This window comes from Kluyvera georgiana (assembly GCF_050990895.1).
GTDB classification, from domain to species: domain Bacteria; phylum Pseudomonadota; class Gammaproteobacteria; order Enterobacterales; family Enterobacteriaceae; genus Kluyvera; species Kluyvera georgiana.
The window spans coordinates 1,671,553-1,786,895 of sequence record NZ_CP158865.1 but is presented as its reverse complement, the minus strand read 5'-3'; the positions used below and the strand labels follow the sequence as shown (position 1 = coordinate 1,786,895).

Here is a 115,343-nt window from a genome sequence, read left to right as displayed (position 1 = left end):
TTCACTCGCGCTTTTTCGCCCACCACCAGCGCATGGTCCGGAACGTCGTCCAGCACCACGCTCCCCGCGCCAATCGTCACGTGATTACCGATGGTAATACCGCCGATAATCACCACATTGGCCCCCAGCTCAACGCCATTGCCAATTCTTGGACATGCCAGACTGTCCGGGCCACGGTTGCCGATAGTGATGCCATGACGAATGGTGAAATCGTCACCCGCCACCACGTTCTTGTTGATGACCACCGCGTAGCCATGATGAATGGTGAAGCGTCGGCCAATGGTCGCTGCGGCCTGGATTTCGTAGCCGAAGAAGCATTCGGTGATAATGCGGTACAGCACCAGTACCGGCGCTGCCCACAGATTGTTCAGCACGTTTTTCTTGCGCCATACCGAGCAAAAATGAGCAATACGATAAGCAATGACCATGCAGCACGGACGCAGGCTCCAGCTGTTGGCGCGTAAATCTTCCAGTAGCATCATTTACTCCGCAGTCCATCCACCCAACGTTTGCCGTTACGCACCGACAGTAGCGTCAGGAAGGTCTTCCAGGTCATACGCTTATTGCGGATCTGATAGAGCGTGAACAGCTGATACTTCTTGCTCGCGCGGTCAAACTTCTCTTTGTGTTTGCGGTAGAAGCTGAAATAACCGGAGAATTTTTTCGGCGATGAGGTGATCTGCATTTCGCCATGATTAACGTGCAGAATTTGCGTAGCGGCCTCAATTTTCCACGGCTCGCCGTAGGCCACCACCATACGCAGGAAGATGTCGTAGTCCTGCGCCGCCTTCAGTTCGGTATCAAACAGACTTTCTTTAAAACGCCACGCCCAGCTAAATACCTGGTTGCCAATGATGTTGCGCTTATAGAACAGCTGACGGGAGAACGGCGATTTCGGGTATAACGGCAGGCTGGCCGGTTGCGAGTACACTTCCCCTTCACAGACGTAGTCATTGGCATACAGAAAGGCGTGATTCACCAGCTGCTGTTTGTGTTCAAGGAACAGCGAAAGCCGGTTGGGCGTCCACTCATCATCATCATCAATGCCGGTAATAAACTGTCCTTTGGCCTGCAGGATCGCTTGATTGCGCACCGCGCAGGCGCCGGAATTAAAGTCGTTGCGCGTGTACTGTACGCGGCTATCGTTTAGCCCGATGACGAACTGCTGAAGCTGCTCATAGCTGCTGGAACAGTCGTCGACAATAATCATTTCCCAGTGAGGATAATCCTGACGCAGCACCGACTTGATGGCGCGAATCGCCAGCTGTTGTCGGTTCCAGGTCGGCATATAAATGGAGATCAACGGGTTGTCTGTTGTCATGGTATATCCCCCGAATAAGCAGTTGAGCGGTTTTCCCCTCACCCTAACCCTCTCCCAAGGGGAGAGGGGACCGTTCGGTGTTCTCCCTCGCCCCTTGGGAGAGGGCCGGGGTGAGGGGGATGTTATTATTTCGAATCCGACTGATACTCGTACTCGTAGTATCCGTAATCCTGGTACCCTGTCGCACGACGGAAGATCGAGTTGAGAATCACCCCTTTCACCGCGATGCCATTCTGCTCAAAGCGGTTCAGGCTGGTTTCCACCTCTTTCAGGGTGTTGACCGCATAGCGCGTCACCATCAGCGTTGTGCCCGCGTGGCGGCCAACGATAGCCGCATCGGTGACCGCGAGAATGGGCGGCGTATCGATCAGCACGAGGTCATAGTTCGCCGAGCCCCACTTCAACAGCTCGCTAAAACGCTCGGCCATCAATAGCTCCGACGGATTTGGCGGCACCTGCCCCCGAGGGATCAGGTCAAAATTCGCGACCGAGGTGCGTTTCGCGCTGCTTTCAAACGTCGCTTTCCCCACCAGCACCTCGGACAGACCGTTATCATTGGTGGTACCGAGCAGCTCGTGGGAGTAGCCTTTACGCATATCGCAGTCGATCATCAGTACGCGCTTATTGGTCTGGCTAATCACCGCCGCCAGGTTGGCGCAGACGAAGGTTTTACCGATAGACGGGCTGACCCCGGTCATCATTAACACGTTGTTCGGTGCTTGCATCATGGCGAAGTGCAGGCTGGTGCGCAGGCTGCGGATGGCTTCGATCGCCAGGTCGGTCGGGTTACCCACCGCCAGCAGCTGGCTCTGCTTGTAGCGCTTCACGCCGTTGACGCTTTTCACGCTATCGCGCGACTTCTGCCATTCGGAGAGCGGAATGCTGGCGTAGACGTTGATGCCGTGCTCTTCCAACACCTGCGGGCTTTCGATACCGCGGTTAAACAGCGAGCGCAGCAGTACGCCGACGATCGACAGCATCAGGCCAAGAATAATGCTGCCCAGCACGATCAACGCTTTCTTCGGCTTCACCACGCCAGGCTGAGTAATCGCCGGGTCGACAATTCGCACATCGCCGACGGTGCTCGCCCGAGTGATTTTCAGTTCCTGCTGTTTATTAAGCAGTTGCATATAAACCTGCTGCCCGGACTCGACGTCGCGGGTCAGGCGTACAATCTCCTGCTGGGTTTTCGGCATCGCCGTCACGCGTTTGCTCAGCTTCGCCTTCTCTTCTTCCAGCGCCCGGCGTTTTTCCAGCAACGTGCGATAGGCCGGGTGGATTTTGGTATACAGCTTGGAGATTTCCGCTTCGCGGAACGTCAGTTCATTCAGCTGCGCATCGATGTTCACCATCGAATCGAGCACCGATTTCGCTTCCAGCGGCAGGTCTACGGAGTCTTGCTGCTGACGGTAGGTATTCAGTTTGTTTTCTGCCACGTCCAACTGACTGCGCACCTGCGGCAGCTGTACTTCGAGGAACTCGAGGCTTTTCGCGGCTTCTTCCGATTTGCGCGCCACGTTCTGCGCCACGTAGTTGTTGGCAATACTGTTGAGGATGTCGCGAATCTGATCTTTATCTTCACCCACCATCGTGAGGGTCAGCACGCCGGACTCTTTACCATCCTCGGTGACGCTCAGGCTGTTTTGCAGGTTATTGATCATCCCCAGCGTTGAATATTTGGTGACGGTAAAACTCGCGCCATCGTGGGCGGCGATCCCGGTGACCAGCAGCGAAACGCCGCCTTTATTCAGCGTCTCACCCACCTTCCCTTCCGCGCTAAAACCATCGTCGTTGCTCAATCGATAGCGCGTTGGGTTGATAACATCAAGCGTAAAGGTGCTCTCAGCCATCGACGCCGGTCGGTTAAAGGCGCTGACCTTCACCGTCTCATTCTGGCGGCCCATCAGCCGTTCCCAGCCAGCCCCCAGAATCGGGAACGTGTTTTTGCTTACGGCAATATCCAGCCCCAGATCCTCAACGGTTTTGCCAAGCACCATGCGCGAGGTGATCATCTGGATTTCCGCTTCGGACGCCGGCGGCTTGCTGGTAAGCGCATTACTGATATCCTGCACCAGCGCGCTGCCCTGATTTTGCTCAATGCGCACCAGCGCATCGGCGCTGTAAATCGGCGTGGCGAAAAGCGCATAGACAATCGCCAGGGCGGCAAACAGGCCGGTAATGCCGATGACCCACCATTTGGCTTCCACCACGGTGCCCACCAGACGACCAATGTCGATCTCATCATTGCCCGAGACCGATGGGCTTATCTGTTTTACTTTATCTGTCATGGTTATCCCTGCTGTGCTTTCAGTGCCTGCGCCCACTGGCTGGCAGACCTGTCGAGTAACTGGTACACCGCTTCAAACGTCTCCCGGCTTTTGCGATACGGATCGGGAATCTCGCGTTCGTTATCCCAATGACCAAAAAGCATGACTTTGCCGCGCATCTCCGGCGCCATTTCATGCAGGGTGGCGATGTGACGTTTTTCCATCGCCAGAATCAGATCGTACTCACGGCACATACGGCCAGAAATTTGCCGCGCGCAGTGCCCGTCGAGCGAAATGGCGTGCTCGGCGGCAACGCTCGCGGCGCGTTCATCCGCCGCTTTCCCGACTAATGCCCCCAGCCCCGCCGATTCGACGGTTAGTGACGGCAGATGACTGCGTAGCAGCCGCTCAGCCGTGGGGGAACGGCAGATGTTCCCCACGCAAACCACAAGAATTTTGTTAAACATGACGGTTACCAGGTATGAATATCTTTCGCCGAATCGGTCATGTAGCGAACGCCACTGATGGTCGGCAACAGTTGGTTGATCAGACGGTTCCAGCGAGCAACCGGTGCGGTGGTGACGTAAACCACGTCATACGGCTGGAGAATAAAGTTGGTTGCCATAACCAGCGAGGTCGCATCGGACATATCCAGCTGATAAATGTTGGCCATCTTGCCGTTATTGCCCGCTTTGGTTGGACGAATCACGAAGATACCGCTGGCATCGGAGGTCGTCAGGTCGATGCCTTCCGCCTGGCCGAGCGCTTCGGTCAGCGTCATACCGCTGAAGTCCATTTTGAGCGTGCTCTGTTTTTTCACTTCACCCATCACGAAGACCTTGAGATCGTCGTTGCGCGGCACGAAGAGGATATCGCCCGGGTAGAGCAAACGGTTCTGGCTCAGATCGCCGTTCTGCATCAACGCCTGCACAGAAATGCGCTGCTCTTTACCGTCGTGGGTCAGCACCACGTTGCGCCAGTCGGCCAGTTCGCTCAGGCCACCCGCCGCGTTGATCGCGTCCAGCACGGTCAGCGGCACGTTGGTGATGGCCTGCTGGCCGGATTTGTTCACCTGCCCGGAGACATACACTTTTTGCGAACGGAAGGCCGCAACGTTCACGTCAACCTGCGGGTCGGTGATGTAGGCGGCGAGACGCTGGGTAATGGTCTGGCGAATTTCCGCTAGCGTGCGTCCTTTCACCTGCACTTTGCCAATATAGGGATAGAAGATGGTGCCGTCCGGCTGGACCCAGTTACCGGTATCGCTGGAGCTACGGTACTGCCCCGCCGGGGTGGTCAATTCCGGGTGATCCCACACCGTGACGTTCAGCACGTCGCCTGAACCGACGCGATACTGGTAATTGCTTAACTCCTGATCCAGCGACATGTTCGGTTGCGCGACGTTGGGACGTGGGCGTAATTGTTCAATCAGTCGCGGGGTCAGCGGATAAACATTCACCATCCGGCCAATGTCATAATCAGCATCCTGCTGCTTAATCACATCTTTTCCGTAGGTAGACATATTGCTGCCTGGAAGTATGGTGCAACCACTCATCAAGCTTACCGACACCAATAATGGCATCAATTTTAGTTTGGATTTCATCATTGATTATTTATCACTTTGGCAGAAAATTATCCTGTGCGAATTATATTAATCCGTACAATTTGATTACCTGTAAACTCACCATGCATTTATTTGCCGATGAATATAACTGGCATATATCCTAAAAAAGTTGGGATTCATCCGCAGGCTATTGACAGAATAATTCAGGCTTTACGTCACGCCTTCAGGCATGCTACCGCCCTTGGCTTTCAGCTACCAATTCACCTAAAAATCATGTTGTTATAGGAAATCCAGCTATTCATCAAAAGAATAGGGAATATTCCTGGATATATAATTACAGGGATAACATCCCCTGCATGACTATTTTATGACGCACATAAATGGCTATTCCATTCAGTACCGGGAGAATTGTTGCAGTTAAGCGAATAGCAGGCAAGGTAACTGCCGCTTAAAAAATAATTTTAAGAATAATATTAAGATTAATTAATCCAGTGTTTTTAGGATTTTCTTTATATTGACAGATCGCAGTATTAGTTTCTCACCATCAAATATTTCATGGAAATATTATCCCCTATTTTCACAATATCCTTAGTTTTTGTCATGATAAATCACCGGCAGACGTTGCATTTTGCCGCGGCTTTATTCATGATCAATTTGTCTTGTAACATAAGGTTTTAACCAACGTATGGAATGGATTGCCGATCCCTCTATTTGGGCGGGACTCGTGACGCTGGTCGTCATTGAGCTGGTTCTCGGAATTGATAATCTGGTGTTTATCGCCATCCTGGCGGAAAAGCTGCCGCCAGCCCAGCGCGACCGCGCGCGCGTCACTGGGCTCATTCTGGCCATGCTGATGCGCCTTCTGCTGCTGGCCTCTATTTCGTGGCTGGTCACGCTCACTAAGCCTTTATTCAGCATCCGTGATTTCACCTTTAGCGCCCGCGACCTCATTATGCTGGTCGGCGGCTTCTTCCTGCTTTTTAAAGCCACGGTGGAGCTCAACGAGCGGCTGGAGGGGAAAGACAGCGATAATCCAACCCAGCGACGCGGCGCGCGCTTCTGGGGCGTGGTGGCGCAGATTGTGGTGCTGGATGCGGTCTTCTCGCTCGACTCGGTGATCACTGCCGTCGGCATGGTCGACCATCTGGCGGTAATGATGGCGGCAGTGATTATTGCCATCAGCCTGATGCTGCTGGCCAGTAAAGCACTGACGCGCTTTGTTAACAGTCACCCGACTATCGTTATTCTGTGTCTGAGCTTCCTGCTGATGATTGGCTTTAGCCTGGTCGCAGAAGGCTTTGGTCTTGTCATTCCTAAAGGCTATCTGTACGCGGCTATCGGCTTCTCGGTGATGATTGAGTTCTTAAACCAGCTGGCTATCTTCAACCGACGTCGCTTCCTCACGGCCAATCAGTCGCTGCGTAGCCGCACGACCGAAGCGGTCATGCGTCTGCTCAGCGGCAAAAAAGAAGATGCCGAACTCGACGTCGGCACCGCCTCGCTGCTGGTGGACCAGGACGATCAGCAAATCTTCGACCCGCAGGAGCGGCGGATGATTGAGCGTGTGCTCAACCTTAACCAGCGTACCGTCAGCAGCATCATGACCTCACGTCACGATATTGAGCACATCGACCTTAGCGCGCCGGAGAGCGAAGTTCGCGCGCTGCTGGAGAAAAACCAGCATACCCGTCTGGTGGTGACCGGTGGTGATGAAGAAGAAGACCTGCTCGGCGTGGTGCACGTTATCGACCTGTTGCAGCAGTCGCTGCGTGGTGAGCCGCTGGATCTGCGCGTGTTGGTCCGCCAGCCGCTGGTCTTCCCGGAAGCGCTGCCGCTGCTCTCGGCGCTGGAACAGTTCCGCAACGCACGTACCCACTTTGCCTTCGTGGTGGATGAGTTTGGCTCGGTCGAGGGGATTGTGACGTTAAGCGACGTAACCGAGACCATTGCCGGGAACCTGCCAAACGAGGCTGAAGAGATTGATGCGCGCCATGATATCCAGAAAAATGCCGACGGTAGCTGGACGGCAAACGGCCACATGCCGCTGGAAGACCTGGTGCAGTACATCCCGCTGCCGCTGGATGAAAAGCGTGAGTATCACACTATTGCCGGGCTACTGATGGAGCACCTGCAGCGTATTCCTACAGCCGGAGAAGAGGTGCAGATTGGCCCGTGGAAACTGAAAACCTTGCAGGTTGAGAGCCACAGGGTGCAGAAAGTGCAGATTATCCCGCCACCGCAGGAAGAATGGGATTACGAAGTGTAGCGCTTTCCCGGCGGCGCAATGCCGCCGGGCTTATCTCAAGGCTACTGTTTATTGAGCAGTTGCTTGACGTCTTTACCGGACTGCGTGTTCTTATTGCGCTCCGCCCAGTCATTTAACCGGCGCTTCGCTTCGTTCTGTAGCTGACGACGTAGGATCTGGTCTACCTGCAAACTGTAGTTCAGCGCTTCCCATTTGCCGTAAACGCGCAGCGGGATAGACGTGGATTTCAGCATATCCACCAGCTTGCCCTGCCCCTGCCAGCCGTCAGTGACCTGAATACCAAACTGCAGATCGCCTTCCTCTTTCATCAGATTGAGGGTGCCTTTACCGGTCATCTGCATCAGTGAGGATTTCCCGCTCATATTATTGAGCGTAAGAATGCCGCTATCGAGGTCAATATCGGTCGTCAGCTCATCCAGCCGCGTGGCGCTGTCATAGTTTTCCTGCGCACGGATGTCAGTGCTGCGCTCAACCGCCTGCTGCACCAACTGCTGGAAGTTCAACCCTTCGGTACGAGTCTCTTTCAGCTCAAGATTCGCCTGCCCCTGCCAGTCGCGGCGGAAGTGGTTAGCATCAATGACCGAACCGGAGAAATCACCGGCCAGCGACAGTTTGCCCACCATGTTGATCGGGTAGTTGAAGGCTTTCAACAGGTTGCCAATCTCGATGTTATCGAGCTTTGGCTGAAATTTGGCTAACGGCGTCCCGCTGCGCGCATCCAGCGTGCCCGGCAGCGACAGCTGTCCCCCCGCCAGCGAACCTTCCAGCTGAGAGATACGCAGCAGCCCGCGTTGGTTAGTGGCCTGCAGGGTAACATGGGTAAACGGCAACCCGCGCCAGACGACCTGGTTGGCGGTCATTGACAGCGATCCGTCGAAGCTCGTCAGACCGCTATAAGGCGGTAAATTGACGCCGTTGGCTATCACTGGACGTGGTTTACTCGGCGCCGACTGCGCCTGCTGCGCGCCGCCGTTGACGAGGATATCCGAACGCACCAGCAGGTTATCGAGGTTAAGCTTGTCAGACTGGAGGTCCAGCGACCACACCGGCTTATCGCCCAGCACCACGCTGCCTTTACCGGTCAGCGTGCTGTCATTGGCCACCAGGTTGAGCGCATTAAAGCTGAGCGTCTTCTCCCCTTCCTGCCAGCTGGCATTCACACTGCCGTTGCCGCTGACACCCTGGGCCGGGAGATCGGCCCCCTGAAGCTGCCAGCTGATTTGCGACAGCTGCGCGTCAAGACTCTGCGGATAATTACCCGCCTGCACGGCGGCGGAGAAACGAAGGGATAGGTCGCGCTGATCGCGGTTCATGCGGCCTGAAAAATCGACGGTCGCCTGATGCCCGGCATCCTGCTCCATCTGCAGATGAATATCGCGGACCGTCATCTGCTCGTCGTTTTCATGCTGGAATACCAGCACGCTGTCAATGAGCTGCAGCCCGGCAATGTCGAATGACCAGCCGCGATCGCCCGGCTCCTGAGGCAGCGAGGTTCCTTTTGGCGCCACGGGCGCACGCTGGTCGCGGATGGCTTCGGTCTCTGGCGTCAGCTGCACCACCGCGCCTTTAAGCATCACCTGCTTAACCTGCAGTTGGTGGGACAGCAGCGGCAACAGCGCCACGTCGAGACGCATATTGTCCGCCCGCACCAGCGGCGCGCTGGCGCCGGGGGCGGTTAAGGCCATGCGTCCGGACAAAATGCTCAACCGCGGCCAGACGTGCCAGCGCAGGGAGCCTTCCAGCTGCAGCTGATACCCGCTGTGCTCAGCCACCTGCTTGACCATATAGCTACGGAAATCGTTAGGATTGACCAGCAGTACCAACGATGACAGGCCGGCCACCAGTACCACCAGCAGAATCATCAGTGTCGTCAATATTCTTCTCATGGCACCCTCATCCGCTTTGCGATGGGTCAGTCTTTATCAATACGACTGGCAACCGCGCCCTGCTGATCGCGATATTTGGCATCTTCACGACGGTTGTATGGGCGCGCCGCCGGACCCGACAGCGGTTCAAAGCTCAGTGCGCCAATCAGCATCCCCGGACGTAGCGCCAGCGGCAGCTTACCGGAGTTGTAGAATTCCAGCACGATGCAACCCGACCAGCCCGGATCGATACGGTGCGCGGTGACGTGCACCATCAGCCCCAGACGCGCCAGCGAGGAACGACCGTCCAGCCAGCCGACCAGATCCGCAGGCAGCGTAACCGACTCCAGCGTCACCGCCAGCGCCAGTTCGCCCGGGTGCAGATAGAAGGCGTCGCCTTCTGCGAGCACAATCTCTTCACTCATCACGCGATCCAGCGCCGCGCTGACTTCCGCCTTCGGCCCGCTTAAATCAATATAGGCGGCGGTATGGCCGCTGAAGGTGCGAAACTTGTTGCCTAAACGCACGTCAACGGTGGCACCATTGATACGCTCAATCGGCGGACGCGGGTTAATCGACAGTCGGCCTTCATCCAGCCAGGCTTCTATATCACGGTCACACAGACGCATATCACTCTCCTTTTGTACGACGGCCCTCTTCCATCGCGGTTGAGGGCGTTTATTGCACGTTACACAATTCGTGTGAGTTATTCAAAAAACTGGCTAATTTTCGCTTTCAGAATATCGATAGCGATGCGGTTTTTGCCCCCACGCGGCACGATGATGTCGGCGTATTGCTTGGACGGCTCGATAAACTGCAGGAACATCGGACGCACCGTTTTCTGGTACTGCGCCATGACGGAGTCCATAGAACGACCGCGTTCATTAACGTCACGCTTGATGCGACGCATCAGGCAGATATCCAGCGGCGTATCAACAAAAATAGAGAAGTTCATCTCTTCGCGCAGACGCGCGTCGGTCAGCAGCAGGATCCCTTCAAGGATGATCACTTTTTTCGGTTCGATATGAATCGTTTCCTGCATGCGGGTATGTTCGACGTAGCTATAAACCGGCAGTTCAATAGGGTTGCCGCGCTTCAGCGTTTGCAGATGCTGGAACAGCAGACTGTGGTCCATCGCGTTCGGGTGGTCATAGTTGGTTTTAACCCGATCTTCCATCGACAGATGACTTTGGTCTTTGTAATAGCTATCTTCAGGAATAACGCCGATGTGCTCATCGCCCACCTGTTCGCGCAGCTCGCGATACAGCGTACTCGCAATAAGACTTTTACCTGAAGCCGATGCGCCGGCGATGCCTACAATGACGCACTGATGAGACTTATCAGTCATAAATTTTGTGACCCGATTAACCTGGATGATAGGAAGGACGGCACGAATAGACAATAGTATTCAAGAGGAAACGTTCTGAATAGTCACGTGTATCAGCGCCAAACGCGGCAATTATAGGGATTTCAGGGCAACGATACTAGTCGAATACATCGATCGGCGATGACAAAAGACCAAACGCCCACGCGTCAGTTTCTGCTGCCCCCATACATTAGTGAATATAATATTACAGGTGACACAAATTGATGATTATTGTCAATTAGCATCACGGATCTGATAAATTCCGCTAATGTTGTTGCATAATCACGGCTTGTTTCAGCATGGTCGGAGCAGCGTCGCCTCCGGAAAAACAGTGGTAATGAAGAACGATATCAGCTTTAGCTCTCTCCGCCCCGCATCACGACAACACTCGCTGCAAATACTGTTTGGTTTGTGGACAGCGACCTTTTTGTTCACCCTCTTTTCATTATCACTCATGCACGCCCATAACGTGCTGTCGCCGGTCTGGTTTCCGACGGCCATCATGACCGTCGCCTTCTACCGTGTTAACCGTTCGCTATGGCCCTGCATGAGCGTTGCTGGCGTACTGGGGATCGTTCTCGCCACCGCGCTTTACGCCCCCGAGCAAAATGGGCTGCTTCATCCGCTGACCAATCTTATGGAAGCGTTGGCGGGCGCGTTACTGCTGCGCCGTTGGCTGAACCTCGACAATCCGCTCAGAAACTTACGCCACTGGACCCAAATGGCGATCGCCACCGCGCTGATCCCGCCATTTTTGAGCGGTATTGTGGTGGCAAGTTTGACGCCCGGAAACCATGCCTTCCAGACCTTGCTGGTCTGGATGCTCTCGGATGCCTCCGGTGCTCTGGCGCTGGTTCCGCTGGGAATGCTCATCCGGGCAGACTCTTTTCAGCGTTATCGTAACCGCGCGCTGCTGGTCTCGACGATACTGACCGCGGTTATCACCCTCGCACTCAGCGCGATCGCCATGTTGTATTTGCCCTGGCCTTTTACCTTCATTATGGTGCTCATGATGTGGAGCGCGGTACGTCTACCGCGTATTGAAGCCTTCCTGATCTTTTTACTCATCATCATGATGGTTCTGACCCTCTCCGCGCAGCATCCGCTGGTACAGGAGAACATTGAAAATACCCTTAACAACTACCGGCTGAGCAATATGCTGGGGCTGCCGTTCTTGATGGTACAGCTGCCCACGGGGGTGATGAGCATCGCGATGTATGCCGTATACAGTGAGCGGCGTCGCATTGCGGAAAGTGAAACCCGCTTTCGTAACGCGATGGAATACTCGGCCGTCGGTATGGCGATAGTCGATGCCTATGGGCAGTGGTTACAGGTCAATAAAGCGCTGGCGAGGTTCCTTGGATATCCCCCGGAAGAACTACACCAAATGACGTTCCAACAGGTCACCTGGCCCGACGATTTAGCGCAAGACCTTGAACAGCTGGACCGTCTGACCCGCGGTGAAATTGAGAGCTACTCGCTTGAAAAACGCTATCGTACCCGCCACGGAGAGGCGGTCTGGGCGCTGCTGGCCGTCTCGCTGGTGCGCAACGATGACGGCACGCCGCTCTATTTCATCCAGCAGATTGAAGATATTAACGATCTGAAAAAAAGTCGCGAAGCCAACAAACGGCTGGTGGCGGAGATAACCCAAACCAACGAGGCGTTGTTCCAGGAAAAAGAACGCCTGCACATCACCCTCGACTCGATTCGTGAAGCGGTGATCAGCACCGACAGCCAACAAAATATCACCTTTATGAACCCGGTCGCCGAGAAAATCAGCGGCTGGAAGCAGGCTGAAGCGCAGGGGAAATCGTTGCGCGAGATCCTGTTTATTACGCAAGGAGAACAGGGCCCACGGCTGGAGAACTTGTACAGTGATGAAAATCTGGATAGCGATATCGAGCTAAACAAAGTCCTGCATAACCGCTACGGCGGCTGCTTTGATATCCATCACAGCATGACGCCGCTCAGCACCCAGGAAGGTGAGCATATCGGTTTCGTGCTGGTCATTCAGGACGTTACGGAGTCGCGCCGCCTGCTGCGCCAGCTCAGCTATAGCGCCAGCCACGACGCGCTCACCGAGTTGCCCAATCGTTCAAGCTTTGAAAGCCAGCTGAAAGGGCTGCTGAAATTGCTGCCGGGGGGATATCAGTCGCATGCGCTGGTGATGCTCGACCTCGATTTCTTCAAGGCCGTCAATGATAGCGCCGGGCACGCGGCCGGGGACGCTCTGCTGCACGAAATTGCCGGCCTCATGCGCTCGCTGCTACGCCCCAGCGATATTCTGGCGCGACTCGGCGGTGATGAATTTGGTTTTATTCTGCGTCACTGTTCCACCGAACAGGCGCTTAACGCCACCGAGCGCATTGTCGATGCCATCAAGCATTATGAATTTACCTGGGCAGGACGGCTGCACCGTGTCGGTGCCAGTGCAGGGTTAACGCTGATTCACGAGCATAACGCCCAGCTGGCGGAAGTGCTGGTCCAGGCCGATGCCGCCTGCTACACCTCAAAAAATAACGGTCGCGGTATCGTGACGGTTTATGCGCCCGTGCATCACGAAGGCGACCAGTCATCGGCGTGCCAGATATGCAATAACGCGTAAGATCGCCAGGGCTGCCAACGTTCGGCATAACGGCGAATCTGCGCGGGCGTCATTCCCGGGAAGCGCTGCTTAATCAGATAATCGTCCGGCAAAAAGATATCTTTCGCCTGCCAGGCGCGCAGCGCAAAGTAGTTTGCCGTCCAACGGCCAATGCCGGGATATTGCTGTAGCGCCTTTAGCGCCTGCTCCACGTCGTCCGGCTGCGTTTGCGGCAGTTCGCCGCTAAGCGCACGCTGGGCAAAATGTATTAACGCTTCGGCCCGTTTGAGCGGCATGCCCAGTGCTTTCAGCGCCGCCGGGTCTGCTGCCGCTAGCCGCTCTGGCGTAGGAAACAACGAGAAAGAGGCGTCCGGCGCGAGCGGCTCGCCATACAGCGCCACCACTTTCCCGGTCAGCTTCGCGGCCATCGTCACGCTCACCAACTGGCCGAGAATCGCTCGAACGCCCTGTTCAAAGGCGTCCAGCGCGCCGGGCAGTCGTAACCCCGGTTTTGCCGCCGCCAGCGTCCCGAGCGAGCGCGCGATTTGTTGCGGATCGCAGTGCAGATCCAGCAATTTCGCCACCCGTATCAGCGCTTCGTCAGCGACCGGCAGCAGCCCGGCAGACAGCGTGACCCGCAGCACCTGGCGGGCGGGATCCGGCGTCATGGCGATCAGCCCGCGGTGAGGCCCGAGCCTCCAACTGCGGGTATAGCTTTGATCATGAAAACATTCGATACCTGCGACCGCACGCGCCTGTAAAAAACCGAACATCCAGCGCCAGTCGTATGGCGGCAGCCAGGGCAGTTCAAACATCCTTCATCCTTATCGTCAGGCAGCAGTGATTGCGTTACAGCATAGCGGTTAATCCATGGGAAAACCTTGCTTTCATATTCCTGTTGCCGCCATCACCACATTCCGCTAAAGTCGCCCCCCTTTCTTCACTGGCATGGGGATGATTGACGTGTTTATTGGTTTTGACTACGGGACGGCGAACTGCTCTGTCGCCGTGATGCAGGATGGCGCGCCGCGCATGCTGATGATGGAAAACGGCAGTACATTGCTGCCGTCAATGCTGTCGGCTCCGACTCGTGAAGCGGTCAGCGAGTGGTTGTACCGCCACCATCAGGTACCGGCAACGGGTGATGAAACTCAGGCGCTGCTGCGCCGGGCGATGAACTACAACCGCGACGAAGATATCGAGGTGCTGGGCAATAGCGTGCAGTTCGGCCTCGCGTCGCTCAAGCAGTACATCGACGATCCGGAAGAGGTGTACTTTGTTAAGTCGCCTAAATCCTTCCTCGGCGCTAGCGGGTTGAAGCCGCAGCAGGTCGCCGTATTCGAAGATCTGGTTTGCTCGATGATGCTGCATATTCGCCAGCAGGCGCAATCGCAGCTTCAGGAAAGCATCGAACAGGCGGTGATTGGTCGCCCGATTAACTTCCAGGGGCTGGGTGGTGACGATGCCAACGCGCAGGCGGTAGGCATTTTGCAACGCGCGGCGCAACGTGCCGGTTTCCGCGACGTGATTTTCCAGTACGAACCGGTCGCCGCCGGTCTGGATTTCGAAGCCAGCCTCAGCGAAGAAAAACGCGTTCTGGTCGTTGATATCGGCGGCGGCACCACCGACTGCTCGGTGCTGCTAATGGGGCCACAGTGGCGTACCCGTCACGACCGTGAGCAAAGTCTGCTCGGCCACAGCGGCTGTCGCGTGGGCGGTAACGATCTGGATATCGCGCTGGCCTTTAAAAGCCTGATGCCGCTGCTGGGTATGGGCGGTGAAACCGAAAAAGGTATCGCCCTGCCGATTCTGCCCTGGTGGAACGCGGTGGCGATCAACGATGTTCCGGCGCAGACCGACTTCTACAGCTCAGCCAATGGCCGCCTGCTGCGTGACCTGGCGCGCGATGCCCGCGATGCGGAAAAAGTCGCCCTGCTCTACAAGGTTTGGCAGCAGCGTTTAAGCTACCGTCTGGTACGCAGCGCGGAAGAGAGCAAAATCGCCCTGTCCGAAAACGCACAAATCGACACCCGCCTGCCGTTTATCAGCGACACTCTGGCCACCGCTATCAGCCAGGACGGGCTGGAAGCGGCGCTGAACCAGCCGCTGACCCGTATTCTTGAGCAGGTGCAGCTGGCGCTGGAAAACAGCAGTGAAAAGCCGGACGTCATCTACTTAACCGGCGGCAGCGCGCGCTCGCCGCTGATTAAAAAAGCGCTGGCCGAACAGCTGCCGGGCATTCCTGTTGCCGGTGGCGACGATTTTGGCTCGGTCACCGCCGGTCTGGCCCGCTGGGCGCAGGTGGTTTTTGCCTGATATATCGTCGTTGACTTCGCTGTTTTTTCGACCTATCGTAAAGGAATGAGGGTAAGGGAGGATTGCTCCTCCCCCTGGTATCTTAGTAAGCCGGTAAGCTAATGACTAAGAGTATTACCAGTATGATGACTAGCCTCATCATAACCCTTTCCTTATATAAGGCCCCTTCGTCAGGAGGGGCTTTTCTGTTTTAGCGCTCTGCTAAACGCCGCTGACGGTAGCACACGCGGCGATTGCGCGGTTTTTCATCGCCACGGATTGCGAGGCGGCTCGTAAAGCTGACGCGATTCAGACGATTCCTTCCGTGTTTCATATTTCCTCCATTTTTCCCGAGCGTTCCGTTACTAAACTAGTATCATTTCGTGAAATGATTCAGGACGAGACACCTATAACGATGAAAGGCAGTCATAAGATTCGCTGGCGGGTAGCGCTGGCCGTGCTGGTGGTGGTCGCGGGGGCGACAGGCATCTGGCACTTTAGCAGCAATTCTGACACCTCGGGTTCCACCGCGGCCAAACCGGCGGGAGCGCCATCGGCTGGCGGTGGGCGGCACGGTGGGCGCTTTGGCGGCGCGCTGGCGCCGGTTCAGGCCGCTACCGCCACCAGCGAAGCGGTACCGCGCTATCTCAGCGGGCTGGGCACCATTACCGCCGCCAATACCGTTACCGTGCGCAGCCGCGTCGACGGCCAGCTGATGGCCATTCACTTCCAGGAAGGCCAGCAGGTCAAAGCCGGCGATCTACTGGCAGAAATTGACCCCAGCCAGTTTAAGGTCAACCTTGCTCAGGCACAGGGACAACTGGCAAAAGATAAAGCCACGCTCGCCAACGCCCGCCGCGATTTAGCCCGCTATCAGCAGTTGGTCAAAACCAATCTTGTCTCTCGCCAGGAGCTGGATACCCAGCAGTCGCTGGTCAGTGAAACCGAAGGCACGATTAAGGCCGACCAGGCCGCCGTCGCCAGCGCCCAGCTGCAGCTCGACTGGAGCCGCATCACTGCGCCTATCGACGGTCGCGTAGGCTTAAAACAGGTGGATATCGGCAACCAGATTTCCAGCGGTGACACCACCGGTATCGTGGTGCTGACCCAAACGCATCCGATCGACCTCGTCTTCACCCTGCCGGAAAACGATATCGCTACCGTGGTTGCCGCGCAAAAAGCGGGTAAAACGCTGACGGTAGAAGCCTGGGATCGCACCAACAAACAGAAGCTGAGCGACGGCACGCTGCTGAGCCTCGACAACCAGATTGACGCCACCACCGGTACCATCAAGCTGAAGGCGCGTTTCAATAACCAGGACGACGCGCTGTTCCCGAATCAGTTTGTCAACGCCCGTATGCTGGTTGATACCCAGCAAAATGCGGTAGTCATCCCCACTGCCGCGCTGCAAATGGGTAATGACGGTCACTTCGTATGGGTGCTGAACAGCGACAACAAAGTCAGCAAACACACGGTCATCCCGGGTATCCAGGATAGCCAGAAAGTGGTGATTGAAGCGGGGCTCTCCGCCGGCGACCGCGTGGTCACCGACGGCATCGACCGCTTAACCGAAGGGGCAAAAGTGGAAGTGGTGACGGCCCATGACGCCTCCGCCGCTGGCGCGGAAAAACCGGCTGCCGCTGCAGACCCTAAAGGAGCACGCGGCTGATGCAAGTGTTACCGCCGAGCAACACGGGCGGCCCATCCCGTCTGTTCATTATGCGCCCTGTCGCCACCACGCTGTTGATGGTGGCTATTCTGCTGGCCGGGATCATCGGCTACCGTTTCCTGCCCGTCTCCGCGCTGCCGGAAGTAGACTATCCGACCATTCAGGTAGTCACACTCTATCCGGGCGCCAGCCCGGACGTGGTGACCTCCGCGATTACCGCGCCGCTCGAACGTCAGTTCGGCCAGATGTCCGGCCTGAAGCAAATGTCGTCGCAAAGCTCCGGCGGCGCGTCGGTCGTCACCCTTCAGTTCCAGCTCACGCTGCCGCTGGATGTCGCCGAGCAGGAGGTGCAGGCCGCCATTAACGCCGCCACTAACCTGCTGCCCAGCGATCTGCCAAACCCGCCGGTCTACAGCAAGGTCAACCCGGCGGATCCGCCGATCATGACCCTCGCCGTCACCTCTTCCGCCACCCCAATGACGGAAGTAGAAGATATGGTTGAAACCCGCGTGGCGCAGAAAATTTCCCAGGTCTCCGGCGTCGGTCTGGTGACGCTCGCGGGCGGCCAGCGCCCGGCAGTGCGCGTGAAGCTCAACGCCCAGGCTATCGCCGCGATTGGGCTGACCAGCGAAGATATTCGCACCGCCATTACCAGCGCCAACGTCAACTCGGCAAAGGGTAGCCTCGACGGCCCTGCGCGCGCGGTGACGCTCTCGGCCAACGACCAGATGCAGTCGGCGCAGGAGTATCGGGCGCTGATTATCGCCTATAAAAACGGCGCGGCCATTCGTTTGGGCGACGTCGCGACCATCGAGCAAGGCGCTGAAAACACCTGGCTTGGCGCATGGGCGAACAAAAAGCAGGCCATCGTGATGAACGTCCAGCGCCAGCCTGGCGCAAACATCATCTCAACCGCAGACAGCATCCGCCAGATGCTGCCGCAGTTGACCGAAAGCCTGCCGAAATCCGTTAAGGTCGAGGTTCTGTCTGACCGTACCACCAACATTCGCGCCTCGGTTTCCGACACCCAGTTCGAGCTGATGCTGGCGATTGCGCTGGTGGTGATGATCATCTATCTGTTCCTGCGCAACGTCCCGGCAACCATTATCCCCGGCGTCGCCGTGCCGCTGTCGCTGGTCGGCACCTTCGCGGTGATGGTGTTCCTCGATTTTTCCATCAACAACCTGACGCTGATGGCGCTGACCATCGCCACCGGCTTCGTGGTCGATGACGCCATCGTGGTGATCGAGAACATTTCGCGTTACATCGAAAAAGGCGAAAAACCGATGGCCGCCGCGCTGAAAGGCGCAGGTGAGATTGGTTTTACCATTATCTCGCTAACCTTCTCGCTGATTGCAGTGCTGATCCCGCTGCTGTTTATGGGCGATATCGTGGGCCGCCTGTTCCGCGAGTTCGCCGTCACCCTGGCGGTGGCAATACTGATCTCGGCGGTAGTGTCATTAACCCTGACGCCAATGATGTGCGCGCGCATGCTCAGCCACGAGTCGCTGCGCAAACAAAACCGTTTTTCCCGCGCCAGCGAGCGCTTCTTCGACCGGGTGATTGCCGGCTACGGCCATCTGCTGGCCCGCGTGCTGAATCATCCGTGGCTGACGCTCGGCGTCGCGCTGGGCACGCTGGCGCTGTCGGTGATCCTGTGGATCGCCATTCCGAAAGGCTTTTTCCCGATTCAGGACAACGGCATTATTCAGGGAACATTGCAGGCGCCACAGTCGGTGTCGTTCGCTAGCATGGCGCAACGCCAGCAGACGGTTGCCGACGCTATCCTGAAAGATCCGGCGGTAGAAAGCCTCACGTCGTTTGTCGGCGTCGACGGCACCAACCCGGCGCTCAACAGCGCACGTTTGCAGATTAACCTGAAACCGCTCGACGAGCGCGACGATCGGGTACAGACGGTCATTAGCCGGCTGCAACACGCGGTTGACCGCATTCCAGGCATCGAATTGTATCTCCAGCCGACGCAGGATCTGACCATCGACACCACCGTCAGCCGTACGCAGTACCAGTTTACGCTGCAGGCCAACTCGCTGGATGCGCTAAGCGAATGGGTGCCGCAGCTGATGACCCAGCTTCAGGCGCTGCCGCAGCTTTCCGATGTCAGCAGCGATTGGCAGGACAAAGGGCTGGTGGCCTACGTTAACGTCGATCGCGATAGCGCCAGCCGTCTTGGTATTTCGATGGCCGATGTCGATAACGCGCTGTACAACGCCTTTGGTCAACGCCTGATTTCAACCATCTATACCCAGGCCAACCAGTACCGCGTGGTGCTGGAACACGACACCCGCGCCACGCCTGGCCTGGCGGCTCTGGATAACGTGCGCCTGACCAGCAGCGATGGCGGCATCGTACCGCTGACGGCGATCGCCAAAATTGAACAGCGCTTTGCGCCGCTGTCAATCAACCACCTCGATCAGTTCCCGGTCACCACCATTTCGTTCAACGTGCCGGATAACTACTCGCTGGGCGATGCGGTACAGGCCATTCTGGACAGTGAGAAAACCCTGAACTTCCCGGCGGATATCCGCACCGAGTTCCAGGGCAGCACCCTCGCCTTCCAGTCGGCGCTGAACAGCACCATCTGGCTGGTGGTTGCCGCGGTGGTGGCGATGTATATCGTGCTGGGCGTGCTTTATGAAAGCTTTATTCACCCGATTACCATTCTCTCGACCCTGCCAACCGCGGGCGTCGGCGCGCTGCTGGCATTAATGCTGGCGGGCAATGAACTGGACGTAATCGCCATTATCGGCATCATCCTGTTGATCGGTATCGTCAAGAAAAACGCCATCATGATGATCGACTTTGCGCTGGCCGCCGAGCGTGAGCAGGGAATGGCGCCGCGCGAGGCGATTTATCAGGCCTGTCTGCTGCGTTTCCGCCCGATTCTGATGACCACGCTCGCCGCGCTGCTTGGCGCGCTGCCGCTGATGCTGAGCACCGGCGTAGGCGCCGAGCTGCGTCGCCCGCTGGGGATCGGCATGGTAGGCGGCCTGCTGGTCAGCCAGGTACTCACCCTGTTTACCACACCGGTGATTTACCTGCTGTTTGACCGCCTGTCGCTGTACCTGAAAAGCCGCTTCCCGCGCCGTGAAGAGGAAGCGTAAGTGAAATTTTTTGCCCTCTTCATCTACCGCCCGGTGGCGACGATCCTGATATCCATCGCCATCACCCTGTGCGGCGTGCTTGGTTTTCGCCTGCTGCCGGTGGCCCCGCTGCCGCAGGTCGATTTCCCGGTGATTATGGTCAGCGCCTCGCTGCCCGGCGCGTCGCCGGAAACCATGGCCTCGTCGGTGGCGACCCCGCTGGAGCGCTCGTTAGGGCGCATTGCGGGTGTCAATGAGATGACCTCCAGCAGCTCGCTGGGCAGTACGCGTATCATTCTCGAATTTAACTTCGATCGTGATATCAACGGCGCGGCGCGCGACGTGCAGGCAGCGATTAACGCCGCGCAAAACCTGCTGCCAAGCGGGATGCCCAGTCGTCCAACCTATCGCAAAGCCAACCCGTCCGATGCGCCGATCATGATCCTGACGCTGACCTCGGACACCTATTCGCAGGGCGAGCTGTACGATTTCGCTTCCACCCAGCTGGCGCAGAGCATCGCGCAGATTGACGGCGTGGGTGACGTAGACGTCGGCGGCAGCTCGCTGCCCGCGGTGCGCGTTGACCTGAACCCGCAGGCGCTGTTTAACCAGGGCGTCTCGCTGGATGCGGTGCGCACGGCCATCAGCAACGCCAACGTGCGTAAACCACAGGGGGCGATCGACGATAGCGCCCATCGCTGGCAGGTACAAACCAACGATGAGCTGAAAAAAGCCGCCGAATACCAGCCGCTGATCGTGCACTACAACAACGGCGCGGCGGTGCGTCTCAGCGACGTGGCGACGGTCAGCGACTCGGTGCAGGACGTGCGCAACGCCGGGATGACCAACGCTAAACCGGCCATCCTGCTGATGATCCGCAAACTGCCGGAAGCCAATATTATCGACACGGTCGATCGCATTCGCGCCGAGCTACCGGAGCTGCAACAGACCATTCCAGCGGCTATCGACCTGCAAATTGCCCAGGACCGTTCACCGACGATCCGCGCCTCGCTGGAGGAAGTGGAGCAAACGCTGGTGATCTCAGTGGCGCTGGTGATTCTGGTGGTGTTCCTGTTCCTGCGTTCCGGCCGCGCCACGCTGATTCCGGCGGTGGCGGTGCCGGTCTCGCTGATCGGCACCTTCGCCGCGATGTACCTGTGCGGTTTCAGCCTCAACAACCTGTCGTTGATGGCGCTGACCATCGCCACCGGTTTCGTGGTCGATGATGCCATCGTGGTGCTGGAGAATATTTCCCGCCACCTGGAAGCGGGCATGAAACCGCTACAGGCCGCGCTACAGGGGAGCCGCGAAGTGGGCTTTACCGTCCTGTCGATGAGCGTTTCGCTGGTGGCGGTGTTCTTGCCGCTGCTGCTGATGGGCGGCCTGCCCGGCAGGTTGCTGCGGGAATTTGCGGTCACGCTATCGGTAGCGATCGGTATTTCGCTGGCCGTCTCGCTGACCCTCACGCCGATGATGTGCGGCTGGATGCTGAAATCCAGCCGTCCGCATTCGCCAACCCGTAATAAAGGTTTGGGGCGTCTGCTGGTCGCGATGCAGCAGGGTTACGGCAAATCGCTGCGCTGGGTGCTGAACCACGCGAAACTGGTGGGCGTGGTGTTCCTGGCAACCATCGCGCTGAACGTCTGGCTGTATATCTCCATCCCGAAAACCTTTTTCCCGGAGCAGGACACCGGGGTGCTGATGGGCGGTATTCAGGCCGACCAGAGCATCTCCTTCCAGGCGATGCGCGGTAAACTACAGGATTTCATGAAGATTATTCGTGAAGATCCGGCGGTGGACAACGTCACCGGCTTTACCGGCGGTTCCCGGGTGAACAGCGGAATGATGTTTATCACCCTGAAATCACGCGACGTACGCCAGGAGTCGGCGCAGCAGATTATCGACCGCCTGCGGAAAAAGCTGGCCAAAGAGCCGGGGGCTAACCTGTTTTTAATGGCGGTGCAGGATATCCGCGTCGGTGGCCGCCAGTCGAATGCCAGCTATCAGTACACGCTGCTGTCCGACGATCTCAGCGCCCTGCGTGAATGGGAACCAAAGATCCGCAAAGCGCTGGCCGCGCTGCCGGAACTGGCGGACGTCAACTCGGATCAGCAGGACAACGGCGCGGAAATGGCGCTGGTCTACGATCGTGAAACCATGTCGCGGCTGGGCATTAGCGTCGAGGCAGCCAACAGTCTGCTGAACAACGCCTTTGGCCAGCGGCAGATCTCCACCATCTATCAGCCGCTGAACCAGTACAAAGTGGTGATGGAGGTTGACCCCGTCTACACCCAGGATGTGAGCGCGCTGGATAAAATGTTCGTCATTAACAGCGAAGGGAAAGCCATTCCGCTCTCTTATTTCGCCAAATGGCAGCCTTCCAACGCGCCGCTGTCGGTCAACCACCAGGGGTTGTCGGCGGCTTCGACTATCTCCTTCAACCTGCCGACCGGCAAATCGCTGTCGGAAGCCAGTGACGCGATTAACCGCACGATGACCCAGCTTGGCGTGCCAAACACGGTTCGCGGTTCGTTCGCCGGGACGGCGCAGGTATTCCAGGACACGATGAACTCCCAGGTGATCCTGATCGTTGCCGCGATCGCGACGGTATACATTGTGCTGGGGATTTTGTACGAGAGTTATGTTCACCCACTGACCATTCTCTCCACGCTGCCGTCGGCGGGCGTTGGCGCGCTGCTGGCGCTGGAGCTGTTCAATGCCCCGTTCAGCCTAATCGCCCTTATCGGGATCATGCTATTAATTGGCATTGTGAAGAAAAACGCCATCATGATGGTCGACTTCGCCCTTGAAGCCCAGCGTAACGGCAATTTGCCGCCGGAACAGGCCATATTCCAGGCCTGTCTGCTGCGTTTTCGCCCGATCATGATGACCACGCTGGCGGCGCTGTTTGGCGCGCTGCCGCTGGTGATTTCGGGGGGCGATGGATCCGAACTGCGTCAACCGCTGGGGATTACCATTGTAGGGGGGCTGGTGATGAGCCAGCTGCTAACCCTCTATACCACCCCGGTGGTTTATCTGTTCTTCGATCGTCTGCGTCTGCGTTTTTCGCGTCAACCCCGACAATCGGTAACTGAATAACGATGACTGAACTACCCGCTAACGTACGCTGGCAACTCTGGATCGTGGCGTTCGGCTTTTTTATGCAATCGCTGGACACCACCATCGTCAACACCGCCCTCCCCTCCATGGCCTTAAGCCTGGGGGAGAGCCCGCTGCATATGCACATGGTGGTGGTCTCCTATGTGCTGACCGTCGCCGTCATGCTGCCCGCCAGCGGCTGGCTCGCCGACCGCGTCGGCGTGCGTAATATTTTCTTCACCGCCATTATCCTGTTCACCCTCGGTTCGCTGTTCTGCTCGCTGTCCAGCACGCTCAATGAGCTGGTCATGGCGCGCGTGCTTCAGGGGATTGGCGGCGCGATGATGGTTCCCGTCGGCAGGCTGACGGTGATGAAAATCGTCCCGCGCGAGCAATATATGGCGGCGATGACCTTCGTGACCCTGCCCGGCCAGGTTGGCCCGCTGCTTGGCCCGGCGCTGGGCGGGATTCTGGTGGAATACGCCTCCTGGCACTGGATATTCCTGATTAACATCCCGGTTGGCATCGTGGGCGGTATCGCCACCCTGATGTTGATGCCTAACTACACCGTCCAGACGCGAAAATTTGATATTTCCGGTTTCGTGGTGCTGGCGCTGGGCATGGCAACGTTAACCTTAGCCCTCGACGGCCAGAAAGGCCTTGGCATTTCATCGCTGACGATGGGCCTGCTGGTCGCCGTCGGTATCGTGTCGATTGGATTGTATCTGTGGCATGCGCGCGGCAACGACAGCGCGCTGTTCAATCTCAAGCTGTTTAACACCTCAACCTTCTCGCTGGGGCTGGCAGGCAGCTTTGCCGGGCGCATCGGCAGCGGCATGTTACCGTTTATGACGCCGGTGTTCCTGCAAATCGGCCTGGGCTTCAGCCCCTTCCACGCTGGGCTTATGATGATCCCGATGGTGCTGGGCAGCATGGGCATGAAGCGGATTGTGGTACAGGTGGTCAACCGCTTTGGCTACCGCCATGTGCTGGTCTTCGCCACGCTCGGGCTGTCGTTAATCAGCCTGCTGTTTATGTTCACCGCGTTGGCAGGCTGGTACTACGCGCTACCGGTGGTGCTGTTTATTCAGGGAATGGTCAACTCCAGCCGTTTCTCCTCGATGAATACCCTGACGCTGAAAGACCTGCCGGACGAATTCGCCAGCAGCGGCAACAGCTTGCTGTCGATGATCATGCAGCTCTCCATGAGTATCGGCGTTACCATCGCCGGGATTCTGCTGGGCATGTTCGGCCAGCAGCATATCGCCATCGGCAGCGAGGCGACGCATCAGGTCTTTATGTACACCTATATTTGTATGGCCATCATTATTGCGCTTCCCGCTCTCGTCTTCGCGCGGGTGCCGGACGACACCAGCAAAAACGTGGTTATTGCCCGACGCAAACTGAAGGAGTAGACCGTGAAATTATGGCGCCCGGGTATTTCCGGCAAACTGTTTCTCGCCATCTTAGCCACCTGCATCGTGCTGCTGATCAGCATGCACTGGGCCGTGCGCATTAGCTTTGAGCGCGGCTTTATTGACTATATCAAGCGTGGCAACGAGCAGCGGTTGCAGCTGCTGAGCGACGCGCTGGCTGAGCAGTATGCCCAGCACGGAAACTGGCGCTTCTTACGCAATAACGATCGTTTTATTTTCCAGATCCTCCGTTCGTTTGAGCATGACAATAATGACGACCGCCAGCCGCCCGGCCCTCCTGGGCCGGACGGTGAACCGCCACGCGGCCCGGATCGCGGCGGTATGCCACCGCACGGATGGCGCACGCAGTTCTGGGTAGTCGACCAAAACGCTCGCGTGCTGGTCGGCCCGCGCGAAGCGGTGCCGCACGACGGCACCCGGCGCGGCATTATCGTCAACGGTATGGAGGTCGGCGCGGTTATCGCTTCACCGGTTGAGCGCCTGACCCGCAACACCGATATCAACTTCGATCAACAGCAGCGTCGCACCAGCTGGCTTATCGTCGGGCTGGCGACATTGCTGGCGGCGCTGGCGACCTTCCCGCTGGCACGCGGGCTGATTGCCCCCGTGCGTCGGCTGGTGGAAGGCACCCACAAGCTGGCGGCAGGCGACTTCTCCACCCGAGTCCCGGTCAGCAGCAGCGATGAACTGGGCAGGCTGGCCCAGGACTTCAACCAGCTCGCCAGCACGCTGGAAAAAAACCAGCAGATGCGCCGCGACCTGATGGCCGATATCTCCCACGAGCTGCGCACGCCGCTGGCGGTACTGCGCGGCGAGCTGGAGGCGATTCAGGACGGCGTACGCAAATTCACCCCGGAGTCGGTCACTTCGTTGCAGGCCGAAGTCGCCACCCTGACCAAGCTGGTCGATGACCTGCATCAGCTGTCGATGTCCGATGAGGGGGCGCTGGCCTACCAGAAATCGCCGGTCGATATTATCAGCCTGATTGAAATCGCCGCCGATGCCTTCCGCGAACGTCTTGCCAGCCGTGGGCTCACGCTCAATCTGGCGCTGGCAGAAAATGCTGCGGTGTTTGGCGATCCGGACCGCTTGATGCAGTTATTCAATAACCTGCTGGAAAACAGCCTGCGCTATACCGACAGCGGCGGCCAGGTGCTGATTCGCACCGAACTGCTCCCACAAAGCATCGTGCTGGAGTTCGCCGACAGCAGTCCCGGCGTCAGCGACGAGCAGCTGGCGAGGCTATGCGAGCGTTTCTACCGCACCGAAGGTTCTCGCAACCGCGCCAGCGGCGGCTCGGGCCTGGGGCTGGCCATTTGCGCGAACATCGTCACCGCCCACGGTGGGCACCTCCACGTCGGGCATTCGCCTTTTGGTGGGGTTAGCATTAAAGTAGAGTTACCGCTGGAACGCGTAATACCGAGAGAAATATGACCGAGTTACCGATTGATGAAAATGCCCCGCGCATCCTGATCGTGGAAGATGAACCCAAGCTGGGGCAGTTGCTCATCGACTATTTACTGGCAGCGCACTACGCGCCGACGCTGATTAACCACGGCGACAAAGTGCTGCCGTACGTGCATCAGACGCCGCCGGATCTCATCCTGCTGGATCTGATGCTGCCGGGCACCGACGGCTTGACCCTGTGCCGTGAGATTCGTCGCTTCTCCGACGTCCCTGTGGTGATGGTGACCGCTAAAATTGAAGAGATTGACCGTCTGCTGGGCTTAGAGATCGGCGCCGATGACTATATCTGCAAGCCGTACAGCCCGCGCGAAGTGGTTGCGCGCGTGAAAACCATTTTACGTCGCTGCAAGCCGCGTCACGAACTCCAAACGCTGGACGAACAAAGCCCGCTCATCGTTGATGAAAGTCGTTTTCAGGCCTCATGGCGCGATCGCCCGCTGGACCTCACCCCCGCCGAGTTTCGCCTGTTGAAAACGCTGTCTCAGGAGCCGGGTAAAGTGTTCTCGCGCGAACAATTGCTGAATCATCTGTACGACGACTACCGCGTGGTGACCGATCGTACCATCGACAGCCATATTAAGAACCTGCGCCGCAAGCTGGAATTGCTCGACGCCGAGCAGTCATTTATTCGCGCGGTGTACGGTGTAGGCTATCGCTGGGAAGCTGACGCCTGCCGTCTGGCATAATGCCTTCGAGCGGCGCACGCTCGCCGCTCTCACTTCTCCTCTGCTCGCAACTTCGCCAATTTCTCCCATACTCATAGTGTCAGTCGATACGTTCAACGATATTAATTTAATCAAGGAGTCACCATGGCTGGTTGGTTTGAATTAAGCAAAAGCAGCAACGATCAGTTTCGATTTGTTCTGAAGGCGGGAAATGGGGAGATTATTCTCACCAGCGAGCTGTACACCACCCGGGCGGCCGCGGAAAAAGGCATCGCCTCGGTGCGGGTCAACAGCCCGCAGGACGCGCATTATGAAAAGAAAACGGCCACCAACGGTAAATTCCACTTCAACCTGAAGGCGGGCAACCATCAGGTCATTGGCACCAGCCAACTGTACGCGACCGAACAGTCGCGTGATAAGGGCATCGCCTCGGTGAAAACCAACGGCACCAGCGAGACCGTCAAAGATAATACCTGATGGGGAGATCCTCTGCCGGGTTGCCTCCCGCGACGACCCGGCGCTTTACCTCGCCTCCCCACAGCGCTACAATGCCCGCCCTTAATGTGGGGGCACTCCCCAACTCGCCGCATCAGGTGCGGCGAATCTGACCTGTCATCAGAACGAGAAAATCATGTTTAAACCGGAACTCCTTTCCCCGGCGGGAACGCTGAAAAATATGCGTTACGCTTTCGCTTACGGCGCTGACGCGGTTTACGCGGGCCAACCTCGCTACTCCCTGCGCGTACGTAACAACGAATTCAATCACGAGAACCTGCAGCTCGGCATCAACGAAGCCCACGCGTTGGGTAAAAAATTCTATGTGGTCGTCAACATCGCGCCGCATAACGCCAAGCTGAAAACCTTTATTCGTGACCTGAAGCCGGTGGTGGATATGGGGCCGGATGCATTGATCATGTCCGATCCGGGCCTGATTATGTTGGTGCGCGAGCATTTCCCGGAGATGGACATTCACCTGTCGGTCCAGGCGAACGCCGTCAACTGGGCCACGGTGAAGTTCTGGAAACAGATGGGGCTGACTCGCGTTATTCTTTCTCGCGAACTGTCTCTGGAAGAAATTGAAGAAATTCGCAGCCAGGTACCGGATATGGAGATTGAAATCTTCGTTCACGGCGCGCTGTGCATGGCCTACTCCGGCCGCTGCCTGCTCTCTGGCTACATCAACAAGCGCGACCCGAACCAGGGCACCTGCACCAACGCCTGCCGCTGGGAATACAACGTGCAGGAAGGCAAAGAAGACGACGTCGGCAACATTGTCCACAAATATGAGCCGATTCCGGTGCAAACCGTTGAGCCGACCCTCGGCGTCGGTGCGCCAACCGACCAGGTGTTTATGATTGAAGAAGCCAAACGTCCGGGCGAGTACATGACCGCCTTTGAAGACGAGCACGGCACCTACATCATGAACTCGAAAGACCTGCGCGCCATTGCCCACGTTGAGCGTCTGACGCAGATGGGCGTGCACTCGCTGAAAATTGAAGGCCGCACGAAATCCTTCTACTATTGCGCGCGTACCGCACAGGTGTACCGCAAGGCCATCGACGATGCCGCCGCGGGCAAACCGTTCGACACCAGCCTGCTGGAAACCCTGGAAGGCCTGGCGCATCGCGGCTATACCGAAGGCTTCCTGCGTCGCCATACCCATGACGACTATCAGAACTATGAATACGGCTATTCGGTTTCCGAGCGTCAGCAGTTTGTCGGCGAATTTACCGGCGAGCGTAAAGGCAACCTGGCCGCGGTGGCGGTGAAAAACAAATTCCTGATTGGCGATAGCCTGGAGCTGATGACCCCGCAGGGCAACGTCAACTTCACGCTGGAGCATATGGAAAACGCCAAAGGCGAAGTGATGCCGGTCGCGCCGGGCGACGGCCACACCGTATGGTTACCCGTGCCGGAAGATATGGCGCTGGAGTATGGCCTGCTGATGCGTAATTTCTCAGGACAATCCACTCGGAATCCGCATAACGGCTAGTACATTTATATTGTTTTTCAATAGCAAGGATTCTTAGAAATGGATCACAGACGGAATTATTGATTCCAGATACTATTCCCTCGCTGAAAAACATAACCCATAAATGCTAGCTGTACCTAGGAACCACCTCCTTAGCCCGTGTAATCTCCCTTACACGGGCTTATTTTTTTATTAAAGACGTGCAAAGTTCAGTGCGACGCCTTACTTAAGGTGAGCTGTAAACCCGCTACCGCAGCGAGCTGAGCTAGCGTCGTAACCGTCGGGTTCCCCTTTTCAGATAACGCACGGTAAATACTTTGACGCGCCAGCCCCGTTTTTTTCGCCGCCTCGGCAATCCCGCCCCGAGCCTCTAATACACGGCGCAAAGCGATAAGGAACCCTCCTAACCCCCCTTCCTCGTTAATCTCCTCGAGCGCGGTTTTTAGATAGAGGTCGGCATAATCAGGATCGGCTCGAAATGCTTCAATCATGAGCTTGTCACGGTCTACCGCTGGGGCGATGGTCTCCATTTTTTTAGTCGCTGCTGTCATTTAGCCCTCGCTTTAAAATCTCTAAGATATTCAAATGCTTTATCAATATCTGCGGCCTGCGTTTTCTTCGTACCGCCGATATGCAAAAGGATGATCTTCCCTTCTTCTAAGGAGTAGTACACTCGATAGCCTGGGCCATAATCAATACGTAGCACCCAGACGCCATCCCTTTCAAATTTGTGGTCTCCGAAATTGCCTGATTCAGCCCGGTCTAGTCTGGTATCGATCTTTACGGCGGCTATTCGATCCTTCTTTTTTAGCCGGGCCAGCCAATCACTAAAAGGCTTATTACCGTTTTCATCCTGATAGAATTGAGATTTATACATCCCTTTACCCTCATTCCTTCTGCTGTTTTTAATTGTCACTTATAAGAGACAAGCGAGCAAGGTGTTTGTCACCTACAAGAGACAACAGGCATATCTGTGTATCCTTTGTTACACTCTTTACATCCCCCTGTAAGAGGCCTCACGGATGTCAGATTTTCCAGCAAGCTTATTGATACTTAACGGCAAAAGCGCCGGTACGCCCGAGCTGCGCGATGCGGTCATGCAGCTGCGCGATGAAGGTGTGGTGATTCACGTACGCGTCACCTGGGAGAAAGGTGATGCCGAACGCTACGTCGAAGAAGCCGTTGCGCTGCAGGTGGCGACGGTGATTGCCGGCGGCGGTGATGGCACGATCAATGAAGTGGCGACGGCGCTGATTCAGTGCGACAGCGAGCGGGTTCCCGCTCTCGGTATTGTGCCGCTCGGCACCGCGAACGATTTCGCCACCAGCGTCAATATTCCCACCGATATGGCTAACGCGCTTAAGCTGGCGATTGCCGGTCGTGACGTGCCGGTGGACATTGCCCAGGTTAATCGTGAGACCTGCTTTATCAATATGGCAACCGGCGGCTTTGGCACGCGCATCACCACCGAAACGCCGGAGAAGCTGAAGTCCGCGCTGGGCGGTGTTTCGTATTTGATTCACGGCCTGATGCGTATGGATACCCTGAAACCCGACCGCTGCGAAATTCGTGGTGAGAACTTTAGCTGGCAGGGCGACGCGCTGGTAATTGGCATCGGCAACGGTCGCCAGGCAGGCGGCGGGCAACAGCTTTGCCCGGAGGCGTTGATTGACGACGGCCTGCTGCATCTGCGAATTTTCACCGGCGAAGAGCTGCTGCCCGCGCTGTTGAATACGCTCGCCAGCGACGACGGTAAAGAGAATCTGGTGGATAGCGTCTCGCCGTGGTTTGAGGTCACCGCATCACATGAGATGACCTTTAACCTCGACGGCGAGCCGCTGAGCGGGACCTCGTTCCGCATGGAGATTTTACCGGCGGCGCTGCGCTGCCGCCTGCCGCCGGACTGCCCGCTTCTGCGTTAACGCATCGCGCGTTTTAAGATGCGTTCCGACTGATGCTTGAAATCCGCCGCCGCTTCGGCGACGGTTTTCTTACCGTAGTCGATGGACTGCAGCGCGCTGTCAAACTCCTGCACCAGCTGGGGGTCTTCCAGATACGGCGACACGCCGACCTTCGCCGGTAACGACAGCGCGAGCTTAATGCCTGCCACCGATGGGTCGTTGTCATTGATCACGCCGGATGCCTTCAGCGTCTCCGCGCCGCTTTTGCTGAGCGGCACGCCGCGCTCCAGCCCGAGCAGCGTCACGCCCTCCTTACTATTGAGCAGGAAGTTAATCAGCTTTGCCGCCGCCTGTGGGTGCTGGGTGGTTTTACCAATCGACAGCATCATCGACGGCTTCATAAACAGCCCCGCATCGGTGGCGCCCGGCAGCATCGGGTAGCCACCCAGCTCCAGCTTCGCCGGTGGTTTCAGGTTATCGGAATATTTGGTCACGGCGGTATTCCACATGTACACGCCGCCCCACTCGCCCTCAATCCACGGCTTCATCTCATAGATATTTCCCTTGCCGAAGGAAGCGTAGTACTTCATGTCAGGAATGACGTGATTGTCGATCAGCGTCTTATAGAGCTGGAAAAACTCCACCCACTGCGCATCACTGTAGCTGAACTTTTTGCTCTGCTCATTGATGGCCGGAATGTTGTATTTCTGCACCATATAAGAGTTGAGCAACGCCAGCACGCCGAGACTCTCCGGGGCCACCGGGTAGTATTGCTTGCCGAGCTTAGTCTCAAAGGTTTTCCCGGCCTGCATCAACTGATCCCAGTTTTGCGGATAGCTTAAGCCCGCTTTTTTCCACGTCTGGTCGTTGTAGTAGAAGATGCGCGCGGTCATGGCGACCGGGATGCCGTTCAACTTGCCCTTCACCGTCACCGGCTGAAGGTCTTTGGCGGTGAACTGGTCAAGGCCGATTTCGTCTTTCACTTTATTGAGATCGTAGAAGCCGTTGCCGTCTTTCGAGAACAGCGTCAGCCAGTTCCAGTTGGTTTGCATAACATCCGGCTCGGTGCCGCCCGCCAGCTGCGTGGTGAGGCGCGAGGTATGTCCGTCCCAGCCGGTATATTCCGCTTTGACGTTGATATCCGGGTTTTGTTGATGGAAGGCTTCCAGCGCGTTCAATGTCACCTGATGACGACTGTTGCCGCCCCACCAGGACATACGCAGGTCGATGGTTTCCGCGGCCAGCGCGGAGGCGGTACAGGCAGACAGTAATAACGGTAGGGCGATACGGTATGCGAATTGATGCATTTTTTATTATTCCCAGAGGCAAATTGGAAAAATAGGGGTAGGCCGGATAAGGCGTTTACGCCGCCATCCGGCACCCGCGCCGAACTGCCCGAAGGCGCTTCGCTTATCGGGCCGACAACGGCTAGTAAGCCGCCACCTCCCGCGCCATTTCGCGCGTGTACTGGCGGCTGGCGTTAACCAGCATCTGGGTGTACGGCGTTTTGGCCTCGCCGTTCACCAGCGCGTCAACGCTAAGCGTTTCAAGAATTTTGCCGTACTGCATCACCGCCACCTTCTGGCAGAGATGGGCAATCACGCCCAGATCGTGGGTCACCATCAGGTAGGTCAGGTTCGACTCTTTTTGCAGCTCCGCCAGCAGATTGAGGATCTCCGCCTGCACCGAGACGTCCAGCGCCGAGGTGGGTTCATCCAGCAGCAGTACCTGCGGTTCGAGAATCAGCGCGCGGGCAATCGCCACGCGCTGGCGCTGGCCGCCGGAGAGCTGGTGCGGATAGCGGTCGCGGAACGCCCGGTTAAGCCCCACGCGGTCGAGCAGCGTGTTGATGCGGCGGTCGCGCTCGCTGATAGCGTGTATTTGCAGCGGCTCTTCCAGAATGTCGCCGATGGTATGGCGCGGATGCAAAGAGCCATAAGGATCCTGGAACACCATCTGCACCTTACGGCAGCGTTCGCGGCTGATGGCGTGATCCAATGTCTGACCGTTAATCGCCAGCTCGCCCTGCCAGTGGTTAAACAGCCCGGCCAGGCACTTCAGCACCGTGGTTTTGCCGGAACCCGACTCCCCCACCAGCCCGAAAATTTCGCCGGGCTGGACGTGAAAATTGACGTCATACAACACCTGGTTGCGCTTCTCGCCCTCACCAAACACCAGGTTCAGATTTTTCACTTCAATCATGATGCCTCCTTAATCCGTCAGCCAGCAGGCCTGACGCTGTAGCACCGGCAGCACCGGGCGACGATCGTGCATATCCGGCAGCGCGCTGATTAAACCCTGCGTGTAGGGATGTTTCGCGTTGTCGAGATCGCAGGCGGCGATAGATTCCACCACCCGGCCGGCATACATCACCAGCACCCGATCGCAGAAGCTGCGCACCAGGTTGATATCGTGGCTGATAAAAATCAGCCCCAGACCGCGCGATTTCACCAGGTCGTCGAGCAGCCCCAGCACCTGCAAACGTACGGAAACGTCCAGCGCCGAGGTCGGTTCATCGGCAATCACCAGCTCCGGGTCGGTAATCAGCATCATCGCAATCATGATACGCTGCCCCTGACCGCCGGAGATCTCATGCGGATAGAGGTGATAAACCCGCTGCGGGTCACGGATGCGCACCACGTCGAGCATCTCCAGCGCTTTGGCTTTCGCCTCCGCCTTATGCCCCGGATGGTGCGTCAGCCAGGCTTCGGCAATCTGATCGCCCACGCGCACCACCGGGTTCAGCGAGTATTTCGGATCCTGCATAATCATTGAAATCCGTTTGCCACGAATGGTGCGCATCTGCGCTTCGCTGGCGTTAAGCAGGTCGATGTCGCCAAACTGCATGCAGCTTGCCTCGATACGCGCCTTTTTCGGATGCAGATGCAGCAGCGCGCGCCCGACGGTGGATTTACCGGAGCCGGACTCCCCCACTATCGCCAGTTTTTCACGCCCCAACTGGAAGGAGACGCCGCGCACCGCATGGGTGATCGCGTTGCCGTTGACGAAGTCGACGCACAGGTCGCGCACGTCGAGCAGCGGTGCAGCGTCATTCGCTGCGAGGATCGAGGATGTCACGTAGGCCATCTCCTAAGAAGTTGAACGCTAAGCTGTTGATCAGAATCGCCAGCCCCGGAATCGTCACCACCCACCAGCACTCCATCATGTAGGTACGGCCGCTGGAGATCATCGCCCCCCACTCCGGCTCCGGCGGCTGTGCGCCGAGGCCGAGGAAGCCAAGACCGGCAGCGGTCAGAATGATCCCCGCCATGTTCATGGTGATACGGATAATCACCGACGGCAGGCACAGCGGCACGATATGACGCCACAGCACCCGCGCCGGAGAGGCCCCCTGCAAGCGCACGGCGGAGATAAAATCCGCCTGACGCAGCGACAGCGTTTCGGCGCGCGCCAGACGCGCAATCGGCGGCCAGGCGGTGAGCGTAATGGCGATCACCACGTGCTCCAGCCCTGGGCCTAAGGCGGCGACGAACGCCAGCGCCAGCACCAGGCTTGGGAAGGAGATAAAGATGTCGGTGACGCGCATCAGCACCATGTCTACCTTGCCGCCGAAATAGCCCGCGCAGACGCCAAGCAGCAGCCCCAGCGGGCCGACGGTGACCGACACCAGCAGCACGATGTACAGCGTGATGCGCGAGCCATACACCAGACGGCTGAAGATATCGCGGCCAAACTCGTCGGTGCCAAACCAGTGCTGCGCATTCGGCGCGGTAAGCGCGTTGCTTAAGTCCTGCACCAGCGGGTTATAGGGCGCAATCAGCGGCGCGAAAATCGCCACCACCAGCAGCAGGAAGATAATCCCGCCGCCAATCGCCGTTAACGGGTTACGCGCCATCTTGCCAATAAAGCCACCCGCTCGCGCCAGCGCGCGGACCAACCGCTGGCGGCCTTCGCCGCTAGCGCCTGAAAGGGAAGTATCCAGAGAAACCGTCATGATTTTGTCCTCGGATCGAAGAATTGATACAGCATGTCGGAGAGCAGGTTGAGCATCACGAAGATCACCCCTACCAGCAGCACGCAGCCCATTACCGCATTCATATCGCCCAGTAGCAGGCTGCCGGTGAGATAGGAACCAAAGCCCGGCCAGGAGAAGACGGTTTCAATCAGTACCGCCCCTTCCAGCAGCGAACCGTAGGCCAGCGCCACCACCGTCAGCAGCTGCACGAGGATGTTACGAAACGCGTGATTCCAGATAACCTGACGTTCGGTCAGCCCTTTGACGCGCGCGGTGATGATGAACTCCTGCGACAGCTGTGCCAGCATAAAGCTGCGGGTCATACGGCTGATGTAAGCCAGCGAGTGGAAACCCAGCAGCGCGGCGGGCAGAATCAGGTGATTAATGGCATTCCAGAACACCTCGCTGTTCCCTGCCAGCAGCGCATCCACGGTCATCAGCCCGGTACGACGCGGCACGATGCCGTCCAGCCCCAGATCCACACGCCCGGCGCCGCCCACCCAGCCGAGCCAGGCGTAAAACACCAGCAGCCCCATCATCCCCACCCAGAAAATCGGCGTGGAATAACCGGCGAGGCTGATAATGCGCACCACGTAGTCGGAAATACTGTTACGACGCGCCGCCGCCAGCACGCCCAGCGGAATGCCGAGGCCCGCGCCGACGATAATCGCCATCGTCGCCAGCTCCATGGTTGCCGGGAAGACGCGGATAATATCGTCGGTCACCGGTTTCCCGGTCAGCAGCGCGTTACCGAGGTCGCCGTGCAGCAGGTTGACGAAGTAAATGCCAAACTGGGTCATCAGCGACTGGTCAAATCCCAGCTGGTGATAGACCTGCTGATAGGTGCTCTGGTCGGCATCCGGGCCAACAATCGCCAGCACCGGGTCGATGGGCATCACGCGGCCAATGAAAAAGGTCAGCAGCAGCAGGCCAAACAGCGTAATCGCCACCTGCATCAACCGTTTTGAAAAGCGCCGGGTCCGGGAGCCGGGCGCGAGAATTGCCGTACTCATCCTTTATCTCCTTCGCTCACTTTGTAGACGTCACGCAAGAAGGTGGTCGCCGACGGGTGGGGTTTGTAGTCTTTCACTTCGTTGCGCACGACCACCGAATCCACCATCTGCGAGACGGGGATCATCGCCGGGATCAGTGCGTCGAAACGAGTTTGAATCGCCTGGTAATCGGCTATTTGCTTCTGCGGGTTACGTTCCAGCAGCGCGCCATCAATCATCTCGTTGAGCTGTTTGTCGTAAAAACCGGTACGCCAGCCCTGGAAGTTGGTGAGTCGCGCTTCATCGCTGTTGTCCGGGTTATAGACCAGCGCGCGCAGGCTGGAGTGCGGATGCGGCTCCATCCCGCTGCCCCCGCGACCGACCAGCATGTCGAACTTACGTTCGCGCATCGCGCCGTAGATCTGGTTGCCGGTACCGGTGATGATTTTGGCGTTGATCCCCGCCTGCATCAGCGTCGACTGAACGGCAATGGCGATATTGAGGAACGGCTGGTCCGAGAGCACGCGCAGGGTGGTATCAAAACCGTCCGGGTAGCCCGCTTCCGCCAGCAGCTTTTTCGCCTTCGCGAGATCAAAGCGGTAACCCGGATCCGGCAGCGTCGACGGCATGCCCGCCTTGATTGGCCGCTGGTGCAGTACGCCGTAACCTGGCATCAGCGCTTTGTTAATCCCCTGATAATCAATCAGGTAGCGTACCGCCTCACGTACCTTCGGGTTGGCGAAGTGCGCCTCTTTCATGCTCATCGCCACGTAGTACATGGTGCCGCGTTGTACCGCGTCGACGGTAAGCTGCGGATCTTTGCGCAGGGCGTTGATATCGGATACCGCCATATTGTTGGCAATATCGAGGTCGCCTTTTTCAATCATCAGACGCAGGGTCTGCGATTCCTGGAAATGGCGCAGCACCACGCGGCTCATCTTCGGCTCGCCCCGCCAGTAGTCCGGGTTACGCTTCATGCGCAGCACGTCTTTGGCCTGCCAGGTCTCCAGCATAAACGGCCCGGAACCGGCTTCGTGCGTGGTCAGCCACTTGTTGCCCCAGTCGTTATCCTGTTCATGGCTCTGCACGGTTTTGCTGTCGAGCACGCCGAGGTTACCGAGCGCGCCGAGCGAGTAAATCACCAGCTGCGGATCGTTCGCCTTTGGCAGCACAATCTGCACCGTATAGTCGTCCAGCGCGGTCACCTGCTTATCGACGTTCTTTTTGCTGAAGCCGTAAGACTTCCACACCGACGCCTGTGCGAGGTTTAGGTGCAGAATACGACGCATCGACCACACCACATCGGCGGCGGTCAGCGGGTTGCCGGAGTGAAACTTGACGTTGTTTTGCAGATGGAAGGTCAGCGTTTTGCCGTCCGGGCTGATGTCCCAGGATTTGGCCAGTGCCGGTTTGACGTTGGTCAGTTGTTCTGGGTCCAGTTCAACCAGCGAATCATAGAGATTGACCACGATACCGACCACTTCATTACCGGTCATCGCGGCCGGGTCGAGGGTCAGCAGATTATTCATGTTCATGCCGATGATGAGCTGATCCGGCGGCGTTTTTGCCAACGCCGCCCCGCTCCCCATCGTCATCGTGAGCGCGAGCAAACACGCTCCCAGTAAGGAGGATTTTTTCATCTATCTGTCGCCTGTAGGGTACGACAGGCTACGAATCCGTACGTGCCTGTCTTTGTTATATGTCAGTCGTGGCTAACGGTATTGGCTTCGATATAGGCAAAATTGATGTCTTCGCCCAGTCCCGGGCGTTGAGACAGATGAACAAAGCCATCCGCGTCCATCGGGTCGATGATGCTGTTCAGATAGGCCGCCGGCTGGTCGTAGTCGAGGAACGGATGCAGCAGGCCGCGCTCATACCAGCGGCAGTTACGGATCGCGCCGACCACCGCCAGGCTTGCCGCGCCGTTGCCGTGTACTTCGCAGTCCATACCGAAGGATTCCGCCAGCGCCGCCACCTTCATGGTCGGCGTAATGCCGCCCACGCCGTTAGCGCCCGCGCGCAGAATGTCGCACGCGCCCGCTTTCACCCAATCCGCACGGCTGTGGTGCTTACCGCCGAAGCTTTCCGGCCCGATAATCGGAATAGAGAGATTTTCCGCCAGCCATGCGTAGGACGACATGCTGTCCTCTTCCATCGGTTCTTCAAACCACGCGAAGTTGAGTTTTTCCAGCTCTTTACCAATCCACAACGCTTCAGTGCGGCTGTACCAGTGGTAGCCGTCAATCATCAGATCGATATCCGGGCCGACCGCTTCACGTACCGCGGCGCAGGCTTTGATATCCATTTTCGGGTTCGGGGCGAAGGAGACCGGCGGCATCCAGGTATGCAGCTTGATGGCCTTGTAGCCGCGCGCCACCAGCGTTTCAGCGAAGGCCGCGTACTCTTCCGGGGTGGATAAACCGCCTGCTAAGTCGTCACCGCACATGGTGCTGCCGTAGGCCGGGACTTTGTCACGATAGCCGCCGAGCAGTTTGTAGACCGGCATATTGAGCTTACGCCCAATCAGGTCCCACAGCGCTTGTTCCACGAACGACAGCGCGCGTTCGGTCAACTGATGCGCACTGCCCCGCTGCCAGTGCACCAGGTCCTGCCAGATGCGTTCACGGTCGAACGGATCCTGACCGACCAGCACTTTACGGAAGAAAGTATTCACCACGAACGGGCGCACGATTTCCGGTGGTGCAAACGAGTAGCCCTTGCTGCCATCGTCCGCGGTAATCGTCAGCATTGCCATTTTGGCCATGCTTTCTGGCCCCGGATGCGAGTGCCCGGCGCTATCCGAGACCCGTCGGGTAGGATGCTGGAAAACGGTGACATTTACAGATTCAATTTTCATTATGTGTCCTTAGTACAACATTCGATTGCCGCTCATCGCGTCACAATCCTGTGTCCAACACTGATCCGATAAAACGGTTTTAGGGAATTGAAAAGGCGTTTCACGACTAATCTAAGCACAAAATAACAGCGCTTCCACGGACAAATAACGCTAACAATCGGCTGTTTTTTGGGCATGCGCACAAGGGGGCGTGATGTTTTTCACAAAAGGATAACGAAGTGTGAAGGGGATCGGCCTTCCCACCCGGGCGGATGGGAAGGCGGTAGACTAGGCGAAGGTGATTTTGCTGTCGAGGTAGACATCCTGCACGGCGTTGATCAACTGCACGCCGTCGGCCATGGATTTTTTAAACGCTTTGCGGCCCAGAATCAGCCCCATACCGCCAGCACGTTTGTTGATAACCGCAGTACGTACCGCATCGGACAGGTCGGTCTCACCGCCCGCCGCACCGCCGGAGTTGATCAGCCCCGCGCGACCCATATAGCAGTTCGCCAGCTGATAGCGCACCAGGTCAATCGGGTTGTCGGTGGTCAATTTGCTGTATACCCGATCGTCGGTATAGCCAAAGTTCACCGCTTTATAGCCGCCGTTATTTTCGGCCATTTTTTGTTTGACGATATCCGCGCCGATGGTGGCAGCCAGATGGTTGGCCTGCCCGGTCAAGTCGGCAGAGACGTGGTAGTCAACGCCGTCTTTCTTAAACGCCGGGTTGCGTAGATAGGCCCACAGTACCGTCACCATGCCCAGTTCGTGCGCGCGCTCAAAGGCCGCGGAGATCTCCTCAATCTGGCGGCGAGACTCTTCTGAACCAAAATAGATAGTCGCCCCCACGGCCACTGCGCCGAGGTTGAAGGCCTGCTCAACGCTGGCATACAGCGTTTGATCGAAAGTATTTGGGTAGCTCAGCGTTTCGTTGTGGTTGAGCTTCACGAGGAACGGAATGCGGTGCGCGTAGCGACGCGAAACCGACGCCAGCACGCCGTAGGTGGAGGCCACGCAGTTACAGCCCGCCTCAATAGCCAGTTCGACGATGTTTTTCGGATCAAAATAGAGCGGGTTGGCGGCAAACGAGGCCCCGGCCGAATGCTCAACGCCCTGATCGACCGGCAGAATCGACAGGTAGCCCGTACCGGCTAAACGCCCGGTGTTGTAGAGCGTCTGCATGTTTCGCAATACCGCAGGCGGGCGATTGTTATCCACCATCACCCGGTCAACGTAGTCGTGGCCAGGCAGGTAGAGCTGGTCGGCTGGAATGGTCATACAACGATGCTGTAAAAGGCTGTCGGCATCTTTGCCAAGCAACTGCGCAATATCAGTCATAGCTATGCTCCCGTAAGCGCCGACATCATGTCGGCTGGATGTCCTGCTCAATTTTTTGAGCAGGATAAGCCTGGTACCGGGGGCGCAGAATGTCCAACTTTTGTCGGTTTTAACGCACACGCTGCTGGCACGCAGACGGGACAGCTACCACCATTCGTGGAAATGATGTACCGGGCCAATCCCCTCGCCCACTTCCAGCGTATCCGCCTGAGCCAGTGCCCTGGACAACCAGGCTTTAGCGACCGGCACCGTTTCCTGCCAGCTTGCGTGACGTGGCCGTAACGCCGCCAGCGCCGCCGACAGCGTGCAGCCGGTGCCATGGGTGTTTTTGGTCACTACGCGCGGCGCGGTAAAACGCATTTCACCGTCGGCGGTAAACAGCCAGTCCGGACTTTCGGCGTCGTCAAGGTGGCCGCCTTTCATCAGCACCGCCTCACAGCCCAGCGCACGCAGCGCCCGACCCTGTTCAAGCATTTCGCGTTCACCGCGAGCATGCGGCGCATCGAGCAGCGCTGCCGCTTCCGGCAGGTTTGGCGTAATCAATGACACCTGCGGCAGCAGACGCTGACGCAGCGTCGCCACCGCCGATGCGGACAGCAGCGGATCGCCGCTTTTCGCCAGCATCACCGTGTCGAGCACCACGTTCTGGATACGATAACGCGCCAGCCGTTCGGCCACGGCTTCAACAATATCGGTCTCGGCCAGCATGCCGATTTTGGTGGTATCAATGCGCACGTCGCTGAAAACCGAGTCCAGCTGCGCGGCGACAAAATCGGGTTCAATGCGATAGACCGATTGCACCCCGCGGGTGTTTTGCGCCACCAGCGCGGTCATCACCGAACAACCGTAGGCACCCAGCGCGGAGAAGGTTTTCAGGTCGGCCTGAACGCCCGCGCCGCCGCTAGGGTCGGTACCGGCGATGGTCAAGGCGTTAATGCGCTTCATGCCGCCACCTCCGCCTGCATCGCATACAGCGCATCGAGGAAGGCTGGGACAAAGCTCCCCGGCCCTCGCCCCTCGGCGGCCTGCTGCCCGGCGAATTTCATCAGCGCGCAGGCGCCCGCCACATTTTCCAGACGGCTGCCCGGCAGCGCGCAGCTGGCCGCCACCACCGCCGACAGCGCGCAGCCGGTGCCAACCACCCGCGTCATCAGCGGATCTCCGCCCTGTACCGCCAGCGTTTGCTGACCATCGGTGATGTAATCCACCTCGCCGGTCACCGCCACAATCGCGCCGCTTTCTCGCGCCAGCTTCTGTGCTGCCGGCAGCGCTGTCGCCGCCGTATCGGTGGTATCAACTCCGCGCCCGCCGCGGCTTTCGCCCGCCAGCGCCAGAATTTCAGAGGCATTACCGCGAATCGCCGCCGGGTGTAATTGCAGTAAGCCGCGGCAGAATTCACTGCGCAACGTCAGTGCGCCAACGGCAACCGGATCGAGCGTCCAGGGCACATTCGCCGCATTCGCGCTTTCCACCGCCGCACGCATCGCCTGCGCACGCGGCTGGGTTAAGGTACCGACGTTTATCAATACCGCACTGGCTAGGGCGGAAAACTGCGCGGCTTCCCCGGCATCAATCACCATCGCGGGCGAGGCGCCAAGGGCCAACAAGACGTTAGCGGTAAAAGTCTGCACGACATCGTTAGTCATACAGTGAACAAGAGGGGCGTGCTGATGGAGAAGTTGGGCGGTGCGCGCGGATTGCGCGGGGTTTAGCAGATCAACGTACATGGTTTGCTCCTGCCATAACGCGAAGAAGCAATGACCAGGCGGTCTCTGACTTCCCTACGCTGGCATTATCCAGATCAGGTGGTACGGGTATTTCTCAGCCTTCACCAGGAAGGGCACCCCGAGTCGTTTAGCGGCGTGGCCGCTTTTTTGCAAGCGTAAGGGAAGTTTCTCGCTTAAGCAAGCCTCTTCCCGCGCGACAAATAACAACACAAAGAGAAAGGTTATATCTAATAATCGTTAAACTTTAATTAACACGCGTGCGGCGTATAAAAAAAGACAGTCATAACTTTCTTTCATACGAAACAAAATATCAGATAACCATAATTAAACTCGCGACGAACGGAATAATAAAAAAACAAAGAAAATCATCAGACTCGCCTCAACTTCAGATCATGAAAACTATTTTCTATAGGAATAATCCTTATCGGCAAATGGTAGGATGAGCATCGCTAACAATATGAATTTATTAATAAATAACATTTAAACTCAACTCCATTCACCGCCTGAATCTATCAACAAAAAACATGATCTTAATCAATATTAATATAGTCAACTTACTGGATAGTTGCTTCGCGTTACAAAGAAAGCGGCAAGCTTTTACTTGCCTTAGTGATTGATAGTCAATGAGAAAACTTATTATTGCTTACGCTATTGTTTCCCTTGCGCTGGTAGCAACGGGAGCATTTGGTGTCGTAGTGTGTAGCAACGCAATATCAGTAATAGAGAGCGACTGTTATCACTCATAACATTCACAACCTGATAATAATTTATTATTAACGTCCCAATAATGATACCAGGAACGTTACACATATATTCAGGTTGCGTTCTGAACTTTATAAAAAGCAAGGTTAATGATGAAAGCAAAATTGATACTGTTAGCTGTAATGACCGGCTCAGCTATTTTGGCGGGCTGTTCAAGCCCGGCACAGCGGATGGCTGAATGTGAAGCGCAGGGTATTTCTAAAGATACATGCTATTTATCTGAGCAAAATAGACAGCAGGGTATCAACAACGCCGCCATGACCGCGGCGTATGCCAACGCAGCCAACGCGACTCGCACTCGCGACGCGGAACAACACGCTCAGGCGGCGCACGTTGCCGATCCCATGCGTGAAGCGACGCTCTCTTCTAATGTGCTAAAAGCAACGCTGTCGAACGGTTTCTTCTCGGCGACAGTTAATGGCAAAAAAGCCGTTGTGAAGCGTATTAACGCCAATTTTTATGAAATTCGCGGAGCGGGATATATTATTTCCGTCAGCATGAATGCAGACGGCATTGAAGGCGCATCGTGGAATAAGACGCATGGCCGCGAAAACGGCATGCTGACCGTCAAACAATAACGATGGATACAGGGAGGCAAACGCCTCCCTTCTTCTATTATGCTACTCGTATACTACTCGGCGGCGCTCCCGCGCAGCGCTTTGAGCAGCAGCGTAAAGCAGGATTCAATTAGCGGCGGTAGCGTCTGCGGCCCGCGCATTAACGCCACCGTACGCGTCAGCGCAGGTTGCTGAAGCTGCGCGACCCGCAGCGTTGGATCTTCAAGGTGAGTGGTGTAGAGCTGCGGCAAAATCGCCACCGCCAGCTGCGAGCGCACCAGCCCGTACAGCGTTTCGATATAGTCCACCTGATAACGCGTATTCAACGTCAGCCGCTGGCTTTCAACCAATGCCCCGACCAGGCGCTGCACGTTACCCTTTGAGAATACCGCAATATCGCGCCCGGCCAGCAGTTTCCACGGTAAATGTGGCTGCCCGGCAAGCGGGTCATCCCTATGCAAAACCGCCACCAGAGGATCTTCACGTAGCGGGAAGAGCTGCAAATCAGCCGGCAGCGAGCTGTCGATAGCGCCGATGCCAAAATCAATTTGCCCGCTTTGCAGGTCACCAACCAGGGCATCGTTGGTGCGATCGTGGAACTCAACCCGCAGCCGTGGAAACGCCTGCGCCAGCGCGTTCGGCAGCAGCGGAAACAGCAGCGAACTGACGGACGGCACAAGGCCAATGCGCACCGTTCCATCGCCGCCCGCCTCGACAATTTGCTGCATATCCTGAAATGCCATCTGCGCAACGCTCAGCACCCGTTGGGCATGGGGAAGTATCGCCGCCCCCAGCTCGGTTAACGTCACCGCTGAAGCGGTACGATTCACCAGCTTGCCGCCAAGCACCGCTTCCGTCTGTCGCAGGGCGCTGCTGAGCGCCGGTTGGCTAATGGCCAAACGATTCGCGGTGTCCGTAAAGTGACGCAGTTGGGCCAGCGTGACAAAATACTGCAGTTGTTTAAGCGAGAGCGCGGGCAATCGCTGCCAGGGTTCGGTCATGTTGTGCTTCACTCGTGACGATCACGCAGAATAAGCCGAAGTTATCAGGTGATTAGTTTTTTCAGCTGGGCAACCGTTTGCTCTGCCCCTAAAGTAGCGCACATTATCCCTGTGCCGGAGATGTTATGTCCAGCAATGCTGAAAACCGCCGCCGCGCCGTTCAGGCCGCTCGTGGTGAAGTTCCGTTCGACCTGCTGCTCACCGATGCTTACATCGTCGATATGGCGACCGGTGAAATTCGTGAAGCCGACGTGGGTATCGTCGGCGACATGATTGCCAGCGTCCACCCGCGCGGTAGCCGCAGCGACGCCCTTGAACGCCACTCCCTGCCCGGCGAATTTCTCTCTCCCGGGCTGATGGACACCCATGTCCATCTCGAAAGCTCACATCTGCCGCCGGAACGCTATGCTGAAATAGTGCTGGCGCAGGGAACTACCGCCGTCTTCTGGGATCCCCACGAGCTTGCTAACGTGCTGGGCGTGGCGGGCGTGCGCTACGCCGTGGAAGCGAGCCGTCATCTGCCATTGCAGGTAATGGTTGCCGCGCCGTCCAGCGTCCCGTCGACGCCGGGTCTGGAAATGTCGGGCGCGGAATTCGCCGGCGCGGAAATGAACACCATGCTCGGCTGGCCGGAAGTGCGCGGCGTGGCGGAGGTGATGGATATGCACGGGGTGCTGCACGGCAGCTGCCGCATGCAGGAGATTGTGCAGGCGGGGCTGGACAGCGGCAAACTGATTGAAGGCCATGCTCGTGGGCTGAGCGGCGCCGATCTACAGGCCTATCTGGCCGCAGGCGTCACGTCAGACCATGAACTGACCTCCGCCGACGATGCGCTGGAAAAGCTGCGCGCCGGGCTGACGCTCGAAATTCGGGGGTCCCACCCTTACCTGCTGCCGGATATTGTCAAAGCATTGCAAACGCTGCCGCACCTCTCTTCGCAGATTACCGTCTGCACCGATGACGTGCCGCCGGATATGCTGCTGGAAAAAGGCGGTATCATCGCCCTGCTCAATGTGCTGATTGAACACGGACTGGCAGCCACCGACGTTCTGCGTTTCGCCACGCTGAATGCCGCCATTCGTCTGCAGCGAAACGATCTGGGGCTGATTGCCGCCGGTCGCCGCGCGGATCTGGTGGTCTTTGATTCGCTGGATAAACTCTCCGCCCGCGCGGTCTACGTCGCCGGTAAACAAATCGCCCGCGACGGCAAGCTGCTGGCACCGATTCCCCCGGCCTCCGGCGTGACGCCGCCGCGCAATACGCTGCACCTGGATCCGCTCAGCGCCGATGACTTCGCGCTGCGGGTTGGCCGCATCCAACACGGCGTCGCGCGGCTACGCCACATCCGCGGCGCGCGCTTTACCCAATGGGGAGAAGTGGACGTCGAGATCCGTGACGGCCAGGTGCAGATTCCCGCCGGATTTAGCCTGATTTGGGTTAAGCACCGCCATGGCCGCCATGGCGCCACGCCGCAGATTGCTCTGCTGGAAGGCTGGGGAGAGCTGCGCGGCGCGATTGCTACCAGCTACTCGCACGATTCGCACAACCTGGTGGTGCTGGGCCGTCACCCCGAAGATATGGCTCTGGCGGCCAATCAGCTGCTCGAGTCGGGCGGCGGCATGGCGCTGGCGCAAAACGGCGGCATTCTGGCCCACGTGGCGATGCCAATTGCCGGGATGCTCTCTGACAAACCCGCCGACGAGCTGGCCGCGGAATTCCGCAGTCTGCGCGATCTCAGCGCGAAGGTTGCCGACTGGGAGCCGCCGTATCGGGTCTTTAAGGCGATTGAAGGCACCTGTCTTGCTTGTAACGCCGGGCCACATTTAACCGATTTAGGGCTGACCGACGGCACGACGCGACAGATTGTCGACCCGGTTATTTCATCACAACACACAGCACAACAATAATCATGGGAGCGCCACATCATGGCCGATAACACCCTTAACTCTACCGCCTCCGGGAGCTGGTTGGAACGGCGCTTTGCGCTTCACTCGCGCGGCAGTTCGCTGCGTACCGAATGTCTGGCGGGCATCACCGGCTTTCTGGCCGCCGCCTATCTTTTAGTGGTCATTCCAGGCCTGCTGGCGGTAGGTGGAATGGATAAAGGCGCGGCCACCACGGGGACCATTCTGGTGTTCGTCGGCGGCACGCTGCTGATGGCGTTCTATGCCAACCTGCCGTTTATCGTCGGCCCAGGTATTGGCGGGTCGGTGCTGGTGGGCGTGACGCTCGCGGGCAGTGAAAACATCGGCTGGCCGATTGGTTTAGGTATTGCCTGCTGGTCGGGGATCCTCTTTTTCCTGCTGACCAAATTCGGCCTGCGCGAAGTCGTCACCCGCTCGGTACCGCAGTCGATAAAACTCGGATTAACCGCCTCTATTGGCCTGTTTGTCGCGGTGCTGGGGTTCCGCAATGCGGGATTGGTACTGGCGAACGCCAAAACGAACGCGTTAATGTTGGGCGATTTCCTGGCCCCTGGCGCGCTGGTCGCACTGTTCGGGCTATTTCTGGCCATCGCTCTGCAGGCGCGCCGTATTCCAGGCGCCATTCTGTGGGCCATTTTATTTGCCACGCTGGTGGGTATTCCGGCAGGCGTCACCCGTTTGCCAAACCACTTTATCGATGTGCCGCATTCACTGACGCCCGTGCTAGGACAGATTGATATGCTGGGGGCGCTCAATATCGCCTTCCTGCCGTTCCTGTTTGTCTTCTTCGCTTCCGAGTTCTTCTCCACCATGGGCACCACCCTGGCGGTCGGCGGTGAAGCCGGGCTGCTGGATGAAGAGGGCAATATGCCGCATATCAATCGTCCGTTTATGGTCGACTCGATTGCCGCCGCGGTCGGGCCATGGCTGGGGATCCCGGCGGCCACCGCGCTGATTGAATCATCAGCCGCCGCAGAAGCCGGAGGCAAAACCGGCCTGACGGCGCTGGCCGCGGCGGTAATGTTCCTGCTGATGCTGCTGTTCACCCCGGTGGCGCTGATGATCCCGAAAGAAGCCACCGCGCCGGCACTGATTCTGATTGGCCTGAATATGTTCAGCGGCCTGCGCAAGGTCGATCTGGCGAACTTCACCGACGGTCTGCCGGTGCTGATGATGGTGATGATCACGCTGATTGCCAACAGCTTCGGTACCGGGATTGCCGGTGGCCTGCTGTTTTATATCGTGATCAAAGCGATTGCCGGTAAATGGCGCGAGATTCCCATCGGACTGTGGGTGCTGGCGGTGCCGCTGGTATATTACTTTGCGACGCTGGTGAAGCACTAACCTCTCAATCCTCATCAGATGAGCGTGCCAGACACGCTCGTCTGATAGAGAGCAGAACTATCACCCTGAATTGATTGTAATTTTTTTCAAATCTTGATGACGCCCACCACAAATAGATAATATATTTTCAGTTTACAAAGAGGCTGAAAATATTATGCCAGAACAATCAGACATTAAGCTAAGACCCCTTGAACGCGAAGATTTGCGCTTTGTGCACCAACTCGATAATAACGCGAGCGTGATGCGCTATTGGTTCGAAGAACCTTATGAAGCCTTTGTTGAACTAAGCGATCTTTACGATAAACACATCCACGATCAGAGCGAACGCCGGTTTGTTATTTCGTATAATGGCAATAATGCCGGTCTGGTGGAGCTGGTTGAAATAAACCATATTCATCGACGAGCTGAGTTTCAGATTATCATCTCACCGGAATATCAGGGCAAAGGCCTGGCGACACGCGCCGCTAAGCTGGCGATGGATTACGGTTTTACCGTCCTGAATCTCTATAAGCTCTACCTTATCGTGGATAAAGAGAACGACAAGGCTATTCATATTTATCGTAAGCTTGGTTTTATCCAGGAAGGCGAGTTAATACATGAATTCTTCGTTAACGGCGAATACCGCAACACGATACGTATGTGTATTTTTCAGCATCAATATTTAGAAAATAATAAATCGACGGGCGGACTGCTGAAACCGACGGCGCAATGACGGCGAACACCGTCTGATACCGACAACCCGCACCGCGCAGAAAGCGGCTGGCAGTGCGGGCGAATCTGACGAGGCGTCCAGCGCAACGGCGGCTATGGCTGCTTCGCCGCACACTCCGCTTTCACCGCCTCATACAGTAACCGCACCGCGGCAGAGAGCTGTTTGCGGTGCGGGCAGATCATATTCAGCGGCACTCTGTCGCCCTGATAGTGCGGCAGCAGCACCTTAAGCCGCCCCTCTCGCAGATCGTCGCTGACATCCAGCCCCGATTTAAACGCAATCCCCTCGCCGGCTACCGCCAGACGGCGGATCACCTCTGCGTCATCGCTGGTGATATTGCCAGAAACCTGCACGCTGTGTTCTACCCCGTCGAGACTGAGGGGCCAGCGGTCGAAGGGGCGTCCGCGCAGCACGTAGGTTAGTGCATTGCAGCGTTCAAGGTCGGCGAGCGTTTGCGGTTCGCCGTGGCGGGCAATCCAGTCGGGTGATGCCACCAGCACCCGGCGGTTCTCCGGGGCGACGGGCAGCGAGACGAACGACGCATCGTCGTTTTCACCGTAGCGGAATGCCACGTCTACCGGATCTTTAAAGACATCGGTGCGATGATCGGAAAACAAAATCCGCAGCCGCAGCGCCGGGTGACGCGTGCGGAACTCACGGAAAACATTCAGCAGAAGATTACGCCCGAGATCGGACGGCACGGCAATTTGCAGCGTGCCGCTGACTTCATCATTCGGCGTATTGATTTGCTGTAGCCCGTTTTGCAGCGCATCCAGCATTTGCAGAGCGTACGGTAGCCAGGTTTCACCTTCCACCGTCAGCCGTAAGCTGCGCGTCGAGCGGGCAAAAAGGCGAATATTGAGCGCCGTCTCCAGACGCTTGATGGCCGAGCTAACCTGCGCGGGCGGGATGCCAGCCTCTCGCGCTGCTTCGCTAAAACTGCCAAGCGCCGCCGCGCGGACGAACAGTGATAAATCTTCCAGCCTGAACATGTTGGCTCCTCACAGAATAATCCTCAAAACGCGCATCACCGCTGTTTGCTTACACTTTTTAAGAAAGCAGCGCTTGCCATTCAGCCCGCGCATCAGGAATCATACGGAGCTGCAATTTTATATCCAGGATAATGTGGGGATAGTATGCGTAAAACAAAAATGATGCTTCTGGGCGTACTGTTGGCAACGGCAGGTGCGGCATGGGCGGCTCCGGCCACCGGCATCAAGCAGTATGAGTTGAAAGAGTTCACCGCCGATTTCACGCGATTCAAAATTGGCGATAACGCTCCCGCGATGTACCTGACGCCGGAGTACAACATCAAGCAGTGGCAGCAGCGTAATCTGCCTGCGCCGGATGCCGGTACCCGCTGGACGTATATGGGCGGTAACTATGTGCAGATCGGTGATACCGACGGCAAAATCAGCAAGATTTACGACGGTGAAATTTTCTATCACCGTTAATAATCCGCCAGCGGCGATAGCCTCACCGCTGGCCCGTTTTTTCGACTAGAAATAATGCACGCCTTTCTGATTCAGATATTGATTAATCGCTATCTCACCCGCCAGGCGTTCATATAATAACAGAATGCTTAATAGTAAATCGCCGCCGCTGCGTAATAGGTCATCCGGGGCGATATGATTATTCTCTTCCGCCAGTTCGGTCAGATGTTCAATCATCTCCCGATATTCACCATAAATATTGACCGGCAACTCCTTCTCAATCATCTGTTCGCGGCAGTAGCGAATCGCATCGGCGGATTTCTCGGCCAGCGAGCGGCTCTGCATCAGCAACACCAGCAGCTCACGCAACTTCATTATCAGCGTTTCATTATTCATTTTACTCTCCATTGCCGCATTAATAATAATTACCACAAATAACAGGAGATGATTAGCGCTCAATTTTTTTGCAAATGGTGATGAACTTGAACATCTCATACGCTGAGAGAGAAAACAATGTTATTAAATTGCTTAATTGATTAACATCAAAATAACCAAATAATTACCTTTGATGGGTGCGATATTATTATAAAAATAAATATGCAATGGAGGTAAGATAATAAATAAGGATATGTTCAGATAAATAAATCTTAGTTCGTGCGGCACAAGGCGTACCGCACGAAATACGGGAGAATTATACCGCGCGGAATGCAATCTCGCTCGGAATGACCTCACCCTGCCAGTAGAGCTGCGCGGCCACACGGCCCGCAAGCTGGCGATAAATCTCGGTGAACTCGCTGTCCGGGCGCGCGACCACGGTCGGCGTACCTTTATCGAGATCTTCACGCAGATTGATGTGCAGCGGCATCTGGCCCAGCAGTTGGGTATGGTATTTCTCCGCCAGCTTCTCGGCGCCGCCGGTACCGAAGATAGGCTCGTGGTGGCCGCAGTTGCTGCAAATATGCATGCTCATGTTTTCCACAATGCCCAACACCGGCACTTCGACCTTCTCGAACATCACGATGCCTTTTTTGGCGTCGATCAGCGCGATATCCTGCGGCGTAGTGACGACGACAGCCCCGGTCACCGGAATATTCTGCGCCAGCGTCAGCTGGATATCACCGGTGCCTGGCGGCATGTCGAGAACCAGATAGTCGAGATCGGGCCACAGGGTCTCCTGCAGCATCTGCATCAGCGCTTTACTGGCCATCGGGCCGCGCCAAACCATGGCGTTGTCGTCAGTCACCAGATAACCAATGGAGTTGGTCGCCAGACCGTGCGCCATAATCGGTGCCATATGGGTGCCGTCTGGAGACGTCGGACGCTGGTTTTCCGCGCCCAGCATATTCGGGATCGATGGGCCGTAGATATCGGCATCCAGAATGCCCACTTTCGCCCCTTCGGCAGCCAGCGCCAGCGCCAGGTTGACGGCGGTGGAGGATTTACCGACCCCGCCTTTGCCGGAGCTGACGGCAATAATGTTTTTCACGCCGTTAATGCCCGGCTGGTTTTTCACGCGCTTCAGCGTGGCGATGCTGTGCGACAGCTTCCAGTCGATGGCTTTCGCCCCAGTGACACGCAGCAATTCAGCGCTGGTTTGCTCTTTTAATTCTTCAAATGCGCTGTGCCAGACAAACGGCATCTGCAGTTCGATGTGCACGGTGTCGTCCAGCCAGGCGACATGATGCAGCGCTTTCAGCGTCGTTAAGTTGTGCTTCAGGGTGGGGTGCTGGAAGTTTGCCAGCGTACCGGCCACCATCGCACGTAGACGTTCAGGTGATTTGGCCTGGGATTCTGCGTTCATCCCGACTCCTTTTGTTGTTTTCAATTGCTTTCAGTACGCCTAAGTCTACCACAGCTACGGTCAAGCATGTATGGCGCACCCACTACCCTTTTGGTAATATCAAAACCCCTTTTTACAACAGAAGAAGTAATACCCACTATGACTCAAGTCGCGAAGAAGATTCTGGTAACGTGCGCGCTGCCGTACGCCAACGGCTCCATCCACCTCGGCCACATGCTGGAGCACATCCAGGCTGATGTCTGGGTCCGTTACCAGCGAATGCGCGGCCACGAGGTTAACTTCATCTGCGCGGACGATGCCCACGGCACGCCAATCATGCTGAAAGCGCAGCAGCTGGGCATTACCCCAGAGCAGATGATTGCCGAAATGAGTCAGGAGCATCAGACGGACTTTGCGGGCTTTAACATCAGCTATGACAACTACCACTCGACGCACAGCGACGAGAACCGCGAGCTGTCCGAGCTGATTTACGGTCGCCTGAAAGAGAACGGTTTTATTAAAAACCGCACCATCTCTCAGCTGTACGATCCGGAAAAAGGCATGTTCCTGCCGGACCGTTTCGTTAAAGGCACCTGCCCGAAATGTAAATCACCGGATCAGTACGGCGATAACTGCGAAGTGTGCGGCGCAACCTACAGCCCGACCGAGCTTATCGAGCCGAAATCCGTAGTATCTGGCGCGACCCCGGTGATGCGCGAGTCTGAGCACTTCTTCTTTGACCTGCCGTCCTTCAGCGAAATGCTGCAGGCGTGGACCCGCAGCGGCGCGCTGCAGGAGCAGGTCGCGAACAAAATGCAGGAATGGTTTGAATCCGGCCTGCAGCAGTGGGACATCTCCCGCGATGCGCCGTACTTCGGCTTTGAAATCCCGAACGCGCCGGGCAAATATTTCTACGTCTGGCTGGATGCGCCAATCGGCTACATGGGTTCCTTCAAGAACCTGTGCGATAAGCGCGGCGACACCACCAGCTTCGACGCCTACTGGAACAAAGACTCCGACGCCGAGCTGTATCACTTTATCGGTAAAGATATCGTCTATTTCCACAGCCTGTTCTGGCCGGCGATGCTGGAAGGCAGCAACTTCCGCAAACCGACCAACCTGTTCGTCCACGGCTATGTGACGGTCAACGGCGCGAAGATGTCCAAATCTCGCGGCACCTTCATTAAAGCCAGCACCTGGCTGAAACATTTCGATGCCGACAGCCTGCGCTACTACTACACCGCGAAGCTCTCTTCGCGCATCGACGATATCGACCTCAACCTGGAAGACTTTATCCAGCGCGTCAACGCCGACATCGTCAACAAGGTGGTCAACCTGGCTTCCCGTAACGCCGGCTTTATCGCTAAGCGTTTCGACGGCGTGCTGTCTGCTGAACTGGCTGACCCTGAGCTGTACAAAACCTTCACCGACGCGGCGGCCAGCATCGGCGAAGCGTGGGACAGCCGTGAATTCGGTAAAGCGATCCGTGAAATCATGGCGCTGGCCGATGTGGCGAACCGCTATGTTGATGAACAGGCTCCGTGGGTGGTGGCAAAACAGGAAGGCCGCGACGCCGACCTGCAGGCTATCTGCACCATGGGTCTGAACATGTTCCGCGTGCTGATGACCTGGCTGAAGCCGGTGCTGCCAGAACTGGCCGCGCGTACCGAAGCCTTCCTCAACGCTGAACTGAGCTGGGATGCGATCGACGCGCCGCTGGTGGGTCATAAGATCAACACCTTTAAGGCGCTGTATAACCGTATTGAAATGAAACAGGTGGAAGCGCTGGTGGAAGCGTCAAAAGAAGAAGTGAAAGCTGCCGCAGCGCCGGTAACCGGCCCGCTGGCGGATGACCCGATTCAGGAAACCATTACCTTTGACGATTTCGCCAAAGTTGACCTCCGCGTGGCGCTGATTGAAAACGCCGAGTTCGTGGAAGGTTCCGACAAACTGCTGCGTCTGACGCTGGATCTGGGCGGCGAGAAGCGCAACGTCTTCTCCGGCATCCGCTCCGCATACCCGGACCCGCAGCCGCTGATTGGCCGTCTGACCGTGATGGTGGCTAACCTGGCGCCGCGTAAAATGCGCTTCGGCATCTCGGAAGGGATGGTGATGGCCGCAGGCCCTGGCGGTAAAGATATCTTCCTGTTAAGCCCGGATGACGGGGCGAAACCAGGCCAGCAGGTGAAATAATCTGCATATAAAAACGCTGCTTCGGCAGCGTTTTTCTTTATGGATTCTGAAAAAAGACAAATTCGCTGAAAACACCCGACACAAATCCTATAATCGTTTATGCCTTTTTATAAGAAAGCGTTTAACAAAAAGGAATTGTTATGCGAATCCTACGCCCGCTTGTAATGTCATTATTAGCCCTGCCGTTATCCGTTGGCCTTATTGGCTGCGATCAAAAAAAAGATGAACCACTGGGTAACCAAAACGAAGAGCAATCTTTTGTCCAGAATATTGCTGCTAGCAAAGGATCCGAAGAAACACAAACCTTTACCGGCACCATCAGAGGTATCGAAATCAAGTTGGCCTACTACTACAAAGGGGATATTGTTTTGCGCCAATCCTCTGAAAACAAGATTATTTATTCTCGTATGGGTGCCCAAAATAAAGAAGAAGCACAAAAGATGCTTCAGCAAATCAGTGAAGCCTACCAGAAAATACAGGGTATTACGGAGCGAATCGACTATCAGGATAGCTATGCAGTGGAATATGTAACCATTGATTATACTAAGGCAAGTATTAAAGAACTCTGTAAATTACCGGGGACATCAATCACCGATTGTTCCGCGCAATATATTTCGATGATTCGCTCGCAGAAGCTGCTGAAGGGTAACGGATTCCAGAAAATTAATTAGCGCAACCATCCGGCAATGCGCGCCGAACTGCCTGATAGCGCTACGCTTATCAGGTCTACAGTACTGAAAGCCTCTCTCGTGAAACGCTCTTCATGGTGGAAGCTTTTTTTTGATGATTGAAAGGAATTCATATGCCGGTAATAAAGAAGTTTATTGCGCTCTTAGTCACTGCATGGATGGTAGCAAATATATCGGCCTGTGACAGTAAAGAGGACATAGCCAAAAGCTTTGTCCAGAAAACCGCCGCCAGTAACCATCCGCCACAAACAAAAACCTTCCGCCGAAAGGTCGGTGACTTAGATATTACTCTCACCTACCGCTATAAAGATGATGTTGTTCTGCAACAAGTCGCCGAAGATATAACGCCATACGACCTGTTGCAGGCTAAAAATAGAATGGAGGCAAAGGCCGTAATGGATAAAATATCCGCCAGCTATATGCAGCTGCCCGGGGTCAGCCAAAAGGTGAAATTCCTGAATAACCGCGCGCATGAGTTTCTCACCATCGACTTTACGCAAGCCAGCATTCAACAACTCTGCACGCTAAAAGATATTTCTATCGGGATGATTATCACCGACTGTACGGTAGACTGGCTTACGATGACGAATGTTGAAAGGTTCTTGCGGGAGCAGGCGTTTAGCGAGGTGAAATAGCCAGCATTCCTCGACGGCGCAGCGCCGCCGCCGGGAATCAGACAAGATTATTTCGCCGCGTGCTCGCGAATTGCCAGGCCGCGCAGGAAGTAGCGCAGGAACTGGTCTCCACATTCACGGAAGTTTTTGTGGTCCGGCGCGCGCATCATGGCGGTGATTTCCGGCATCGATACGCGGAACTGCTGCTGCGTCAGGATCGCCAGAATATCATCGGTTTTCAGCGCAAAGGCGATGCGCAGCTTTTTCAGCACGATGTTGTTGTTAATACGGCGTTCTACCGCCAGCGCCGGGGCGGATTCATCGCGACCGCGTTTTTCGTAGATCAGGCCGTTCAGGAAGCACGACAGCATAATGTCCGGGCAACGTACGAAGCCTTCCTCATCCTCTTTGCGCAGCCACGGCACCAGCTGTTCAGCGGTGACTGCGGCTTCGCCCAGCGCGAAGATACGCACCAGATCGTTGTTGTTCATTTTCAGTATGTAGCGGACGCTGCGTAAAATATCGTTACTGACCATAGTGCCTTCGACGGTGATGATGAAAAAATTCGATGACCGATTCTACACGAATTACAGTCCCAGCGCCTCTTTCAGGCTCTTTAAATAGCGGCGGCTCACCGGCACGGTCTGGCCGTTACGCAGCAGCAGTTCGGCCTGGCCGTTATCCTCCAGGCGGATTTCTTTCAGATGCGCCATGTTCACCAGATGCTGGCGATGGCAGCGGATGAGCGGCGTGCGGCTCTCCAGCGTGCGCAGCGTCAGTTCGGTAAACCCCTCTTTACCCTCGCCGCTGGTGACGTATACCCCGCTCATCCGGCTGCTGACAAACGCGACATCGTCCATTTGCAGCAGATAAATACGACTGTGCCCGGTACAAGGAATAAACTTCAGCGCCTGCTGGCCCTCGCTGAGCACCGAGACGTCCTGTGCCGCGCGTTCTTGCCGCAGGCGGGCGAGCGTTTTTTCCAGGCGTTTCTCTTCAATCGGCTTGAGCAGATAATCAAACGCATGCTCTTCAAACGCTTTAACCGCATATTCGTCAAAGGCGGTCAGAAACACGATGTATGGGCGATGTTCCGGATCAAGCATGCCGACCATTTCCAGGCCGCTGATGCGCGGCATCTGAATGTCCAGAAACAGCACGTCCGGACGCAGCCGGTGCACCGCACCGATAGCCTCCACCGCGTTGGCGCACTCGCCGACAATCTCCAGGTCCGTCTGGGTTTGCAGCAGCACGCGCAGGTTCTCACGCGCCAGCGGTTCATCATCGACAATCAGCACTTTAATCATGCGTTCTCCTCCAGAGGTAACCGCAGGGTAACACGGGTGAAACGGTCCGCTTCGCAGGCAACCGAGATACCGCAATCCTCGCCAAAGCGCATCTTGAGACGCTTATCCACCAGGCTCATACCTAACCCGCTGGATGGCGCATTGGGCTGATACAAACCGGCGTTATCTTCAATCTCGAGCAGCAGATGCTGCCCCTGCTGGCTGGCGCGTAGCGTAATTTCGCCGACGTCCATCAACTGCGAGGTGCCGTGTTTAATGGCGTTCTCCACGATAGGTTGCAGAGTAAATGCCGGAAGCTGCTGGTTTGACAGGGCATCGGGTATCTCCAGATGCACCTGCAGGCGCGACTGAAAACGCGCCTTCTCGATTTGCAGATAGGCGTTCACGTGTTCAATTTCATCGGCCAGAGTGACAATTTCCGACGGGCGCTTGAGGTTCTTGCGGAAAAAGGTCGACAGATACTGCACCAGCTGGCTGGCCTGCTCGCTATCGCGGCGAATCACCGCTTTCAGCGTATTCAGCGCGTTAAACAGAAAATGCGGGTTCACCTGCGCATGCAGCAGCTTGATTTCCGACTGCGTCAGCAGCGCTTTTTGCCGCTCGTACTGCCCGGCCAGAATCTGCGCCGACAGCAGCTGCGCGATACCTTCTCCGAGCGTGCGGTTGATCGAGCTGAACAGCCGGTTTTTAGCTTCGTACAGCTTAATGGTGCCGATGACCCGCTGGTTTTCGCCGCGCAGCGGGATCACCAGCGTCGAACCCAGTTTGCAGTTGGGGTGAATGGAACAGCGGTACGGCACTTCGTTGCCATCGGCGTACACCACCTCGCCGGTCTCAATGGTTTTCTGCGTATAGCGCGAAGAGATCGGCTTGCCCGGCAGATGATGGTCTTCGCCAATGCCGGTAAAGGCGAGCAATTTTTCCCGGTCGGTGATCGCCACCGCGCCGATGTCCAGCTCCTGAATCAGCACCTGCGCCACCTTCATGCTGTTTTCCTCGTTAAAGCCTTTGCGCAAAATCCCCTCGGTCGAGGCGGCGAGCTTCAGGGCGGTGGCCGAAAACGCCGAGGTATATTTCTCAAACATCGCCCGCTTATCCAGCAGGATGCGCATAAACAGGGCCGCGCCGACCGTGTTGGTCACCATCATCGGCGCGGCGATGCTTTGCACCAGATGCAGCGCGTCTTCAAACGGGCGCGCAATCAGCAGAATAATCAACATCTGCACCAGCTCGGCGACAAAGGTAATGGCCCCCGCCGTCCACGGACTGAAGACCTTATCCGGGCGGCCACGGCGAATCAGGATGCTGTGCACCAGGCCGCCCAGCAGCCCTTCCACCATGGTGGAGATCATACAGCTGAGCGCGGTCATCCCGCCCATTGAGTAGCGGTGCAGCCCGCCGGTCAGGCCGACCAGCCCACCGACCACCGGGCCACCCAGCAGGCCGCCCATCACGGCGCCAATGGCGCGGGTGTTGGCGATAGAGTCTTCAATATGCAGACCAAAATAGGTGCCAAGGATACAAAAAATGGAGAAGGTGACGTAGCACAACAGCTTGTGCGGCAGACGCACGGTGACCTGCATCAGGGGAATAAACAGCCGCGTCTTGCTCATCAGCCAGGCGATGACCAGAAAAACGCACATCTGCTGAAGCAGCAGCAACACCAGATTAAACTCGTACATACCCCAACACCACAGCAGAAATAAAACTGCGTAACATACACTTAGTCGGCATAACTTTCTTTGAAACATGGCAAAAAAAGTGCAAAAAATGCTACCGATCACATTTTACCCATTCCGTCCGGGAACGAAATGAATAAAAAACAACCGCAACAGGCCGCGACGGCAAACCCCGTCTAAAGTTAAATGGGGGACCGCATACCCGGAGGACAAGATGGCGCTTTACACGATTGGCGAAGTGGCTCAGCTCTGTGATATCAACCCGGTAACGCTGCGTGCCTGGCAGCGTCGCTACGCGCTGTTAAAACCGCAGCGCAGCGACGGCGGGCACCGCCTGTTTAACGATGCCGATATTGACCGCATTCGCGAAATCCAGCGTTGGATAGAAAACGGTGTTCAGGTCAGTAAAGTCAAAAACCTGCTGAGTGAGCCAAATGATGGCTGGCAGGAACAGCAGGAGGCTGCGCTACGCGACCTGCGTAGCGGCAACCTCACCCATCTGCGGCAATGGGTGAAAGAGCTGCGTCGCAGCCATAGCGCCCGAACCCTGGTCGATAATCTTTTCATCCCATTGCGTCAGCGGCTGCAAAGCGCACAGGTGGCGCTGCCGACTCTACTTGGCCTGCTGGATGGCGTACTGATTAACGATATTGCGCTCAGCCTCGCTTCTGCCCGACGTAAATCCGGGCCGCACGCGCTGGTGGTCGGCTGGAACGTCACCGATATCACCCGGCTGTGGCTGGAGGGCTGGGTGGCTTGTGAACAGGGATGGCGCGTCGACGTACTGGCCCACCCGCTCACCCAGATTCAGCCGGAGCTGTTCCCTGGCCAGACGCTGCTGATCTGGTGCGGCGCCGCCCCTGGCGCCCAACAGCTGCAGCAGCTCGCACGCTGGCAAGAGGATGGCGTGGCCTTCGCACTTCCTGCTAATTAATCGTTCGTTAACAGCTGAGCTTCGCGGTATAATCTTTTGGTTAACAAAAGGAGTACACAATGAAGTCAGCTAAATTCGCCGCGATCGTCCTTTTTGCCCTGATGGCTATCAGCGGTATCGGTGGCGTGATGCTCGCCGGCTACTCGTTTATTGTGCGCGGCGGTGTCGGCTGAGCCTTAGGCTTAGGCGCTCAAAGGCGCGGTCGACGATAATCGCCGCCAGCGCCACCAGAATCGCCCCCTGCACTACATAGGCCGTATTGAATCCACTCAGGCCGATGATAATTGGCGTGCCCAGCGTATTGGCCCCCACCGTCGACGCAATCGTCGCCGTGCCAATATTGACGATAACCGACGTGCGGATACCCGCCACGATCACCGGTGCCGCCAACGGCAATTCGACTTTCCATAGCCGCTGCCCCCCCGTCATGCCCATTCCTTCCGCCACGCTCAGCGCCCCGACGGGTACCGACGCCAATCCGGCCAGCGTGCCTTGCAGCACCGGCAGAATCCCGTAGAGAATCAGCGCGACAATCGCCGGCTGTTCACCAAAGCCCATCACCGGCACCGCCAGCGCCAGAACCGCCACGGGCGGAAAGGTTTGCCCCATCGCCGCCAGCGTTTCCACCAGCGGACGAAACTCGCGCCCCGCCGGACGCGTCACCAGCACGCCCGCGCCAACGCCAATCACAATCGCCGCCAGGCTGGAGATGACCACCAGCTTGCCGTGCGCCAGCGTCAGCGCAAGAAACCCCGCCTGCTGATACAGCGGGCGCGGTTGTTCCGGAAAAAGCGTGTGAAACAGCGGCTCGCTATACGGCAGGCCAATCAGCAGCGCGATAAACAGTGCCAGCAGCCATAGCAGCGGATCACGAAGGATGCGCATCGGCAGGCTCCTCACGCAGCAGGTCGGCAAAATGCAGCGCCCCGTATGCCACGCCTTTCTCGTTGACCACCGGCAACACCGTACGCCGCTGGGCCATAAACCCCGACAGCGCATCGCGCAGCGATAACGAATCGGCTATCGCTTCTCCTGCAACGCGTTCACCGTGGCGCACGTAGTCGGCCACCTGGCGTAACGACAGCAGGCGTACACCCAGCTCGCTGCGACCAAAAAAGGTGCGGACAAACTCATTGCCCGGTGCGCTGAGCATATGCAGCGGCGAGCCCTGCTGCACCACTTCACCGCCGTCGAGGAGGATCAGGTTATCCGCCAGGCGCAGCGCTTCATCGATATCATGCGTCACCAGCACGATGGTGCGCCCCAGCAGCCGGTGAATGCGGCGCATCTCCTGCTGCAATGCGCTACGGGTAACCGGGTCCAGCGCGCCAAAAGGTTCATCCATCAGCAAAACGTCGGGATCGCCCGCCAGCGCCCGCGCCACGCCTACGCGCTGCTGCTGGCCGCCGGAAAGCTGATGCGGGTAGCGCCCGCGCAGCGTGGCTTCCAGCCCGAGTAGGGCCATCAGCTCGTCGATACGCGCGTGAATTCTGGCCTGTGGCCATTTCAGCAGCTGCGGTACGGTGGCAATGTTCTGCGCGACCGTCCAGTGCGGAAACAGGCCAATCGATTGAATGGCGTATCCCATCCGTCGACGCAGCGCCAGCAGCGGCTGCTCGCGGATATCCTGACCGGCGAAGCGAATCATCCCGCTGTCCGGCTCCACCAGTCGATTAATCATCTTCAGGGTGGTCGATTTTCCCGAGCCGGAAGTGCCAATCAGCACCGAGAACGCGCCTTCCTCAAGGCGCAGTGAAAGGTTCTTCACCGCCGGATGACCGCCGAATGTTTTATTGACCTGTGAAAATTCAATCACCGGCTTCTCCTTGTAATAAGGCGGCGGCCAGACTCAGCAGCGCATCCAGGGTTACCGCCAGCGCAATCACCGGGATCACGCCCAGTAGCACCAGATCCAGCGCGCTGCTGAGCAGCCCCTGAAACACCAGCGCGCCAAAACCACCTGCGCCAATCAGCGCGGCGACCACCGCCATCCCCACGGTCTGCACCACCACCACCCGCAGGCTGCGTAGCAGCACGGGCAGCGCCAGCGGTAGCTGCACGCGCAGGAAAATTTGACCACGGCCCATGCCCATCGCCGCCGCGCTTTCCAGCACCTGTGGCGATACCTGCTGCATCCCGGCGACCACGCCGCGCACCAGCGGCAACAGCGCGTAGAGCACCAGCGCAATCAGCGCGGGCGCCAGACCGGTGCCGGCCACGCCAAACGTCGCCAACCACGGAAAGCGCTGCGCCAGCCCGGCCAGCGGCGCAATCAGCACCCCAAACAGCGCGACAGAAGGAATGGTTTGAATAATGTTCAGCGCCGTGAAGACGCTCGACTGCCGTCGCGGATGACGCCAGCACGCCATCCCCAGCGGGACGCCAATCAGCAGCGCGGGCAGCAGCGTTCCCCACAATAGAGTCAGATGCTGGTACAGCGCGTCATTAAAGGTATCCTGGCGGTTGGCATATTCTTTGAGTAGCGATAGCCCATCCAGCGCCCCGCTCACCAGCAGCCAACACGGCAGCAGCCACAGTTGAGCGTTAAGTAGCCATCGCCACGGCGCGCGTGCCGTGAGACGGCGAATCGCATCGTTGGCGATAAGCAGCATCAACAGTAACCACAGCCATAGCCCGCTGCCAGGCGAGGTGCGCGCCAGCGGGCTGGCGCTTGCCGCAAGCTGATTGGCGGCTTCACCCGCCGCCCACAGCAATAGCGTGAAGCCCGCCTGCGCCAGCAGCAGAATAAGCAGGCCAGGAAAGCGTCCGGGCAGCCAGCATAAAATCCACAACGCCGCCGGTACCACCAGCAGCGCCAGCGGCGAAAATGACCAAATTTGCCATAACCACAGGCCATTGCCCGAAACCAGCCGGTTCGGGGCAAAATTGGCGAACGGCAGCGCGCTGGCGGCCAGCAGCATCAGTGCCAGCAGCGCCACCACGCGGTTAGAACAACGAGGCATGGATATAATCGGTTACTTCACCCACCCTTTTTCTTTCAGGTAGCCTGCCGCCACGCTTTTCGCATCCAGCCCTTCTACCGCAATTCTGGCGTTCAGCGTTTGCAGCGTTTTCTCATCCAGGCTGGCAAACACCGGCTGCAGCCATTTTTCAATATCCGGATAGGCTTTCAGCACCGCTTCGCGTACCACCGGCGTGGGCGCGTAGATAGGCTGCACGCCTTTCGGGTCGCTGAGGGTTTGCAGCCCTAGCGCCGCCACGGGGCCGTCGGTGCCATAGGCCATCGCCGCGTTCACGCCGGAAGTTTGCTGCGCGGCCGCTTTGATGGTCACCGCCGTGTCGCCACCGGCCAGCGACAGCAGCTGATCCTGAGAGAGTTTAAAATCGTAGGCTTTTTCGAAGGCAGGCAGCGCGTCCGGGCGTTCGATAAATTCAGCCGAAGCCGCCAGCTTGAAGGTGCCGCCATCCTTAAGATAGCGGCTCAGATCGGCAAGCGAGGTCAGCTTATTTTTTTCGGCGACGTCTTTACGCACGGCGAGCGTCCAGGTGTTATTCGCGGGCGCGGGCGTAAGCCAGACCAGATGATTTTTCTGCGCATCCAGCGCTTTCACCTTGTCATAGCCCGCTTTGGCGTTTTTCCACGCCGGGTCGTTTTCATCTTTGAAGAAGAAAGCGCCGTTACCGGTGTATTCCGGGTAGATATCCAGCGCGCCGGAAGTAATCGCCCCGCGCACCACCGGCGTGGTGCCCAGCTGAACTTTATTGACGGTGCTGACGCCGTGGCTTTCCAGCACCTGCAAAATCAAATTCCCGAGCAGCGCCCCTTCGGTGTCAATTTTTGATCCTACTTTTACCGGCTCGGCGGCCAGTGACGGTAGGCTCACCGCGGCCAGCAATGCCAGCGTCCATCCCCTTGCAATCGTCATACGCTTTCCTCTTATTTTGCGCTCAATTAACAGGCGCTTAAGCAAAAAGCGTAGACGAAAATGGAGAATTCAGCCCTGTTCCGGCATTTTTAACGGGATCGTCAGCAAACTGGCGGCGAAATACAGCAGCGCAATCACCCACAATGTGCCTTCAACGCCCAGCGGATTCACACACAGGGTGACGATAAACGGCCCGACGAAGTTGCTGAGGCCCGATCCGAGATTGAGGCAGGAGATCGCCGCGCCTTTGTTTTCCGGCAGCAGCGAAGGGATAAGCGCGCTCAACGGGCCAAATGCGCCAAGACCGATGGCATAGATCGCCAGCGCGGCAATCAGCGCTGCGCTGCTGTGGCCAAACAGTACCGGCGCGTAGCAGACTGCCAATGCCGCCAGCCCGCACAGCGTGCCGGCAAACCACACCACCGTATTGCGCCAGCCGATGGTGTCGCCCAACCAGCCGAAAAAGTAGTTGGCGAAGATATTGATCACGTTCACCAATCCCCAGATGGTCAGCCACTCTTCAATGCTGAAGCCAAAGCGCGGCAGATACACCGGCATCAGGATCACCAGCGAGAACTTGCCGATATCATTGATGCTTTTCACCACCACGGCGATACGCATTTTCGGCTCACGTACCAGCACAATGAGACCTTCCGCCAGCGCCTGACCTACCGCCTGCCCCTGCTGCCATTGAGGCTTATCGCGGTTGAGGATCAGCGCACAGCCGCAGCCCGCCAGCACAAAAATAAAGCCGGACAGCAACGTGGTCGTCTCCCCCAGCCGTGGGATCATAAAGCCCGAGAACCATGGCCCGACGATGGTCATGCCGACGCCGAAGGCAATCCAGAACCAGGAAACGGCGCGCCCCAGAATGCGGCTTTCACAGCGCTGGTTGATCCACACCAGGAACGAATAGGCAAATAGCGGATAAGCCATGCCGCGTACCGCGTAGCTCACCATCATTAGCGGATAGTTGCTATCAGGCAGCGCGACAAAGATAAACGGTACCGAACCGACAAAATAGAGAATCGTCGCCAGCCACATCAGGCGACGTACGCCCAGCACGCCCGCGCCTATTCCGGAAAACCAGGAGATCGCCGCCACGCACAGGCCAAAGACCGAAGACAGCAGGCTGATGTGCACCGCATCGAGGCCGCGCTGTTGTAGCAGTGAGGCCAGCCAGCTTTGTTCAATGGTGGCGCCGGTAATAAACAGAAAGACGCCGACAAATCCCCACACCAGCTCGCGCGGCAGGCCCAGACGCGCCCAGATACCCTGTTGAATATATAAACTTTGATCGGTCATTTACGTTATCCACAAAAACCCGGGGTCGCTGCGCTCGCCCGGGTTACATGATTTATTTTCAAACGGTTACGCGTTATGCAATTGTTCTAACTGCTGCTGTTTTGCTTTCAACAGGCTGCGGTTGACGTGCCCGACGGTGTTATCGCCCCAGCACTGGTCATACGGCATCCCGGTCAGGCTTTCGATCACCGCTTTGGTGTCGGCGGTGACCGTGGCTTTGCTGCCGCCTTGCTTCAGGCGCGCCACTTCTTCGTTCAGCACCGCGTGAGTACGGCTGTTCACTTTGAACTGGAAGGCCGACCAGATGCCCCACAGGGTGAGAATCACCGGCAGCACGATCATGATGGCGAGGATCATGTTGATCGCCGACTGCGGCTGGCTGCTGTGCCCGGTAATAAAGCCGGACATTTGCAGCGCGACGCCTACCAGGAAGATGGAGAATGCCTGGGAGGCTTTACGCAGCAGGCTCATAAAGCCCGCGAAGATCCCTTCACGACGGTTGCAGGTCAGAATCTCATCCACGTCGGCCACGAAGGTGTAGTTGTTCCACGGAATGGAGTAGATACCGCCGCGCGCCAGCCCCGCCACGCCCGCCGCCAGATACAGCAGCGACATGCTGGTGGAGCCATAGACGTAGGTCAGCGCAAACAGCACAAAGGCCACCAGTGCCATCAGTGCCTGGGTAGCAAACGCCCGGGACGGGGAGTAACGCAGCGTCAGCCAGGTCGCCACGCCGACGCCGAAGAACTGCAGACCGTTGATCACGCTCAACAGGTTACTGGCCACCACTGACGAGGTCGCCAGCGCAAAGACCACAAAGTAGGTAAAGACGGAGTTGAAGATATCCTGCGCGACTGAACCGCCAAGGTACATGCCGAGGTGGGAGCGGAAGGTTTTGATCTTCAGCGTAGAGACAAAATCGTAGTAAATATCGAACAGGCGTTTTGCCAGCGGCTGCTTCTCTTGATGCTCGACGTTGCGCTCGCTCTGCTCAATCTCTTCAAGTGAACGCTCCCAGGTGCCGAAGTAGACGAAGAACAGCACCACCATAAAGGCGACGGTGAAAATCGCCCCGGCGTAGAAGAAGGAGATGGAGGAGTCAGAACCAAAGTAAGCCAGCAGGCGGCCCGGCAGGAACGCGGCGGTGAAGCCGGCGAACTGGGCAATGTACATACGCGCGCTGGTCAGCTTCGAGCGTTTGGTAAAGTCGGAGGTCATCTCCGCCGACAGCGTGTCGTACGGGATCATAATCATCGAGTAGACGATTTCAAACAAGATATACGCAAGCAGGTAGATCCAGTAGTTGAAACCCTGAACCCACAGCAGGCTGTAGACCGCCACCAGCGGAATGCTCAGCAGCAGAAAGAAGCGGCGGCGACCAAAACGACGGCCAAGGCGCGTTTTGTGGAAGTTATCGGAAATGTACCCCATGCACGGGCACATGATAACGTCAACGATGCGCGCCACCGCAAACAGCGAGCCTGCCTCAATGGGCGTCAGGCCGCAGAAGGTAGTCAGGAAGAACAGCAGCCAGGCGCTCACCAGAGTAAACGCACCTGAACCGATCACATCCGCAAGACCGAAGCAGATGTAGTTGTGGAGTTTTATCTCCCGCACTTTTTTTATCATTTTCCATCCCCTTGAACAGTACAGAACGGCGAGGCGAAAGCCGCGCCGTCATCAAATAGCTTCAGGCGTCGGCGTTTTCCTGCACGATGGCGTTGATGTTCCATCCCTGCGGTAACGGCGTGGGGCGACGAATACGCGTGTCGTGAAGCGTCAGGTCTTGCACTCCGTTGGCGTAGAACGCCGGTAGGCCGCCAGGATAGGCATCGACGCCCCAGGCGCGGCCGGTTTGCGGGTTTACGCGGTAGGCGTTATCAAGCCCCATGCCGGTTGGGCTCGCCGGGTTACACGGTGGGCGAATGTCATAGCAACCCTGCTCGTCAGAGGGGCCGGAAAGCTGCTGTAACGACAGCCCGTTGAAGGTAACGTGACGAATATCGCCCGGCGTTTCAGCGTGCAGGTTGATGGCTCCTTCGCTCACGCCGGAGAGCTGGCTAAAGGTGATGTCTTCGACCTTGCCCGGCTCAACCTGCGGGTCACGATGGCGCACCGAGATAAAGACCGGATCGGCTTTTCCCCAGTGGCACGGGTGACCGTGGCGGCAATCGAACAGAATGTTGCTGAAAATCATCTGGCTGAACTGGCCGCCGTCGCGGGAGACCAGGCCGATGCCGCGATTGGACTCAAAGATTGAGCAGTTGTGCACCGCGATATGGCTGATATCGGCGAAGGTTTCGGTGCCGATTTTGATGGCGCAACTTTTCGAGCGGATCAGGCAATTACTCACCACCACGTGACGGGTCGCCTGCTGGAGTTCCTGCGGCTTGCGGGTCGTTTTGATACAGATGCCATCATCGGCAGCGCTGAAGTAGCTATCGCTAATGTGCACATGCTGGCAGCTGTCGATATCCAGCGCATCGGTGTTGGACAGCGCCAGATCGTTATCGATGGTCAGATTTTGGATGAATACCTGATTGCAGCTCACCAGATGCGCGGTCCACATCGGCGAATCGCTGATGGTGATATCACGAATGCGCACCTGCTGGCAGCCTTCCAGCACCAGCATGCGCGGGCGCATGGTTTTCGGCTGGCGATAGCCCTGCTCATCGGCGCGCTCGGCGAACCAGGCGCTCGCGCCCCCCGCCAGACAGCCTTCACCGCTGAGCGTAATGTGATGAGCGTTGCGCGCATAAATCAGCGCCATACGGGAGAGTTCAGCAACGGTTTGCGTCAACTCCGCCGGATAGTCCTCAGCGTTCGGGCTGGCCAGCAAACGCGCGCCGGCCTCCAGATGCAGGGTAAAGTTGGACGGTAGAATCAGCGTGCCGGTCATCCAGTCGCCCGCCGACACCACCAGCGTGCCGCCGCCTGCGCGGTCAATTTCGTCAATCAGCTGCTGCAGCTGTGCGGTCAGCGGCGTTTTGCCGCTGCGGTCGAGGGAGGTGTTATGCAGTGAAATCTTCATGTGGCTACCTGCGAATGTTGAGATAGCTGCATTTAACGCGGATTCGCCGCGCCTCTCGCGGGGCAGAAGCGGGCTTTTTTACGTATTAGTGAATGGGGTCACGCCTGTTATGGCGACCTGAGACGGGTTTTGAGCAAGCGCACAAAACGCGATGTGTCGGGGTGGGTGTTAAGTGAAGTTCGTCACAAAAATGAGGTTAGTTAGCGCGTTAAACGGGCCGTTTCGCGCAGATTGCACAGTGATGAGCGGAGAATAGCGAGGGGGATCACAAAATGGTGCGGGAGTGGGGTTTGGAGGGTTGCCCCCTCACCCTAACCCTCTCCCCGCGGGGGAGAGAGGGGACCGTTGAGTGCGGTCTGATAGTTTGTACTGAACTTAAGGTTCGCGCACGCCCTCTTACAGCAGCTCGAATTCGCCCTGCTTCACGCGCGCGGAATCCACGCCGATAAACACGTTAAACTTGCCCGGCTCGGCGGCGTATTTCATCTGCTGATTCCAGAACTTCAGCGCGTTAACGTCAATCGGGAAGCTCACGGTTTGAGTTTCACCCGGTTTCAGCGTCACCTTCTCAAAGCCTTTCAGCTGTTTCACCGGGCGGCTCATCGAGGCGGTCACGTCCTGCAGGTACATCTGAATCACCGTCGCCCCTTCACGTTTGCCGGTGTTGGTCACCTGGACGCTGGCGGTCACGCTGCCGTCAGCCTTCATGGTTGGTGCGGACATCTTCACATCGGAAACCGAGAAGGTGGTGTAGCTCAGACCGTAGCCGAACGGATACAGCGGGCCGTTGGCTTCGTCAAAGTAACGCGAGGTGTACTTGTTTGGCTTGTCGGCGTTGTATGGGCGCCCGGTGTTCAGGTGGCTGTAATACTGCGGAATCTGCCCCACGGAGCGCGGGAAGGACATCGGCAGCTTACCGGATGGGTTGTAGTCGCCAAACAGCACGTCGGCGATGGCGTTACCGCCTTCCGTACCCGCGAACCAGGTTTCCAGAATAGCGTCGGCCTGCTGGTCCTCTTTCACCAGCGTCAGCGGGCGACCGTTCATCAGCACCAGGACCAGCGGTTTGCCGGTGGCTTTCAGCGCGGCAATCAAGTCCTGCTGGCTTTGTGGAATAGCGATTTCAGTACGGCTGGAGGCCTCGTGTGCCATACCCTGCGCCTCGCCCACCACCGCCACGACCACGTCAGACTGCTTCGCTGCGGCAACCGCTTCATCAATCATCGCCTGCGGCGAGCGTGGGTCAACCTTCACCGCCTCTTCGTACAGGTTCAGGAAGTCGATGATGCCTTTGTCATTGGTGACGTTCGCGCCTTTGGCGTACAGCACTTTGCCCTCGCCGCCCATCACGTTTTTAATCCCGGTCAGTACGGTCACGGACTGTCCGGCCACGCCTGCGGCAGACCAGCTCCCCATCACGTCACGCTGGCTGTCGGCCAACGGCCCCACCACCGCCACGGTGGCATTTTTCTTCAATGGCAGCGTTTCAAGACGGTTTTTCAACAGCACCAGACTCTGGCGCGCGACCTCGCGGGCCTCGGCGCGATGCAGGCGACTTTCGGCGTTCGTATCCTGCGGATCGGATGCTTTCGGCCCCAGATGGCTGTACGGATCGTTAAACAGACCCATATCGTATTTGACGTTCAGCACGTGGCGGGTAGCGTCGTCCAGTTCAGCCATCGTCACCTTGCCGGACTTCACCAGCCCAGGCAGATACTTGCTGTAGTATTCATCGCTCATGCTCATATCGATACCGGCCTTCAACGCCACGCGTACGGCATCTTCCGGGTCGGCGGCAACGCCGTGTTTAATCAGCTCTTTAATCGCCCCGTGGTCGGAGACGGTGATCCCTTTGAAGCCCCACTGGTTGCGCAGCACGTCTTTCAGCAGCCAGGTGTCGGACGTCGCCGGGGTGCCGTTCAGCGAGTTCAGGCCGATCATCACCGCGCCGCTGCCCGCATCCAGCCCCGCTTTGTACGGCGGCATATAGTCGTTGAACAGACGCTGCGGGCTCATATCGACGGTGTTGTACTCTTTACCCCCTTCCACCGCACCATAGGCGGCGAAGTGTTTGACGCTGGTCATCACCGAGTAGCGATCCGCCGGGCTTTTCCCCTGCATCGCTTCCACCATGTTTTCACCCATCACGGCGGTTAAATAAGTGTCTTCACCAAACCCTTCGGAAGCGCGGCCCCAGCGCGGATCGCGCGAGACGTCCACCATCGGCGCCCAGGTCATATTCAGGCCGTCATCCGCCGCTTCATAGGCCGAAATGCGGCCCACGGTTTTCACCGCGTCGAGGTTGAAGGTAGAGGCCAGCCCAAGGCTAATCGGGAACACGGTACGCTGACCGTGCACCACGTCGTAGGCAAAGAACAGCGGAATTTTCAGGCGACTGAGGGACATCACCTGATCCTGCATAGCACGGATATCCTGGCGGGTCACGGTATTGAAAATCGCGCCGACCTGACCGTCTTTGATCATCTCGCGAATGGCTTCTTTCGGGTTGTCCGGCCCGACGCTAATCAGGCGCAGCTGGCCAATTTTTTCATCGACCGTCATTTTTTTCAGCAGCCCGGTCACGAACGCATCCCGCGCCTGCGGCGTCAGCGGATGGTTACCGAACAAATCCTCCGCCAGAGCGGGTTGCAGCGCCAGGCTCACGGCGACGCCAACAGAAAATAGCCATTTCATATTTTTGTAGTCTCTTGTATCCATGCCGGGGAGAGCGGCTGAGAGTCGATGAAAAGCCGCAGTTTGCCATAAAGGTAAAGGAGCGCGGAATAGAAAGCTAAGGTTATTCTCTGATTTTTAGAAACATTCACTCCCCCAATGATCATACAAAGCGCTATTCTTAGAGACGACAATTTGTCCCACCACAAGGAGTGGAGAATGGCTTCTCAAACTACAAATGATAATAACGTGCTGATTAACGAACTCTCGCGCCTGGTTGGTCACGCTCACCTGCTCACCGACCCGGCCAAAACCGCCCGCTACCGTAAAGGCTTCCGTTCCGGGCACGGCGATGCGCTAGCCGTGGTGTTCCCCGGCTCGCTGTTGGAGCTATGGCGCGTGCTAAACGCCTGCGTCAATGCGGACAAAATTATTCTGATGCAGGCCGCCAATACCGGCCTGACAGAAGGCTCAACGCCCAGCGGTAACGACTACGACCGCGATATCGTCATTATTAGCACCCTGCGCCTCGATAAACTGCATCTGCTGGATAAAGGTGAGCAGGTGCTGGCCTGGCCGGGTACCACGCTGTATTCACTGGAAAAAGCCCTCAAGCCGCTGGGCCGCGAGCCGCATTCAGTGATTGGCTCCTCCTGCATTGGCGCGTCGGTGATCGGCGGGATCTGCAATAACTCCGGGGGTTCGCTGGTGCAGCGCGGCCCGGCGTACACCGAGATGTCGCTGTTTGCGCGCATTGATGAAAACGGCAAGTTGACGCTGGTTAACCATCTGGGCATCGATCTGGGCGAAACCCCGGAGCAGATCCTCAGCAAACTTGATGACGATCGCGTGAAGGATAGCGATGTGCGTCACGATGGCCGTCACGCTCACGATCATGACTACGTTAACCGCGTGCGCGACGTCAACGCCGATACCCCGGCGCGCTACAACGCCGACCCGGAGCGTCTGTTTGAATCCTCCGGCTGCGCGGGCAAGCTGGCGGTATTCGCCGCGCGTCTCGACACCTTCCCGGCAGAAAAACGTCAGCAGGTGTTCTACATCGGGACTAACCAGCCGGACGTGCTGACGGAAATTCGCCGTCATATTCTGGCCGAATTTAACAACCTGCCGGTGGCGGGCGAGTATATGCACCGCGATATTTACGATATCGCCGAGCAGTACGGTAAAGACACTTTCCTGATGATCGATAAGCTCGGCACCGACAAAATGCCGTTCTTCTTCACCATGAAGGGCCGCGCCGACGCGATGCTGGAAAAAGTGTCGCTATTCAAGCCGCACTTCACCGACCGCTTTATGCAGAAGCTAGGCCACGCTTTCCCGGCGCATCTGCCGGAACGGATGAAAACGTGGCGCGATAAGTATGAGCACCACCTGTTGCTGAAAATGTCCGGCGACGGCATTGACGAAGCCAAAGCCTGGCTGGTGGATTACTTCAAGCAGGCGGAAGGCGACTTCTTTGTCTGCACGCCGGAAGAAGGCAGCAAAGCGTTCCTGCACCGCTTCGCGGCGGCAGGTGCGGCCATCCGTTATCAGGCGGTACACGCGGATGAAGTGGAGGATATTCTGGCGCTGGACATTGCGCTACGCCGCAACGACACCGAATGGTTCGAGCATCTGCCGCCGGAAATCGACAGCAAGCTGGTGCATAAACTCTACTACGGCCACTTTATGTGCCACGTTTTCCACCAGGACTACATTGTGAAAAAAGGCGTCGATGCTCACGAACTTAAAGAGCAGATGCTGGCGCTGCTGCGCGAGCGCGGGGCACAGTATCCGGCAGAGCACAACGTCGGGCATCTGTATGAAGCCGATGAAAACCTCAAGCGCCACTACCGTGAAAACGATCCGACCAACAGCATGAACCCGGGGATCGGTAAGACCAGTAAACTCAAGTACTGGGGCGAAAAAACCGACGCGTGATATGACGTCGGGAAATTCGTTGTAGGCCGGATAAGCATAGCGTCATCCGGCAACGAGCCGCACCGAGCCTGATAGCGCTACGCTTATCAGGCCGACTGCGAGCCAGTTTAACGATGGAAACCATAAGGAATTCAAGCATGTCTACGCTTGATGTCACCCGTGACGCCGATATTGAAATCCGTGACGCGCGGGCTGACGATGTACAAGCCATTGCCGCGCTGTATGCCTGGCATGTTCTTAACGGCCGCGCCTCATTTGAAGAGGTGCCGCCTTCCATTGATGAAATGCAGCAACGGATGAACAGCATTCAGCAGCAGGGGCTGCCGTGGCTGGTGGCGCTGTATCGAGGGGTCATCGTCGGCTACTGCTATGCCAGCCCCTATCGCCCTCGCCCGGCCTATCGTTATACGCTGGAAGAATCTATCTATATCGATACCAATATGACCGCCCACGGCATTGGCAGCCGCCTGCTGACGGCATTAATCGCCGTATGCGAACAAGGGCCATGGCGACAAATGCTGGCGGTGATCGGCGACGGCAATAACAACACCGCGTCACTGCGGCTGCATAAAAAACACGGTTTCGAGGTGGCGGGTCAGTTGCGCAGCGTCGGCTACAAGATGGGGGACTGGCGGGATACGGTGATTATGCAGCGCCCACTCAACGATGGTGACTGGACGCTGCCGGAATAAAGAAAATTTAATCGTCCTGGGTGGTTTGCCCGCTAAGCTGGGCTTTCGCGATGTTGCCTTCCACCTGGGCTTCTTTCTGCTTTTTATAGCTCAGCGCTGCGGCAGGAACCGGCATCACTTTTCCGGTTTCAACCCAGGTACGCAGACGGCTGGCGTCGGCGAAGTGGGTATATTTACCGAACGCATCCATGACCACCATCGCCACCGGACGTTTGTTCATCACGGTGCGCATCACCAGGCAGTGACCGGCCGCGTTGGTAAAACCGGTTTTGGTCAACTGAATGCTCCAGTTATCGCGGTATACCAGATGGTTAGTGTTGCGGAACGGCAGCGTATACGCCGGATGGGCGAAGGTCGCCGTGTCCTCTTTGGTCGTGCTCAGTTGGCCAATCAGCGGATACTGTTTGGTGGCAATCAGCAGTTTAGTCAGATCGCGTGCGGTCGACACGTTATGAATCGACAGCCCCGTTGGCTCGACGTAGCGGGTGCGGGTCATCCCCAACGATTTGGCTTTGGCGTTCATAGCGCGAATAAACGCGTCATAGCCGCCCGGATAATGGTGCGCCAGACTGGCCGCCGCGCGGTTCTCGGATGACATCAGCGCCAGCAGCAGCATGTTTTTACGACTGATCTGGCTGTTCAGACGCACGCGGGAATAAATGCCCTTCATCTCCGGCGTGTGGCTGATATCCACGGTCAGCATTTCATCGAGCGGTAAATGCGCGTCCAGCACCACCATCGCCGTCATCAGCTTGGTGATGGAAGCCATCGGGCGCACCAGATCCGGCTGGTTGGCATAAATCACTTTGTTCGTTTCAAGGTCGACAATCATCGCGCTACCGGAAGCAATTTCCGGCTGCGAGGCCACGGCGGAGACGGCGGTTTTAGCACTCGCCTGAGGCGCAAAAGGCACAGCCAGCACGAGAGCGAGGCTGAGCAGGGAAACGCGAAATTTCTGCATGGTGAGTATTCTGGCGGTTATTTATGCACATTATGATAGACAACCGCTTCGCACCAAACGGTTGCGAAGCGGAATGGCCCATCATAGCGCGTAGAACGCGGCATCTGCCAGAAAATAATGGTGAACAAATGCTGCATTGCTGACGTAATTTAATTCACATCAGCAATGCATATCAGAACTCAGAATAGCCGGTAGCCGTAGCCCCACAGCACCACCGTGAGCGCCAGCAGCACTTCAAGTACCAGCACGCCGATAGCCAGGGTCGAACTGGCGAAGCTTAGCCCCTCTTCCCGGTCAATATTAAGGAAAGTCGGGATACCGATGTAAAGCAGATAACCGGTATAAAACAGCGCGACCGTCCCGACCAGCGCGCACAGCCATACCAGCGGGTAAAGCGCCACAATACCGCTCAGGAAGATAGGCGTCGCGACGTAGCCGGCAAACACCATACAGCGTTTAAGGGATGGACGCTGCGGATAGTTACGCGCCATCCACCAGATCACCCGCCCCATCACCGCTACGCCCACCAGCATCAGAGCATAGAAGAGTACCGCCATGCCCAGGCCCGTCATCAGCGACAGCCTGACCACGTTGCCGTCACCAAAGTTCCAGCCCAGTTGGGTGGTGCCGATAAAGGCGCAGATCACCGGAATGGCCGCCATGATCAGCACGTGATGCACATAGTGGTGAGAAACGGTTTCGTTCTCGCTGCGGATAACATGCATTTCTTTGTCAGGGTGGGAGAACAGTCCCCATACATGGTTCATAACGCCTCCTCTGCACGGCTTCGTACCACGTTGCTGTAAGTATAATTCACGCCAATGATTATTTTATGTACAACGCAAAAAATAGCGGCCCCTGCAATCTCGCCCTGAGGGTGTATGATGAATAGTATGATGTTATAAGGAGCGAGTGTTTTTATGGATATCAATAACCTGATTTCCCACTATGGCTACGCGGCGCTGATTATTGGCAGCATGGCGGAAGGTGAAACCATTACGCTACTCGGTGGCGTGGCGGCGCATCAGGGGCTATTGAAATTTCCGCTGGTTGTTATTTCGGTGGCGCTGGGCGGTATGATTGGCGATCAGGTGCTGTATCTTTTGGGCCGGAAGTTTGGCGGGCGGCTACTGAAGCGTTTTTCACGCCATCAGGCGCGTATCAGGAAGGCGCAACGTCTGATAAACCGCCATCCGTACCTGTTTGTCATCGGCAGCCGATTTATGTATGGCTTCCGGGTTATCGGCCCGCTGCTGATTGGCGCCAGCCAGCTGCCGCCAAAAATTTTCCTGCCGCTGAATATTCTCGGCGCGTTGATCTGGGCGCTGCTGTTTACCACCCTCGGTTATCTGGGCGGAGAAGCTATCGGCCCGTGGCTGCATCATCTGGATAAACATCTGAAGCATATCATCTGGCTGGCGCTGGCGGTGGCTCTGGTCGTGGCGGTACGTTGGTGGTTCAAACGGCGGGAAAAACGTTCGACGGAAGAGTAACCGGAGCGCCGAAGCGCCCGGTCATATTCAGAGGTCGTGTGGGTCAAAAAGTGTACTGCACACCCACGCGATAACGGGTCTGGCGATCGTCTTCGTCGCTGCTGACGGAGACGTTACCGATCTGCGCGTAAGGCTTCCAGTTTTTATCGATACTATAAGCTACTTTGAAATCCAGCTCGTAATCATCTTTACCGTTATCGTAACGATTATAATCTTCGCTTTTCTTATAAAGATAATTTCCTTCAAACGTCCACGGCCCGGTTTTATAACCTAACCACAGATCGCCGCGGTTGACGTGTTCATCATCTTTGGTACTGGATGTATCACGGGTATATTCGTAGCGATAACGAGCAGCAACATAAAAACCACCTTCGAAATTATATTGCCCACGAATATACGGTTTATATATTGCCTTCGATGATGACGTTTCTAAGGCAAAACCCGGCTGAACGGTTATATTCGGCATTGCATTAAATTGATAGCTCAGAACATATTCATCGCCATTATCTACGACATCATTAAAGGCTTTATCCGAATGCTCACCGCCCGATTTCGTTTTAGCTTCGACGGAGAAACCAAAACCGTTGGCAAAGCGGTGTGAGATCAGCACCCTGTCCTTCTGCCCCTGCGAGGTGTCAGTATATTCATGACGCAGGTCTATGGTTACCGCGCTCGCCGATGCGCTGACAAATGCCAGCATCCCAAGAGTTATTAATTTTTTCACGCAATCGTCCTCTGCTTTTTAATGTCACAATAAAATCAGGAGGAACTGGCTATAATATTTAAAGAATGAATGTATTTTTCAATAATAAAAATAAGACCAGAGATATTGTTTTTCTGGTGAGCGATACTAGTGGGAGGAAAACACGCTGTCATTGAATTAAATATAAATACGTGATCGGCAGCATATTTTAATTAGAGGTAAGCTTTTATTTTTAATTAAATTAAAAATTAGATTTTTGACAGATATAATAGCAATTAATATTATTTAATCTGAATATTGGTTTTTCATTCCCCCCTGTATTGCAACACAGGGGAGAATGAATCCGTAGCCGCTTACGACTTATCGGTCATATGATAGCCGCCGCCCAGCGCCGAAGTCAGCTGAATGCTGGCATCAACCCACTGGCCGTGCAGACGCAAGGCGCTAATCCGCTCCTGTAAGGCCGGCAGCTTCGCTAAGCTCACCTTCGAGCCCGGAATAATCCCGGCGTTCATCCGCGCCTGCGCCAGGTTCACCACGCGCTGCGCGTCTTTCTCAACCTGCGCCTGCTGCTGGTTTTTCGCCATCAGCGTTTCGACCTGGCTGGCCGTTTTCGCCACCTGATTGACGGCATCGACAACCGCTTTGTTGTACTTCGCCACCGACAGATTATTCTGCGCGCTGGCGATATCGAGGTTAGCGTTAAGACGGCCGCTGTCGAAGATTGGCAGCGTCAGCCCCGCGGTCACGCCCATCTGATTCGCTGAATGGCGGAACAGATCGCTCAAGTGCAGCGCGTCCTGCTGCAGGAAGGCCATCAGGTTGATATCCGGATAGAAGGCCGCTTTCGCCGCGTCAATTTCGCTGAGCGAGGCCTCAATATACCAATGCGCCTCCTGGAGATCCGGGCGACGCGCCAGCAGATCATAGCCCAGCTGGGACGGCATTTTACTGGCCACCGCAGGCAGCTCAACCTTGTGCAAATTCAGCGACTGGCTTTGGCTATTGGTCAGCGCCATCAGCCGCGCCTCAATCTCTTTCATGTTGCCTTCAACGTCGGCCAACTGCTGATCCGTTTTGCTAACGTTGATATCGTTTTCGGCCCCTTCAGCGGAGTTAGTGATACCGTGCTCAAACAACGCGGTGTCGACGCTAACGATATTGTTTTGTTCGCTTTTCACCTGCTCAAGAACGCTGTGGATGGCGGCTTCGGTCTGCCACTGCCAGTACAGGCGCGCCACGCTGCTGGAGAGCAGCTCGCGAGTTTGCGCCTGCTCGGCCACCTGCGCTTTCACTTCCCCAATGCGCGCTTTCACTTCAGCACGGTTTTTCCCCCACAGGTCAAGATCCCAACCGGCGGTCAGGCCGAAAGTCCCGTTGGTGTACCACGGCCCGGTATTACCGTCTAAATCGGTAGCAAACGGGCCCATCAGCCCTTCTGCCGACATTTTTTGCCGCTCAAGGTCGGCACCGAAATCCACTTCCGGGCCAAGCGATGACTTCGACATTCTGGCCTGCGCTTCCGCCAGCTTAATGCGCTGATCGGCAATCTGCATATCCGGCGCATTTGCCAGCGCGCGGCTAATCAAGTTATTGAGCTGGGCGTCGTGGTAGCCTTGCCACCAGTTGCTCTGCGGCCAGCCATTTTTCACTGCAGCGGGTAAATCCGTCGCCACGCTGGAGGCCGGAGCCTGCTGCTTAATCGGGTTGCCAATATCGTGCGATGGCGCGCAGCCAGCCAGCGCGATGAGCAGAGGCAAGCCGGACAGCACGCTTTTTTTCAGAGTCAAGTTCATGTGATAGGTCGGTTACAAAAGAAGGAAAGTGATAATAATTTAAATGAATCAAATCCTTTTAGTAAAGCGTGTGGGAACATAAATAGACATACTTAAAAACAGCTAATAACATTTTAGCGTCAGGGAGTGAATATGAGTCAGAACATCTACGACGACCCGAATTTTTTCGCAGGCTACGCCACGCTCGACCGTTCGGTAAAAGGGCTGGACGGCGCGCCAGAGTGGCCTGCTATCCAGCAAATGCTGCCGCCGCTCGCCGGTTTACGCACGGTTGATCTCGGCTGCGGCTACGGCTGGTTTTGCCGCTGGGCGCGCGATCGGGGTGCCGCAGAGGTCACCGGGTACGATCTTTCCAGCCGTATGCTCGCGCGCGCGCAGGAGATGACCGATGGCGAGGGTATTGCCTACCGCTGTGAAGATCTACAAAACTTAACCCTTGCCGCCAACAGCTGCGAGCTGGTCTACAGTTCGCTGGCGTTGCACTATCTGCCCGATATTGCCCCGCTGTTGGCCACCGTTTACCGGGCGCTGACGCCGGGCGGCGTGCTGGTGTTCTCCGCCGAGCATCCGATCTACACCGCGCCGTTGCAGCAGGGCTGGCGGCTGGACGAGAACGGGCAAAAAAGCTGGCCGGTGAGCCACTATCAGCAGGAGGGTGAACGCATCAGCAACTGGTTTGCCGACGGCGTGAAAAAACAGCACCGTAAGCTCGCCAGCTGGATTAACGCGCTGGTAGCCGCCGGGCTGGTGATAGAGCATGTGGATGAATGGGGTCCAACGGCGGAACAGATTGCCGCCAATCCCGCGCTGGATGAAGAGAAAGAGCGGCCGATGATCTTCCTGCTGCGGGCCCGCAAACCGGCGTGAATATTGCCGGATGGCGGCTACGCCTTATCCGGCCTACGGATCGTTAGCATTGTAGGCCGGATAAGCGCAGCGCCATTCGACAATTCACCGAAGCTTACGCTTTCAGACTCGCGCCGTTAGTGGCAATCACTTCTTTATACCAGTCAAAGCTTTTCTTCTTGCTGCGCGCCAGCGTGCCGCTGCCATCATCGTGGCGGTCGACGTAGATAAAACCGTAGCGTTTGGACAGTTCGGCTTTCGACGCGCTGACAAGGTCAATCGGCCCCCAGCTGGTAAAGCCCATCAATTCAACGCCGTCTTCAATCGCTTCCCGTGCCTGCACCAGATGGTCGTTCAGATAGCTAATTCGGTAGTCATCGTTGATGCTGCCGTCAGCTTCCACTTTGTCTTTCGCCCCTAAGCCGTTTTCAACGATAAACAGCGGCTTCTGGTAGCGATCCCACAGCACGTTCAGCAGCGTACGCAGCCCCAGCGGGTCAATCTGCCAGCCCCACTCCGAGCTTTCCAGATGTGGGTTTGGCACCATATTAAGAATGTTGCCACGCGCTTTCTGGTTCAGCGCCTCGTCAGCGGTAACGCAACCGGTCATGTAGTAACTAAACGAGATAAAATCGACGGTCGATTTCAACGCTTCTCGGTCGGCATCGGTTATCTCCAGCGCAAAACCGTTGTCGCGGAAATAGCGCAGCATATAGCCCGGATACGCTCCGCGCGCCTGGACGTCGCCAAAGAACTGCCAGCCGCGATTCTCCTGCAGGGTTTTGAACACATCTTCCGGCTTGCAGCTTAGCGGGTACATCAGGCCGCCCAGCAGCATATTGCCGATTTTCCCCTCCGGCACAATCTCATGGCAGGCTTTCACCGCCAGCGCGCTCGCCACCAGCTGGTGGTGAATGGCCTGATAAACCTCAGCTTTGCTGCTGTCGCCCGGCAGACCCACGCCGGTCATCGGTGCGTGCAGCGACATGTTGATTTCGTTAAAGGTCAGCCACAGTTTGACCTTGCCTTTGTAGCGCTCAAACACCGTGCGGGCATAGCGCTCGAAGAAACCAATCACCTTGCGATTGCCCCAGCCGCCGTAGTTTTTCACCAGCGCCCACGGCATCTCGTAGTGAGACAGCGTCACCAGCGGCGTGATGTTGTGCCTGGCCATTTCATCAAACAGCTTGTCATAAAAAGCCAGGCCTGCTTCGTTTGGCTCAGCGTCGTCGCCGTTCGGGAAAATACGCGTCCAGCCAATCGACACCCGCAGACAGTTAAAGCCCATCTCGGCAAACAACGAAATATCTTCCGGATAGCGATGATAAAAATCGATAGCGATATCTTTTAAGCCGGTATCGCCCGCCACGCGTTCGACCACGTCACCAAAAACGCCCTGCGGCTGCACATCGGAAGTGGATAGTCCTTTACCATCCTCAAGATAGGCGCCTTCAATCTGGTTTGCAGCAGTCGCGCCGCCCCAATAAAACGTCTGTGGGAATGTTTTCATCTCTCTCTCCTGTGATTAATGCTGTACGGTTAACAGCGGCTGACCGGCGCTGACCGCGCTGGCGGCAACGATCTCCAGCCCCGGATAGTCATCGCTGTTGCTGATAATAATCGGCGTCGCCAGGTCGTAACCGGCGTCCAGAATCATCTGGCGATCGAAGGTTAAGAGCAGATCGCCCGCCTGAATTTTGTCGCCCTCTTTGACGTGGGCGGTGAACGGCGCGCCGTCGAGCTTAACGGTGTCGATGCCCACGTGGATCAGCAGTTCAATCCCGCTGTCGCTCAGTAAACCTATCGCGTGTTTAGTCTGAAAAATCGAGGCCACCTCACCGCTGAACGGCGCGATCACTTTGCCTTCGCTCGGGATAATCGCCACGCCCTTGCCGAGCAGGCCGCTGGCGAACGTGCTATCCGGCACCTGATCCAGCGCCAGTACGCTGCCGGTCATCGGCGACAGCACATCATTTTCACCGGCTTTCACGACCGCCATGGGCTCAATCGTTTTACGCGGTAATCCGGCAAAGAAGGTCAGCGCACAGGCGAGAATAAAGGCCACCGCGGTGCCGATAAGCCCACCCCACACGCTGGCATCGATACCGCCAGGCGGGATCATCTGCGCCGGGAAGAAGATATTCGGCAGGCCGAACGAGAATGCGTAGCTATTGCTGAACGCGGTAATCGCACCGCCCAACGCGCCGGCCACGCAGCCAAAGATAAACGGGCGACGCAGCGGTAGCGTCAGGCCATAAATCGCCGGTTCGGTGATACCAAAAAGGCCTGCGGAAAACGCCGATCCCGCCAGCACTTTCTGACGCACATCGCGGGTAGCGAGAAAGATACCCAGCACCGCCCCAACCTGCGCCAGTACCGCAGGGAGAATGATAGGTAGCATGGAGTCGTGACCAAGAACGGTCATGTTATTGATCATCAGCGGCACCAGCCCCCAGTGCAGACCAAAGATCACACAGACCTGCCACAGCCCGCCCAATGCGGCCCCGGCCAGCCACGGGGCTACTTCGTACACCACCTGATAGCCGTTGGCCAGCATATGACTGAGCCAGGTCGCCACCGGGCCAATAACCAGGAAGGTCAGCGGTACGACAATCGCCAGACAAATCGCCGGGGTGAAGAAGTTTTTCATCGCCGACGGCAGCAGCGCGTTGCTGCGCCGTTCAATCCAGCAGCTGACCCACGAGGCCAGAATAATCGGGATAACCGACGAGCTATAGTTGATAAACGTCACCGGAATACCGAGAAAATACTCGGCGCTCGCCCCCGGTGCCTGCGCGGCTTCAAAAGCCTGAATCATCAACGGATGCGTTAACGCACCGCCGATAACCATCGAGATAAACGGATTGCCGCCAAACTTCTTCCCGGCGGTATAGCCAAGAAACAGCGGGAAAAAGAAGAACAGCGCATCGCTGGCGGCAAACCAGATTTTGTAAGTCGCCTGTTCAGGGTTAAGCCAGCCGCACACCACCGCCAGCGCCAGCAGCCCCTTCAGCAGACCCGTCGCCGCCATCACGCCGATAAACGGGGCAAAAATACCGGAAACCACGTCAATCACCTGGCCGAGGAGAGACGTTTTTTCTCCCTTCACCGCTACCGGTTCGCTATCATCGGTGATCCCCGCTTCATAGCGCACCGCCTGCCAGACATCGTGGACGTGGTTGCCAATCACCACCTGAAACTGGCCGCCGCTCTCCACTACCATGATCACGCCCGGGTTGGCCTTCAGCGCGTCGGCATCCGCCTTTGCGCTCTCTTTAAGCTTAAAACGCAGCCGCGTGGCGCAGTGAACCAGACTCACAATATTCTCTTTGCCACCAACGTGGCTGAGAATATCCTGCGCGAGTGCTTTGTATTCCATGCAATATTCCTTGACCGAGTATTAAAAACAAAAAAACCCGAGAACGACGCCGGTAAGACGTCGCGCTCAGGTTTTGCCTGCATAATGCAGTAACAATCCGGTTGTGGAAGGGTTAACGCCCTTCTTTTCTCACCCGTTCAATGTGAATGGCGAGAAACATAATTTCTTCCGTCGTTAGCGACCGCTGGTAGCTGTTTTGCAGATGCAGGGCGACGGTCTCCGCGCACTTCCACGCTTTGGCGTAGTTATCCTTCACCGCGCTGTGCAGCTCTGCGTCATCGTCTTCCACCACCGTTCGCGTCAGCATCCGCTGGGCGAAAAACTTCAGGTGGGTGACGAAGCGCTGATAGCTTAACGACTCTTCGTTGTACTCCAGGCGCAGCTGATACTTCACCAGCTGCAAAATTTCCTGCATCACCCGGGTAACGTGCATGACCTCGGGCATTTCGCTATTCAGCTGCGCGGTCACCAGATGCAGGGCGATAAACCCGGCTTCATCCTCCGCGAGCTCAACGCCGAGCCGCTGGGCAATCATCGCCCGCGCCTCCTGGCCCAGCGCAAACTCTTTCGGGTAGAGCCGTTTGGTCTCCCACAGCAGCACGTTGCGCAGCGCGACGCCGTTTTTCTGCCGCTCAATGGCAAAATGGCAGTGATCGGTCAGCGTGATATAGAGGCTTTCCTGCAATTTTCCGAGCCGCTCGCGCGCCCGTTCGATGATCCGGTCGCAGGTGGTCATCACCTCGAGCGGAATCTGACTGAGTAATTCACCTAAACGCCCCGCCAGCTCATCGCTTTGCAGAGCAAAAATTTTCTCGATTTTCGACTCATCCAATAAGTCCCCGACGCGTTTCTGAAAGGCTAGCCCTCGCCCCATCACCACCTGCTCACGCCGGTGTTCATCCAGAACCACCACCACATTATTATTAAGAACTTTGGCGATCTGCATTTATACACTTCATCCTTCAAGCTGCCTCCGCGTTGGCTGCGCTCATTCACCCCAGTCACGGACTTATGTACGCTCCTGGGGATTCATTCCCTTGCCGCCTTGATGCAACTTGAATGATTTTGTGTATATGAACCCCAGAAACAAAAAAACCTGACTCCTGACAAACGTCAGATAATCAGGTTTTGCCTGCCGTAGCAGTAACAATCGTCTACGAGTATTTCATTTAACGGTCGCTTTGCTCAATGGAGCAACGGGAAAATTGTGATGCAGATCGGATACTTTATGCCTGCCAGTCGTGAATCGCCCGGGCAATCAGCTTCGATTCCTGCAAAGCGCGCACGGCGGTAAACAGCTCGGTGGCTTCAGCGTACTCTTTGCGCAAATAGCCCAGCCACTGCTTGATGCGCGCCACGTGATACAACCCGGTATCGCCCTGCTTTTCCAGATGGGCGTATTTTTTCAGTAAATCGACCACCTGCGGCCACGGTAGTCGCGGCTCGTTGTATTTGATGACCCGGCTGAGGTTCGGCACGTTCAGCGCGCCGCGACCAATCATCACCGCGTCGCAGCCGGTCACGGCCATGCACGCCTGCGCGCTGGCGTAATCCCAGATCTCACCGTTAGCAATGACCGGAATGGAAAGCCGCTGGCGGATATCGGCAATCGCCTGCCAGTTGATACGCTCGGCCTTATAGCCATCTTCTTTGGTGCGCCCGTGCACCGCCAGTTCAGTGGCTCCAGCCTGCTGCACCGCGTCGGCAATTTCAAACTGCCGCGCGCCGCTGTCCCAGCCCAGACGCACTTTAACCGTTACCGGCAGATGCGCCTGCACGGCTTCGCGCATGGCTTTTGCCCCCTGGTAGATAAGCTCCGGGTCTTTTAGCAGCGTGGCCCCGCCGCCGCTGCCGTTAACGGTTTTCGACGGGCAGCCGCAGTTGAGATCCACGCCCCAGGAACCGAGCTCCACCGCGCGGGCGGCGTTTTCCGCCAGCCATTCGGGATATTGCCCCAGCAGTTGGATACGCACGCGGGTGCCGGAAGGCGTGCGGCTTTCGTTATGCAGTTCCGGACAGAGCTTGTAGAACGATTTTACCGGCAGCAGTTGGTCCACCACGCGCAGAAATTCGGTGATGCACAGATCGTAATCATTCACTTCGGTCAGCAGCTCGCGCACTAAGGAGTCGAGCACACCTTCCATCGGTGCCAGTAAAACACGCATATTGTTATCCGGAAAAAAAAGAGGCGCTATGGTAACGTCTTAGTATGCCGCTTTCCACTGCCAGTCGACACATCAGGAGGTGAATAATGAATACCAGGGATATCCAGCTAAAGCGTATCCAGCCGCCGCGCGGCTTCAGCGACGTCCCGCCGGTCACGCTGACCGACGCCACCCTGCTTGAACGTAAAAATAAGCTGCTCGCGCGAATGCAGGAAGAGCGCTTCGATGCGCTGGTGATTTACGCCGATAAAGAGCACGGGAGCAACTTTGAGTATCTGACCGGGTTTATCCCGCGCTTTGAGGAAGGTCTGCTGGTGCTGCATAAATCCGGGCACGCCACCGCGATCCTTGGTAATGAAAACCTGAAGATGGCGGCTCATTCGCGTATTCCGGTCACGCTAAAGCACTGCCCGCTGTTCTCGCTGCCGAATCAGCCAATGGATAACGAAAGACCGCTGGCGCAGCTGTTTAGCGAAACGGGGCTGAGCGCCATGTCGAAGGTCGGTTTGGTCGGCTGGAAGATGTTTACGGCTGCCGGGAGTGACAACGCGAATCTGTTTGACCTGCCGTGGTTTATCGTCGACGCAATAAAACAGAGTACCCATGCCGATCTGGTCAACGCCGCGCATCTATTTATTGGCGGTGATAAGGGGGCCAGAACGGTCAATAACGCCAACGAAATTGCCCATTACGAGTATGGTGCCAACCTCGCCTCTCGCTGCATGCTGGCTGCGCTGGACGCCGTCGAACCGGGCATTCGTGAAGTGGATCTGGGCGCGTTGCTTGCAGCCGAAGGGCAGGCACCGTCGATCGTCACCATCGCGGCAACCGGGCAGCGTTTTGAGAAGGCCAACCTCTACCCTTCCTGGAAAAAGGTCGAACGCGGCCAGCCGCTGTCGATGACTACCGGGTTTAAGGGTGGGCTGTCCAGCCGAACCGGGTTTGTCATTGCCGATGAAAGCGAGCTGCCGGAAAACCAGCGTGATTATCTGGACCGCGTGGTGAAGCCCTATTTTGGCGCGGTCATGACGTGGCTTGAACATATTAAGATCGGTATGTCGGGCGGCGAGCTTTACGATTTAGTCGAATGCGTACTGCCGAAAGCCCAGTACGGCTGGCATCTGAATCCGGGGCATCTGAGCGCCGATGAGGAGTGGATGTCATCACCGGTTTATCCTGACGCCTCCGAAACGCTGAAAAGCGGCATGATCGTGCAGATCGATATCATTCCGTCGGTGCCGGGGTATACCGGGGTGAGCGCCGAAGAGAGCGTGGCGCTGGCGGATGCGGCATTACAACAGCAGATCGCGCAGGATTATCCTGACCTGTGGGCGCGTATCGAGGCGCGTCGGACGTATATTCGTGAGACGTTGCATATTGCGTTAAGCGATGACGTAATACCGTTGTCAAACGCCGTGGGGTATTTGCGGCCGTTTATGTTAGCCAAAGATAAGGCGCTGGTGGGTTAGTTTGCGGCCCATTCGACCTCCTCTCCCTGAAGCTGTCTCTTATACACAATTCCCGACGACAGTTATCAGGGATGAGGGAGATGTATGCGGATTTATTACTCCGTTGCGCTCCTTATCCGGTTCCCGCCACATAAATTGCACGGGCGCAGGGAGCGCGCAAGGGGCGGCCAGTCGCCGCCGCCCCCTGCACCCCCGGGCTCTGGCGGCAAAATCGCCGCTTCGCGGTGCCCTCAGCTTATCCCTTACGGCTTTCGGGTCGGGCGCGAGGTAACATCCCTGTAAAGCCGCGCCCTCAGCCCACATCCCTGTGGGCTGCCCCGGCCTTCAGGGAACGCTTCGGCGATTTAGACGCCACCAACACCAGTGCGGTCTTTTAATTAACAGCAAAAACCAGAGCCACTGAAACCGATGAGTCCCCGCTGGAAATCGGCGAACCGGAGAATGGAAGACAAGGTCAGGACGCCATGGATGGCGGACTGAGGCGAACCGAGACAGGATGTCGAGTTTCGCCGTGCCGCAGGCTGGAGTTCGTAGGTGAGCGTAGTGCGAAGCACCGATTTCCCTGCGGGCCGCGGGGATTGCCAAGGGGGACGCGGTTGTCCCCCTTGGCCCGTTCACCGGTGAAAAGACGTTATGTTCTGCCTGACGTAAAGTGAACGGAACCTTTCACCTGACTAATATATATTCGGTCCTGTCCCACTAATTTTTGTATAAGAGGCAATCCTTAAAAGAGAAAGAGCCCATCGTGGCAACCGCGGCTATCGCGGTTCCAGACAGTTATCTTCTTTCCAGCCGTACAGCCACTCAATCCCCCGGTAAAACTCGTCCTGGGTTTTCCCTTTCCACAGCAGGTTTCGCACCTGACGCTCAACGCCCGCCGCATGATACAGGCGGCCCATTTCGCGGGTGGACCAGACGATACGCGCGGTACGCGGTATGCGCACAGATTCATACAGCGCAAACGCGCGGGCGGCATCGCCGTCGCACTGGGTCAGCGCTTTGCCCAGCGTCACCGCATCTTCCAGCGCCATACAGGCGCCCTGCGCCATATACTGCGCAACCGGGTGTGCGGCATCGCCCACCAGCGTAATGCGATCGTTACCCCACTTCTCTACCGGCTCGCGGTCGGCGGTAGACCAGCGTCGCCAGGAGGTCGGTTTATCAAGCATCTGACGCGGACGCGGGTGAATGCCTTTGAAGTACGACATCACTTCTTCTTTACTGCCGTCGCGCACGCCCCACTCTTCCGTCTCGCGGCTGTGGAAGGTTACGACCAGGTTGTACTGTTTACCGCCGCGCAGCGGATAGTGCACCAGGTGGCAGTGCGGGCCAGCCCACAGCACCGGCGCGTTGATGCGCAGGTCTTCCGGCATATCGTCGCGTTCCACCACCGCACGGTACACCACGTGACCGGTGACGCGCGGCGTATCGCCGAGCAGACTCTGACGCACCACGGATTTCACACCGTCGCAGCCAATCAGAATATCCGCCGTCCAGCTGTTGCCCTTATCATCAAATACGGTGACGTCATCCGCCGTCTGACGAATATCCACCACATGGGTGGAGGTGCGATATTTCACCCCTGGATGCTGGAGTGCCGCTTCCCAGACCGTGGCATGGATATCCACACGGTGAATGACCGCATACGGGCCGCCGAAATGATCGCGGAACGCCTGTCCCGTCTCGATATGGATCACCTCTTCACCGTTAACCGCATCCATCATCGTGATGTGATCGGTAAAGACCGCACGCTGACGGGCGACGTCGCCCACGCCCAGGCTGTCGAGCGCGGAAAACGCGTTCGGCCCCAGCTGGATCCCGGCGCCGATTTCGCCGATCTCATGCGCCTGTTCCAGCAGCATCACCTGGATGCCCTGACGGGCCAGCGACAGCGCGGTGGCCGCACCGCCAATACCGCCGCCGACAATAATTGCACGCGTGACTTTTGCCATGATAATTCTCCTTTTCTGACTACGCCGGGATCTTGTCCTGCTGGTTTTCCGGGGCGGCGGCGATAAATGCCGGCAGCGCCGTACAGGCGTCATAAACGGCTTTACAGCGCGGGAATCCGCTCAGATCGCAGCCCATGCGTTCGGCGTTAGCCCACTGCGGCACCAGGCAGCAGTCGGCGAGCGTCGGCGCATCGCCAAAACAAAACGCCCCGGATTGGCTTCGGCGCAGCAGTTGTTCAACCGCGCTCAACCCCTGCTGGATCCAGTGGGCATACCAGCGTTTTTTCTCTTCTTCACTGACCTTCAGCTCATCGCTGAGGTAGCGCAATACGCGCATGTTGTTGATGGGGTGGATGTCGCAACAGATGGCGTACACCACTTCCAGCACGCGCATGCGCTGCGGATCGTTCGCCGGTAGCAGCGGAGTCTGCGGGAAATGTCTGTCCAGCCAGTCAATAATCGCCAGCGACTGGCCCAGCGATTCACCGTTATCGGTGATAAGCGCGGGCACCAGACCCACCGGGTTCAGGCGGCGGTACTCCAGCGCGTTCTGCTGGCCGATACGGATGTTGACGCCTACCGTCTGGTGATCAATGCCCTTCAGCGCCATCGCAATCCGTACGCGGTAAGAGGCCGAACTATTAAAAAAACTGTACAGCTTCATCGCTCACCTCAAACAATTTTCACCGCGATCGGCGTTAACCCTTCGACGTTACCGGTGATGGTTTCGCCCTTCACCACCGCGCCCACGCCTTCCGGCGTGCCGGTGAAGATCAGGTCGCCCGGCTGCAGTTCGAAGAAGCCGGAGAGGTAGCTGATGGTCTCTTTCACATCCCAGATCAGATGTTCAATATCGCTGCGCTGGCGATCCTGGCCATCGACCTGCAGCCAGATTGGCGCTTTTTCAAGCGACGGCGCGTCGGCGACTTTATGCAGCGGAGCAATCGGCGCAGAGAGGTCAAACGCCTTGCCGATTTCCCACGGACGGCCCATCTGGCGCATCTCCATCTGACGGTCGCGGCGAGTCATATCCAGTCCGGTGGCGTAGCCCCAGATATACTCTTCGGCCTTTTCCAGCGGGATATCGCTACCTTTTTTACCAATAGCGACCACCAGCTCAATTTCATAGTGATAGTTGTCGGTCTGCGCCGGGTAGGCCAGGTTCAGGGTTTCGCCCGCGGCAACGGGGACCACGGCATCGGCCGGTTTGCAGAAGAAGAACGGCGGTTCGCGATCCGGATCAAAGCCCATTTCACGGGCGTGAGCGGCATAGTTACGGCCCACGCAGTAAACGCGGCGTACCGGAAACTGCTCGTCGCTGCCAACAACCGGAATCGCGACCGGAGCCTGGGGTTCAAATACGTATTTGCTCATTTTTCTTCTCCTGATTAATAGCGCGCTTCGCGGAACAGACCCAGGGCTTCCTGGACTGGCCTATCCGAGAAACTGAATAGCACGGTCTCTTCTGGCGTGTTAAAGGACACGCTGTGCCAGGTCGGCACGACAAAAATATCTTTCGCTTTAAAGCTGAAGGTCTGCTCACCGATGGTCACTTCGCCGCTGCCTTCTACCACGTGGTAGATGGTGCTATCGGTGGTGCGCGCCTGACGCGACCGGAAGCCTTTCGGCAGCAGTTGCAGGAAAGCGCCCATCGACGGCATCGGGTAGCCGCCGGTAACGGGGTTGACGTAGCGCATCTTGTAGCCATCCCACTCGTCGGCCTCGCCCAGACGCATCAGGTCATGCAGCGCCTCGCGGCTGCGGTCATAGCGGTAGTTGAAAATCGGTGATGAGTTGCCTACCTGGTGGCGCAGCGGCAGCATGTTGGCGGCGTAGCGCGGCAGATAATCACCCTCTTTACGCGTCACCGGCTGCTGTTCCTCCGGGTAATCTTCGGCAAAGCCGCAGCCGAGATAGTTCACCAGCGGCAGGTCAAGACCGTCGAGCCAGATAACCGGTTCGTCGCCCGGGTTGCCGTGGTCGTGCCAGCGCCACTGTGGGGTAAGGATAAAGTCGCCGGGGCTCATCTGGGTGCGCTCGCCGTCGACGGCGGTAAACGCACCGCGGCCTTCCACCACAAAGCGCAGCGCCGACTGGTTATGGCGATGGCTTGGCGCCACTTCGCCCGGCATGATCAGCTGCAGGCCCGCATACAGCGACGAGGTAATCGATGACTGGCCGCGCAGGCCGGGGTTCTCCAGCACCAGCACGCGGCGCACCGCCTCTTTCGCGCCAATCAGCGTGCCGCTTTCCATCAGCAGCGGGCGAATTTCCTGATAGTTCCAGTAGGCCGGTGCGCAGTTGGCGTTCGGCGTTTTGGGCACCAGGTGATGCAACGATTCCCACAGCGGCGTCAGGTTTTGCCCGGAAATGTGCTGGTAGAACTGTTGGCGATCGTGTTTTACATCCGCGGTCATTATTATTCTCCTTAACTTTTCACCGCGCCCATGACGGGCTGCGATTCGGGTACTCGGGATGACTGGCGTACGACCAGCGTCAGCAATGTCAGCATGACGGCGCTAACGGCGGCCGGAACGGCAATCACAAAGAACAGGGTGTCGAATGAGAAATTCATCGCCATCATCATACCGCCGGAGACCGAACCGACGATGGCGCCACAGCGGCCAATGGCGTTAGACCAGCTCACGCCGGTAGCGCGGCTTTGCGTGGGGTAAAGCGTCGCGGTCAGCGCGTTAAGCCCTACCTGCGAACCGCTAATGCCGATGCCGGTGCCGAAAATCGCCAGCGCCATCAGCCACAGGCCGTTTTCACTCAGGCCGATCATCACGATGCATACCGCGCCCAGCGCATAGCTGACGGCCAGCACCCAGAACGGATTGAATTTATCCATCAGTACCCCCAGCAACAGCGCGCCCAGCGTACCGCCGACCTGGAACGCGGCCGTCACCCAGGAGGCGTGTTGCAAATCGATACCGTGGTGGTTCAACAGCGTCGGCATCCAGCTCGAAAGCAGGTAGATGATCAGTAGACTCATAAAGAACACCACCCACAGCATCAGCGTGATGGTGAGCTGACGCCCGGCGAACAGCTGGCTGATGCTGCCCTTTTGCGTAGCGGCGGGTTCATCCAGCCAGAACTCGGTGTTTTCGTAGCGCTCGCCGGTCATCGCGCTGATCGTCCGGCTGATTTGTGCCTGCGGACGCTGACGGCGAACCAGCCAGTGCGGGGACTCAGGCAGCGCAACCAGCAGGCCGAAGAACAGCGCCAGCGGCAGCACGCCGCCCAGCACCAGAATACCGTGCCAGCCAATCACCGCCACCAGCTGCGCGCTGACGATGCCGCCGAGCGCCGAACCGAGGGTGAAGCCGCAGAACATCAGGGTCACCAGCGCACCGCGACGGCGGGACGGCAGATACTCTGAGGTCATGGTAATGGTGTTAGGCATCGCGCCGCCGAGGCCGAGGCCGGTTAAGAAGCGCAGAACAATTAACATTTCCAGATTGGGCGAAAACGCTGACAACAGGCTGAAGAGGCCGAACAGCGCGACGCACCATTCAATCACCCGTTTACGACCGAGTTTGTCGGAAAGCGGCCCACACAGCAGCGCGCCCGCGGTTAAGCCCAGCAAACCGGCGCCAAACAGCGGGGCAAGATCGGCGGCGCTCAGTTGCCAGTGCTCACGAATGGCCGGGGCGATAAAGCCGATGGCGGCGGTATCAAACCCGTCCATCATCACCACCAGGAAACAGCAGATAATGACGCGCCACTGCATCGCGCCGATAGGGGCGGCGTCGATTAGCGCCTGAAGTTCACGTCGTTGCGTCATAGGGAGGGCCTCGGTAAATGCAGGTTATCCATTTCGCCGTTCGCGCGTCTGGCCCGAACGGCACAGGGTAAGATGTTTCTTTTTTTGCTTTTATGTTGCCATTTTGTGATAAGAGAAATGAGTTGTACAATGGCATTTCATGCTCAAACATAACCTGGAGGTTATACCTGATGGCGGACTGGACGCAGAAACTGAAGCTTCATCATTTGCACATTCTGGTGGCGCTCGGCGAGCAGGGAAATCTCACCCAGGTGGCGAAGAAAATGCACATCACTCAGCCCGCGCTGTCGAAGTGGCTGACCCAGTTTGAAGAGGAGTTAGGCCTGACGCTGTTTGAGCGACACAGTAAAGGTCTACGTCCATCGGAGGGCGGCAAACTGCTGCTCCAGCATGCCCAGCGGCTGATAAACGATATCGAACGTTCACAGTTCGAGATGGAACGCTTTAAGCAAGGCGGGCTGGTTGGCAGCCTGAAAATTGGCTGCTCGCCGGTGGCCACCGACTGCGTTTCCCAGGCGATTTTCCCGCTGTTGGCCGAAATGCCGACGCTGCATCTGAATATTGAAGAAAAGGTGATGACGCCGCTGCTGCACGATTTACAGTCGGGGGTGGTCGATGTGGTGGTCGGGCGTATCGGCGGCCGGGCGCTGGAGCTGCCGCTGAACTATGAAGTGCTGTATACCGAACCGGTCTGTTTTGTCGCGCGTACCGACCATCCGCTGGCGCGCCTTGCCAGCCTGACGTGGAACGATCTGGCCTCGTGGCGCTGGATCGTCTGGCCGAACGGCACGCCGATCCGTCAGAGTATTGATAACGCGCTGGTGGAAAACGGCGTAATGCTGCCGGAGAACACCATCGAATCGGCATCGATGAACGTCAGCGTCAACCTGCTGCAAAGCAGCGATATGATCTCTATTCTTTCTTTACGCCTTGCCGAGCGCTACCAGCGCCAGGGGCAGCTGTCGATTCTGGCGCTGCCGCGCATTGAGCAGAAAGGCAGCGTTGGCGTATTCTGGCGTAAGAAGGATCTCCCGTCGCTGGCGCTGAGCCGTTTTCTCCACTATTTATCACACCCGGTACACATTGAAAGCTAACCTGTGGTCAGATGGCTAATGTTCCGCTTATCTATATCAGGTATGCTCAGATTTCATGATGTGATCGGTAGCACATTTCAGGGTTTAATTGTATGATGAATGCATTCCACCAAAGGTGAATCCCATGCTCAAATCACTGAATATTATCTGGCAATACCTGCGTGCATTCGTGCTGATTTACGCCTGCCTTTATGCCGGAATTTTTGTTTCGTCGCTGCTGCCCATCACCATCCCCGGCAGCATTATCGGCATGCTTATCCTCTTCGTCCTGCTGGCGCTGCAAATTCTGCCCGCCAAATGGGTCAACCCCGGCTGCTACGTGCTTATTCGCTATATGGCGCTGCTGTTTGTGCCGATTGGCGTTGGCGTGATGCAGTACTTCACGCTCTTGAGCGCGCAGTTTGGTCCGGTGGTGGTCTCCTGTACCGTCAGTACGCTGGTGGTGCTGGTGGTCGTGAGCTGGAGCTCACACCTGGTACACGGTGAACGTAACGTCGTTGGGCAAGAAGAGGCGAAAAAATAATGCTTCATTATATTTGGTGGTCGCTGCCGCTGACCCTGGTTGTCTTTTTTGCCGCCCGTAAGCTGGGCGCGCGTTTCAAAATGCCGCTGCTCAACCCGCTGCTGGTTTCTATGGTGGTGATTATTCCGTTCCTGATGCTGACCGGCATCCCGTACGACCACTATTTCAAAGGCAGCGAAGTACTGAACGACCTTCTGCAACCGGCGGTGGTGGCCCTCGCCTACCCGCTGTACGAACAGCTGCACCAGATTCGTGCCCGCTGGAAATCCATTATCACTATCTGCTTTATCGGCAGCGCGGTGGCGATGATTACCGGCACCACCGTGGCGTTAATGATGGGCGCATCGCCGCAAATCGCCGCCTCTATTCTGCCGAAATCGGTCACCACCCCGATTGCGATGGCAGTCAGCGGCAGCATCGGCGGTATTCCCGCCATCAGCGCAGTGTGCGTGATTTATGTCGGTATTCTCGGCGCGGTGTTTGGCCACACGCTGTTGAACCTGATGCGTATCACCACTAAAGCTTCGCGCGGCCTGTCGATGGGCACCGCATCGCACGCCCTCGGCACCGCTCGCTGCGCGGAGCTGGACTACCAGGAAGGGGCGTTTAGTTCACTGGCCCTGGTCATCTGCGGGATTATTACCTCGCTGATCGCACCGTTCCTGTTCCCGATTATTCTGGCCGCGGTGGGATAAAACGAGACAAATCACACATTTTCCAATGAGATTACATACGTTGCACTAACAATGAGATATTGATCACTAATTGTGGCATGCGAGCCCCGTACACTACGATCCCATTACATTGTTATGAGGCACAACGCCATGCATCCACGTTTTCAATCTGCTTTTACGCAACTGGCGGCAGACCTGCAGACCGCTATCGCTCCGCTGTTAGCCGATCCGCACTTCCCTGCTCTGTTAAGCGCCGGGCAGGTCTCATCGCTGCAGCAGGCGACGGGGTTGGACGAAGACGCGCTCGCTTTCGCGCTCCTGCCACTGGCCGCAGCCTGCGCCCGCGCAGACCTCTCTCACTTTAACGTTGGCGCCATTGCCCGCGGTGTCAGCGGCACCTGGTACTTCGGCGGCAACATGGAGTTTCTCGGCGCGACGATGCAACAAACGGTTCATGCCGAGCAAAGCGCCATCAGCCACGCCTGGCTACGCGGTGAAAAAGCGCTGCAGGCGATTACCGTTAACTACACGCCGTGCGGCCACTGCCGTCAGTTTATGAACGAGCTGAACAGCGGGCTGGCGCTGCGTATCAATCTGCCGGGCCGTCAGCCACACACGTTACAGGATTACCTGCCGGATGCTTTTGGCCCGAAAGATCTGGAGATCAAAACCCTGCTGATGGACGCGGAGGATCACGGCCATCCGCTTGATGGCGATGCGCTTTCACAGGCTGCGATTCGGGCCGCGAATCAGAGCCATACCCCGTACAGCCAATCGCCATCGGGCGTGGCGCTGGAACTGCGTGATGGTACTATTTTCAGCGGCAGCTATGCTGAAAACGCCGCGTTTAACCCCACGCTGCCACCGCTGCAGGGCGCGCTGAACCTGCTGAGCCTGAACGGTTATGATTACCCGGATATTCAACGGGCCATTCTTGCTGAACGCGCCGATGCCCCGCTGATTCAGTGGGATGCCACCGCCGCGACGCTGAAAGCGCTCGGCTGCCATAATATCGATCGCGTCCTGTTGGCATAACCCGTAGGCCTGATAAGCGTAGCGCCATCGGGCTGACTGGAGCAGATTGCCGGACGGCGGCTTTGCCTTATCCGGCCTACAAACGGCAATCCGCCTCCGTTGTCTAATTTCCCCGCAATTAAACGATGGTTTCTTGCGCTTGCCCGGCGGGTAAAGTAGCCTGATGTCTCCCTCGTCCACGGTTGAGCCAAGTTCATGTTAAAGCGTGTGTTATACAGCCTGTTAGTCCTGTGCGGCCTGCTGCTGTTGACCGTGCTGGGTCTTGACCGCTGGATGAGCTGGAAAACGGCGCCTTATATCTACGACGAGCTACAGGATCTTCCCTATCGCCAGGTGGGTGTCGTGCTTGGCACCGCGAAGTACTACCGTACCGGCGTCATCAACCAGTATTACCGTTACCGCATCCAGGGGGCGCTGAACGCCTACAACAGCGGCAAGGTCAACTATCTGCTGCTGAGCGGCGACAACGCGCTGCAAAGCTATAACGAGCCGATGACCATGCGCCGCGATCTGATCAAAGCCGGCGTGGCGCCGGAAGATATCGTGCTGGATTACGCGGGCTTCCGTACGCTCGATTCCATCGTCCGCACGCGTAAAGTGTTCGACACCAACGATTTCATTATCATTACCCAGCGCTTCCACTGTGAGCGCGCGCTGTTTATCGCCCTGCATATGGGCATTCAGGCGCAGTGCTACGCCGTACCGTCTCCGAAAGATATGTGGAGCGTTCGCCTGCGCGAATTCGGTGCCCGCTTCGGGGCGCTGGCCGATCTTTATCTGTTCAAGCGCGAGCCGCGCTTCTTAGGCCCGTTGATTCCGATTCCTGCCCAGCAAGAAGTGCCGGAAGGCGCCCAGGGATATCCCGCCGTCACGCCAGATCAATTGCTGGAGCTACAGAAAAAGAAGGCCAACTGAGTCTTTTCTGGAAACCCGTGTTCCTGTCATTACATTAGTTAATGAATTTCTATTACTAATGGTTCCTATTTGCATCTTATCTATTCCTGCGATCCACGCTAAACCACAATGATTATCAGGTTATTTGTGAATGCTTTCACAGAACCCTCCCCCTCATCCGCTTAGCCTGCCTGAAGTTGTTTCACTTTTTTTGCCTTAATTAAACTAATCATTAAGGAAGCAATTATGTCGCAACACGAATACCAGGATGAGCTGATTCCTGCCTTTACGCCGCTATTGGCGATCAAAGAAGCCTCCCGCTGCCTGCTGTGCCACGATGCACCGTGCAGCCAGTCTTGCCCCGCGGAAACCGACCCTGGCAAGTTTATTCGCTCGGTATATTTCCGTAACTTTAAAGGTGCTGCCGAAACCATTCGAGAAAATAATGCGTTGGGCGCGGTTTGTGCACGCGTCTGCCCTACGGAAAAACTTTGCCAGCAGGGCTGTTCCCGCTCGGGCATAGATACGCCGATTGATATCGGCCGCCTGCAGCGTTTTGTCACCGACTTCGAGCAGCAAACGGCGATGCAGATTTACCAGCCGGGCCGCAAGGACAAAGGGAAAGTCGCGATCGTGGGCGCTGGCCCCGCGGGGCTACAGGCTAGCGTCACGCTCACCCATCTGGGCTATGACGTCACCCTTTTTGAAAAAGAGGCCCAACCGGGCGGCTGGTTGCGTCACGGTATTCCAGAGTTTCGCCTGCCGCAAAAGGTGCTGGATACTGAAATTGCCCGCATCATCGACATGGGCGTCACCGTGCGCTGCGGCTGCGAAGTCGGTAAAAACCCGACGCTTGCTGAACTGAAAGCCGACTACCGCGCAGTGCTGCTGACCGTCGGAATGTCCAAAGGCTCAACGCTGCCCCTGTTTAACGAGGCAATTCCGGTCGAAATCGCCGTCGATTTCCTCCAGCGCGCCCGAATGTCAGGCGGCAACATCACCGTACCGGAAAGCGCCCTGATTATCGGCGGCGGCGACGTGGCGATGGACGTTGCCAGTACGCTGAAAATTCTCGGTTGTCCGTCCGTCACCTGCGTGGCCCGCGAAGAGCTGGCCGAATTTCCGGCAAGCGATAAAGAGTTCACGACCACCCAGGCGCTGGGCGTATCGATTATCGATGGCTTTACCCCCATCAGCGTCACGGGCAACAAGGTGACGTTCCAGCACGTTCGCCTGCCCGGCGAGCTGACGCTAACGGCAGAGCGCATTTACCTCGCCGTCGGTCAACGCGCCGAACTGGATGCCTTTGCGGACATTCAGGTCCAGCGCAACATCGTGGAAACGCACAACTACCAGACCAGTGACCCTGCGCTGTTCGCCGCGGGCGATATTGTCAAAGGAGACAAAACCGTGGTCTACGCCGTGAAGACCGGGAAAGAAGCCGCTCAGGCCATTCATCACTATTTAGAGGAGGCATGAACATGTTAACCAAAGATCTGTCGGTCACCTTCTGCGGCGTCAAATTCCCTAACCCGTTCTGCCTCTCATCTTCACCGGTGGGCAACTGCTACGACATGTGTGCCAAAGCCTATGACAGCGGCTGGGGCGGTATCGTGTTTAAAACCATTGGCTTCTTCATCGCCAACGAAGTCTCGCCGCGCTTCGATCATCTGACCAAAGAAGATACCGGGTTTATCGGCTTTAAAAACATGGAGCAAATTGCCGAGCATCCGCTGGCAGAAAACCTGGCGGCGATCCGCCAGCTTAAGCTGGATTACCCCGACAAAGTGCTGATCGCCTCGATCATGGGCGAAAATGAGCAACAGTGGCAGGATCTGGCGAAGCTCGTCGAGGAAGCCGGCGCTGACATGATTGAGTGCAACTTCTCCTGCCCGCAGATGACCTCTCACGCCATGGGCAGCGATGTCGGGCAAAGCCCCGAACTGGTCGAGAAATACTGCCGGGCGGTGAAGCGCGGTTCGTCTCTGCCGATGCTGGCCAAAATGACGCCGAATATCGGTGATATGTGCGAAGTGGCGCTGGCGGCCAAACGCGGCGGGGCTGATGGTATAGCGACCATCAACACCGTGAAATCCATTACCAATATTGACCTTAACCGTAAAATCGGCATGCCGGTGGTCAACGGCAAATCCAGCGTATCAGGGTATTCCGGTAAAGCCGTGAAGCCCATTGCGCTGCGCTTCATTCAGCAATTGCGCACTCATCCCGACCTGAAGGACTTCCCTATCAGCGGGATTGGCGGGATTGAAACATGGGAAGACGCCGCCGAGTTTTTACTGCTGGGCGCGGCGACGCTACAGGTGACAACGGGCATCATGCAGTACGGTTATCGTATTGTCGAAGATATGATAAGCGGCCTGTCCCACTACCTTAACGATCAGGGCTTTGATTCGCTTGATGAGATGATTGGCCTCGCGAATCACAACATCGTACCGGCTGAAGACCTCGACCGTAGCTATATCGTCTATCCGCATATTAATCAGGAAAAATGCGTCGGCTGCGGCCGCTGCTACATCTCCTGCTATGACGGCGGACATCAGGCGATGGAGTGGAATGAGGAGACCCGCGCGCCGCACTGCAATACTGAAAAATGCGTCGGCTGCCTGCTCTGCGGTCACGTCTGCCCGGTGGCCTGTATTAGCCTTGGGGAGATTACCTTCAAACCGGGCGAAAAAGCGCACGCTGTGGTGCTTTAACGTCCTTCAACACACCGGCTCGCTCTGCGGGCCGGATGGATAAAGCTATGAGCACACTTGTCGCCATCGCGCTAACGACCGGTATTTTATCCGGTATCTGGAGTTGGGTGGCCGTGACCTGGGGGTTGCTTAGCTGGGTGGGTTTTCTGGGCTGTACCGCGTATTTTGCCTGTCCACAGGGCGGGCTAAAAGGGCTGGGTATTTCGTTTTGTACGCTGGTCAGCGGCGTATTCTGGGCAGAAGTCATTATCCACGGCAGCGCGCTATCGCCAGCGCTGACGATTGTCAGCTATCTGCTGACAGGGGTTGTGGCCTTCGCTATGTGTCTTCAGGCCAAGAATGGCTGGCTTTCTTTTGTTCCCGGTACCTTTATCGGCGCCTGTTCAACCTTCGCCTGCAACGGCAGCTGGCGAGTCGTGCTGCCTGCACTGCTGGTGGGGCTGGTTTTTGGCTATGCGATGAAAAACAGCGGATTGTATATTGCGGCCCGTAGCAAGTAGCGATGCCAGGCAGCACAGTAAAAAGCCCGGCATGTTGCCGGGCTTCTTTTACCGATCTTACAGCTCTTATTTCTTACGCGCGTATTTCAGGGAATCCAGCGCAACCGCGAAGATAATAATCGCGCCCTTGATGATGTATTGCCAGTACGGGTTCACGCCGATATAAGTCAGACCGTAGTTGATAACCGTAAAGATGATCACACCGGTCACCACGCCGAGCACCGTACCCACACCGCCGCTGAATGAAACCCCACCCACGACGCAGGCCGCGATGGCATCCAGTTCGTACATGAAGCCGAGGTTGTTAGTTGCAGAGCCGATACGACCGGCTTCCAGCATTCCGCCGAAGGCATAGAACACGCCGGACAGCGCATAAATCACCAGCAGGTTCAGCGCCACGTTAACGCCAGAAACTTTCGCCGCTTCCGGGTTGCCGCCGATGGCGAAGATATTTTTACCAAAGCGGGTCTTGTTCCACAGGATCCAGACAAACCCTACGGCAATCAACGCGTAGAAAGTAATGTATGAAAGGCGGAAGCTACCGAGTGCGATAAACCCTTGCGTGAAGGTCGAGAAACCGCTGTCAAAGCCGGAAATCGGCGACGCGCCCACGAAGTCGTAGTACAGGGAGTTGATACCGTAAACGATGATCATCGTACCCAGCGTGGTGATGAACGGCGTTACGTTCAGGTAAGCAATGATAATCCCGTTAATCAGGCCGATCACCGCGCCAATCGCGCAGACAATCAGGATGACCACAAAAATGGGCATGGTGGCCAGTTCCGGGAACACCTTGTTGGCGTTCTCCATCGACTGTAGCAGCGTTGCCGCAATCACCGCCGCGAGGCCAACCTGACGACCCGCCGACAGGTCGGTGCCCTGGGTCACAATCAGCCCGGCAACGCCGAGGGCAATAATAATACGTACGGAAGACTGAGTCAGGATGTTGCTAAGGTTCAACAAACTTAAGAAAGTCGGGTCCTGGATAATAATAATGGCCAGCAGAACCAAAAGAACAACGTAAATACCGCCATCTTTCAGATAAGTGAGAAAGCTTTTTTTATTTAACGCACTCATGTCGAGCCCCTGAAATTAAAGGTGCAATGACGCAAGACGGAGAATTTCGTTTTGCGTTGCGGTTTTCGTTTCTACAATTCCGGCAACCAGGCCATTACTCATGACAAGGATACGGTCAGTAATACCCAGCAGCTCTGGCATTTCTGAAGAAATAATAATGATCCCTTTATCTTTCTTCGCCAGTTCAGCGATTAATTGATAAATTTCAAATTTCGCACCCACGTCGATACCACGAGTCGGCTCGTCCAGCATCAGAATTTCAGGCTGCGTTAACAGCCAGCGTCCAATAATGACCTTCTGCTGGTTACCGCCGGATAACGAACCAATTTGCGTGTGATGCCCAGGGGTTTTTACGCGCATCGAGTCGATAACCCATTGGGTATCGCTCTTCATGCGAGAATTATCCAGCAGGCCCACTTTGTTTTTATAGCTCTTGATATTCGAAATTAAGGAGTTAAACCCAATATCAAGGTAGGCATAAATACCGGTTGAGCGGCGTTCTTCGGTAACGAGCGCGAAGCCGTTATTAATGGCTTCATTGGCGGTATGGTTGTTGATTTTCTTACCGTGCAGGGTAATGGTCCCGCTCGACTTTTCACGCACGCCGAACAGCGTTTCAACGATATCGGTACGCTTGGCCCCCACCAGCCCGGCGATCCCGAGGATTTCCCCTTTACGCAGCTGGAACGAGACGTCGCGAATCGATGGCTGGCGCAACGAAGTCAGATGCTGAACATCAAGGATCACTTCGCCCGGTACGTTCTGCCTGTCCGGGAAACGCTGGTTCAGCGAACGTCCCACCATCATGGCGATGATCTTGTCCATATCCAGCCCTTCCAGCGGCTGGGTAGCAATCCACTGCCCGTCGCGCAGAACGGTGATTTCATCGCACAGCTGGAAGATTTCTTCCATCTTGTGCGAGATGTAAACGATGCCGCAGCCGCGCTCTTTCAGCTTACGGATAATGGTGAACAGATGGTTCACCTCTTTCTCCGTCAGCGATGAGGTCGGTTCATCCATAATCACGATTTTCGCGTTATAGGAGAAGGCTTTCGCGATTTCAATCATCTGCATCTGCGAAACAGATAACGTGCCCACGCGCGCACGCGGGTCGATATCAATATCCAGCTCATCAAAGATGGCTTTGGTATCGCGATACATTTTGTCCTGATCGACAAACATGCCTTTGGTGGGATAACGCCCCAGCCACATGTTGTCCATCACGGAGCGTTGTAATACCAGGTTCAGTTCCTGGTGGACCATCGAAATACCGTTTTCCAGCGCCTCTTTAGCGGAATGAAAATCGATTTCCTTACCCTGGAAGAGAATGCTGCCGGAATCTTTTTGATAGATTCCAAATAGGCATTTTAATAACGTTGATTTGCCCGCACCGTTCTCACCCATTAATGCATGGATAGAATGTGGACGAACTCTCAGGTTAACATTATCGAGTGCTTTTACGCCGGGAAAAGACTTGTTGATCTGGCTCATTTCCAACAAGAATTCACCTGACGGCTCTCTATTATTGTTGTCCATATATATACCTGGCCGCGATAATTCTGAGTCAGTATTTATGGGGCGCACGAACGTACGCCCCATATATTTAAAGATTACTTACCGGTGAATTGGCTAAGGTTATCTTTATCTACGCCAACGTACGGTACGCGGACGATTTTGTTTTCAATTTTCCAGGTAGTGCCATCAGCGGCACCTTTACCTTCAGCCAGGTTTTTCGCCAGATCGAAGGTGGCTTTCGCCTGGTTGTTGGCATCGTTCAGCACGGTACCTGCCATTGCACCGGATTTCACCAGCGCCAGGGCTTCCGGCAGGGCGTCGACACCGAACACAGGGATGGAAGATTTGTTGTGCGCTTTCAGCGCTTCAACCGCACCCATCGCCATCGCGTCGTTGTTGGCGATCACGACTTCAATCTTGTTGGCGTTCGGGCCAGACAGCCACGCGTCCATTTTATCTTTCGCCTGAGCGGTATCCCACATTGCGGTATCCAGCTGCAGCTGCTGAGTTTTCAGGCCTTTATCGTTCAGCTCTTTGATAACATAGGTGGTACGCGCTTCCGCGTCCGGGTGGCCGGGTTCGCCTTTCAGCAGGACGAACTGAATCTGGCCATCTTTGTTCAGATCCCAGTTCGGGTTTGCCGCCCAATGTTTAGCAATCAGGTCGCCCTGGATAATACCGGACTCTTTTGAATCGGTACCGACATAGAAGGCTTTGTCATAGCTATCCAGCGCTTTACGCGAAGGTTCTTTGTTGAAGAAAACGATCGGCACGTTCTGGCCGCGCGCTTTTTCAATCACCGTGCCCGCAGCTGCCGGGTCAACCAGGTTGATCGCCAGCGCTTTCACGCCTTTAGCCAACAGCACGTCAATCTGGTCGTTCTGCTTGGACTGGTCGTTCTGGGAGTCGTTCATCAGCAGCTGAACATCCGGGGCAGATTTGCCGTCTTTCTCAATCGCCTTGCGCACAACGGACATGAAGTTGTCGTCGTATTTATAGATAGTCACACCGATACGGGTATCGGCAGCGTGCGCTGCGGCACCGAAAAACATACTGGCCATCAGAGCAGACAGGGTTAACACCTTCTTATTCATGGTATCTCCGGTTTTATTATGCAGGGTAGTACGGGTGAAAATAGTCGGCGGGCATGGTTAATGGAATGTTACCACCCGACGAAATTCACTGATCAAAATTTGTTCTTCCGTGTTGAGTAACGATCCAGAGTACGATTTATTCTGTGTTTGCAGCTGGTCTACGCTATAAAAAGTGATTAATCACCGTTACATCATGTTTCAGCCTGATAAACGCTGCCACTATAGCCATCGCGATGTTAACAATCTGTGAATTTACTCACAGATTGAAAACGGTTACATCGGATTAACAATTTAGTTCGTGATGGGATGCACAAATTGCCGCAGGGCCACCGAGTGGCGGCGAACCAGGGTTGGCATAAAGCAGTGCGTAGCGTCGCCGTCGAGCTTCCCGGCTGCGCCGAGCAGCGCCAGCTCCGTGGCCTGTTTTGCCATAGAAACAATCGGATAGCGGACGGTGGTGAGTTGAGGATCGGTATAGCGCGCAATCGGGATATCGTCAAAACCAATCACCGAAACCTGCTGCGGCACCGCAATGCCGTTATCTTTGAGCGCGCTTAGCGCCCCGGCAGCCATGTTGTCGTTGTAGGCAAAAACCGCCGTCAGCCCGGCGTTGCGCCCGAGCAGTTCAACCATTGCCGCCTCGCCGCCCTGCATGTCTGGCGTCCCGGTGCCAACCCAACTGTCCGGCGCCACGATGTTCTGCTCCAGTAAGGCTCGCGCCCACCCTTCCCGGCGCATGTCGTCGTCTTCGATGTTGTGACTGGAGGCCAGGTAGCCAATACGCTGATGGCCATGATTGAGCAGCATTCGGGTGCCCATCAACGCGCCACTGACGTTGTCGAGGCAAACGCAGCGGTGCGCATAGCCGGGAACGATACGATTGATCAGCACCATACCGGGCATTTGCGCCATAAATTCAGCCAATTCCCGGTCGCTTAGCGCTTTTGAATGGACGATCAGCGCGCTACACCGCTGGCGTATCAGCACTTCAATGGCGTTACGCTCTTTGTCCGCTTCGTGATAGCTGTTGCCAATCAGCACGTTTTTTTGGTACTGCTGGGCCACCGTATCAACGGCTTTCACCAGCGCACCAAAGAAAGCATCGGAGACATCCATCACGACCACGCCAATGGTATCGCTGACCTGTGTCGCCAGCGCCTGGGCGTTAGCGTTGGGCCGATAGCCTAACGCGGCAACCGCTTTCATCACCGCCTCGCGGGTATCCTGACTCACCAGCGCGCTGTTATTCAGCACCCGGGAAACGGTAGCAACGGAAACGCCAGCCTGGCGCGCGACATCACGAATGGTGACCATACTCACCGCCCGATTGAATAGTGCTGCATTTCACGTGACACCTCCTGGGTCCATCAAGATGCGCTATTCTGGCAGCGAGCTGGCGGCAACTACGTGAGGGCGGTCACACGTCTGGAAACGGTTACATCCATTTTGTTAATGGTTGTGATCTCGATCGTTATCTAAATGTATTGCGGAATGAAACGCCAGCGGCTTTTGCCGTCAGCTGCCGCCATAGCCATTCCACCGGCCCCTGACGGAATCGGCGCAGCCACAGCATGGAAAAGAGAATATTGACCAGCCAGACAGGAACCACGAAAGCCAGCAACGTCAGGCGGTCGAATTCCATAAACAGACCGAAATGATAGAAGAGCGTGGTGCAGATAAGCGTTTGTAGCAGGTAGTTGGTGAGCGCCATGCGGCCCACGCAGACGACGGCGGCGGCAAGTTTAGAACGGCTGATTTGCGGCCAGTAGCCATAGGCCAGCGCCGCGTAGCCCAGCGTCTGGATGGGCGCGCTGATTTCCCGCGGGGCCTGTAACAAGAAAGCGCACCAGCGGTAGTCCCAGCCGAGATGCCACTGTGCGGCAATCGCGGGCAGATTAATCACCATGCCGAGGGGAATGCAAAGGGCCGCACAGCGGCGATAATGACGAAGGCTGAACTGCCCTTTCAGCCAGCCGCAGCGCATCAGCGCCGCCCCCATCAGCATCATGCCCGCCAGCTGCCAGCCATACTGTGCGCCCAGCGCCAGCAGGTTAGCGGATAACATATCGGCGCGATTGCTGAACGCCTCCAGGCCGCCGTTCAGCTTCCAGTAGTGTTCATACAGCAGGCTCGAAGCATCCGGTATCCATGAGCGGCTCTGCCCCGTATCGGCAATCAGCCCCAGCAAGATAAGCACCGCCACGCCGACCATATAGAGCATCACGCCGGTATTAAACAGCGCTTTGACTTCACCTGCATCCCGTACCAGCCGCCAACAGATAAGCCCCACCAGCGCGTAGGCCAGCAGAATATCGCCGTCCCAAAACAGCAACGCATGGATAAAACCCAGCAGCGCCAGCAGCGTTAAACGGCTTTGGATCCAACGAGAACCGCGCGGTAGCAATAGCTGTAGCCCGGCGCCAAACAACAGCGCGAAGAGAGTCAGGAATTTGACCTGGGCAAAGAGATCGAGAATAGCCCACGTCCAGGCATCGCGCGAGGTGACCTCGCCATACCAGGCCGGGTTAAGATAGGCGGCCTTCGGCAAGCCGAAGGCGCTGATGTTCAGCAGCAGGATCCCAAGAATGGCAACGCCACGAATAAAATCCAGCGTGACGTTTCTCTCCATGTTCCCTGCTCCGCTGACGTATTAGTTGTGGTGACGCACTGCGCGCAAGAACTCCTGGCGGGTGTTCTGGCTGGACTTAAACAGACCGCCAAGCGACGTGGTCGTGGTCGCACTGGTGGCATCGCGAATGCCGCGCGCTTTCACGCAGTAGTGCACCGCGTCAATAGAAACCGCCACGTTGTTGGTCCCCAGCAGCGTTTGCAGCGCGGTCAGAATTTGCTGCGTTAAACGCTCCTGCACCTGTGGGCGCTGGGCGAAAAACTGCACGATACGGTTAATTTTCGACAGACCAATCACCGAATCTTTCGGGATATAGGCGACGGTCGCTTTACCATCAATAGTCACGAAATGATGTTCACAGGTGCTGGTTAGCGTGATGTCACGCACCGTCACCATTTCATCAACCTTCATTTTATTTTCAATGACGGTAATTTTCGGGAAATTGGCGTAATCCAGACCAGAGAAAATCTCGTCCACATACATTTTGGCGATGCGGCGCGGCGTTTCCATCAGACTGTCATCACTTAAATCGAGATTCAGCAACTGCATGATCTCAGTCATATGTCCGGTAATCAGGCGCTTTCGGGTTTCATTATCCATTTCGCGCACCGGTGGGCGCAGCGGAGTTTCCAGACCACGGGCGACCAGCGCTTCGTGTACCAGGACCGCTTCTTTACTCAGTGATGACATTATTATTTCTCCTGCAGGTGTGCACTTTGCTTTTGTCGGTGCAAAGTTTGCACTCATTGTGCGTGAGGCGACGCACAGAATCCAGTATTCGTCGCGATAATTATTGCAATCGCTCTTACCTTTCAGACTTCGGGCGCCAGACCAGCGCGCCGCCAATCAACAGCGCCACTGCGGCAACCCCCAGCGCGGGCTCCAGTCGTTGGGTCAGCCAGGTCGAGAGCGCCGAAGTCATCGGCCCTATCAGCTGTCCGACGGCATAACCGGTGGTCAGCAGTCCGGCCATATAGCGGGCGTGATTTGGCGCCAGCTCGCGGCCATACAGTAGCGACAGTTGAACGGCGGCCAGAAAACCGCCGCCCACCAACAGCGCCCCGCACACCAGCCCGCTGATTCCCGGCAGCAGCCAGGCCATTAGCACCCCCAGCCCCTGTAACCACAATACGACCGCCAGACGCTGATAAGCGTGACCGTATCGACGCAACGCGATACTCAGCCCAATACCTATCATGCTCGCCAGGCCGAACACCGGCCAGATAAATTGTGCAAACAGATTCTCAGGAAAACGCTGGCTCGCCATTTGCGATAAAAAGGTGGCGGGCAGAATATAACCAAAGCCCGCCAGACTGTAACTCCACACCAGGCGCTTCAGATTGACGGTTAACGTCAGCGGATCGGGTTTTTCACCGCTACGGTGCAGCTCGCCGGGACGCGGCAGCCAGCGGCCAATCAATGCCACCAGCAGCAGCGCCAGCACGCCGTACAATTGCCATCCCGCCGCCGCACTCAGCGACTGCGCGTGGATAAAGACCGCCAGCAGACCGCTTATCGCGATCCCCGCCCCCGGCCCGGCAAACACCGCCGCACTGAGCCCCGGTCTGGCATAACGCGCTAGCCGTTCATTGACCCATGCCGCCGTCAGCACCATCGCCCAGCCGCTCATGCAGCCGATGACAAAACGTAGCGCGCCGTGCAGCCAGGCGTTATCCGCTAACGCGGACAGAAAGGTCAATGCCACCGCACCAATGATGCCAAGATACAGCCGGGCCTCAACGCCGCGATGGGTACGCATGGCATCCCAGGCTCCCACCAGATAACCCAGATAGTTAAGCGCCGCCACCAGCCCGGCGCTGGTCAGCGTCAGCTCACCTTCCGCGATCATCAGCGGCACCTGAGGCGTAAAAGCAAAGCGGCCAATCCCCATCGTGGCCACCAGCACCAGAAAGCCGCTGAGCGCAATTCGTACCGGCATGAAAGCCTCAAATGTGAATGTAAAGTTATCTTTATGATGCAACATGTAAATGTTATGCGGAAGTGAAAGTTACTCACCAGCGATGAATTATCTGTATGATGGGACTATTAATTCTGACCAAAACCGCGAGGAGCCCGCATGGAAATGCTTGAAGAGCACCGCTGTTATGGCGGCTGGCAACAGCGCTGGCAGCACCATTCCACCACGCTGAACTGCCCGATGACGTTCAGTCTGTTTTTGCCACCGGAAGGTAAAAAAACGCCGCCGCCGGTACTGTACTGGCTGTCCGGTCTGACCTGCAATGACGAGAACTTCACCACCAAAGCGGGCGCGCAGCGCGTTGCCGCAGAATTAGGTATTGTGCTGGTCATGCCCGACACCAGCCCACGCGGTGAAGGCGTGGCGAACGATGCCGCTTACGATCTTGGCCAGGGTGCTGGCTTCTATTTAAACGCCACCCAGGCGCCGTGGGCCGCACACTTCCGCATGTATGATTACCTGCGTGAAGAACTGCCAACGCTGATTCAGGAACAGTTCAACGTGAGTGAACGCTGCGCCATCAGCGGCCATTCGATGGGCGGCCATGGCGCACTGATGCTGGCGCTGAAAAATCCGGGCAAATATTGCAGCGCCTCGGCCTTTGCGCCCATCGTCAACCCGAGCCGTGTGCCCTGGGGAAAGAAAGCCTTTAGCGCCTATCTCGGTGACGATATCGCCCGCTGGGCCGAGTGGGACAGCACCGAGCTGCTGCTGGCAAGCCGCGCTGAAGCGCCGATTCCGCTGCTGATTGACCAGGGAGATAACGATCAGTTCCTCGCCGACCAGCTACAGCCCGCGGTGTTTGCCGAAGCCGCGCGGCAGAAAGACTGGCCGCTCACCCTGCGCATTCAGCCGGGTTACGACCACAGCTATTACTTTATTGCCACCTTTATTGAAGACCATCTGCGGTTCCACGCCGAGCATCTCTTTGCGTAGTTCGGATAAGCGTAGCGCCCCGTCCGGCAATGCCCTACCCTGCCGGATGGCGGCGTAAACGCCTTATCCGGCCTACAAATTAGCGCCCGGCAGCGTGTAGGGATATGCCTTGCGATACTGCAACGGCGTTTTACCCATATTCTTGCGAAAACAGGTAATAAACCACGCGTATTCGGTAAAACCGACCCGTTCAGCAATTTCCCGCACCGAGAGCTGTGAATGCAACAATAATTCGCAAGCCTGACGAATTCTCCGCATCATCAAATATTCCTGAATCGTGCCGCCGGTCTCATCATGAAAACGCCGCGAGGTGTGTCCGCGCGAACAGCCCATTACCGCCGCAATCTCCTCCAGCGAACAGCGTTCGTGGTAGTGATTTTCCAGCCAGCGAATAATGGTCGATGAAAAGGTATTATGCCCGGTCGCCTGCTCCTGCTGCGGCAGCAGACTAATCAGCTGCATAATCAGAAAGGCGCTGTCGCTGGTGCTCCAGCTCTCCTCGTGGGTCAACGTTTCAAAGCGTTGTAACAGCGTTTCAATCACCGGCTGCAGGTCACCAACGTCAAACACCCGCGCCTTCTCACCGCGCCCACACAGCTGGCGCAACAGCATCTGCTGACGAGGAAAATCCCGCAGCCAGGGTTCCAGCAGCAGCGGGTTAAAGTGTAGGGTCGTACGATGGTAAAGGTTACGTTCATCCTGCTCGACGTACACCTTGTGCAGCTTGCCGGGCGGAAAAATAAACAGGCGCCCCGGTTTTACCGTGTACTGCTGGTGCTCCATCAGCGCAATCCCAACGCCACGCGACACCGAGAGAATCTCCGCACACTGGTGCCAGTGATAGTAATTGGCGGGCATATTCTGCATCCGATTGAAATAAATCGATTTATCGTTGAGATGGATCTGCTCAAGATAAGTCGTGTCTTCCGTTCGCTGGGAGTGAGCCACCGCGTTTGCCTCGAATGTTAATAAACTTAAACTTTCATCATCGAAGTAAAATTTTCAGGCCAAAATACGCCATAAAATTATTTTTAATTACCTGACATGCGTAAAAGTAAGAGCGCAATCACATTTGCCTGCCTGCGCAAATTCCTATTATTCGTCCGCCATCAACGATATGAAACGGGATTTCATCATGCGGACGAAACAAGAATACAGTGCACAAGTAATACGTTGGATTACGGCAGCGGTTCCCCATCTGTCGGCCGATTGCACGCGCCTTCACGCAGGAAACACCGCTGCGCAATACCCGGACGAGGTTGCCGGAATGGAAGGTTTTATTCGTCTGCTGTGGGGGCTGTTTCCACTGGTTAGCGGCGGCACAACGCCGGAGTGGCACGATAAATTCATTACCGGGGTGCGTAACGGCTGTAACCCGCAGCATCCCGGCTACTGGGGCGATGTTGGCGATAACGATCAGCGCTGCGTTGAGATGGCCGCGTTTGGTTTCGGTCTGGCGCTACCGAACAACGGACTGTGGCAGGCGCTGTCCGCCGCTGAGCAGGATAACCTCGCGCGCTGGCTCAGCCAAAGCGCGGATGTCGCCGTGCCGGACAATAACTGGCACTTTTTCCCGGTGCTGATTCAACTGGGTCTGAAGTGCGTTGGCCGTGAATATGACATGGCGGTGATCCACCGACATCTTGATGCCATCGAACCTTTCTGGCTCGGCAACGGCTGGTACTGCGACGGTAAAGGCAAGCCGCGCGATTACTACATCTCCAGCGCCTTCCATTTCTATGGCCTGATCTACAGCCATTTTATGCAGGACGTCGACCCGGAGCGCTGCCTGCGCTACCGCCAACGAGCCCAGCAGTTTGCCCTGGATTATCGCTATTACTTCACCGCCGACGGCGCGGGCATTCCGTTTGGCCGTAGCCTGACCTATCGCTTTGTGCAGGTCGCCTTCTGGAGCGCCGTGGCGTTTACCGGGCTGGACGTCTTCACGCCGGGCGTGGTGAAAGGGCTGATTTTGCGCAATCTGGAGCACTGGCAGACGCAACCATTCCTCGACGCCGACGGTCTGTTTACGATCGGCTATGCCTACCCGAACCTCATTATGGCCGAAGACTATAACAGCCCCGGCTCACCATACTGGGCGCTAAAGGCAATGCTGATTCTGGCATTACCGCAAGAGAGCGACTTCTGGCAGGCCGAGTGCGAACCGCTGCCCGCATTGCCGACCATTCACCCGATTCCCGAAGCCGGGCAAATCATCGTGCATAGCTGTGAAAACCGCCACGCCTGGATGCTGATGTCCGGTCAGTTCGACAAGAACAACTTTGTCAACTTTGAGCAAAAATACTGCAAATTCGCCTATTCCAGCCAGTTCGGCTTCACCCTGGAGCGCGGGCGTTATGGGCTGAATCACGCCGCCGTCGATTCCATGCTGCTGTTCAGTGCGGGGGATGACTATTATCGCGGCCGCCGCGAGTGCGACAGTTCGCAAGTGACCGCGCATTGGGTACGCAGCGAGTGGCGTCCGTGGGACGACGTCGAGGTCACCAGTTGGCTCATCCCGCTGGAAAGCGGCCACGTTCGCATTCATCGCGTGAACACACCGCGAGCGCTGAACTGCGTCGAAGGGGGATTTGCCGCCAACCGTCATCGCCAGACGCGGCTCGAACAACTTGCCGATGCAGCCACCGTGCAAACGGCAGATGATTACAGCCAGATGGTGAATCTTTACGGCAATCGCCAATCGCTTGTCGTTACCACGCCGCCAAACAGCAATGTGCTGTATGCCGCACCCGCTGATATTCCCTGCCTGTCCGCGTCGCTGAGCCCCGGTACCCACTGGCTGGCCTGCTACGTCAGCGCTGACCAGGGCACCGCATGCCCGCTGCCGGAGGGGCTGAATTTTGACCCTGCTACACCACAAGTCACCGTGAACGGTAACCCGTTCACGCTGGTATAAACCTGACCTCTGAATCACGGCGGAGACCGTAATGACAACCACAATTCAGTCGACTCGTTCGGCGTATATCAAGTTAAGTCTCTTTGTTTTCCTCTTTACCTTCACCTGGGCGGCAAGCTTCGGCCTGTACGCCATCTGGCTTGGCGACAAAGCCGGGCTGGACGCTGTCGATATTGGCACCGTGTTTGCGGTGAATGGCGTATTCGCCGTGGTGATTAAGCCGGTGTACGGCTACATCATGGATAAAATCGGCATGAAGAAGCACCTGCTCTATTTTGTCTGTATTGTCTCGGCGCTGATGGCCCCCTTCTATATCTGGATCTACCTGCCGCTGCTGCAAAGCCACTTTATCAGCGGGATGATCGTCGGCGCGCTGTTCTTTAGCCTCGGCTGGTATGCCGGCGTCGCGGCGGAAGAGTCCTATGTCGACCGCTTCAGCCGCCTGTACGATATGGAGTTTGGTCGCATCCGTATGTGGGCGGCGCTGGGCTGGGCCACCGCCTCGTCGTTCTCCGGCTTCCTCTATAACATCTCGCCTAAAATCAACTTTGCCATCAGCAGCGTCTCGGCGCTGTGTATGTTCGCCGTGCTGCTGACGCTGAAGGTGGACCATTTCGGCCAGGAGGAAAACAACGTCCTGTCGAAAGATAAGATTGTGATTACCGACGTGCTGCACCTGCTGACGAACCGCAAATTCTGGATGTTTGCGCTCTATATTGCCGGCGTGGCGTGGATGATGTTTATCGCCGAGCAGCAGTTCTCCCGCTACTTCGTCACCTTCTTTGCCACCAAAGAAGAAGGTAACGCCATGTTCGGTTATATGAGTACCGCCCAGTCCGCCGCCGAGTTCTTCGGCATGATGCTGGTGCCCGCCATTATCAATCGCATCGGTGCGAAGCAGGGGATGCTGCTCACCGGGCTGGTGATCAGCCTGCGTTTGATTATCTCCGGCCTGACCAGCGACCCGCTGATTATCTGCCTGGTGAAACCGCTATACGGCATTGAAATCGCGCTGATTCTGGTGTCGGTATTTAAGTATATCGCCGAACATTTCGACAAACGCGTTAACGCCACCATGTACCTGCTGGGCTACCAGGCGATGATTTACGTCGGTTCTATTGTGGTCGCGCCGCCTGCGGGCTACGCCTATCAGACCATCGGTTTTGAGCATACCTATCTGATTATGGGCATTATCGCCCTGGTCTTTACCGGCGTATCCGCCCTCACTCTCTCTGCCTGCTACAGCCACAAGAAGCACGCTGTAGGCCAGGAAATCAAACACGAAGCGATTAATTAAAAACGGGAATATGACAGCATGACGTCTGAAACGATCAGCAAAGAACCGCTCGCCTGCCAACCGCTCCAGCCGGGCGAACGTGAAGCACTTGGCCGTAAGATTCGCGGGATAATGCCCGACCTGCTGAAAGCAATTGAGAGCAACGCGGACTACTTTGGCCAGCGTTTTCCGGATGCGGCCTGCGAGAAAGGGATCTATCCCATCATCGACAATATTGAGTGGACCACCAGCTTCTGGACCGGCCAGCTGTGGCTGGCCTATGAATGGACCGGACAGGCGCGCTATCGCACGCTGGCGGAGCAGCATATTCACTCGTTCGGCCAGCGGATCGTCAACCGCGATCATACTAACCACCACGATCTCGGCTTCCTCTACAGTCTGTCATGCGTGGCGGGCCAGCGCCTGACCGGCAACCGCGAAGCGGGCTATATCGCCCTGCTCGCCGCCGAAGCGCTGATGGAACGCTATAACGAAAAAGCCGGGATCATCCAGGCCTGGGGCGAGCTGAACAACCCCGAACAGCAGGGACGTATGATCATCGACTGTAATATGAATCTGCCGCTGCTGTACGAGGCCAGCCGCGCGAGCGGTGACCCGCGCTACGCCGAGGCGGCAAAGCAGCATATTGAGCGCGCACGTCGCTATATCGTGCGTGAAGATGGCTCGACCTTCCACACCTGGTATATGGACGTTGAGACCGGCGCACCGCGCTTTGGCAATACCCATCAGGGCTTCTCCGACGATTCCTGCTGGGCGCGCGGCCAGGCATGGGGCGTTTACGGCTTCCTGCTGAACTACCTGTATACCGGCGACGAACGCCTGCTGGAACTCAGCCAGACGCTGGCAAACTACTACCTGAATCGTCTGCCGGACGACCTTATCTGCTATTGGGATCTGGCGCTCACCGACCCCACCAGCGAACGCGACAGTTCGGCAGCCGCTATCGTCGCCTGCGCGCTGCTGGAATTGGTGAAACATCTCCCGGCCACGCATCCGGATAAGGAGAGCTACGAAACGCTGGCGCTACGCATGATCGGCAATATGATCGACGGTTATGTGAATCGCGAGCATACGCCGGGCCAGGGGCTGCTGAAGCATTCGGTGTACTACTTCAAAGGTGGAATTGGGGTGAACGAGTGCTGTAGCTGGGGGGATTACTTCCTGATGGAAGCGATCACGCGTGCGGTGCAGAACTGGCGTAGCTACTGGTAAGCGAGCTTGCCCGATGGCGCTACGCTTATCGGGCCTACGCGAGCGCGCAATATGGTCGCGCCGGGTTAAATCCGGCACGACCATCATCACAGGTTAGAAGCGGTAATCCACCGCCATAAAGTAGCGACGGCCATCTTCGTTGTAGCTGTAATCGTCACGCGACAGATCTTTGTCGCCCAGGTTCAGTATGCCCGCACGCAGCTTAACGTCTTTGGTTGCCTGCCATGCCCCGCCAAGATCCCAGGTGGTGTAGCCGCCCGGCGTTTTGGAGGTTTCGCTCACCGCACGCTGCTTGCCGTTATAGCGGGCCGCCAGATAGAACGACCAATCCTGTAGCGGCGTCCAGTCCAGACGCCCGTTAGCGGTATGGAACGGCAGCTCCTGTAGCGGCTTGTCTGCACCGTTGCTCCGATCGCGACCATCGTTATAGGTATAGTTCAGCGTCACTTTCCAGGCGTCGCCAACCGGTACCTTCAGCTCGGTTTCGACACCACGAATACGCGCTTTATTCACGTTATAGTAGGAGAAGACCGGCACGCCGTTATCAAAACCGACAAAGTTCGGATAGCCCGGCGCGGCATTGCGATCGCGCGTACGGCTCACGTTAATCATATCGTCGATATCGTTCTGGAAAGTGGTGACGCTACCCTGCACGCCTTCCAGCCAGCCTTCTTCCCCCTGGTAATAAAGACCGATTTCATAGCTTTCGCTGGTTTCCGGTTTCAGGTCCGGGCTACCGACAATGCGACAGCCGCCGCGGCACGAGTTGGAACTCCAGTCCGGGCTAAGCTGAAGCAGCGATGGCGCTTTAAACGCGGTTGCCCAGCCCCCTTTCACCGTTAGCGTATCGGTGGCGCTATACACCAGATACGCACGCGGGCTCCAGTGATCGCCGTAGGTCTGGTGATCGTCCATGCGGATCCCGGTGGTCAGCGCCAGCGGTTCGAAGATGCGCCACTCGTCTTCGAGGAACAGCGCATACTGGCTGGCGGAGGTTTCGCTGCTGGAACCGCCGGTCAGGTTGACCGGATCGCTCAGCTTATCGTGACGCCATTCGCCGCCAAAGGTCACCAGTTGATTAATCGCCCCCAGCGGCAGCACGTATTTGCCGTCGATGGTATTACTTTGCGATGTGATATTACTGCTATTCCCCGGATTCTTGTTGACCACCTTTTCGCCGTAATACTTCAGTTCGCTGTTACCCAAGTCCCAGCGCCCGTTGTGGCTCAGCGAGTAGTTCTGGCGCTCCAGACGGTTGCGGTCGAGAGAATCGGAATCACGATCCTGGCGGTCGAAGCCGTAACCGGCGGTGATGTCGTTATTTTCATTCGGCGTCCAGGCAAACTCCACGTTACCATCGCGGCTGGTGTAACCCTCAATGCGCGGTGATTCGCCGGTCGTGCTGGTCGTCGAGCTCTGCGGACTATCCTTTTCACGCTTCGACAGACTACCGAACGCCTTCATGCCCAGCACGCCGTCCACCAGCGGGCCGGAGGTGAAGAACTGGCCGTTCCAGGTATCGCCGCGATCGCGATGTTCCTGAATGGTGGTATCGGCAGTGACGGAACCGGTCCACTTCGCGCCGATTTTTTTGGTGATGATATTCACCACGCCGCCCAGCGCATCGGAGCCGTAGAGAGAAGACATCGGGCCGCGCACCACTTCGATACGTTCGATGGCGTCAACCGGGATCCAGTTCAGGTCGAAGTCGTTGTGGCGGAAGACGGCATTACGCGAGTTAACGCGTTTACCGTCGATGAGAATCAGCGTATAGCTGCTGTCCAGGCCGCGAATGCTGACGCCCTGACGGTTATCCCCCTCGTTGGTGAGCTGGACGCCCGGCACTTCTTTCAGCACATCTTTCAGGTTCTGCACCGGCTTGCGCTGCAGGTCTTCCTGGGTAATGACGCTGATACTCGCGGGAGCATCCTTCACGCTTTGTTCGGTAGCCGCTGCCGTGACGACCAGCACTTCATGATTATCTGCGGCCGCTGCGGGCAGCGTCAGGGACATAACGGACGCGCACAGCCCGCCCCGAACGATGGGGTTTAACCTAAACATTTCCTTTCTCCATGAGGTGAATACTGAATTAAAACAAAAGGGTCTTACTCACAAATGCTGCTTGGTACCGCTGACTGACGGTCTGTTTTTATGCAGATGTGGCTGGTCCCTCCGGTATCGTCTTCACCGGGATAAGGAAGTGGCTTCATCCATTTGTATGGGCAAGGATGATAAAAGTAATGATAATAATTATCAATTAAGATTGTTTAAAGTTATGTCAAGACGTAACAAAACATCGCGCATAAAAAAACCTCTCCGAAGAGAGGTTTTTGTTATCACCGGGAACCCGACGCGCTATTTCTTAAAGCGTTCCGGGAAGTGCATTTCGCTATAGCGAACAAAGTGCGTACCACGGGTCAGCTTATAGCCGAACCAAATAACCAGGAACAGCGGGATACCGATATAGGTCGCCGCGACGCCGCCCCAGTCGATGGTATCGGCGAGGAACGCTTCGTAGTTCTGGCCCA

At 56.8% G+C, this 115,343-nt stretch carries 98 protein-coding genes, 1 pseudogene and 1 riboswitch (2 of these 100 only partly in view); of the genes and pseudogenes, 39 read left to right on the top strand and 60 right to left on the bottom strand.

Features of this window, described 5'->3' with window-relative positions:
- The 5 genes from wcaB to ABTW00_RS08415 form a co-directional block, all read right to left on the bottom strand.
- Window positions 1-479, bottom strand: the 5' portion of a protein-coding gene (gene wcaB / locus ABTW00_RS08435; RefSeq protein WP_433640968.1) for a colanic acid biosynthesis acetyltransferase WcaB. Its footprint begins 13 nt before the window's first position; the window shows 479 of its 492 coding nt (coding positions 1-479); its start codon is at window positions 477-479; its stop codon lies beyond the left edge, outside the window.
- Window positions 479-1,321 carry a colanic acid biosynthesis glycosyltransferase WcaA gene (gene wcaA, locus ABTW00_RS08430; protein ID WP_065357437.1) on the bottom strand — a complete coding sequence of 281 codons (843 nt, stop codon included), beginning with the start codon at window positions 1,319-1,321 and terminating at the stop codon, window positions 479-481. Before wcaA ends, wcaB begins: the two co-directional genes overlap by 1 nt.
- Window positions 1,322-1,446: 125 nt before the next feature.
- Window positions 1,447-3,609, bottom strand: coding sequence for a tyrosine-protein kinase Wzc (gene wzc, locus ABTW00_RS08425; RefSeq protein WP_064544307.1), 2,163 nt, complete (start codon window positions 3,607-3,609; stop codon window positions 1,447-1,449).
- A 2-nt stretch (window positions 3,610-3,611) separates the two neighbouring features.
- Window positions 3,612-4,055 (bottom strand): low molecular weight protein-tyrosine-phosphatase Wzb, encoded by a 444-nt coding sequence (wzb, locus tag ABTW00_RS08420; protein ID WP_433640151.1) that lies wholly within the window; start codon window positions 4,053-4,055, stop codon window positions 3,612-3,614.
- A 5-nt stretch (window positions 4,056-4,060) separates the two neighbouring features.
- Window positions 4,061-5,194 carry a polysaccharide export protein gene (locus ABTW00_RS08415; protein WP_064544301.1) on the bottom strand — a complete coding sequence of 378 codons (1,134 nt, stop codon included), beginning with the start codon at window positions 5,192-5,194 and terminating at the stop codon, window positions 4,061-4,063.
- Window positions 5,195-5,837: 643 nt separating this feature from the next.
- Here ABTW00_RS08415 and ABTW00_RS08410 point away from each other — a divergent pair.
- A complete protein-coding gene (locus ABTW00_RS08410; protein WP_433640149.1) occupies window positions 5,838-7,418 on the top strand; it encodes a TerC family protein in 1,581 nt (526 codons plus the stop codon).
- A gap of 41 nt (window positions 7,419-7,459) precedes the next feature.
- Here the strand turns inward: ABTW00_RS08410 and asmA are convergent, their stop codons facing one another.
- The 3 genes from asmA to udk form a co-directional block, all read right to left on the bottom strand.
- Entirely contained in the window at window positions 7,460-9,304 is a 1,845-nt protein-coding gene (gene asmA / locus ABTW00_RS08405; RefSeq protein WP_433640147.1) for an outer membrane assembly protein AsmA, read from the bottom strand.
- A gap of 26 nt (window positions 9,305-9,330) precedes the next feature.
- Window positions 9,331-9,912, bottom strand: a complete 582-nt coding sequence (gene dcd, locus ABTW00_RS08400; RefSeq protein ID WP_032281180.1) for a dCTP deaminase — start codon at window positions 9,910-9,912, stop codon at window positions 9,331-9,333.
- Window positions 9,913-9,989: 77 nt separating this feature from the next.
- Window positions 9,990-10,631: a uridine kinase gene (gene udk, locus ABTW00_RS08395; RefSeq protein ID WP_001575945.1), complete on the bottom strand. Its 642-nt coding sequence runs from the start codon at window positions 10,629-10,631 to the stop codon at window positions 9,990-9,992.
- 355 nt (window positions 10,632-10,986) lie between these two features.
- Here udk and ABTW00_RS08390 point away from each other — a divergent pair, with 355 nt between their 5' ends.
- The gene (locus tag ABTW00_RS08390; protein WP_433640144.1) at window positions 10,987-13,257 is read left to right on the top strand and encodes a PAS domain S-box protein; all 2,271 of its coding nucleotides are present in this window, start codon (window positions 10,987-10,989) and stop codon (window positions 13,255-13,257) included.
- On the opposite strand, the gene alkA is transcribed toward ABTW00_RS08390, so the two are convergent.
- A complete protein-coding gene (gene alkA, locus ABTW00_RS08385; protein WP_433640142.1) occupies window positions 13,209-14,051 on the bottom strand; it encodes a DNA-3-methyladenine glycosylase 2 in 843 nt (280 codons plus the stop codon). The two genes, ABTW00_RS08390 and alkA, sit on opposite strands and share 49 nt — an antisense overlap.
- Before the next feature lie 148 nt (window positions 14,052-14,199).
- Between alkA and yegD the strand changes: the two genes are divergently transcribed.
- Window positions 14,200-15,552, top strand: coding sequence for a molecular chaperone (gene yegD / locus ABTW00_RS08380; protein ID WP_433640966.1), 1,353 nt, complete (start codon window positions 14,200-14,202; stop codon window positions 15,550-15,552).
- A gap of 82 nt (window positions 15,553-15,634) precedes the next feature.
- On the opposite strand, the gene ABTW00_RS08375 is transcribed toward yegD, so the two are convergent.
- Complete coding sequence (locus ABTW00_RS08375; RefSeq protein ID WP_223882170.1) at window positions 15,635-15,691, bottom strand: type I toxin-antitoxin system Ibs family toxin; 57 nt, start codon at window positions 15,689-15,691, stop codon at window positions 15,635-15,637.
- A gap of 255 nt (window positions 15,692-15,946) precedes the next feature.
- On the opposite strand from ABTW00_RS08375, the gene ABTW00_RS08370 reads away from it, so the two are divergent.
- The 8 genes from ABTW00_RS08370 to yegQ all read left to right on the top strand — a co-directional run bounded on the left by ABTW00_RS08370 (window position 15,947) and on the right by yegQ (window position 28,961).
- Window positions 15,947-17,200, top strand: coding sequence for an MdtA/MuxA family multidrug efflux RND transporter periplasmic adaptor subunit (locus ABTW00_RS08370; protein WP_433640140.1), 1,254 nt, complete (start codon window positions 15,947-15,949; stop codon window positions 17,198-17,200).
- A complete protein-coding gene (locus tag ABTW00_RS08365) occupies window positions 17,200-20,322 on the top strand; it encodes an MdtB/MuxB family multidrug efflux RND transporter permease subunit (protein WP_433640138.1) in 3,123 nt (1,040 codons plus the stop codon). The genes ABTW00_RS08370 and ABTW00_RS08365 overlap by 1 nt, the downstream gene beginning before the upstream one ends.
- Window positions 20,323-23,400: a multidrug efflux RND transporter permease subunit MdtC gene (gene mdtC / locus ABTW00_RS08360; RefSeq protein WP_433640136.1), complete on the top strand. Its 3,078-nt coding sequence runs from the start codon at window positions 20,323-20,325 to the stop codon at window positions 23,398-23,400.
- Between the two features lie 2 nt (window positions 23,401-23,402).
- Entirely contained in the window at window positions 23,403-24,815 is a 1,413-nt protein-coding gene (locus ABTW00_RS08355; protein ID WP_433640134.1) for an MFS transporter, read from the top strand.
- Window positions 24,816-24,818: 3 nt separating this feature from the next.
- Window positions 24,819-26,270 (top strand): two-component system sensor histidine kinase BaeS, encoded by a 1,452-nt coding sequence (baeS, locus tag ABTW00_RS08350; protein ID WP_433640132.1) that lies wholly within the window; start codon window positions 24,819-24,821, stop codon window positions 26,268-26,270.
- A complete protein-coding gene (gene baeR, locus ABTW00_RS08345) occupies window positions 26,267-26,989 on the top strand; it encodes a two-component system response regulator BaeR (protein ID WP_271447462.1) in 723 nt (240 codons plus the stop codon). Before baeS ends, baeR begins: the two co-directional genes overlap by 4 nt.
- A 123-nt stretch (window positions 26,990-27,112) precedes the next feature.
- Window positions 27,113-27,445 (top strand): YegP family protein, encoded by a 333-nt coding sequence (locus tag ABTW00_RS08340; protein WP_064544270.1) that lies wholly within the window; start codon window positions 27,113-27,115, stop codon window positions 27,443-27,445.
- Between the two features lie 154 nt (window positions 27,446-27,599).
- Window positions 27,600-28,961: a tRNA 5-hydroxyuridine modification protein YegQ gene (yegQ, locus tag ABTW00_RS08335; protein WP_064544267.1), complete on the top strand. Its 1,362-nt coding sequence runs from the start codon at window positions 27,600-27,602 to the stop codon at window positions 28,959-28,961.
- Window positions 28,962-29,149: 188 nt separating this feature from the next.
- Here the strand turns inward: yegQ and ABTW00_RS08330 are convergent, their stop codons facing one another.
- Together ABTW00_RS08330 and ABTW00_RS08325 are read right to left on the bottom strand one after the other, a co-directional pair.
- Entirely contained in the window at window positions 29,150-29,491 is a 342-nt protein-coding gene (locus tag ABTW00_RS08330; RefSeq protein ID WP_064544264.1) for a DNA-binding protein, read from the bottom strand.
- A complete protein-coding gene (locus ABTW00_RS08325; RefSeq protein WP_433640128.1) occupies window positions 29,488-29,817 on the bottom strand; it encodes a type II toxin-antitoxin system RelE/ParE family toxin in 330 nt (109 codons plus the stop codon). The genes ABTW00_RS08330 and ABTW00_RS08325 overlap by 4 nt, the downstream gene beginning before the upstream one ends.
- A 145-nt stretch (window positions 29,818-29,962) precedes the next feature.
- Between ABTW00_RS08325 and yegS the strand changes: the two genes are divergently transcribed.
- Window positions 29,963-30,862: a lipid kinase YegS gene (gene yegS, locus ABTW00_RS08320; protein ID WP_064544257.1), complete on the top strand. Its 900-nt coding sequence runs from the start codon at window positions 29,963-29,965 to the stop codon at window positions 30,860-30,862.
- Here yegS and ABTW00_RS08315 read toward each other — a convergent pair.
- The 10 genes from ABTW00_RS08315 to thiM all read right to left on the bottom strand — a co-directional run bounded on the left by ABTW00_RS08315 (window position 30,859) and on the right by thiM (window position 41,713).
- The gene (locus tag ABTW00_RS08315) at window positions 30,859-32,148 is read right to left on the bottom strand and encodes an ABC transporter substrate-binding protein (protein ID WP_433640125.1); all 1,290 of its coding nucleotides are present in this window, start codon (window positions 32,146-32,148) and stop codon (window positions 30,859-30,861) included. The two genes, yegS and ABTW00_RS08315, sit on opposite strands and share 4 nt — an antisense overlap.
- A gap of 121 nt (window positions 32,149-32,269) precedes the next feature.
- On the bottom strand, window positions 32,270-33,043 hold the full coding sequence (locus ABTW00_RS08310) for an ABC transporter ATP-binding protein (RefSeq protein ID WP_433640123.1): 774 nt from the start codon (window positions 33,041-33,043) through the stop codon (window positions 32,270-32,272).
- Between the two features lie 9 nt (window positions 33,044-33,052).
- Window positions 33,053-33,919 carry an ABC transporter ATP-binding protein gene (locus tag ABTW00_RS08305; RefSeq protein ID WP_433640121.1) on the bottom strand — a complete coding sequence of 289 codons (867 nt, stop codon included), beginning with the start codon at window positions 33,917-33,919 and terminating at the stop codon, window positions 33,053-33,055.
- The gene (locus ABTW00_RS08300) at window positions 33,891-34,796 is read right to left on the bottom strand and encodes an ABC transporter permease (RefSeq protein WP_064544245.1); all 906 of its coding nucleotides are present in this window, start codon (window positions 34,794-34,796) and stop codon (window positions 33,891-33,893) included. Before ABTW00_RS08300 ends, ABTW00_RS08305 begins: the two co-directional genes overlap by 29 nt.
- Window positions 34,793-35,830 carry an ABC transporter permease gene (locus ABTW00_RS08295; RefSeq protein WP_062778702.1) on the bottom strand — a complete coding sequence of 346 codons (1,038 nt, stop codon included), beginning with the start codon at window positions 35,828-35,830 and terminating at the stop codon, window positions 34,793-34,795. The genes ABTW00_RS08300 and ABTW00_RS08295 overlap by 4 nt, the downstream gene beginning before the upstream one ends.
- Window positions 35,827-37,449 (bottom strand): ABC transporter substrate-binding protein, encoded by a 1,623-nt coding sequence (locus tag ABTW00_RS08290; protein ID WP_065357421.1) that lies wholly within the window; start codon window positions 37,447-37,449, stop codon window positions 35,827-35,829. The genes ABTW00_RS08295 and ABTW00_RS08290 overlap by 4 nt, the downstream gene beginning before the upstream one ends.
- A gap of 62 nt (window positions 37,450-37,511) precedes the next feature.
- Complete coding sequence (locus tag ABTW00_RS08285) at window positions 37,512-38,666, bottom strand: mandelate racemase family protein (RefSeq protein ID WP_065357420.1); 1,155 nt, start codon at window positions 38,664-38,666, stop codon at window positions 37,512-37,514.
- Between the two features lie 267 nt (window positions 38,667-38,933).
- Complete coding sequence (gene fbaB / locus ABTW00_RS08280) at window positions 38,934-39,986, bottom strand: class I fructose-bisphosphate aldolase (protein ID WP_163449116.1); 1,053 nt, start codon at window positions 39,984-39,986, stop codon at window positions 38,934-38,936.
- A gap of 144 nt (window positions 39,987-40,130) precedes the next feature.
- Window positions 40,131-40,931, bottom strand: a complete 801-nt coding sequence (gene thiD, locus ABTW00_RS08275) for a bifunctional hydroxymethylpyrimidine kinase/phosphomethylpyrimidine kinase (RefSeq protein WP_064544233.1) — start codon at window positions 40,929-40,931, stop codon at window positions 40,131-40,133.
- Window positions 40,928-41,713 carry a hydroxyethylthiazole kinase gene (thiM, locus tag ABTW00_RS08270; RefSeq protein ID WP_433640116.1) on the bottom strand — a complete coding sequence of 262 codons (786 nt, stop codon included), beginning with the start codon at window positions 41,711-41,713 and terminating at the stop codon, window positions 40,928-40,930. The genes thiD and thiM overlap by 4 nt, the downstream gene beginning before the upstream one ends.
- A 34-nt stretch (window positions 41,714-41,747) precedes the next feature.
- Window positions 41,748-41,844, bottom strand: a riboswitch (TPP riboswitch).
- Between the two features lie 720 nt (window positions 41,845-42,564).
- On the opposite strand from thiM, the gene ABTW00_RS08265 reads away from it, so the two are divergent.
- Window positions 42,565-43,053 carry a hypothetical protein gene (locus ABTW00_RS08265; RefSeq protein ID WP_416374525.1) on the top strand — a complete coding sequence of 163 codons (489 nt, stop codon included), beginning with the start codon at window positions 42,565-42,567 and terminating at the stop codon, window positions 43,051-43,053.
- Window positions 43,054-43,106: 53 nt separating this feature from the next.
- On the opposite strand, the gene ABTW00_RS08260 is transcribed toward ABTW00_RS08265, so the two are convergent.
- Window positions 43,107-44,033, bottom strand: a complete 927-nt coding sequence (locus ABTW00_RS08260; RefSeq protein ID WP_433640114.1) for a LysR family transcriptional regulator — start codon at window positions 44,031-44,033, stop codon at window positions 43,107-43,109.
- A gap of 125 nt (window positions 44,034-44,158) precedes the next feature.
- On the opposite strand from ABTW00_RS08260, the gene ABTW00_RS08255 reads away from it, so the two are divergent.
- From ABTW00_RS08255 to speG, 3 genes are all read left to right on the top strand, one after another.
- Window positions 44,159-45,940, top strand: a complete 1,782-nt coding sequence (locus ABTW00_RS08255; RefSeq protein ID WP_433640112.1) for an adenine deaminase — start codon at window positions 44,159-44,161, stop codon at window positions 45,938-45,940.
- A gap of 18 nt (window positions 45,941-45,958) precedes the next feature.
- Window positions 45,959-47,302 (top strand): NCS2 family permease, encoded by a 1,344-nt coding sequence (locus ABTW00_RS08250; protein ID WP_433640110.1) that lies wholly within the window; start codon window positions 45,959-45,961, stop codon window positions 47,300-47,302.
- A gap of 154 nt (window positions 47,303-47,456) precedes the next feature.
- The gene (speG, locus tag ABTW00_RS08245) at window positions 47,457-48,014 is read left to right on the top strand and encodes a spermidine N1-acetyltransferase (protein WP_064544209.1); all 558 of its coding nucleotides are present in this window, start codon (window positions 47,457-47,459) and stop codon (window positions 48,012-48,014) included.
- Window positions 48,015-48,106: 92 nt separating this feature from the next.
- Here the strand turns inward: speG and ABTW00_RS08240 are convergent, their stop codons facing one another.
- On the bottom strand, window positions 48,107-49,006 hold the full coding sequence (locus tag ABTW00_RS08240) for a LysR family transcriptional regulator (protein ID WP_064544207.1): 900 nt from the start codon (window positions 49,004-49,006) through the stop codon (window positions 48,107-48,109).
- A gap of 144 nt (window positions 49,007-49,150) precedes the next feature.
- On the opposite strand from ABTW00_RS08240, the gene ABTW00_RS08235 reads away from it, so the two are divergent.
- Window positions 49,151-49,468 carry an RcnB family protein gene (locus ABTW00_RS08235; RefSeq protein ID WP_064544205.1) on the top strand — a complete coding sequence of 106 codons (318 nt, stop codon included), beginning with the start codon at window positions 49,151-49,153 and terminating at the stop codon, window positions 49,466-49,468.
- Between the two features lie 45 nt (window positions 49,469-49,513).
- Here the strand turns inward: ABTW00_RS08235 and ABTW00_RS08230 are convergent, their stop codons facing one another.
- The gene (locus tag ABTW00_RS08230) at window positions 49,514-49,843 is read right to left on the bottom strand and encodes a hypothetical protein (protein ID WP_433640107.1); all 330 of its coding nucleotides are present in this window, start codon (window positions 49,841-49,843) and stop codon (window positions 49,514-49,516) included.
- Between the two features lie 295 nt (window positions 49,844-50,138).
- Entirely contained in the window at window positions 50,139-51,248 is a 1,110-nt protein-coding gene (gene apbC, locus ABTW00_RS08225; protein ID WP_064544201.1) for an iron-sulfur cluster carrier protein ApbC, read from the bottom strand.
- A 138-nt stretch (window positions 51,249-51,386) separates the two neighbouring features.
- On the opposite strand from apbC, the gene metG reads away from it, so the two are divergent.
- The 3 genes from metG to ABTW00_RS08210 all read left to right on the top strand — a co-directional run bounded on the left by metG (window position 51,387) and on the right by ABTW00_RS08210 (window position 54,744).
- Complete coding sequence (gene metG / locus ABTW00_RS08220) at window positions 51,387-53,420, top strand: methionine--tRNA ligase (RefSeq protein ID WP_065357413.1); 2,034 nt, start codon at window positions 51,387-51,389, stop codon at window positions 53,418-53,420.
- 140 nt (window positions 53,421-53,560) lie between these two features.
- Entirely contained in the window at window positions 53,561-54,091 is a 531-nt protein-coding gene (locus tag ABTW00_RS08215) for a YehR family lipoprotein (RefSeq protein WP_433640104.1), read from the top strand.
- A 131-nt stretch (window positions 54,092-54,222) separates the two neighbouring features.
- Entirely contained in the window at window positions 54,223-54,744 is a 522-nt protein-coding gene (locus ABTW00_RS08210) for a YehR family lipoprotein (RefSeq protein WP_433640102.1), read from the top strand.
- A gap of 47 nt (window positions 54,745-54,791) precedes the next feature.
- Here ABTW00_RS08210 and ABTW00_RS08205 read toward each other — a convergent pair whose 3' ends face one another.
- From ABTW00_RS08205 to ABTW00_RS08195, 3 genes are read right to left on the bottom strand one after another with little or no spacing between them, the layout of a single operon-like run.
- Window positions 54,792-55,259, bottom strand: coding sequence for a DUF1456 family protein (locus ABTW00_RS08205; RefSeq protein WP_064544193.1), 468 nt, complete (start codon window positions 55,257-55,259; stop codon window positions 54,792-54,794).
- Between the two features lie 51 nt (window positions 55,260-55,310).
- The gene (btsR, locus tag ABTW00_RS08200; protein WP_064544191.1) at window positions 55,311-56,030 is read right to left on the bottom strand and encodes a two-component system response regulator BtsR; all 720 of its coding nucleotides are present in this window, start codon (window positions 56,028-56,030) and stop codon (window positions 55,311-55,313) included.
- A complete protein-coding gene (locus tag ABTW00_RS08195) occupies window positions 56,027-57,712 on the bottom strand; it encodes a sensor histidine kinase (RefSeq protein WP_064544189.1) in 1,686 nt (561 codons plus the stop codon). Before ABTW00_RS08195 ends, btsR begins: the two co-directional genes overlap by 4 nt.
- A 211-nt stretch (window positions 57,713-57,923) precedes the next feature.
- Here ABTW00_RS08195 and ABTW00_RS08190 point away from each other — a divergent pair, with 211 nt between their 5' ends.
- The gene (locus ABTW00_RS08190; RefSeq protein ID WP_064544187.1) at window positions 57,924-58,643 is read left to right on the top strand and encodes a MerR family transcriptional regulator; all 720 of its coding nucleotides are present in this window, start codon (window positions 57,924-57,926) and stop codon (window positions 58,641-58,643) included.
- A 59-nt stretch (window positions 58,644-58,702) separates the two neighbouring features.
- Complete coding sequence (locus ABTW00_RS08185) at window positions 58,703-58,816, top strand: protein YohO (RefSeq protein ID WP_074398756.1); 114 nt, start codon at window positions 58,703-58,705, stop codon at window positions 58,814-58,816.
- Here the strand turns inward: ABTW00_RS08185 and ABTW00_RS08180 are convergent.
- From ABTW00_RS08180 to bglX, 8 genes are all read right to left on the bottom strand, one after another.
- Window positions 58,791-59,528 carry an ABC transporter permease gene (locus ABTW00_RS08180; RefSeq protein WP_433640098.1) on the bottom strand — a complete coding sequence of 246 codons (738 nt, stop codon included), beginning with the start codon at window positions 59,526-59,528 and terminating at the stop codon, window positions 58,791-58,793. The genes ABTW00_RS08185 and ABTW00_RS08180 overlap by 26 nt on opposite strands.
- Entirely contained in the window at window positions 59,512-60,459 is a 948-nt protein-coding gene (locus ABTW00_RS08175; protein WP_433640096.1) for an ABC transporter ATP-binding protein, read from the bottom strand. Before ABTW00_RS08175 ends, ABTW00_RS08180 begins: the two co-directional genes overlap by 17 nt.
- Complete coding sequence (locus ABTW00_RS08170; protein WP_433640094.1) at window positions 60,452-61,606, bottom strand: ABC transporter permease; 1,155 nt, start codon at window positions 61,604-61,606, stop codon at window positions 60,452-60,454. The genes ABTW00_RS08175 and ABTW00_RS08170 overlap by 8 nt, the downstream gene beginning before the upstream one ends.
- A 12-nt stretch (window positions 61,607-61,618) precedes the next feature.
- A complete protein-coding gene (gene osmF / locus ABTW00_RS08165; RefSeq protein ID WP_271447996.1) occupies window positions 61,619-62,530 on the bottom strand; it encodes a glycine betaine ABC transporter substrate-binding protein OsmF in 912 nt (303 codons plus the stop codon).
- A gap of 69 nt (window positions 62,531-62,599) precedes the next feature.
- A complete protein-coding gene (locus ABTW00_RS08160) occupies window positions 62,600-63,835 on the bottom strand; it encodes an MFS transporter (protein WP_064544176.1) in 1,236 nt (411 codons plus the stop codon).
- A gap of 66 nt (window positions 63,836-63,901) precedes the next feature.
- On the bottom strand, window positions 63,902-65,464 hold the full coding sequence (locus ABTW00_RS08155; protein ID WP_433640091.1) for an MFS transporter: 1,563 nt from the start codon (window positions 65,462-65,464) through the stop codon (window positions 63,902-63,904).
- A gap of 61 nt (window positions 65,465-65,525) precedes the next feature.
- Complete coding sequence (locus ABTW00_RS08150; protein WP_433640089.1) at window positions 65,526-66,866, bottom strand: glycoside hydrolase family 28 protein; 1,341 nt, start codon at window positions 66,864-66,866, stop codon at window positions 65,526-65,528.
- Window positions 66,867-67,262: 396 nt separating this feature from the next.
- A complete protein-coding gene (bglX, locus tag ABTW00_RS08145; protein WP_433640087.1) occupies window positions 67,263-69,560 on the bottom strand; it encodes a beta-glucosidase BglX in 2,298 nt (765 codons plus the stop codon).
- A gap of 198 nt (window positions 69,561-69,758) precedes the next feature.
- On the opposite strand from bglX, the gene dld reads away from it, so the two are divergent.
- Together dld and ABTW00_RS08135 are read left to right on the top strand one after the other, a co-directional pair.
- Window positions 69,759-71,480: a D-lactate dehydrogenase gene (dld, locus tag ABTW00_RS08140; RefSeq protein ID WP_065357403.1), complete on the top strand. Its 1,722-nt coding sequence runs from the start codon at window positions 69,759-69,761 to the stop codon at window positions 71,478-71,480.
- Between the two features lie 137 nt (window positions 71,481-71,617).
- Entirely contained in the window at window positions 71,618-72,172 is a 555-nt protein-coding gene (locus ABTW00_RS08135) for an N-acetyltransferase family protein (RefSeq protein ID WP_433640084.1), read from the top strand.
- A gap of 7 nt (window positions 72,173-72,179) precedes the next feature.
- Here the strand turns inward: ABTW00_RS08135 and pbpG are convergent, their stop codons facing one another.
- Window positions 72,180-73,133, bottom strand: a complete 954-nt coding sequence (gene pbpG, locus ABTW00_RS08130) for a D-alanyl-D-alanine endopeptidase (RefSeq protein ID WP_065357401.1) — start codon at window positions 73,131-73,133, stop codon at window positions 72,180-72,182.
- A 179-nt stretch (window positions 73,134-73,312) separates the two neighbouring features.
- The gene (locus ABTW00_RS08125; protein ID WP_433640082.1) at window positions 73,313-73,900 is read right to left on the bottom strand and encodes a Yip1 family protein; all 588 of its coding nucleotides are present in this window, start codon (window positions 73,898-73,900) and stop codon (window positions 73,313-73,315) included.
- 153 nt (window positions 73,901-74,053) lie between these two features.
- Between ABTW00_RS08125 and ABTW00_RS08120 the strand changes: the two genes are divergently transcribed.
- Window positions 74,054-74,626 carry a DedA family protein gene (locus tag ABTW00_RS08120; RefSeq protein ID WP_064544162.1) on the top strand — a complete coding sequence of 191 codons (573 nt, stop codon included), beginning with the start codon at window positions 74,054-74,056 and terminating at the stop codon, window positions 74,624-74,626.
- Window positions 74,627-74,669: 43 nt separating this feature from the next.
- Here the strand turns inward: ABTW00_RS08120 and ABTW00_RS08115 are convergent, their stop codons facing one another.
- Together ABTW00_RS08115 and mdtQ are read right to left on the bottom strand one after the other, a co-directional pair.
- Window positions 74,670-75,326, bottom strand: coding sequence for an oligogalacturonate-specific porin KdgM family protein (locus tag ABTW00_RS08115; protein ID WP_064544160.1), 657 nt, complete (start codon window positions 75,324-75,326; stop codon window positions 74,670-74,672).
- Window positions 75,327-75,682: 356 nt separating this feature from the next.
- Window positions 75,683-77,125 (bottom strand): multidrug resistance outer membrane protein MdtQ, encoded by a 1,443-nt coding sequence (gene mdtQ, locus ABTW00_RS08110; protein WP_433640079.1) that lies wholly within the window; start codon window positions 77,123-77,125, stop codon window positions 75,683-75,685.
- A gap of 132 nt (window positions 77,126-77,257) precedes the next feature.
- On the opposite strand from mdtQ, the gene ABTW00_RS08105 reads away from it, so the two are divergent.
- A complete protein-coding gene (locus ABTW00_RS08105; RefSeq protein ID WP_433640077.1) occupies window positions 77,258-77,992 on the top strand; it encodes a class I SAM-dependent methyltransferase in 735 nt (244 codons plus the stop codon).
- A 94-nt stretch (window positions 77,993-78,086) separates the two neighbouring features.
- On the opposite strand, the gene ABTW00_RS08100 is transcribed toward ABTW00_RS08105, so the two are convergent.
- The 4 genes and pseudogenes from ABTW00_RS08100 to dusC form a co-directional block, all read right to left on the bottom strand.
- Window positions 78,087-79,481, bottom strand: coding sequence for a glycoside hydrolase family 1 protein (locus ABTW00_RS08100; protein WP_433640075.1), 1,395 nt, complete (start codon window positions 79,479-79,481; stop codon window positions 78,087-78,089).
- 15 nt (window positions 79,482-79,496) lie between these two features.
- Window positions 79,497-81,436 (bottom strand): annotated as a pseudogene (gene bglF, locus ABTW00_RS08095) (PTS beta-glucoside transporter subunit IIABC).
- A gap of 26 nt (window positions 81,437-81,462) precedes the next feature.
- Complete coding sequence (gene bglG / locus ABTW00_RS08090; protein ID WP_433640073.1) at window positions 81,463-82,296, bottom strand: transcriptional antiterminator BglG; 834 nt, start codon at window positions 82,294-82,296, stop codon at window positions 81,463-81,465.
- Between the two features lie 280 nt (window positions 82,297-82,576).
- Complete coding sequence (gene dusC / locus ABTW00_RS08085; RefSeq protein ID WP_433640071.1) at window positions 82,577-83,515, bottom strand: tRNA dihydrouridine(16) synthase DusC; 939 nt, start codon at window positions 83,513-83,515, stop codon at window positions 82,577-82,579.
- Window positions 83,516-83,601: 86 nt separating this feature from the next.
- Here dusC and ABTW00_RS08080 point away from each other — a divergent pair, with 86 nt between their 5' ends.
- Window positions 83,602-84,984, top strand: a complete 1,383-nt coding sequence (locus ABTW00_RS08080) for a M24 family metallopeptidase (protein ID WP_433640069.1) — start codon at window positions 83,602-83,604, stop codon at window positions 84,982-84,984.
- Window positions 84,985-85,742: 758 nt separating this feature from the next.
- Here ABTW00_RS08080 and ABTW00_RS08075 read toward each other — a convergent pair.
- The 5 genes from ABTW00_RS08075 to mhbT are packed head-to-tail and all read right to left on the bottom strand — an operon-like array spanning window position 85,743 to window position 90,723.
- Window positions 85,743-86,936, bottom strand: a complete 1,194-nt coding sequence (locus tag ABTW00_RS08075) for a 3-hydroxybenzoate 6-monooxygenase (RefSeq protein ID WP_163447619.1) — start codon at window positions 86,934-86,936, stop codon at window positions 85,743-85,745.
- Between the two features lie 19 nt (window positions 86,937-86,955).
- Window positions 86,956-87,600 (bottom strand): maleylacetoacetate isomerase, encoded by a 645-nt coding sequence (gene maiA, locus ABTW00_RS08070; protein ID WP_064544143.1) that lies wholly within the window; start codon window positions 87,598-87,600, stop codon window positions 86,956-86,958.
- An 8-nt stretch (window positions 87,601-87,608) separates the two neighbouring features.
- The gene (locus tag ABTW00_RS08065) at window positions 87,609-88,310 is read right to left on the bottom strand and encodes a fumarylacetoacetate hydrolase family protein (RefSeq protein ID WP_271446846.1); all 702 of its coding nucleotides are present in this window, start codon (window positions 88,308-88,310) and stop codon (window positions 87,609-87,611) included.
- Window positions 88,311-88,324: 14 nt separating this feature from the next.
- Window positions 88,325-89,353: a gentisate 1,2-dioxygenase gene (gene gtdA / locus ABTW00_RS08060; protein ID WP_433640066.1), complete on the bottom strand. Its 1,029-nt coding sequence runs from the start codon at window positions 89,351-89,353 to the stop codon at window positions 88,325-88,327.
- An 11-nt stretch (window positions 89,354-89,364) separates the two neighbouring features.
- Entirely contained in the window at window positions 89,365-90,723 is a 1,359-nt protein-coding gene (mhbT, locus tag ABTW00_RS08055; protein ID WP_433640064.1) for a 3-hydroxybenzoate transporter MhbT, read from the bottom strand.
- Between the two features lie 170 nt (window positions 90,724-90,893).
- On the opposite strand from mhbT, the gene ABTW00_RS08050 reads away from it, so the two are divergent.
- From ABTW00_RS08050 to ABTW00_RS08015, 8 genes are all read left to right on the top strand, one after another.
- Window positions 90,894-91,817, top strand: coding sequence for a LysR substrate-binding domain-containing protein (locus tag ABTW00_RS08050; protein ID WP_064544135.1), 924 nt, complete (start codon window positions 90,894-90,896; stop codon window positions 91,815-91,817).
- A gap of 124 nt (window positions 91,818-91,941) precedes the next feature.
- Entirely contained in the window at window positions 91,942-92,340 is a 399-nt protein-coding gene (locus ABTW00_RS08045) for a CidA/LrgA family protein (RefSeq protein ID WP_064544133.1), read from the top strand.
- Entirely contained in the window at window positions 92,340-93,035 is a 696-nt protein-coding gene (locus ABTW00_RS08040; protein WP_065357691.1) for a CidB/LrgB family autolysis modulator, read from the top strand. Before ABTW00_RS08045 ends, ABTW00_RS08040 begins: the two co-directional genes overlap by 1 nt.
- Before the next feature lie 129 nt (window positions 93,036-93,164).
- Window positions 93,165-94,049 (top strand): cytidine deaminase, encoded by an 885-nt coding sequence (cdd, locus tag ABTW00_RS08035; protein ID WP_433640061.1) that lies wholly within the window; start codon window positions 93,165-93,167, stop codon window positions 94,047-94,049.
- Window positions 94,050-94,244: 195 nt separating this feature from the next.
- Window positions 94,245-94,964, top strand: a complete 720-nt coding sequence (gene sanA / locus ABTW00_RS08030; protein ID WP_064544128.1) for an outer membrane permeability protein SanA — start codon at window positions 94,245-94,247, stop codon at window positions 94,962-94,964.
- A gap of 225 nt (window positions 94,965-95,189) precedes the next feature.
- On the top strand, window positions 95,190-96,422 hold the full coding sequence (locus tag ABTW00_RS08025; protein ID WP_433640058.1) for an NAD(P)-dependent oxidoreductase: 1,233 nt from the start codon (window positions 95,190-95,192) through the stop codon (window positions 96,420-96,422).
- Window positions 96,423-96,424: 2 nt separating this feature from the next.
- Window positions 96,425-97,660 carry an NAD-dependent dihydropyrimidine dehydrogenase subunit PreA gene (gene preA / locus ABTW00_RS08020; protein ID WP_433640056.1) on the top strand — a complete coding sequence of 412 codons (1,236 nt, stop codon included), beginning with the start codon at window positions 96,425-96,427 and terminating at the stop codon, window positions 97,658-97,660.
- A 47-nt stretch (window positions 97,661-97,707) separates the two neighbouring features.
- Entirely contained in the window at window positions 97,708-98,160 is a 453-nt protein-coding gene (locus ABTW00_RS08015; protein ID WP_065357694.1) for a DUF1097 domain-containing protein, read from the top strand.
- A gap of 66 nt (window positions 98,161-98,226) precedes the next feature.
- Here the strand turns inward: ABTW00_RS08015 and mglC are convergent, their stop codons facing one another.
- From mglC to ABTW00_RS07980, 7 genes are all read right to left on the bottom strand, one after another.
- On the bottom strand, window positions 98,227-99,237 hold the full coding sequence (gene mglC, locus ABTW00_RS08010; RefSeq protein WP_433640053.1) for a galactose/methyl galactoside ABC transporter permease MglC: 1,011 nt from the start codon (window positions 99,235-99,237) through the stop codon (window positions 98,227-98,229).
- 15 nt (window positions 99,238-99,252) lie between these two features.
- Window positions 99,253-100,773, bottom strand: coding sequence for a galactose/methyl galactoside ABC transporter ATP-binding protein MglA (gene mglA, locus ABTW00_RS08005; protein WP_064544118.1), 1,521 nt, complete (start codon window positions 100,771-100,773; stop codon window positions 99,253-99,255).
- A gap of 74 nt (window positions 100,774-100,847) precedes the next feature.
- Window positions 100,848-101,846 (bottom strand): galactose/glucose ABC transporter substrate-binding protein MglB, encoded by a 999-nt coding sequence (gene mglB, locus ABTW00_RS08000; protein WP_064544116.1) that lies wholly within the window; start codon window positions 101,844-101,846, stop codon window positions 100,848-100,850.
- A 291-nt stretch (window positions 101,847-102,137) separates the two neighbouring features.
- A complete protein-coding gene (gene galS / locus ABTW00_RS07995; RefSeq protein ID WP_433640050.1) occupies window positions 102,138-103,160 on the bottom strand; it encodes an HTH-type transcriptional regulator GalS in 1,023 nt (340 codons plus the stop codon).
- A 157-nt stretch (window positions 103,161-103,317) separates the two neighbouring features.
- Window positions 103,318-104,475 (bottom strand): DUF418 domain-containing protein YeiB, encoded by a 1,158-nt coding sequence (gene yeiB / locus ABTW00_RS07990; protein WP_433640048.1) that lies wholly within the window; start codon window positions 104,473-104,475, stop codon window positions 103,318-103,320.
- A gap of 21 nt (window positions 104,476-104,496) precedes the next feature.
- A complete protein-coding gene (gene folE / locus ABTW00_RS07985) occupies window positions 104,497-105,165 on the bottom strand; it encodes a GTP cyclohydrolase I FolE (protein WP_064544110.1) in 669 nt (222 codons plus the stop codon).
- 115 nt (window positions 105,166-105,280) lie between these two features.
- Window positions 105,281-106,414 (bottom strand): YbfB/YjiJ family MFS transporter, encoded by a 1,134-nt coding sequence (locus ABTW00_RS07980; protein WP_433640046.1) that lies wholly within the window; start codon window positions 106,412-106,414, stop codon window positions 105,281-105,283.
- A gap of 138 nt (window positions 106,415-106,552) precedes the next feature.
- Here ABTW00_RS07980 and fghA point away from each other — a divergent pair, with 138 nt between their 5' ends.
- Window positions 106,553-107,389, top strand: coding sequence for an S-formylglutathione hydrolase (gene fghA, locus ABTW00_RS07975; protein ID WP_065357698.1), 837 nt, complete (start codon window positions 106,553-106,555; stop codon window positions 107,387-107,389).
- A gap of 72 nt (window positions 107,390-107,461) precedes the next feature.
- On the opposite strand, the gene ABTW00_RS07970 is transcribed toward fghA, so the two are convergent.
- Complete coding sequence (locus ABTW00_RS07970) at window positions 107,462-108,337, bottom strand: AraC family transcriptional regulator (protein WP_065357699.1); 876 nt, start codon at window positions 108,335-108,337, stop codon at window positions 107,462-107,464.
- A gap of 169 nt (window positions 108,338-108,506) precedes the next feature.
- On the opposite strand from ABTW00_RS07970, the gene ABTW00_RS07965 reads away from it, so the two are divergent.
- From ABTW00_RS07965 to ABTW00_RS07955, 3 genes are read left to right on the top strand one after another with little or no spacing between them, the layout of a single operon-like run.
- Window positions 108,507-110,306, top strand: coding sequence for a DUF2264 domain-containing protein (locus tag ABTW00_RS07965; protein ID WP_433640043.1), 1,800 nt, complete (start codon window positions 108,507-108,509; stop codon window positions 110,304-110,306).
- A gap of 31 nt (window positions 110,307-110,337) precedes the next feature.
- Complete coding sequence (locus tag ABTW00_RS07960) at window positions 110,338-111,603, top strand: oligosaccharide MFS transporter (protein ID WP_065357701.1); 1,266 nt, start codon at window positions 110,338-110,340, stop codon at window positions 111,601-111,603.
- An 18-nt stretch (window positions 111,604-111,621) separates the two neighbouring features.
- Window positions 111,622-112,815 (top strand): glycoside hydrolase family 88 protein, encoded by a 1,194-nt coding sequence (locus ABTW00_RS07955; protein ID WP_433640041.1) that lies wholly within the window; start codon window positions 111,622-111,624, stop codon window positions 112,813-112,815.
- A 93-nt stretch (window positions 112,816-112,908) separates the two neighbouring features.
- Here ABTW00_RS07955 and cirA read toward each other — a convergent pair whose 3' ends face one another.
- Window positions 112,909-114,876, bottom strand: coding sequence for a catecholate siderophore receptor CirA (cirA, locus tag ABTW00_RS07950; protein WP_064544098.1), 1,968 nt, complete (start codon window positions 114,874-114,876; stop codon window positions 112,909-112,911).
- Between the two features lie 294 nt (window positions 114,877-115,170).
- Window positions 115,171-115,343, bottom strand: partial view of an amino acid permease gene (locus ABTW00_RS07945; protein WP_064544095.1) — the 3' portion only. Its footprint extends 1,297 nt past the window's final position; the window shows 173 of its 1,470 coding nt (coding positions 1,298-1,470); its start codon lies beyond the right edge, outside the window; the stop codon is at window positions 115,171-115,173.

Excerpts from the sequence above, each read along its gene's own strand:
- sanA (WP_064544128.1), top strand. The coding sequence starts at position 94,245 with ATGTTAAAGCGTGTGTTATACAGCCTGTTAGTCCTGTGCGGCCTGCTG.
- yeiB (WP_433640048.1), bottom strand. The coding sequence starts at position 104,475 with ATGGAGAGAAACGTCACGCTGGATTTTATTCGTGGCGTTGCCATTCTT.
- mglC (WP_433640053.1), bottom strand. The coding sequence starts at position 99,237 with ATGAGTGCGTTAAATAAAAAAAGCTTTCTCACTTATCTGAAAGATGGC.
- ABTW00_RS07955 (WP_433640041.1), top strand. The coding sequence starts at position 111,622 with ATGACGTCTGAAACGATCAGCAAAGAACCGCTCGCCTGCCAACCGCTC.
- ABTW00_RS08340 (WP_064544270.1), top strand. The coding sequence starts at position 27,113 with ATGGCTGGTTGGTTTGAATTAAGCAAAAGCAGCAACGATCAGTTTCGA.
- mhbT (WP_433640064.1), bottom strand. The coding sequence starts at position 90,723 with ATGACGCAACGACGTGAACTTCAGGCGCTAATCGACGCCGCCCCTATC.
- bglX (WP_433640087.1), bottom strand. The coding sequence starts at position 69,560 with ATGAAATGGCTATTTTCTGTTGGCGTCGCCGTGAGCCTGGCGCTGCAA.
- ABTW00_RS08080 (WP_433640069.1), top strand. The coding sequence starts at position 83,602 with ATGAATACCAGGGATATCCAGCTAAAGCGTATCCAGCCGCCGCGCGGC.
- thiM (WP_433640116.1), bottom strand. The coding sequence starts at position 41,713 with ATGTACGTTGATCTGCTAAACCCCGCGCAATCCGCGCGCACCGCCCAA.
- ABTW00_RS08065 (WP_271446846.1), bottom strand. The coding sequence starts at position 88,310 with ATGAGCAAATACGTATTTGAACCCCAGGCTCCGGTCGCGATTCCGGTT.
- ABTW00_RS08315 (WP_433640125.1), bottom strand. The coding sequence starts at position 32,148 with ATGCATCAATTCGCATACCGTATCGCCCTACCGTTATTACTGTCTGCC.
- ABTW00_RS08120 (WP_064544162.1), top strand. The coding sequence starts at position 74,054 with ATGGATATCAATAACCTGATTTCCCACTATGGCTACGCGGCGCTGATT.
- ABTW00_RS08415 (WP_064544301.1), bottom strand. The coding sequence starts at position 5,194 with ATGATGAAATCCAAACTAAAATTGATGCCATTATTGGTGTCGGTAAGC.
- mglB (WP_064544116.1), bottom strand. The coding sequence starts at position 101,846 with ATGAATAAGAAGGTGTTAACCCTGTCTGCTCTGATGGCCAGTATGTTT.
- folE (WP_064544110.1), bottom strand. The coding sequence starts at position 105,165 with ATGTCATCACTGAGTAAAGAAGCGGTCCTGGTACACGAAGCGCTGGTC.
- ABTW00_RS08135 (WP_433640084.1), top strand. The coding sequence starts at position 71,618 with ATGTCTACGCTTGATGTCACCCGTGACGCCGATATTGAAATCCGTGAC.
- ABTW00_RS08285 (WP_065357420.1), bottom strand. The coding sequence starts at position 38,666 with ATGAAAATTGAATCTGTAAATGTCACCGTTTTCCAGCATCCTACCCGA.
- baeR (WP_271447462.1), top strand. The coding sequence starts at position 26,267 with ATGACCGAGTTACCGATTGATGAAAATGCCCCGCGCATCCTGATCGTG.
- udk (WP_001575945.1), bottom strand. The coding sequence starts at position 10,631 with ATGACTGATAAGTCTCATCAGTGCGTCATTGTAGGCATCGCCGGCGCA.
- dld (WP_065357403.1), top strand. The coding sequence starts at position 69,759 with ATGGCTTCTCAAACTACAAATGATAATAACGTGCTGATTAACGAACTC.
- yegS (WP_064544257.1), top strand. The coding sequence starts at position 29,963 with ATGTCAGATTTTCCAGCAAGCTTATTGATACTTAACGGCAAAAGCGCC.
- ABTW00_RS08075 (WP_163447619.1), bottom strand. The coding sequence starts at position 86,936 with ATGGCAAAAGTCACGCGTGCAATTATTGTCGGCGGCGGTATTGGCGGT.
- ABTW00_RS08025 (WP_433640058.1), top strand. The coding sequence starts at position 95,190 with ATGTCGCAACACGAATACCAGGATGAGCTGATTCCTGCCTTTACGCCG.
- maiA (WP_064544143.1), bottom strand. The coding sequence starts at position 87,600 with ATGAAGCTGTACAGTTTTTTTAATAGTTCGGCCTCTTACCGCGTACGG.
- ABTW00_RS08365 (WP_433640138.1), top strand. The coding sequence starts at position 17,200 with ATGCAAGTGTTACCGCCGAGCAACACGGGCGGCCCATCCCGTCTGTTC.
- apbC (WP_064544201.1), bottom strand. The coding sequence starts at position 51,248 with ATGAACGCAGAATCCCAGGCCAAATCACCTGAACGTCTACGTGCGATG.
- ABTW00_RS08390 (WP_433640144.1), top strand. The coding sequence starts at position 10,987 with ATGAAGAACGATATCAGCTTTAGCTCTCTCCGCCCCGCATCACGACAA.
- galS (WP_433640050.1), bottom strand. The coding sequence starts at position 103,160 with ATGGTCACCATTCGTGATGTCGCGCGCCAGGCTGGCGTTTCCGTTGCT.
- ABTW00_RS08040 (WP_065357691.1), top strand. The coding sequence starts at position 92,340 with ATGCTTCATTATATTTGGTGGTCGCTGCCGCTGACCCTGGTTGTCTTT.
- ABTW00_RS08230 (WP_433640107.1), bottom strand. The coding sequence starts at position 49,843 with ATGAATAATGAAACGCTGATAATGAAGTTGCGTGAGCTGCTGGTGTTG.
- ABTW00_RS08210 (WP_433640102.1), top strand. The coding sequence starts at position 54,223 with ATGCCGGTAATAAAGAAGTTTATTGCGCTCTTAGTCACTGCATGGATG.
- ABTW00_RS08100 (WP_433640075.1), bottom strand. The coding sequence starts at position 79,481 with ATGAAAACATTCCCACAGACGTTTTATTGGGGCGGCGCGACTGCTGCA.
- metG (WP_065357413.1), top strand. The coding sequence starts at position 51,387 with ATGACTCAAGTCGCGAAGAAGATTCTGGTAACGTGCGCGCTGCCGTAC.
- ABTW00_RS08185 (WP_074398756.1), top strand. The coding sequence starts at position 58,703 with ATGAAGTCAGCTAAATTCGCCGCGATCGTCCTTTTTGCCCTGATGGCT.
- ABTW00_RS08265 (WP_416374525.1), top strand. The coding sequence starts at position 42,565 with ATGATGAAAGCAAAATTGATACTGTTAGCTGTAATGACCGGCTCAGCT.
- ABTW00_RS08125 (WP_433640082.1), bottom strand. The coding sequence starts at position 73,900 with ATGAACCATGTATGGGGACTGTTCTCCCACCCTGACAAAGAAATGCAT.
- ABTW00_RS08180 (WP_433640098.1), bottom strand. The coding sequence starts at position 59,528 with ATGCGCATCCTTCGTGATCCGCTGCTATGGCTGCTGGCACTGTTTATC.
- mdtQ (WP_433640079.1), bottom strand. The coding sequence starts at position 77,125 with ATGAACTTGACTCTGAAAAAAAGCGTGCTGTCCGGCTTGCCTCTGCTC.
- ABTW00_RS08235 (WP_064544205.1), top strand. The coding sequence starts at position 49,151 with ATGCGTAAAACAAAAATGATGCTTCTGGGCGTACTGTTGGCAACGGCA.
- ABTW00_RS07960 (WP_065357701.1), top strand. The coding sequence starts at position 110,338 with ATGACAACCACAATTCAGTCGACTCGTTCGGCGTATATCAAGTTAAGT.
- thiD (WP_064544233.1), bottom strand. The coding sequence starts at position 40,931 with ATGAAGCGCATTAACGCCTTGACCATCGCCGGTACCGACCCTAGCGGC.
- osmF (WP_271447996.1), bottom strand. The coding sequence starts at position 62,530 with ATGACGATTGCAAGGGGATGGACGCTGGCATTGCTGGCCGCGGTGAGC.
- ABTW00_RS08050 (WP_064544135.1), top strand. The coding sequence starts at position 90,894 with ATGGCGGACTGGACGCAGAAACTGAAGCTTCATCATTTGCACATTCTG.
- ABTW00_RS08205 (WP_064544193.1), bottom strand. The coding sequence starts at position 55,259 with ATGGTCAGTAACGATATTTTACGCAGCGTCCGCTACATACTGAAAATG.
- ABTW00_RS08370 (WP_433640140.1), top strand. The coding sequence starts at position 15,947 with ATGAAAGGCAGTCATAAGATTCGCTGGCGGGTAGCGCTGGCCGTGCTG.
- gtdA (WP_433640066.1), bottom strand. The coding sequence starts at position 89,353 with ATGACCGCGGATGTAAAACACGATCGCCAACAGTTCTACCAGCACATT.
- wzb (WP_433640151.1), bottom strand. The coding sequence starts at position 4,055 with ATGTTTAACAAAATTCTTGTGGTTTGCGTGGGGAACATCTGCCGTTCC.
- ABTW00_RS08330 (WP_064544264.1), bottom strand. The coding sequence starts at position 29,491 with ATGACAGCAGCGACTAAAAAAATGGAGACCATCGCCCCAGCGGTAGAC.
- ABTW00_RS08160 (WP_064544176.1), bottom strand. The coding sequence starts at position 63,835 with ATGACCGATCAAAGTTTATATATTCAACAGGGTATCTGGGCGCGTCTG.
- wzc (WP_064544307.1), bottom strand. The coding sequence starts at position 3,609 with ATGACAGATAAAGTAAAACAGATAAGCCCATCGGTCTCGGGCAATGAT.
- ABTW00_RS08290 (WP_065357421.1), bottom strand. The coding sequence starts at position 37,449 with ATGAAAAAATCCTCCTTACTGGGAGCGTGTTTGCTCGCGCTCACGATG.
- dcd (WP_032281180.1), bottom strand. The coding sequence starts at position 9,912 with ATGCGTCTGTGTGACCGTGATATAGAAGCCTGGCTGGATGAAGGCCGA.
- ABTW00_RS08355 (WP_433640134.1), top strand. The coding sequence starts at position 23,403 with ATGACTGAACTACCCGCTAACGTACGCTGGCAACTCTGGATCGTGGCG.
- fghA (WP_065357698.1), top strand. The coding sequence starts at position 106,553 with ATGGAAATGCTTGAAGAGCACCGCTGTTATGGCGGCTGGCAACAGCGC.
- asmA (WP_433640147.1), bottom strand. The coding sequence starts at position 9,304 with ATGAGAAGAATATTGACGACACTGATGATTCTGCTGGTGGTACTGGTG.
- ABTW00_RS07980 (WP_433640046.1), bottom strand. The coding sequence starts at position 106,414 with ATGCCGGTACGAATTGCGCTCAGCGGCTTTCTGGTGCTGGTGGCCACG.
- ABTW00_RS08240 (WP_064544207.1), bottom strand. The coding sequence starts at position 49,006 with ATGTTCAGGCTGGAAGATTTATCACTGTTCGTCCGCGCGGCGGCGCTT.
- yegQ (WP_064544267.1), top strand. The coding sequence starts at position 27,600 with ATGTTTAAACCGGAACTCCTTTCCCCGGCGGGAACGCTGAAAAATATG.
- preA (WP_433640056.1), top strand. The coding sequence starts at position 96,425 with ATGTTAACCAAAGATCTGTCGGTCACCTTCTGCGGCGTCAAATTCCCT.
- ABTW00_RS08260 (WP_433640114.1), bottom strand. The coding sequence starts at position 44,033 with ATGACCGAACCCTGGCAGCGATTGCCCGCGCTCTCGCTTAAACAACTG.
- ABTW00_RS07965 (WP_433640043.1), top strand. The coding sequence starts at position 108,507 with ATGAAACGGGATTTCATCATGCGGACGAAACAAGAATACAGTGCACAA.
- ABTW00_RS08045 (WP_064544133.1), top strand. The coding sequence starts at position 91,942 with ATGCTCAAATCACTGAATATTATCTGGCAATACCTGCGTGCATTCGTG.
- wcaA (WP_065357437.1), bottom strand. The coding sequence starts at position 1,321 with ATGACAACAGACAACCCGTTGATCTCCATTTATATGCCGACCTGGAAC.
- ABTW00_RS08325 (WP_433640128.1), bottom strand. The coding sequence starts at position 29,817 with ATGTATAAATCTCAATTCTATCAGGATGAAAACGGTAATAAGCCTTTT.
- btsR (WP_064544191.1), bottom strand. The coding sequence starts at position 56,030 with ATGATTAAAGTGCTGATTGTCGATGATGAACCGCTGGCGCGTGAGAAC.
- ABTW00_RS08300 (WP_064544245.1), bottom strand. The coding sequence starts at position 34,796 with ATGACGGTTTCTCTGGATACTTCCCTTTCAGGCGCTAGCGGCGAAGGC.
- mglA (WP_064544118.1), bottom strand. The coding sequence starts at position 100,773 with ATGGACAACAATAATAGAGAGCCGTCAGGTGAATTCTTGTTGGAAATG.
- alkA (WP_433640142.1), bottom strand. The coding sequence starts at position 14,051 with ATGTTTGAACTGCCCTGGCTGCCGCCATACGACTGGCGCTGGATGTTC.
- cdd (WP_433640061.1), top strand. The coding sequence starts at position 93,165 with ATGCATCCACGTTTTCAATCTGCTTTTACGCAACTGGCGGCAGACCTG.
- cirA (WP_064544098.1), bottom strand. The coding sequence starts at position 114,876 with ATGTTTAGGTTAAACCCCATCGTTCGGGGCGGGCTGTGCGCGTCCGTT.
- ABTW00_RS08310 (WP_433640123.1), bottom strand. The coding sequence starts at position 33,043 with ATGATTGAAGTGAAAAATCTGAACCTGGTGTTTGGTGAGGGCGAGAAG.
- dusC (WP_433640071.1), bottom strand. The coding sequence starts at position 83,515 with ATGCGTGTTTTACTGGCACCGATGGAAGGTGTGCTCGACTCCTTAGTG.
- ABTW00_RS08295 (WP_062778702.1), bottom strand. The coding sequence starts at position 35,830 with ATGAGTACGGCAATTCTCGCGCCCGGCTCCCGGACCCGGCGCTTTTCA.
- ABTW00_RS08105 (WP_433640077.1), top strand. The coding sequence starts at position 77,258 with ATGAGTCAGAACATCTACGACGACCCGAATTTTTTCGCAGGCTACGCC.
- ABTW00_RS08155 (WP_433640091.1), bottom strand. The coding sequence starts at position 65,464 with ATGATAAAAAAAGTGCGGGAGATAAAACTCCACAACTACATCTGCTTC.
- speG (WP_064544209.1), top strand. The coding sequence starts at position 47,457 with ATGCCAGAACAATCAGACATTAAGCTAAGACCCCTTGAACGCGAAGAT.
- ABTW00_RS08115 (WP_064544160.1), bottom strand. The coding sequence starts at position 75,326 with ATGCTGGCATTTGTCAGCGCATCGGCGAGCGCGGTAACCATAGACCTG.
- ABTW00_RS08015 (WP_065357694.1), top strand. The coding sequence starts at position 97,708 with ATGAGCACACTTGTCGCCATCGCGCTAACGACCGGTATTTTATCCGGT.
- ABTW00_RS08190 (WP_064544187.1), top strand. The coding sequence starts at position 57,924 with ATGGCGCTTTACACGATTGGCGAAGTGGCTCAGCTCTGTGATATCAAC.
- ABTW00_RS08255 (WP_433640112.1), top strand. The coding sequence starts at position 44,159 with ATGTCCAGCAATGCTGAAAACCGCCGCCGCGCCGTTCAGGCCGCTCGT.
- ABTW00_RS08150 (WP_433640089.1), bottom strand. The coding sequence starts at position 66,866 with ATGAAGATTTCACTGCATAACACCTCCCTCGACCGCAGCGGCAAAACG.
- ABTW00_RS08215 (WP_433640104.1), top strand. The coding sequence starts at position 53,561 with ATGCGAATCCTACGCCCGCTTGTAATGTCATTATTAGCCCTGCCGTTA.
- pbpG (WP_065357401.1), bottom strand. The coding sequence starts at position 73,133 with ATGCAGAAATTTCGCGTTTCCCTGCTCAGCCTCGCTCTCGTGCTGGCT.
- ABTW00_RS08250 (WP_433640110.1), top strand. The coding sequence starts at position 45,959 with ATGGCCGATAACACCCTTAACTCTACCGCCTCCGGGAGCTGGTTGGAA.
- fbaB (WP_163449116.1), bottom strand. The coding sequence starts at position 39,986 with ATGACTGATATTGCGCAGTTGCTTGGCAAAGATGCCGACAGCCTTTTA.
- ABTW00_RS08410 (WP_433640149.1), top strand. The coding sequence starts at position 5,838 with ATGGAATGGATTGCCGATCCCTCTATTTGGGCGGGACTCGTGACGCTG.
- bglG (WP_433640073.1), bottom strand. The coding sequence starts at position 82,296 with ATGCAGATCGCCAAAGTTCTTAATAATAATGTGGTGGTGGTTCTGGAT.
- ABTW00_RS08195 (WP_064544189.1), bottom strand. The coding sequence starts at position 57,712 with ATGTACGAGTTTAATCTGGTGTTGCTGCTGCTTCAGCAGATGTGCGTT.
- ABTW00_RS08170 (WP_433640094.1), bottom strand. The coding sequence starts at position 61,606 with ATGCCTCGTTGTTCTAACCGCGTGGTGGCGCTGCTGGCACTGATGCTG.